Origin of the sequence: Variovorax soli, assembly GCF_031454625.1 — a bacterium.
GTDB classification, from domain to species: domain Bacteria; phylum Pseudomonadota; class Gammaproteobacteria; order Burkholderiales; family Burkholderiaceae_C; genus Variovorax; species Variovorax soli_A.
The window spans coordinates 1-84,127 of the sequence record NZ_JAVDRF010000018.1 but is presented as its reverse complement, the minus strand read 5'-3'; the positions used below and the strand labels follow the sequence as shown (position 1 = coordinate 84,127).

General features: G+C 67.6%; 75 protein-coding genes, 2 tRNA genes, 1 pseudogene and 1 riboswitch. Of the genes and pseudogenes, 37 read left to right on the top strand and 41 right to left on the bottom strand.

Going from position 1 to position 84,127, the window contains the following annotated elements; genetic code table 11:
- The first annotated feature begins 413 nt into the window (after positions 1-413).
- Positions 414-2,312 carry an ATP-binding cassette domain-containing protein gene (locus tag J2739_RS26835; RefSeq protein WP_309907417.1) on the top strand — a complete coding sequence of 633 codons (1,899 nt, stop codon included), beginning with the start codon at positions 414-416 and terminating at the stop codon, positions 2,310-2,312.
- A gap of 77 nt (positions 2,313-2,389) precedes the next feature.
- Positions 2,390-4,144 (top strand): phospholipase D family protein, encoded by a 1,755-nt coding sequence (locus J2739_RS26830; protein WP_309907415.1) that lies wholly within the window; start codon positions 2,390-2,392, stop codon positions 4,142-4,144.
- A gap of 9 nt (positions 4,145-4,153) precedes the next feature.
- On the opposite strand, the gene J2739_RS26825 is transcribed toward J2739_RS26830, so the two are convergent.
- On the bottom strand, positions 4,154-5,581 hold the full coding sequence (locus tag J2739_RS26825; RefSeq protein ID WP_309907414.1) for an aminotransferase-like domain-containing protein: 1,428 nt from the start codon (positions 5,579-5,581) through the stop codon (positions 4,154-4,156).
- A 103-nt stretch (positions 5,582-5,684) separates the two neighbouring features.
- Between J2739_RS26825 and J2739_RS26820 the strand changes: the two genes are divergently transcribed.
- The 7 genes from J2739_RS26820 to J2739_RS26790 all read left to right on the top strand — a co-directional run bounded on the left by J2739_RS26820 (position 5,685) and on the right by J2739_RS26790 (position 11,781).
- Positions 5,685-6,284, top strand: coding sequence for a LysE family translocator (locus J2739_RS26820; protein WP_309907412.1), 600 nt, complete (start codon positions 5,685-5,687; stop codon positions 6,282-6,284).
- The gene (locus tag J2739_RS26815; protein WP_309907410.1) at positions 6,281-7,222 is read left to right on the top strand and encodes a DMT family transporter; all 942 of its coding nucleotides are present in this window, start codon (positions 6,281-6,283) and stop codon (positions 7,220-7,222) included. Before J2739_RS26820 ends, J2739_RS26815 begins: the two co-directional genes overlap by 4 nt.
- Positions 7,219-8,433, top strand: a complete 1,215-nt coding sequence (locus tag J2739_RS26810) for an aminotransferase-like domain-containing protein (protein WP_309907408.1) — start codon at positions 7,219-7,221, stop codon at positions 8,431-8,433. Before J2739_RS26815 ends, J2739_RS26810 begins: the two co-directional genes overlap by 4 nt.
- Before the next feature lie 36 nt (positions 8,434-8,469).
- Positions 8,470-9,111, top strand: a complete 642-nt coding sequence (locus J2739_RS26805; protein WP_309907405.1) for a glutathione S-transferase family protein — start codon at positions 8,470-8,472, stop codon at positions 9,109-9,111.
- A gap of 5 nt (positions 9,112-9,116) precedes the next feature.
- Complete coding sequence (locus J2739_RS26800) at positions 9,117-10,028, top strand: PhzF family phenazine biosynthesis protein (protein ID WP_309907403.1); 912 nt, start codon at positions 9,117-9,119, stop codon at positions 10,026-10,028.
- Between the two features lie 6 nt (positions 10,029-10,034).
- Entirely contained in the window at positions 10,035-10,721 is a 687-nt protein-coding gene (locus tag J2739_RS26795) for a VOC family protein (protein ID WP_309907402.1), read from the top strand.
- 82 nt (positions 10,722-10,803) lie between these two features.
- On the top strand, positions 10,804-11,781 hold the full coding sequence (locus J2739_RS26790; RefSeq protein WP_309907400.1) for a threonine dehydratase: 978 nt from the start codon (positions 10,804-10,806) through the stop codon (positions 11,779-11,781).
- Positions 11,782-11,811: 30 nt separating this feature from the next.
- On the opposite strand, the gene J2739_RS26785 is transcribed toward J2739_RS26790, so the two are convergent.
- The 3 genes from J2739_RS26785 to J2739_RS26775 all read right to left on the bottom strand — a co-directional run bounded on the left by J2739_RS26785 (position 11,812) and on the right by J2739_RS26775 (position 17,759).
- Positions 11,812-12,867: a JmjC domain-containing protein gene (locus tag J2739_RS26785; RefSeq protein WP_309907398.1), complete on the bottom strand. Its 1,056-nt coding sequence runs from the start codon at positions 12,865-12,867 to the stop codon at positions 11,812-11,814.
- 225 nt (positions 12,868-13,092) lie between these two features.
- Positions 13,093-13,737, bottom strand: a complete 645-nt coding sequence (locus tag J2739_RS26780) for a dioxygenase family protein (protein WP_405053967.1) — start codon at positions 13,735-13,737, stop codon at positions 13,093-13,095.
- 59 nt (positions 13,738-13,796) lie between these two features.
- Positions 13,797-17,759, bottom strand: a complete 3,963-nt coding sequence (locus J2739_RS26775) for an autotransporter outer membrane beta-barrel domain-containing protein (RefSeq protein ID WP_309907396.1) — start codon at positions 17,757-17,759, stop codon at positions 13,797-13,799.
- Positions 17,760-17,981: 222 nt separating this feature from the next.
- Between J2739_RS26775 and J2739_RS26770 the strand changes: the two genes are divergently transcribed.
- The gene (locus J2739_RS26770) at positions 17,982-18,656 is read left to right on the top strand and encodes a histidine phosphatase family protein (RefSeq protein WP_309907394.1); all 675 of its coding nucleotides are present in this window, start codon (positions 17,982-17,984) and stop codon (positions 18,654-18,656) included.
- Here the strand turns inward: J2739_RS26770 and cutA are convergent.
- The 3 genes from cutA to J2739_RS26755 are packed head-to-tail and all read right to left on the bottom strand — an operon-like array spanning position 18,647 to position 19,597.
- Positions 18,647-18,979, bottom strand: a complete 333-nt coding sequence (gene cutA / locus J2739_RS26765; protein WP_309907392.1) for a divalent-cation tolerance protein CutA — start codon at positions 18,977-18,979, stop codon at positions 18,647-18,649. The genes J2739_RS26770 and cutA overlap by 10 nt on opposite strands.
- A gap of 17 nt (positions 18,980-18,996) precedes the next feature.
- Positions 18,997-19,329, bottom strand: coding sequence for a hypothetical protein (locus tag J2739_RS26760; RefSeq protein WP_309907391.1), 333 nt, complete (start codon positions 19,327-19,329; stop codon positions 18,997-18,999).
- 22 nt (positions 19,330-19,351) lie between these two features.
- Entirely contained in the window at positions 19,352-19,597 is a 246-nt protein-coding gene (locus J2739_RS26755; RefSeq protein WP_309907389.1) for a GlsB/YeaQ/YmgE family stress response membrane protein, read from the bottom strand.
- 122 nt (positions 19,598-19,719) lie between these two features.
- On the opposite strand from J2739_RS26755, the gene J2739_RS26750 reads away from it, so the two are divergent.
- Positions 19,720-20,355 carry a YbhB/YbcL family Raf kinase inhibitor-like protein gene (locus J2739_RS26750; protein ID WP_309907387.1) on the top strand — a complete coding sequence of 212 codons (636 nt, stop codon included), beginning with the start codon at positions 19,720-19,722 and terminating at the stop codon, positions 20,353-20,355.
- Between the two features lie 6 nt (positions 20,356-20,361).
- Here the strand turns inward: J2739_RS26750 and J2739_RS26745 are convergent, their stop codons facing one another.
- Together J2739_RS26745 and J2739_RS26740 are read right to left on the bottom strand one after the other, a co-directional pair.
- Entirely contained in the window at positions 20,362-21,180 is an 819-nt protein-coding gene (locus tag J2739_RS26745) for a creatininase family protein (RefSeq protein WP_309907385.1), read from the bottom strand.
- A gap of 115 nt (positions 21,181-21,295) precedes the next feature.
- A complete protein-coding gene (locus J2739_RS26740; RefSeq protein ID WP_309907383.1) occupies positions 21,296-22,645 on the bottom strand; it encodes a PQQ-dependent sugar dehydrogenase in 1,350 nt (449 codons plus the stop codon).
- Positions 22,646-22,785: 140 nt separating this feature from the next.
- Between J2739_RS26740 and J2739_RS26735 the strand changes: the two genes are divergently transcribed.
- The 5 genes from J2739_RS26735 (at position 22,786) to priA (ending at position 30,152) form a co-directional block, all read left to right on the top strand.
- Positions 22,786-23,529 (top strand): alanyl-tRNA editing protein, encoded by a 744-nt coding sequence (locus J2739_RS26735; RefSeq protein WP_309907381.1) that lies wholly within the window; start codon positions 22,786-22,788, stop codon positions 23,527-23,529.
- A 44-nt stretch (positions 23,530-23,573) separates the two neighbouring features.
- A complete protein-coding gene (locus J2739_RS26730) occupies positions 23,574-25,757 on the top strand; it encodes a protein-disulfide reductase DsbD family protein (RefSeq protein WP_309907379.1) in 2,184 nt (727 codons plus the stop codon).
- 93 nt (positions 25,758-25,850) lie between these two features.
- A complete protein-coding gene (locus tag J2739_RS26725) occupies positions 25,851-26,543 on the top strand; it encodes a redoxin domain-containing protein (protein ID WP_309907377.1) in 693 nt (230 codons plus the stop codon).
- A 40-nt stretch (positions 26,544-26,583) separates the two neighbouring features.
- The gene (gene hemE / locus J2739_RS26720; RefSeq protein ID WP_309907375.1) at positions 26,584-27,690 is read left to right on the top strand and encodes a uroporphyrinogen decarboxylase; all 1,107 of its coding nucleotides are present in this window, start codon (positions 26,584-26,586) and stop codon (positions 27,688-27,690) included.
- Between the two features lie 368 nt (positions 27,691-28,058).
- On the top strand, positions 28,059-30,152 hold the full coding sequence (gene priA / locus J2739_RS26715; RefSeq protein ID WP_309907373.1) for a replication restart helicase PriA: 2,094 nt from the start codon (positions 28,059-28,061) through the stop codon (positions 30,150-30,152).
- A 45-nt stretch (positions 30,153-30,197) separates the two neighbouring features.
- Here priA and J2739_RS26710 read toward each other — a convergent pair whose 3' ends face one another.
- A complete protein-coding gene (locus tag J2739_RS26710; RefSeq protein WP_309907371.1) occupies positions 30,198-30,404 on the bottom strand; it encodes a hypothetical protein in 207 nt (68 codons plus the stop codon).
- Positions 30,405-30,579: 175 nt separating this feature from the next.
- Here J2739_RS26710 and J2739_RS26705 point away from each other — a divergent pair, with 175 nt between their 5' ends.
- The 4 genes from J2739_RS26705 (at position 30,580) to J2739_RS26690 (ending at position 35,089) form a co-directional block, all read left to right on the top strand.
- Positions 30,580-31,233: a hypothetical protein gene (locus J2739_RS26705; RefSeq protein WP_309907369.1), complete on the top strand. Its 654-nt coding sequence runs from the start codon at positions 30,580-30,582 to the stop codon at positions 31,231-31,233.
- Between the two features lie 171 nt (positions 31,234-31,404).
- Complete coding sequence (locus J2739_RS26700) at positions 31,405-33,507, top strand: ATP-dependent helicase (protein WP_309907367.1); 2,103 nt, start codon at positions 31,405-31,407, stop codon at positions 33,505-33,507.
- Entirely contained in the window at positions 33,504-33,932 is a 429-nt protein-coding gene (locus tag J2739_RS26695) for a hypothetical protein (RefSeq protein WP_309907365.1), read from the top strand. The genes J2739_RS26700 and J2739_RS26695 overlap by 4 nt, the downstream gene beginning before the upstream one ends.
- Positions 33,929-35,089: a phospholipase A gene (locus J2739_RS26690; RefSeq protein WP_309907363.1), complete on the top strand. Its 1,161-nt coding sequence runs from the start codon at positions 33,929-33,931 to the stop codon at positions 35,087-35,089. Before J2739_RS26695 ends, J2739_RS26690 begins: the two co-directional genes overlap by 4 nt.
- 63 nt (positions 35,090-35,152) lie before the next feature.
- Here the strand turns inward: J2739_RS26690 and J2739_RS26685 are convergent, their stop codons facing one another.
- From J2739_RS26685 to crcB, 6 genes are all read right to left on the bottom strand, one after another.
- Complete coding sequence (locus tag J2739_RS26685) at positions 35,153-36,043, bottom strand: ABC transporter permease (protein WP_309907361.1); 891 nt, start codon at positions 36,041-36,043, stop codon at positions 35,153-35,155.
- On the bottom strand, positions 36,040-36,981 hold the full coding sequence (locus J2739_RS26680; protein ID WP_309907359.1) for an ABC transporter permease: 942 nt from the start codon (positions 36,979-36,981) through the stop codon (positions 36,040-36,042). The genes J2739_RS26685 and J2739_RS26680 overlap by 4 nt, the downstream gene beginning before the upstream one ends.
- Before the next feature lie 9 nt (positions 36,982-36,990).
- Positions 36,991-38,091 carry an ABC transporter ATP-binding protein gene (locus J2739_RS26675; protein ID WP_309907357.1) on the bottom strand — a complete coding sequence of 367 codons (1,101 nt, stop codon included), beginning with the start codon at positions 38,089-38,091 and terminating at the stop codon, positions 36,991-36,993.
- A gap of 9 nt (positions 38,092-38,100) precedes the next feature.
- Positions 38,101-39,231: a polyamine ABC transporter substrate-binding protein gene (locus J2739_RS26670; RefSeq protein WP_309907356.1), complete on the bottom strand. Its 1,131-nt coding sequence runs from the start codon at positions 39,229-39,231 to the stop codon at positions 38,101-38,103.
- Positions 39,232-39,376: 145 nt separating this feature from the next.
- Positions 39,377-39,700: a DUF190 domain-containing protein gene (locus tag J2739_RS26665; RefSeq protein ID WP_309907354.1), complete on the bottom strand. Its 324-nt coding sequence runs from the start codon at positions 39,698-39,700 to the stop codon at positions 39,377-39,379.
- Positions 39,701-39,802: 102 nt separating this feature from the next.
- Entirely contained in the window at positions 39,803-40,195 is a 393-nt protein-coding gene (gene crcB / locus J2739_RS26660; protein ID WP_309907352.1) for a fluoride efflux transporter CrcB, read from the bottom strand.
- Between the two features lie 88 nt (positions 40,196-40,283).
- Positions 40,284-40,346, bottom strand: a riboswitch (Fluoride riboswitch).
- Between the two features lie 161 nt (positions 40,347-40,507).
- Here crcB and J2739_RS26655 point away from each other — a divergent pair.
- From J2739_RS26655 to J2739_RS26645, 3 genes are all read left to right on the top strand, one after another.
- Positions 40,508-41,509 (top strand): esterase/lipase family protein, encoded by a 1,002-nt coding sequence (locus tag J2739_RS26655; protein ID WP_309907350.1) that lies wholly within the window; start codon positions 40,508-40,510, stop codon positions 41,507-41,509.
- Between the two features lie 43 nt (positions 41,510-41,552).
- Entirely contained in the window at positions 41,553-42,050 is a 498-nt protein-coding gene (locus J2739_RS26650) for a flavodoxin family protein (protein WP_309907348.1), read from the top strand.
- Positions 42,051-42,126: 76 nt separating this feature from the next.
- Positions 42,127-42,303: a hypothetical protein gene (locus J2739_RS26645; RefSeq protein WP_309907346.1), complete on the top strand. Its 177-nt coding sequence runs from the start codon at positions 42,127-42,129 to the stop codon at positions 42,301-42,303.
- A 3-nt stretch (positions 42,304-42,306) separates the two neighbouring features.
- On the opposite strand, the gene J2739_RS26640 is transcribed toward J2739_RS26645, so the two are convergent.
- The 6 genes from J2739_RS26640 to J2739_RS26615 form a co-directional block, all read right to left on the bottom strand.
- A complete protein-coding gene (locus J2739_RS26640) occupies positions 42,307-42,747 on the bottom strand; it encodes a putative quinol monooxygenase (protein ID WP_309907344.1) in 441 nt (146 codons plus the stop codon).
- A 10-nt stretch (positions 42,748-42,757) separates the two neighbouring features.
- Positions 42,758-43,573 carry an SDR family NAD(P)-dependent oxidoreductase gene (locus J2739_RS26635; protein WP_309907342.1) on the bottom strand — a complete coding sequence of 272 codons (816 nt, stop codon included), beginning with the start codon at positions 43,571-43,573 and terminating at the stop codon, positions 42,758-42,760.
- Positions 43,574-43,634: 61 nt separating this feature from the next.
- On the bottom strand, positions 43,635-44,453 hold the full coding sequence (locus J2739_RS26630) for an enoyl-CoA hydratase/isomerase family protein (RefSeq protein WP_309907340.1): 819 nt from the start codon (positions 44,451-44,453) through the stop codon (positions 43,635-43,637).
- A gap of 21 nt (positions 44,454-44,474) precedes the next feature.
- Entirely contained in the window at positions 44,475-45,629 is a 1,155-nt protein-coding gene (locus J2739_RS26625) for a thiolase family protein (RefSeq protein WP_309907338.1), read from the bottom strand.
- A complete protein-coding gene (locus J2739_RS26620; RefSeq protein WP_309907336.1) occupies positions 45,626-46,054 on the bottom strand; it encodes a Zn-ribbon domain-containing OB-fold protein in 429 nt (142 codons plus the stop codon). Before J2739_RS26620 ends, J2739_RS26625 begins: the two co-directional genes overlap by 4 nt.
- Before the next feature lie 50 nt (positions 46,055-46,104).
- Positions 46,105-47,088 (bottom strand): Bug family tripartite tricarboxylate transporter substrate binding protein, encoded by a 984-nt coding sequence (locus J2739_RS26615; protein ID WP_309907334.1) that lies wholly within the window; start codon positions 47,086-47,088, stop codon positions 46,105-46,107.
- Positions 47,089-47,282: 194 nt separating this feature from the next.
- Between J2739_RS26615 and J2739_RS26610 the strand changes: the two genes are divergently transcribed.
- From J2739_RS26610 to J2739_RS26585, 6 genes are read left to right on the top strand one after another with little or no spacing between them, the layout of a single operon-like run.
- Positions 47,283-48,140, top strand: a complete 858-nt coding sequence (locus J2739_RS26610) for an IclR family transcriptional regulator (RefSeq protein WP_309907331.1) — start codon at positions 47,283-47,285, stop codon at positions 48,138-48,140.
- Positions 48,141-48,173: 33 nt separating this feature from the next.
- Positions 48,174-49,319 carry an acyl-CoA dehydrogenase family protein gene (locus J2739_RS26605; protein ID WP_309907329.1) on the top strand — a complete coding sequence of 382 codons (1,146 nt, stop codon included), beginning with the start codon at positions 48,174-48,176 and terminating at the stop codon, positions 49,317-49,319.
- Between the two features lie 21 nt (positions 49,320-49,340).
- Positions 49,341-51,467 carry an acetate--CoA ligase family protein gene (locus tag J2739_RS26600; protein ID WP_309907328.1) on the top strand — a complete coding sequence of 709 codons (2,127 nt, stop codon included), beginning with the start codon at positions 49,341-49,343 and terminating at the stop codon, positions 51,465-51,467.
- Complete coding sequence (locus J2739_RS26595) at positions 51,464-52,570, top strand: CaiB/BaiF CoA transferase family protein (RefSeq protein ID WP_309907326.1); 1,107 nt, start codon at positions 51,464-51,466, stop codon at positions 52,568-52,570. The genes J2739_RS26600 and J2739_RS26595 overlap by 4 nt, the downstream gene beginning before the upstream one ends.
- Positions 52,567-53,571 (top strand): NAD(P)H-dependent flavin oxidoreductase, encoded by a 1,005-nt coding sequence (locus tag J2739_RS26590; protein WP_309907324.1) that lies wholly within the window; start codon positions 52,567-52,569, stop codon positions 53,569-53,571. The genes J2739_RS26595 and J2739_RS26590 overlap by 4 nt, the downstream gene beginning before the upstream one ends.
- The gene (locus tag J2739_RS26585; RefSeq protein WP_309907322.1) at positions 53,568-54,518 is read left to right on the top strand and encodes an NAD(P)H-dependent flavin oxidoreductase; all 951 of its coding nucleotides are present in this window, start codon (positions 53,568-53,570) and stop codon (positions 54,516-54,518) included. Before J2739_RS26590 ends, J2739_RS26585 begins: the two co-directional genes overlap by 4 nt.
- 9 nt (positions 54,519-54,527) lie before the next feature.
- On the opposite strand, the gene J2739_RS26580 is transcribed toward J2739_RS26585, so the two are convergent.
- Positions 54,528-55,553 (bottom strand): LacI family DNA-binding transcriptional regulator, encoded by a 1,026-nt coding sequence (locus tag J2739_RS26580; RefSeq protein WP_309907320.1) that lies wholly within the window; start codon positions 55,551-55,553, stop codon positions 54,528-54,530.
- Between the two features lie 132 nt (positions 55,554-55,685).
- On the opposite strand from J2739_RS26580, the gene J2739_RS26575 reads away from it, so the two are divergent.
- The 7 genes from J2739_RS26575 to J2739_RS26545 all read left to right on the top strand — a co-directional run bounded on the left by J2739_RS26575 (position 55,686) and on the right by J2739_RS26545 (position 61,360).
- A complete protein-coding gene (locus tag J2739_RS26575; RefSeq protein ID WP_309907318.1) occupies positions 55,686-56,543 on the top strand; it encodes an SDR family NAD(P)-dependent oxidoreductase in 858 nt (285 codons plus the stop codon).
- An 8-nt stretch (positions 56,544-56,551) separates the two neighbouring features.
- Positions 56,552-57,544: a Bug family tripartite tricarboxylate transporter substrate binding protein gene (locus tag J2739_RS26570; protein ID WP_309907316.1), complete on the top strand. Its 993-nt coding sequence runs from the start codon at positions 56,552-56,554 to the stop codon at positions 57,542-57,544.
- A gap of 6 nt (positions 57,545-57,550) precedes the next feature.
- Positions 57,551-58,045, top strand: coding sequence for a carboxymuconolactone decarboxylase family protein (locus tag J2739_RS26565; protein ID WP_309907314.1), 495 nt, complete (start codon positions 57,551-57,553; stop codon positions 58,043-58,045).
- Positions 58,046-58,140: 95 nt separating this feature from the next.
- Entirely contained in the window at positions 58,141-59,115 is a 975-nt protein-coding gene (locus tag J2739_RS26560; protein ID WP_309907312.1) for a Bug family tripartite tricarboxylate transporter substrate binding protein, read from the top strand.
- Positions 59,112-60,062 (top strand): SDR family NAD(P)-dependent oxidoreductase, encoded by a 951-nt coding sequence (locus J2739_RS26555; RefSeq protein WP_309907310.1) that lies wholly within the window; start codon positions 59,112-59,114, stop codon positions 60,060-60,062. The genes J2739_RS26560 and J2739_RS26555 overlap by 4 nt, the downstream gene beginning before the upstream one ends.
- Entirely contained in the window at positions 60,063-60,572 is a 510-nt protein-coding gene (locus J2739_RS26550; protein WP_309907309.1) for a nuclear transport factor 2 family protein, read from the top strand.
- Positions 60,569-61,360, top strand: coding sequence for an SDR family NAD(P)-dependent oxidoreductase (locus J2739_RS26545; protein WP_309907307.1), 792 nt, complete (start codon positions 60,569-60,571; stop codon positions 61,358-61,360). Before J2739_RS26550 ends, J2739_RS26545 begins: the two co-directional genes overlap by 4 nt.
- A 16-nt stretch (positions 61,361-61,376) precedes the next feature.
- On the opposite strand, the gene J2739_RS26540 is transcribed toward J2739_RS26545, so the two are convergent.
- Positions 61,377-62,684, bottom strand: a complete 1,308-nt coding sequence (locus J2739_RS26540) for a hypothetical protein (RefSeq protein ID WP_309907305.1) — start codon at positions 62,682-62,684, stop codon at positions 61,377-61,379.
- Positions 62,685-62,783: 99 nt separating this feature from the next.
- Positions 62,784-64,757 carry a LamG-like jellyroll fold domain-containing protein gene (locus J2739_RS26535; RefSeq protein WP_309907303.1) on the bottom strand — a complete coding sequence of 658 codons (1,974 nt, stop codon included), beginning with the start codon at positions 64,755-64,757 and terminating at the stop codon, positions 62,784-62,786.
- A 591-nt stretch (positions 64,758-65,348) separates the two neighbouring features.
- On the opposite strand from J2739_RS26535, the pseudogene J2739_RS27955 reads away from it, so the two are divergent.
- A pseudogene (locus J2739_RS27955) lies at positions 65,349-65,502 on the top strand (IS21 family transposase); the annotation flags it as partial.
- A gap of 160 nt (positions 65,503-65,662) precedes the next feature.
- On the opposite strand, the gene J2739_RS26530 reads toward J2739_RS27955, so the two are convergent.
- From J2739_RS26530 to J2739_RS26455, 16 genes are all read right to left on the bottom strand, one after another.
- Positions 65,663-65,738, bottom strand: a tRNA-Phe gene (locus J2739_RS26530).
- Positions 65,739-65,817: 79 nt separating this feature from the next.
- Positions 65,818-66,516 (bottom strand): response regulator, encoded by a 699-nt coding sequence (locus tag J2739_RS26525; protein WP_309907301.1) that lies wholly within the window; start codon positions 66,514-66,516, stop codon positions 65,818-65,820.
- A 69-nt stretch (positions 66,517-66,585) separates the two neighbouring features.
- Entirely contained in the window at positions 66,586-68,913 is a 2,328-nt protein-coding gene (locus J2739_RS26520) for a sensor histidine kinase (RefSeq protein ID WP_309907299.1), read from the bottom strand.
- Positions 68,910-69,512, bottom strand: coding sequence for a DUF4390 domain-containing protein (locus J2739_RS26515; protein WP_309907297.1), 603 nt, complete (start codon positions 69,510-69,512; stop codon positions 68,910-68,912). The genes J2739_RS26520 and J2739_RS26515 overlap by 4 nt, the downstream gene beginning before the upstream one ends.
- A gap of 10 nt (positions 69,513-69,522) precedes the next feature.
- Complete coding sequence (rsmB, locus tag J2739_RS26510; RefSeq protein ID WP_309907419.1) at positions 69,523-70,905, bottom strand: 16S rRNA (cytosine(967)-C(5))-methyltransferase RsmB; 1,383 nt, start codon at positions 70,903-70,905, stop codon at positions 69,523-69,525.
- Between the two features lie 17 nt (positions 70,906-70,922).
- Positions 70,923-71,516 (bottom strand): LemA family protein, encoded by a 594-nt coding sequence (locus tag J2739_RS26505; protein ID WP_309907295.1) that lies wholly within the window; start codon positions 71,514-71,516, stop codon positions 70,923-70,925.
- An 86-nt stretch (positions 71,517-71,602) separates the two neighbouring features.
- Positions 71,603-75,841, bottom strand: a complete 4,239-nt coding sequence (rpoC, locus tag J2739_RS26500; RefSeq protein ID WP_309907294.1) for a DNA-directed RNA polymerase subunit beta' — start codon at positions 75,839-75,841, stop codon at positions 71,603-71,605.
- Between the two features lie 76 nt (positions 75,842-75,917).
- Positions 75,918-80,042 (bottom strand): DNA-directed RNA polymerase subunit beta, encoded by a 4,125-nt coding sequence (rpoB, locus tag J2739_RS26495; protein ID WP_309907292.1) that lies wholly within the window; start codon positions 80,040-80,042, stop codon positions 75,918-75,920.
- 263 nt (positions 80,043-80,305) lie between these two features.
- Complete coding sequence (gene rplL, locus J2739_RS26490) at positions 80,306-80,680, bottom strand: 50S ribosomal protein L7/L12 (RefSeq protein WP_309907290.1); 375 nt, start codon at positions 80,678-80,680, stop codon at positions 80,306-80,308.
- 58 nt (positions 80,681-80,738) lie between these two features.
- Positions 80,739-81,275, bottom strand: coding sequence for a 50S ribosomal protein L10 (gene rplJ, locus J2739_RS26485; RefSeq protein ID WP_309907288.1), 537 nt, complete (start codon positions 81,273-81,275; stop codon positions 80,739-80,741).
- A 291-nt stretch (positions 81,276-81,566) separates the two neighbouring features.
- Positions 81,567-82,268 carry a 50S ribosomal protein L1 gene (rplA, locus tag J2739_RS26480; protein WP_309907286.1) on the bottom strand — a complete coding sequence of 234 codons (702 nt, stop codon included), beginning with the start codon at positions 82,266-82,268 and terminating at the stop codon, positions 81,567-81,569.
- Positions 82,269-82,700 carry a 50S ribosomal protein L11 gene (gene rplK / locus J2739_RS26475; RefSeq protein ID WP_028252759.1) on the bottom strand — a complete coding sequence of 144 codons (432 nt, stop codon included), beginning with the start codon at positions 82,698-82,700 and terminating at the stop codon, positions 82,269-82,271.
- Positions 82,701-82,815: 115 nt separating this feature from the next.
- The gene (gene nusG, locus J2739_RS26470) at positions 82,816-83,412 is read right to left on the bottom strand and encodes a transcription termination/antitermination protein NusG (protein WP_309907285.1); all 597 of its coding nucleotides are present in this window, start codon (positions 83,410-83,412) and stop codon (positions 82,816-82,818) included.
- Entirely contained in the window at positions 83,412-83,795 is a 384-nt protein-coding gene (gene secE, locus J2739_RS26465; RefSeq protein ID WP_309907282.1) for a preprotein translocase subunit SecE, read from the bottom strand. Before secE ends, nusG begins: the two co-directional genes overlap by 1 nt.
- 143 nt (positions 83,796-83,938) lie before the next feature.
- Positions 83,939-84,014: transfer RNA gene (locus tag J2739_RS26460), tRNA-Trp, on the bottom strand.
- A 12-nt stretch (positions 84,015-84,026) separates the two neighbouring features.
- Positions 84,027-84,127, bottom strand: a 101-nt coding sequence (locus J2739_RS26455) for an EF-Tu C-terminal domain-related protein (protein WP_473774986.1), incomplete at its 5' end; no start/stop codon positions are given.

Here is an 84,127-nt window from a genome sequence, read left to right as displayed (position 1 = left end):
TTATTACACGGTTTTTTAAGAACCAACAAACTTTTTTGAAGTTTTTTAGAGCCCCGCCAACCACCCGATCAGCCACCAACTCACCCAAACCCCTCTCCCCACCCAGACACCCAGAACAACCACCGAAACCCCTCAGAGCCTCAGCAATCAACCGTCTTAAGCGGAGCCCTCGATTATGACACGGTTTTCAGTCGACTGTCACTTCTCAAGGCTGCCTTTTTCGATTCTCTCTGCGCTTCATTGAAGGTCAAAGAGCAGATCGCGTCCAGCAGAGCCCACGAGTATATGCCAAGTTTTCCGCCGCGCCCCACGGCGCCGTGGCTCCGGGTGGACGCTGGCCCCTAAGTCCTGCAGCCTGACCGGCAGCCCATACATCAAGCGGCTCGGCGAGCCAATCCGATAATCCGGGCCACATGGCACTCATCACACTACTCGACGCACAGCTAGCGTTCGGACACGTCCCGCTGCTCGATCATGCCGACTTCTCGCTCCTCGAATCGGAGCGCATCGGGCTGATCGGCCGAAATGGTGCAGGCAAGTCGACCCTTTTGAAGATCCTGGGGGGACTGGAGAAGCCGGACGACGGCACGCTGCAAGCCCAACAGGCCTTACGGGTCGCGTACGTAGCCCAGGATCCGCAATTGGCCATGGATTCCGACGTATTCACAGCCGCTAGCGCCGGGCTGTCCAATGCCATCGCGCTTCGCGAGCAATATCTCTCCGGCGACTCGGGCCTGGACTTCGACGCGCTGCAATCGCAGATCGAAGCCGTCGACGCCTGGAACTGGGAGCAGCGCGTCGAAGAGACCCTGCACCGCCTGCATCTCGATGGCAGCGCACGCGTGGGCACCCTCTCGGGCGGCACCCGCAAGCGTGTGGCCCTCGCGCAGGCGCTCGTAGCCGCGCCTGACGTGCTTCTGCTGGATGAGCCAACCAACCACCTCGACCTGGACTCGATCGAATGGCTCGAGCAACTGCTGATCGATTTCAAGGGCAGCGTCGTCACCATCACCCATGACCGCAGTTTCCTGAACCGCGTGGCAACCCGCATCGTGGAGCTCGATCGCGGCAAGCTCAACTCCTACCCAGGCAACTTCGAGCGCTATCTGGCGCAAAAGGAAGAGCAGCTCGCCCAGGAAGCTATCGTCAATGCAAAGGCTGACAAGCTGCTCGCCCAGGAGGAAGTGTGGATCCGCAAGGGTGTAGAGGCCCGCCGCACCCGCAGTCAGAGCCGCATCAACCGTCTCGAGGCGCTGCGCGCCCGGCGCACCGCCCGGCGCGAGACCCTCGGCAGCGTCAACATGGACGTGGCTTCGGGCCAGTCGAGCGGGAAGATCGTCGCGGAACTCACCGGCGCGACCAAGGCTTTCGGCGCCAAGACCGTGGTCCGAAACTTCAGCGGCACGATCCTGCGCGGCGACAAGGTCGGCCTGCTGGGACCGAACGGCGCCGGCAAGACCACGCTGCTGAAGCTCATCCTGGGCGAGCTCGAGCCCGACGCCGGCAAGATCCGCCGCGGCACCAATCTGCAGGTCGCGTATTTCGACCAGATGCGCGATGCGCTGCAGCTCGACGCCACGCTGGAGGACTTCATCAGTCCCGGCAGCGAATGGATCGAGATCGGCAACCAGCGCAAGCACGTCAAGAGCTATCTCGCAGACTTCCTCTTCTCGCCGGCGCGCGCGCAGTCGCCGGTGCGCTCGCTAAGCGGCGGCGAGCGCAACCGCCTGCTGCTCGCACGCCTCTTCGCACGCCCGGCCAACGTGCTGGTGCTCGACGAGCCGACGAACGACCTCGACATCGACACGCTCGAGCTGCTCGAGGACCTGCTGCAGAACTACGACGGTACGGTGTTCCTGGTGAGCCACGATCGGACCTTCCTCGACAACGTGGTGACGAGCATCATCGCCTTCGAGGGCGATGGCCTCTGGCGGGAATACGAAGGCAGCGTGGAAGATTGGATGATCCAGTCCAAACGCTCGCGCGAGATCGCCGCTCAAAGTACCCCGGCGTCGCCAGCGCCTCCATCCGTGGTGGCGTCTCCTGCGCCGGCAGCGGCCCCGCGCCCCGGAATGCGCCGAAAGCTCGGCTACAAGGAGCAGCGCGAGTTCGAGACCCTTCCCGCACGAATTGCCGAGCTCGAAGAAGAGCAGAAGCGCATCACCGAATTGCTGGAGCTCGACGGCGGTGCCATCTACGCAAGTGAGCCCTCGCGCGCCGCCGAGCTCGCGCAACGCCACGCGCACATCGACGAAGAACTGCTGGCGGCGATGGAGCGTTGGGAAGAACTCGACTCGGCACGCCAGGGATAGACGACAGCGCCTTCGTCCGACGCGCGGCAGGCCGAGGCTGCGATATATAGAAGCCCATCCAGGCTTCGATCGGGCACATGTTTTCATCCAAGACCATCCACCGCTCCGTCACGGCATGGCGACGCTGCGGCGTGGCCGTGTGCTCAGCCTTCCTTTTTCTCTCGGCCTGCGCCGAGCTTCCGCAGAACGTCCAGAGACCGGTGTCCACCGCGCTCGCTGCCCCGGCCGGCACGTCGCTGGCCGCCTTGGTGCAGGAGCGCCGTCAGGCCGCCTCCGCGCGCAACGAGTCCGGCTTCATGCTGCTCGGCGGGCCGCCGGCCGCTTACGGCAGCCGCCTCGCGCTGGCTGAAGGTGCGCAGAAGACGCTCGATCTGCAGTACTACGCGATCCATGCGGATGCCAGCACCGCGCGCCTGCTCGCCGCAGTGCGCGATGCGGCGCGTCGTGGGGTCCGCGTGCGCATTCTGCTGGACGACTTCCACAGCACGGGTCGCAACGCGCAGGTGATGCGCCTGGCTTTCGAGCCGAACATCGAGATGCGAATGTTCAATCCGGTGCCCGGCTCGCGCCGTTCGAGCGTGACGCGGATGTTCAACGCCATCGAGGATGCCTCGCGCATCCAGCAGCGCATGCACAACAAGCTCTTCATCGCCGACAACGTGCTTGGCGTGACGGGCGGACGCAACCTGGGCGATGCCTATTTCGGCAATGCCGATTCGGGCAACTTCGTCGACATGGACGTGCTGGCGGCGGGCCCGATCGTGCAGGACCTGTCGCGCAGCTTCGATGCCTACTGGAACAACGAACGCGCCTATCCCGTTCAGTCGCTGGTGACGCGCAAGGAACTCGACGCGCTGCGCGATGAGGCGGGTAGCGAGCGCGAGAAGGAAGCGAACGCCGGCGCGCCCCGGCCGCCCGACGGCGAGCCACGGCCGCGCAACGCCGACCCGACGCCCAAGCAACAGAATCGCGCCTGGGACGAGAAACCGATGGACTTGCGCACAGCCAGCTTCGTCTGGGCGCCCGCCGCGGTGCTGGTCGACAAACCGGCCAAGATCCCGGCGGACGCACCGCGCGGCGTCGCTGACGGCGCCAAGGCGCCTGGCCTTGTGGTGAGGCAACAGGGCCAGCGCCGGACAGCGGCTGCACCCACAGGCTCGTTGGATGGCGCGGCCAATGCTGCCGCGAATGGCGACACGGTGGTCGAGGGACTTCTGCAATTGATTGGCCAAGCCCGGCAGGAGCTCCTGATCATCTCGCCCTACTTCGTGCCGGGTCCGGACATGAAGCAGGCCTTCGCCTCGGCGCTCGCGCGCGGTGTGAAGATCCGCGTGCTCACCAATTCGCTCGCTTCCAACGACGCGCCCGTTGCCCATGTCGGCTACGCGCGGCATCGCAAGGAACTGCTGGAGATGGGCATCGGCTTGTACGAGCTGCGCAGCGAACAGGCGGGGCTGGGCAGCGCCTTCGGCTCCGAAGGCAGCGGCAGCGCACCGGGCGAATCGCGTTCGATGCTGCATTCCAAGGTGCTCGTGATGGATGGACGGCTGCTTGTGGTCGGATCGATGAACCTCGATCTGCGCTCGCAACTTCAGAACACCGAGATCGCGCTGCTGATACGCAGCGATGAGCTCAGCCGCGCCGCCGCCAGCCAGATCGAGACCGCGATGAACAAGGCTTCGTGGCACGTCGAGCAGAGCGGCGACAGCCTCGTATGGCGCGCACCGCAGAACAGCGGCCTCGAGGACAGCACGACCGATCCGGACGCGAGCCCCGGCCTGCGCCTGCTCCTCCGGCTGTTCGGTCCGTTCGCGCCCGACAGGTTGCTCTGACGCGCGTCCTCAGAGCTGTGCCCTGACGCGCGCGAACACCTTCCAGAATGTGGCGTCCTGCGCGGTCGCGAAGTTGATGCGCATCAGGGTGCTGGGCGGCCGCCGCGCATGGAACAGTGAACCGGGCGCGAGCAGGTAGCCCTCGTCGAGCATGCGCTGGGTCAGCGCATCGGTATCGACGCCGGTGTCGACCCAGCCGAACAGCCCGGCAGGCTCGGATGCCAGCGTACAGCCGGCCGCCAGTGCCAGCTTCACCGTGCGCCCGCGCGCGCCTTCCAGACGCAGGCGCACGCGCTCGGCATGGCGCCGCAGTTGCCCCTGGTCGATGCACCAGGCGAGCGCCCGCTCGAAGAGCGAAGGCGTGGTGAGCGTGGCCAGCAGCTTGGTTTCGAGCATCCGACCGACGAGCTCCGGCGAGGCCGCCAGGAAGCCGATGCGCCAGTTGGGCGCGAGGATCTTCGCGAAGCCGCTCACGTAGACGGTCCGCTGCAGCCCGTCCAGCGCGCAAAGGCGGGTGGCATGCTCCGGCGCCAGGTGGCTGTAGGTGTCGTCCTCGACGATGTGGAAGCCATGCTGATTGGCCAGCTGCAGCACGCGGTGTGCGCTGCCCGGCGTCAGGCTGTAACCGGTCGGGTTGTGCAGCACGCTCACGCTCACGAAGAGCTTCGGCTTGTGGCCGTCGCCGGCATTGCAGTAGCGCTCCATCACCTCGAGGTCGGGCCCGTCGGCCTTGCGAGGCACCGGAAGGATGCGCATACCCAGCGCCTCGAGGCGCGCGAACTCCAGCGCCCAGCCCGGCTCCTCGACCATCACCGGATCGCCGGGTCTCAGCAGCGTGCGGCTGACGATGTCGAGCGCGTGCGTGGCGCCGACCGTGGTCACGATCTGCTCCGGGCCCGCCGGCACGTTGATGCTGGCAAGCTTGGTCGCGAGGCTGCGTCGCAGGCCGCCATCGCCCGCCGGCTCGCCGTACTGCAGCGAGGCGTCCTGCAGCGCCCGGGTGCTGGTCATGCGCCGTACCGCTGCGGCAGTGAAGGGCGACTCCAGCCACTCCGAGGGAAACACGCCCATGCCCGGCTGCGGCTTGTCGCTCGGCCGGTGGAACATGCCGCGGATCAGCGTGCTCGCGTCCGCGGGTACAGGCTGCGCCACAGGCGGCTCGGCCAGCGGCTTCAAGGTCGACGGGGCCGGCCCCGCACGGGCCGCGATCACGTCACGCACGAAAAACCCGCGCTGGCGGCGAGCCTCGACCAATCCCTGCGCCAGCAGCTGGTCGTAGGCTGCAACAACCGTGTGCGGGCTCACGCCCTGCTGCCGCGCGCACTCGCGCACCGAGGGCAGCCGCGCGCCGGGTGCCAGAAGCCGCGTGCGGATGCGCTCGGCAAAGCGGCCGGCCAACTGCTCGGTCAGCGATTGGGTGGAGGTTCGTGTCAGCATGCGCGGGCGTGCTCTGTGTCGACGATCGGGCCGATACAGGCTCGGCTCATGTTCGGCCATCTGTATCGGTACTGTAATGGTCACCAGTTTAGAGTGTGTCTCCATGACCTGGCAAGAATTCACCGCGCTGCTGGCGCTGGCCACGGCGATGAGCTTCTCGCCTGGGCCCAACACCACGCTGTCGACCGCACTCGCGGCCAACGGGGGCCTGCCGCGTGCGATGCGGTTCATCGTCGCCGTCCCGGTCGGCTGGACTCTGCTGCTCGCCCTGTGCGCCGGCGGCATCGGTGCACTGGTGGTCGCGGCCCCGTCGCTGCGCTGGGTCATTCAGACGCTGGGCGTCGCCTACCTGCTCTGGCTCGCCTGGAAGCTCAGCGGCAGCGGCACGATCGGCCCGGCCGACGGCAAGCCGCTGCAGGTCGGCTTTCGCCAGGGCGTCATGCTGCAATTCGTCAACATCAAGGCCTGGCTGCTGGCGCTTACGCTGGTGGCGAACTGGATCGCGGGCCAGCCCGACGCACTGCGGCGCTTCGCCATCGTGGCGCCGGTGATGCTGCTCTACGCCTTCACCAGCAACTTCGTCTACGCGCTGACGGGCTCGCTGCTGCGCAACTGGCTGGTGCACGGGCAACGCCTGCTCTGGTTCAATCGCGCCATGGCCGGCGTACTGGTGCTCACTGCGTGCTGGATGGCCCGCGTATGAAGGTCAAGGACGAAACCCTCGGCATGTGGCTGGGCGTGCTCGGCGTGGCCTTCTTCGCCGTCACGCTGCCGATGACGCGCCTGGCCACCGGCACCCAGGAGGCGCCGCAGCTCTCGCCCTGGTTCCTGACCTTGGGCCGCGCGGCACTGGCGGGCCTGCTGTCGGTGCTGTTCCTGCTCGCGACGCGCTCGCCGCTGCCGCGCCGCCACGAGTGGAAGCCGCTCGGCATCGCCATGCTGGGCAACGCGATCGGCTTTCCCCTGCTGCTGGCCTACGCCTTGCGCACCGTGAGCGCGAGTCACGCGGCGGTGGTCACCGCCTTGCTGCCGCTGGTGACCGCGGCCTGCGCGGCCTGGGTGCTGCACCAGCGCGCACGACTCGGCTTCTGGCTGTGCGCCATGGCGGGCAGCGCGCTGGTGGTGGTGTTCTCGGTGCTGCGTGCCGGCGAGCAGCAGTTCGGCTTCGCCTGGGGCGATCTGCTGCTCGTGGGCGCCGTGTTCGCCGCCTCGCTGGGCTACATCTACGGCGCGCAGGTCACGCCGGCGCTCGGCGCCGAACGCGTGATCTGCTGGGTCTGCGCAATGGCGCTGCCGGTCACGCTGCCTGGCGCGCTGTGGCTGTGGCCGCAGCAGCCGATCGCGACCTCGTCATGGCTGGGCTTCGTCTACGTCGGCATCTTCTCGATGTGGGTGGGCTTCTTCGCCTGGTACCGTGGCCTCGCCATGGGCGGAGCGCTGCGCGTGAGCCAGGCCCAGTTGCTGCAGCCCTTCCTCTCGATCCTCGCTGCCGTGCCGCTGCTCGGCGAGCCGCTCGACCTCGTCACGCTCGGCTTTGCGGCGGCGGTGGTGGCCACCGTCGTCGCTGGCAAGAAACTTTCGCAGGCGCGGCCTGCCACCCTGTCCACACAACGAAACGTCCATCCAAAGGAAAGCACATGAACTGGAAACTCGCCGCCCGCGCCGAAAAGATGAATCCTTCGGTGATCCGCGAAATCCTCAAGGTCACCGAGCGGCCCGGCATCATCAGCCTGGCGGGCGGCCTGCCCTCGCCCAAGACCTTCCCGATCAGCGCCTTCGCCGAAGCCTGCGCCGAGGTGCTGCACAAGGACGGCCAGGCCGCGCTGCAGTACGCGGCCAGCGAGGGCTATGGCCCGTTGCGCGAAGCGGTCGCGGCCATGCTGCCCTGGCCGGTCGATCCGGCGCAGGTGCTCATCACCACCGGCTCGCAGCAGGGCCTGGACCTGATCGCCAAGGTGCTGCTCGACCCCGCCAGCCGCGTGCTGGTGGAGACGCCCACCTACCTGGGCGCGTTGCAGGCCTTTTCGCCGATGGAGCCCGAGGCCGTGAGCGTCGCCAGCGACGACGAAGGCGTCCTGGTCGACGACCTGAAGGCCAAGGCGAAAGACGCGCGCTTCGTCTACCTCCTGCCCAATTTCCAGAACCCCACCGGCCGGACGATGACCGAGTCGCGCCGCGCCGCGGTCTCCGCCGCCACGGCGGAAGCCGGCCTGCCGATCGTCGAGGACAACCCCTACGGCGACCTGTGGTTCGACGAGGCGCCGCCACTGCCGCTGACCGCCCGCAACCCCGATGGCTGCATCTATCTCGGCTCCTTCTCGAAGGTGCTGGCGCCGGGACTCCGGCTTGGCTTCCTGGTGGCGCCCAAGGGCATCTTCCCCAAGCTGCTGCAGGCCAAGCAGGCGGCCGACCTGCACAGCCCCAGCTTCAACCAGCGGATGGTGTCCGAGGTCATGAAGGAAGGCTTCCTCGGCCGCCATGTGCCGACCATCCGCGCCCTTTACAAGCGCCAGCGCGATGCGATGCTGGCCGCGCTCGAGCGCGAGATGCAGGGCCTGGGCGTGAGCTTCAACAAGCCGGCCGGGGGCATGTTCCTGTGGCTGCGCCTCCCCGAGGGCCTGGACGCTGTGGCGTTGCTGCCCGAAGCGGTGGAGCGCGGCGTCGCCTTCGTGCCGGGCACGCCCTTCTACGCCGGCGCCGGCGATCCGCGTACGCTGCGCCTGTCCTTCGTGACCGCCAGCGCCGAAGAGATCGGTACCGCGATCGCCGCCTTGGCCGACGCGGTGCGCGAGCAGCTCGCGCACAGGGCCGCGGCCGAGGTCCAGCGCCAGCTGGCGGCCAGCGCTGCGTAGCACCATTCGAAGCAGGTCTTCCAAGGGGTTCTGAACATGCTCAACATCTGGGGGCGCATCAGCTCCATCAACGTTCGCAAGGTGGTGTGGTGCGCGCAGGAACTGGGCCTCGACTTCCAGCGCACCGAAGCCGGCGGCAGGTTCGGCATCGTGCAGACGCCGGAATACCTCGCGCTCAATCCGAATGCGCTGGTGCCCGCCATCGACGACGGCGAGGGCGAAGGCCGCGTCACGCTCTGGGAATCGAACGTGATCGTGCGCTACCTCTGCGCCAAGCACGCACCGGGCACGCTCTACCCCGAGCCGCTGCCCGCGCGTTTCGATGCCGAGCGCTGGATGGACTGGCAGCAGACCACGCTCAACCCGGTCAGCGCCGGCGCCTTCAAGCAATGGATCCGCACCCCTGCCGACCAGCGCGATCCGGCCGTGATCGCGCGCTCGGTGCGCGCCACCGAGCCGCTGTTCGCCCTGCTCGATGCGCACCTCGCCACTCGCCCCTTCATGCTCGGCGAGCACTTCACGATGGCGGACATCCCGGTCGGCTGCGAAGCGCATCGCTGGTTCGGCCTGCCGCAGACCGAATACACGCGGCCCAGCTGGCCGCACGTCGAACGCTGGTTCGCCGACCTGCGCAGCCGGACCGGCGCGCGCGGCGTGCTCGACCTCGCCCTGGAATGAACGCCATGAAAATCCGCCCTTTCAAGCAAGTCGATGTCTTCACGGCGAAGCCTTACGCCGGCAATCCGCTCGCGGTGGTGCTCGACGGCGCCGGCCTCGACGATGCGCAGATGCAGGACTTCGCCAAGTGGACCAACCTCTCGGAAACCACCTTCCTGCTGCCGCCTTCCGACCCCTCGGCCGACTACCGCGTGCGCATCTTCACGCCCGGCGGCGAGCTGCCCTTCGCCGGCCATCCGACGCTGGGCAGTTGCCACGCCTGGCTGGAGGCCGGCGGCCGGCCGAAGGCCAGCGGGCGCATCGTGCAGCAATGCGCCCAGGGCCTGGTGCCGATCCGGACCGAGGGCGAGCGCCTGGTCTTCGCGGCGCCGCCTTCCCGGCGCAGCGCGCCCAGTCCCTCGTTGCTGGCCAAGGTGGCCGGCGCGCTCGGCCTGCGGGCACAGCAGATCGTGGCGGCGCAACTGCTCGACAACGGCCCCGTGTGGCTGGGCCTGCTGCTCGCCGATTCCGATACCGTGCTCGCGCTCAAGCCCGACCACCGGCTGCTCAAGGAACTCGGCCAGAAGGTGGGCGTGGCCGGCATGCCCGCGGCCGACGAGGCACCCGTCACTCCGCTGATCTCGCGCTCCAACCGCGAGGCGCGCGCCTTCGCGCGCGCGGATGCAGACGACGTCGCCCTCGAGGTGCGCGCCTTCGCCGCACCGGTCGGCATCGAGGAAGACCCGGTGACGGGCAGCTTCAACGCCAGCCTCGCGCAATGGCTCATCGCCGAAGGCCACCTCCCCGAGCGCTACCTCGCGGCACAGGGCCAGTGCCTGGGGCGTGCAGGCCGCGTCCACGTCACGCGCGATGCCGAGGGCCAGGTCTGGGTCGGCGGCGATTCGGTCACCTGCATCGACGGCAAGCTCACGCTCTAGGCGGCCATGCCCGCGCGCATCGACCACCTGGTGATCGCCGCCCGCGCCCTGGACGAAGGCGTGGCCTGGTGCGAGGCCACCTTCGGCGTCATGCCCGGGCCCGGCGGCGTGCACCCGCTGATGGGCACGCACAACCGGCTGCTGAAGATCGCGACGGCGGACTTCCCGCGCGCCTACCTCGAGATCATCGCGATCGACCCCGGGCAGAAGCCGGCGCGGCGCCCCGCCTTCCACCGCTGGTTCGACCTGGACGATGCCGGGCTCCAGGCCACACTGGAGCGCCGAGGACCGCAGCTGATCCATTTCGTGGCCGAGGTGCCCGACGCCACCGCCGCCGTCCAGGCGCTGGCGCGCCAGCGCATCGACCGTGGCCGCCTGCTCGAGGCTTCGCGCGACAGCCCGGCCGGGCGCCTGGACTGGCGCATCACGGTACGCGACGACGGGCAGCGGCTCTTCTACGGCGCGCTGCCCACGCTGATCGCATGGGGTGGTAGGCATCCCATCGACAGCATGGCCGACTCGGGCGTCCGGCTGCGCTCGCTGGCGCTGTCGCATCCGCGCGCCGACGACCTGACCAAGGCGATGCACGCCATCGGCCTCGCCGGCCTTCCCGTGAGCGCAGGCCCGCCTCACCTGCGCGCGGTGTTCGACTCGCCGCGCGGCACCGTCACGCTCGATTCCAAGGGGACCTGATGAACCTGCCGCTCCATCATCTCGCCGCATTCGCCTTGTTCGCGACCGGCTTGCGCATCGCTGTGCCGGAGCATCGCTGATCATGCGCTTCACGACGGAGGAGATCGAGGCCGCGCGCCGCACCGTCTACGCGGCGATGCCGCCCACGCCGCAGTACGCCTGGCCGCTGCTGGCGCAGCGCCTGGGCTGCACGGTGTGGACCAAGCACGAGAACCACACGCCCGCTGGCGCCTTCAAGCTGCGCGGCGGGCTCACCTACTTCGAAACGCTGGCGCGCGAGCAGCCCGCCGCGCGCCACGTGATCAGCGCCACGCGGGGCAACCATGGCCAGTCGGTCGGCTTCGCGGCGCGGCGCCACGGGCTGGACGCGACCATCGTGGTGCCGCATGGCAACTCGGTCGAGAAGAACGCTGCGATGCGGGCGCTGGGCGTCACGCTGGTCGAGCACGGCGACGAGTTCCAGGCCGCTAGCGAGCACGCGGTGCAGTTGGCCGAGGCCCGGGGCCTGCATCGCGTGCCCTCCTTCCATCGCGAACTGGTCCGCGGCGTGACTACCGCCTACGTGGAGTTCTTCGAGGCACTGGCCGCGGCGCCAGGCGGGCCGCCGCAGGTGCTGTTCGTGCCGATCGGGTTGGGCTCGGGCCTGGCGGCCGCGGCTGCGGCGCGCGCGCACTGCGGTGTATCGACGCGGCTGGTCGGCGTGGTGTCGGCCCATGCCACGGCCTATCTCGATTCCTTCCGGGCGGGCCGCCCGCTCGAATCGCCGGTCAGCACGCGGCTGGCCGACGGCATGGCCTGCCGCACGCCGGTGCCCGAGGCGCTGGAGATCCTGCGGCGCGAGGCCGACGATGTGGTGGCCGTGAACGACGAGGAAGTGGGCGAAGCGATGCGTGTGCTCTTCACCGACACCCACAACGCGGCCGAGGGGGCCGGCGCCGCGGCACTGGCGGCGCTGATGCAGCAGCGCGCGCGCTGGGCAGGCAAGTCGGTTGGCGTTGCGCTGACGGGCGGGAACGTCGATGCTGCCGTGTTCGCGCAAGTGCTGGCTCAAGCAGCCTGAGGGCCTACGCGGCCTGCGGGCGGCCAGGCGTCAGAAGGAGCCCGGCGGCGCTTTCACCGCGCGCTTGATGCGGCGCAACGGAGCGATGGCCCGCGAAAGCGACGAACGGGCCATGCCGACCATGCCGCCGACCGGTGCCTTGAAAGCATCCACGGTGGGCGATTTGCCGGGGAACGCGGGTGACATCCCTGCTTTCCGCAGGAGCCTGTTGAACTGGTGAACACGCGCCGTCTTTCGCGTGGTCGAGGTGTAGAAGGTCACGCCGATCGAGATGGAGAGCCCATCCCCGGGCTGCGTCCAGCTGCGGTCGGAACTCGTCATGTGCGGCGACGTGCTCGGGAAATAGATGGCATCGCCGGGCTGGGTCTCGAACTGGTGGCTGCGCGCCCGGAACTCTTCCTTGAAGCGCACCTTTCTGAGCGAATGGCTGACGATGAAATCTTCCACGGCATCGGCCGACACCACGTCCCTGTCCGTGTGCTCCCAGACGTTCATCGTCTTGCGACCGTGCAACTGGAGCCAGAAATTGTTCTCGCGATCGATGTGGAACGGGGTCACCGAGGGTGGCGCCGAGATGAAGGCGAAGCCGTTGACATTGAAGATGCCGGGCTGCTCGCGCTCGACATAGGGCCGCATCGTGTCGATCACGTTGGCGAGCAACTTCGCGTAGCGGGGAATGACTTCGACGTTGTAGAGAGCCACCCACGAACCCGGCTCCTCGATGCGCTGGAACACCTCGTCGATGCCGCGGCCGTCGGGATGCCGGCTGTCGTGCGCGAAGCTGGAAGCGTGCGAGATCCCTGGCCTGACGAACCGGCATTGGCCGAAGGGCACGAGTTCCTTGGCCAGCTGCGCGAGTTCAGCCACCTGGAAAAGCGGGTGTTCGTGGAAGTTGTGGTGCAGGGCGGTAACCTTGTGCGTGGAAAAGGTCGCGGGATCATCCGCCCACACACGATAGACCTGGTCTTGCGCTCCGGCCGCGTTGTCGCGCTTGTCGGAGCGCGCAGAGTGCCACGCGTCGTCACCGTCGCTGACGCGCTCAGCAGCCATCGGAGCGCTGAGCACCCGGGTCGTGAACCTGTCCATGAAAGCTCCTACCTCGCGCGGCCCCTTGCCGAATGACCTGACGCGTGTTGTTGTGAAAGCCAAAGTGCAATAAATAGTATTACCTGTCTATTGGTATTTCGATAGACAAGAAGTCGTATGCCGGACGCAGAGCGACGGCCCAGCACTGGCGACGGGTTGCTGGCGTCAGCAGCGACGTCAGCCTTGGCGTCCGGCCGTGCCCGGATGGCCCCGGCGACGCGGCGCTCAGGCGGCGATGACGATCGGAAATCGCGCCTGGAAGCCGTCGGTGCCTTGCTCGAAGGGCACCGTCACGGCAGCGCGTGCCGGCTCGGGCAGGTTGCGCCACAGGAAGTCGCGCGCATTGCCTGGATCGCCAGCGACGTAGAGCTGCGTGGTCAGCAGCTCGCGCGGCCCCAGCTTCACTTTCACATGGATATGGGCGGTGCGCCCGCTGTAGGGCACGGGCCGGATGGTTCGGAATCGGTAGCGGCCCTGCTCGTCGACCGCCACGCGGCCGAAGCCCTGGAAGGCGGCGTCGGCACGATCGCCGTCGCCGGGGTGGTGGTAGTGGCCACCCTGGTCGCACTGCCAGATCTCGACCTGGGCACCACGGATCGGGCGCCCGTCGAGGTCGGTCACGCTGCCTTCGACCCAGGCCGGCTGGCCGCTTCGATAGCTCAGCGCGCCATTGCGCAGCAGGTCGTTGTCGGTGTCGGCGGGCAGCCTGACGGGATAGAAGGGTCCCTCGGTCTGCGCCGGTGTGGCGATGCGCGCGGGCTGTGGCTGCGCGCGGGCGCCGAGCCAGAGCACCGGCACGGCAACGAACGCGGCGGCGACGGCGCGCCGGGGGAGACGACCGGGTGAGCGGGACGCGAACGGCGCAGCCATGGCCGATGGGAGCCGGCGGGCCGGGCCGAGTTCCGCTCTTGTGCCGCGATCTTTTTTCGTTACCAGCGCACGCGCACGCCCACCGCCCCCTGGACCGAGGACTTCACGCGCGTGTCGCCGCCGGTGCTGAAGAGCTTGCCGAGCTCGCCGTAGACGCTCACCGTCCTGCTCAGCGCCAACGTCGCGCCTGCCGCGAGTTCCACGGAGGTGTAGCCGCTCGAGCTCGCAATGGGCGTAGAGAAGCCACCGTTGATGAAGCGCGCCGTGTCGCCGGCGTCGTTGGCACGGATGACGCCGACGCGGCCGTAAGGCTGCAGGCGCCCTGCGGCGGTCGCGAAGTCGCCCTTCACGCGCACGCCCAGGCCGGCGATCCAGCCACTGGCGTCGTCCTGCTGGACCAGCGCGCCGGGGATCCGCAAGTCGTCGAGCCTCGCCCGGCGGTAGCTGAGGTGCGCCTGCGGCTCGAAGGTCCAGTTGCCGCCGAGCGCGAAGGCCTGGCCGACCTCGACCGCAGCCGTGATGCTGTTCCCCTTGCCGGACGCGGCGAACCCGCCGAGCGGACGGATCGTGTAGCGCTGAGAGCCGTACTGCAGCACGGTATCGACGTAGAAGCCGGTGGCGTTGGCGTAGGTTGCGTAGGCACCGAGATACCGCGCGCGCAAGTCCGTACTGCCCACGGCGCGATACAGACCGCTGGCGAAGCCGCTCAAGTCCGCGTTGCCATCGAGGGTGCCGACGTAAATCCCCGCGCGCCAATCGCCCAACGGCGAAACGTACAGATCGGTTCCTGCCTGGACGCCGGCGACATGGCCCTGCGTCGAAGGATTGACCACCCCAGACTGGCGGATGTCCAGGTCGCTGTAGATGGCGCGCGCCCAGGCGCGGCGCTCGGTCGACAGCGCGCCGGCCACCGGCGTCAGGGCGGCCATCGCGCCGCCGCTCGCGTCGTCGTCGCCCATGCGGGTGTGCATGCTGCCGACCATCGCCATGTCGGCGCCGCGCATTTGCGACGGCAGGGCGGACAGCATCGAGGCCTCGGCGCGGTAGGCCGTCACCGGCACGGGTGCCGACGCCGGCGCGGGCGCGGGCGCGGGCGGTGCAGGTGGCGCCGGTGGCGCGGGCGGTGCCGGGGGCGCAGGCGGTGCCGGAGGCGCTGGCGGGGCAGGAGGTGCCGGCGGCGCGGGAGGCGGGGGCGGGGGTGGGGGTGGCGGCGGAATCACGTCCGATCGCAGGTACCAGTTCTCCCCCGTGCCGGTCGCATCGGCGGCATACAGCCGGTACTCGAAGGCGCCGGCATCCACATGACCCGCGCCGCCGAGCGCGAAGGCGCTCTTGGTGGTCTGCGCGGTGGTGGTGGCGCCGTTGAGCGCCGTAATCACCTCGATGCCATTGCCCAAGGTCTGGCCGCCGAGGCCTCCGAGGTTGGTGATCTGCAGGCTGGTGCTGCCGCTGGCGACGGCGGTGGGGCCGTCGAACACCAGGCGGTCGGAAGGCCCGCTGACGCCGAGCACCGTGCCCAGGCGCAGCGTGCCGTTGTTGCCGACGTAGGGGCCGTTGATGGTGAGCGTGGTGCCTGCTGTGGTGCCGGCCAGGGAGACGGTGCCGCTGTTGCTGAGCGAAGCCATGCTCTGGCTGAAGCCCGCCAGGTCGAGGGTCGCGCCCGCCGCCACGCTGTGTGCGGAGGCGGCGCTCAGGGTGTTGGCGGCGCCTGCCTGGAGGGTGCCGCTGGCCACGTTGGTGCTGCCCGTGTAGGTGTTGGCGCCCGACAGCGTCAGCGTGCCGGCACCGGCCTTGACCAGCGAGCCCGGGTTCACGGGCGCGACCACGCCGTCCGAGATGACGCCGCTGAACGTGCCCGCGCCGACCGTGAGGACCGAGCCGTTCAGGCCCACGGTGCCATTGCCGTTCAGTTGGCCGACGGTTTGAACCGCGTTGACGAACTCCAGGCCCGAGACAGGCGACGGTACGTTGGCGCCGGTCGAGTTGATCGTCAAGTTCGCCGTCGGGGCGAAGTGGCCACTGCCCTGAGCGACCACCGCGCCGCCGGCATTGACCACCAGATCCCCGGGGACGGTGCCCGTGGCGGTCAGTGCCAGCTGGGCATTGCCCCGAACGGTGGTCGTGCCGGCGTAGTTGTTCGGCGTCGTGAAATTGAACCCGCCCCATGGCGCCGTGGCATCCAGCGTGAGCCCGTGGGCGCCGCCGATCCCGGCATCGAAGTTCACGATGCCTGCGGTGCTGGTCTGAGTCAGCGTGGCATCGGCCGCCAGGGTGACCGGGCCGGCCAGGCCGAGGGTTCCGCTGGTCGCAAGGTTGGCATTGCCTCCGAGCACGATCGCGTTGCCCAGCGTCAGCGGGCTGCTCGTGATGAAGGTGCCGCCGTTGAGCGTGATCGGACCCGAACCGAGCACCGTGGCGCTGTTGATGCTCAGGCCGCCCGCGTTCAGGATGGTGCCGCCGCTGTAGTTGTTGGCACCGGTGACGGTGGTGGTGCCGTTGCCGGCCTGCGTCAGCGTTCCGGTGCCGGTGATCGGATTGGCCAGGGTGTAATTGTCCGAGCGGTTGACGATCAGCGACGCGTTGTTCGTGATGGCGCCCAGCACGCTGCCGCTGGCCGTGCCGTTGCCCAGCTGCAGGGCACCGCCGCTGATGGTGGTGCCGCCGGTGTAGGTGTTGTCGCCGGTGAGGGTCAGGGTGCCGGCGCCGACCTTGACCACCGCGCCGTTGCCGGCGCCCAGCAGCGGGTTGATGTAGATGCCGCCCTGGCTGTCGAAGAGCCCCGGGCCGGTGCTCGCGATCACGCCGCTGATGGTGTCGTTCAGGCCCCGCGCCCCGATCTCCAGCGTAGCGTCGCCGAGCACGACATTGCCCGAGCCTGACAGGGAGCCCACCCTGGCCGGCGTGCCCACCGCCATGCCGTTGATATAGACCTGGGCCGTCAGGCCGGTGTTGTTGTTGAGGACGGTGGCGCCGCTGAGGTCCGTCGTGTTCGAGAGCTGGACGACGCCACCGTTGTTGTGAATGGTCGCGCTGCCGCCGCTGCTGGTCTCCTGGAAGATCACGCGCCCGCCGTTGTTGTTCAGCGTGGCTTGCTGGGCGTTGGCGCCGCCGCCGCCGAAGAGGACATAAGAGCCCTCCCCGTTGGTGTTGATCGTCGCCGTGCCGCCCTGCGCGCCGCCCTGGAACTGGACGCCGCTGTTGCTGCCGTTGACGTTGGTGTTGGCCAACACCGAGATGCTCAGGTTGCCGGCGCTCGCCGCCGCGTCCTGGAAACGCACTTCGGCGTTCTCGAGCAGGGTGATCGGGCCGGTGCCGAAGGAGCCGGTCGTGTGCGTCCAGACGTTCAGGCGCCCGCTCGTTCCGTTGCCCTGCAGCACCGTGCCGCCCGTGTAGGTGTTGCCGGCGTTGTCGAGGGTCAGGCGCCGCGTCTCGTCGCCCAGCGTGTTGGTGCCGGTGTTGCGCAGCGTGAGCAAGCCGCTGCCGGTGATCTGGCCAGTCAGCGTGTTGCCGCTGGTGCCGGCCACATCGATGGTGCCGCCGCCTGCGCCGAGCGAGATGGCGCGGCCGCTCGCGAAGTTGCCGGCGCCCAGCCGCAGCGTGCCGCCGCCGAAGACGATGCCGCCGCCCGTGCCCAGGTTCGAATCCGAGCTCACCTGCAGCGCGCCCGCGTTGATCGTTGTTGTGCCCAGGTAGGTGTTGGTAGCGCCCAGGACGATGATGCCGGCCCCGGTCTTGATGATGCCGTTGGTCCCGCTGATGGCGCCGCTCTGCGTCGCCGTGCCGCTCCCGAGGCTGTTGAGCGTCGCGGTCGATGGCGTGGTGTCGATGGTGCCCGACCGGTTGTCGCCGTCGTTGTAGTCGATCGTCTGTGCGATGCCCGAAGGCGCCAGCACGCTCAGGCCGGCCGCCACCAGCACGGCGCCAAGTCCGCTGGACCGCTTGCCGCGCGCGGCGGTGATTTCCGACACCGCAACCCAGGCGCCGAGCGCGTGGTTCCAGACGCTCCTGTAAGTCTTGTTCATGTGCTGTGAGTCCCTCTCCGGTGGATGAAGCAGCATTGCGGCGCAAAAAGGCGTGGCCGGCAACGTCAACGAAAGTTTGCATTCTTACACAATGAACACTTTATGATTCATCCACTTACAGAATACGTTGCTTCTTGGACGCCTGTGCCCCTCGCGATGCCCTCCAGCAACAGGTCACGACCGTGACCGCAACGCGTGATCTGCCCCGGCAGAATTCCGCGTATGGGAACCCTCTACCTCGTGCGCCATGGCCAGGCCAGCTTCGGCGCGGACGACTACGACCAGCTCAGCGAACTGGGCCGCCGGCAGGCGCGGCGGCTGGGCGAGTACTGGCGCGAGCGCGGGATGCAGTTCGACGCGGTGATCACCGGCACGTTGAAGCGCCACCGCCAGACCTGGGAGGGGATTGCCGAGGGCCTCGGCCTGGTGCGCGAAGATGTGCTGCCCTGGCCCGGGCTGAACGAGTACGACGCGGATGCCGTCATCGCCGCCATCCACCCCGAAAAGCTGAAGAAGCCGGACTCGCCGGAGATGTACCGCCACCACTTCCGGCTGCTGCGCGATGGCCTGGGCGCCTGGATGCAGGGCCGCACCGCCCCCGCGGGCATGCCGAGCTACGTCGACTTCCTGGCCGGCGTGACCACGGCGCTCGACCATGTGCGCGGCAAACACCATGGCGCCCGCGTGCTGGTGGTTTCCAGCGGCGGGCCGATCAGCACCGCGGTCGGCCATGTGCTGGGCACCCGCCCCGAGACCACCGTCGAGCTCAATCTGCGGATCCGCAACACGGCCGTCACCGAGTTCGCCTTCACGCCCAAGCGACACATGCTGGTGACCTACAACACGCTGCCGCACCTCGATGGTCCGGCCTACGAGGACTGGGTGACCTACGCCTGATCGGCGCCGGTGCTGCCACTCGCGAGCCAGCGCAGGTAGTCCAGCGAGCCGCCCGCGACCGGCACCTGCAGGATCTCCGGCGTCTCATAGCTGTGGCGCTCGCGGATGAAGGCCTCCAGCGTCGTATAGCGCGAGGACAGCGTCTTGATGAGCAGCAGCCATTCGGGCTCGCGGTGGAGCGTGTCCTCCCAGATGTAGAAGCTGCGCACGCGCTCGACCTGCACGCAGGCTGCGAGCCGGGCTTCGACGATCGCGGCGGCCAGCGCCTCGGCCTCGTCCTCGGTACTGGCGGTGGTCATGACGATGCAGGCGGGGCTGTCCATGGGATTTCCGGGAATATTCAGGCTTGCCAGACGCCGTAGCCCGCTTCTCGCAGTGCGATGCCGAGCTCGACTTCCATCTCGCGCGCCGCCTCGTAAGGCATGGGGTTGTAGACGGCGTACAGCGCGGGCAGCAGCCTCAGGCCGTAGTCACGCACGAAGACGTTGGCCTGGATGCCGGCCTTGTGCTTGTCGAAGCGTACGTCGGGATCCAGCCCCGTCATGCCCACATAGACGAAAGGCTGGCCAAGGCAGTAGTCGGGATTGGCGCGCCGGAATCGGCCGATGTTCCAGACCCGATCGTCGAGCTCGACGACATAGACGTGGTGGTGCGCCTTCGATCGACGGCCCATTGCCGCCTCGCTTCCTGTTCTTCTACTTGCGCCTGAGCAGTCCCCAGACGAAGAGCAGCACGATCGCGCCCACCACCGAGGCGATGAAGCCAGCGCCTTCCCCTGCGTGGTACCAGCCCATGGCCTGGCCGACATAGGTCGCGATCAGCGAGCCGGCGATGCCGATCAGGGTGGTCACGATGAACCCGGCCGAATCGTCGCCCGGTTTGATGGCGCGCGCCACGAGGCCCGCGACGAAGCCGATCAGAATGGTCCAGACGATGCTCATACGCTTCCTTGTGTGGGAGAAGGCCCAGCAGTCCGCGCGGCGGAGCCCGATTCATGATAGCGGAGCCCGCCCCGCTCTCGTGTCCTACACACTGCCTGCGAGGCCCGCGCTATACCCCCCGCATGCTCGAGAAGCTCCCCGATGCGATCGGCCTGGCGCTGCACGGCGTGCGGGCCGGCCTCGAAGAAATCGCCTTCAACACCCTGGGCCTGCGCCAGGGCATGGCCTCGATCAAGCTGGGAAGCCTGGCCTTCGCCGACCATGGTCCATTGCCGCCGCGCTACACGGCCGACGGCGAGGGCCTGTCGCCGCCGCTGCAATGGACCGGGGTGCCGGCCGGCGCCGCATCGCTGGTGCTGGTGGTGGAGGATGCCGATTCGCCCACGCCACATCCGTTGGTCCATGGCATCGCCGTCGACCTGCCTGCGGAGGACGGCAGCCTGCCCGAAGGCGCCTTTCCGAGCGCCGACAACGCCGGCAACGGCTTGCATGCCGGGCGCAACTCGGTTCTTCTCGCCGCCTGGCTGCCGCCCGATCCGCCGCCCGGACACGGCGTGCACCGCTATGCCTTTCAGCTTTTTGCCCTGGAGAGCGCGCCCGCCTTCTCGGCCACGCCCGGCCGGGAGGAGGTGATGGAGCAACTGCGCGCCCACGCCATCGCCAGCGGCCTGCTGATCGGCACCTGCGAGCGGCCCGATGGCACGATCAAGATCAAGGAAACCGCGCCCGGCGGCAGCGGTCCGGCGATCGCCGGTTGAAGCGGTTCAGGGCAACGGGCCGCTATGCACGGAGGACAGCGGCAGGCGCGACACCTCGGCCAGCAGCAGGGCGAGCTGGCGCGCCGCGGCTTCGACCACGGCCCCCCCCTTGTCCGCGCTGGCCGCGGCGGCATTGCCGGCCGCTCCCTCAGGGTTGTAATCCTCCATGGCCCAACCGAGCCGGGCGCTCTTGCCGTTGCCGAGCAGCGGGTAGTCGGCCGCTCGCTGGCGTGAGCTCGAGCCGAAATCGCGCGCGGCCTGCATGTCGACCTGCGCCGGCGCGAGCGCCAGCATCATCGAGGTCTCGATTTCACCTGCATGCACGCCGAAGCGATGCTCCTCCGCGCTGAACTGCGCGCCGGCCTCGCCCAAAGGCAGATTGAACCAGCTGACGCTGTAGACGATGAGCCCGTGCGCCGCACGCAGTTCGCGCGCCGCGATCTCCATCGCGCCGGTGTGCCCGCCATGCGCATTGAAGAGCACCAGCTTTCGCACGCCCGCGCGCGCGACGCCGGCGCCGATCTCGCGCCAGAGGCGGATGAGGGTCTCGGCCGACAAGGTCAGCGTGCCCGGAAAGCTCGCATGCTCGGGGCTCAGCCCGATCGCCTGGCTGGGCAGGAAGAGCACGGGCAGCTCGGCGGGCAGCAGCGGCAGGGCGGCCGCGACGATGCCATCGACCAGTGTCGAGTCCACCCCTAGCGGCAAGTGCGGGCCGTGTTGCTCGGTCGCTCCCAGGGGAAGGACCGCGACGGTCGCAGCCGGATCGAGCGCGGCGAAGTCGCGTGTCGTGAGTCGGGACCAGAAGCGGCTGCGGGGGACGGTCATGGGGGGATCTTAGTGGCGGTCATGTCCAGGGACGCCGGAAGGGATCGGCTGGGTCCGAAGTCGCGCGGCGAGGCGGCAGCCTGGTTCCATCAGCACCAGGAGCCTCTGAGGGCAGCTACTGGCTGGTGCGCGCCACGCGCCAGACCGCGTTGCCCACATCATCGGCCACCAGCAGCGCGCCGCTCTTGTCCAGCGCAACCCCCACCGGGCGGCCCCGCGCCTTCTCGTCCGCGCTCAGGAAGCCGGTCAGGAAATCCACCGGCGGCCCGCTCGGACGGCCGCCGGTGAAGGGCACGAACACCACCTTGTAGCCCGAGAGCGGCCTGCGGTTCCACGAGCCGTGCTCGCCGATGAACGCGCCGCTGGCGAATTCAGGCGGCATGCCCCTCGGGTGCGAGAAGACAAGCCCCAGCGCCGCGACGTGCGAGCCGAGTGCGTAATCGGGCATCACCGCCTTGGCCACCATGTCCGGGCGCGGGGGTGAGACGCGCGCGTCCACGTGCGCGCCGTAATAGCTCCAGGGCCATCCGTAGAAGGCGCCCTCCTTCACGGCGCTCAGGTAGTCCGGCACCAGGTCGCTGCCGATCTCGTCGCGCTCGTTGACGACGACCCAGAGGGCCTGGGTCTCGGGCTCCCAGTCCAGGGCGGTGGGATTGCGCAGCCCGCTGGCGAACAGCCGCTTGGCGCCGCTCTTGAGGTCGACCTCCCAGATCGCGGCGCGGCCCTCCTCGGCCGCCAGGCCGTTCTCGCCGACGTTGCTGTTGGAGCCCACGGTCACATAGAGCTTGCTGCCATCGCGGTTGGCGATCAGGTTCTTGGTCCAGTGATGGTTGATGCCCGCGGGCAGATCGGTCACCTTCGTCGGCGTTGCGGCGATCGTCGTCTCGCCCTCGACGTAGGGCACCTTGACCAGTGCGTCGGCATTGGCGATGTAGAGCTCGTGGCCCACCAGCGCGACGCCGAAGGGCGAGCGAAGGTTCTGCATGAAGACTTGCCGCGTTTCGGCCGTGCCGTCGCCGTTGGCATCGCGCAGCAGAATGATGCGGTCGGGGCTGGGCACCCCTGCACCGGCGCGCTTCTGGACCATGCCCATGACACGCGACTTGATCCATGCAATCGGCCCACTGCCGCCGTCCGTCACTCCCTCGGGCTTGGGCGGCCTGTTGCTCTCGACCGCCAGCACGTCGCCGTTGGGCAGTGTGTAGACCGAGCGCGGATGGTCCAGGCCGCGTGCCAGCGCTGTCACGACGAATCCCTTGGGCGCTGTCGGACCGGCCATGTCGCCCCAGCCGACCGGCGGGGCGATGTGGACCGTCGGCATCAGTGTCTTGTGGGGCGCCGGCAGTTGCGGAGTGGGGCCGATGCCGGCTTCGGGCGGCAGCTTGGCGGTCTCGCCGCATCCCGCCAACAACAGGGCCGCCGCCAGCGCAGCGGCCGCTGCAGAAAAGTGGCTGGATCGCTTCATGGCCATGGTTCCTTCACACGCAGCCGCCAAACCCGCGGCGCTGCCACGAATGATCCCGCTCGCGCAATCCCCGGCTGTCGGCTGTAGGCGCTTTCGGGCGTGGGCGCGCCGCGCCGCGGCGCCGCCGCTAACATCGGGCAATGACCGACGACCTGTTCCGATCCGACGCCTATCTGCGCGCCTGCGAGGCCCGCGTGCTGCGCGTCGACGAGGCCGGCGTCGTGCTCGACCGCACCGTGTTCTATCCGTTGGGCGGCGGGCAGGCCGGCGATAGCGGCGAGCTGGTGCTGCCCGACGGGCGCTCGCTGGCCATCGCCGACACCCGCAAGGCCAAGGATGCCGAGGGCCGGCCGACGACCGAGATCGTCCATGTGCCGGCGCCAGACCAGGCCGAGTTGCTGGTGGCCCTGAAGGCCGGCGACCCGGTGACGGCCCGCATCGACTGGGACCGCCGCCACAGGCTGATGCGCTTCCACACCGCGACGCACCTGCTGTGCCACCTGGTCCCGCAGCCGGTCGACGGCTGCTCGATCACGCCCGACTACGCACGCCTGGATTTCCATATGACCGAGCCGCTGGACAAGGAGGCGCTCAACGCGGGCCTGGCGCGGTTGGTGGCGGCCAGCCATCCGCTGGCCGTCGGCGCCATCACCGACGAGGAGCTCGACGCCAATCCCGCGCTGGTCAAGAGCATGAGCGTGCAGCCGCCGCGCGGCACCGGCACGGTGCGCACGATCAGGATCGGCGAGCCGGAAGCGATCGACTTCCAGCCCTGCGGCGGGACCCACGTGGCGAACACCCGCGAGATCGGCGGGGTCATCGTGACCAAGATCGAGAAGAAGAGCGCCATGACCCGCAGGGTGGTGCTGGGGTGGGCGGCCTGAGCGGCCCGGAACTTCGCCCCGCACACACGCTCCGACTGACCGGCATGGCTTTCTCCTCCCTCCTCCGCGGCGCTGCCCTTCTAGCTGCCACCCTCGCTGCCAGCCTGCCGGCAGCAGCCCAGCTGGCATCCCGCATCGGGCCTGTCGTCACCACCCCGCATGTGCGCGCGGAGCTCATCGCGGATGCGCCGCAGGGCGTCTCCGCCGGCGCGCCGGTGTGGGTCGGGCTGCAGATCACGCACCAGCCGGAGTGGCACACCTACTGGAAGAATGCCGGCGATTCCGGCCTCCCGACCGAACTTGCCTGGTCGCTGCCGGCCGGCGTGTCGGCCGGTGACATCGCCTGGCCGGTGCCGAAGAAGATCCCGGTCGGCACGCTGGCCAACTACGGGTACGAGGGCACCGTGCTGCTGCCGGTGCCGCTCACGGTGGCGCCCGGCTTCAAGCCGCCGGCAGGGCTCACCGGCGCCGAGGCGCTGGACATCAAGCTGAAAGCCTCCTGGCTGGTCTGCCGCAAGGAATGCATCCCCGAAGACGGGGAGTTCCTGATCAAACTGCCGGTCCAGGGCTCGACTGCGCTGCACCGGGATGCGTTCGACGCGGCGCTGGCCGCCCAGCCCCAAGCCCTGCCCAAGCCCGGATCGATCACGATCGACGGCCAGAAACTTCAGGTCCGGCTCGACGGCCTGCCGGCCAGCGCGCGCGGCAAGACGCTGGACTTCTTCCCGGAGATCGGCGAGGTGATCCACACCGCGGCCGTTCTCGGCAAGGACTGGACGCAGGCCTGGGATGGCGACACGTGGACAGCCAGCGTGCCGCTGGCCGAGCAGCGCAGCGCCAGCCCCGCCGCGATGCCGGTGGTGGTCGCGCTGCCCGAGGCCGACCGGAAAGCGGGCCAGCCGGTGGCCTGGCGCGTCGAAGCGCCGGTCAGCGGCAACTGGCCGGCCGTGGCCGCGCGCGCCGAAGTCTCGCCCGCGCTGCGCGCCGCGCTAGAGGCCAATACCGCGCCCCCGCCGCCGCAGCCTGCCGGCAACTTGCTCGTCGCGCTGCTGGGAGCCCTGCTCGGCGGGCTGCTGCTCAACCTCATGCCCTGCGTGTTCCCCGTGCTCGCGATCAAGGTGCTGGGCTTCACCCGGCGCGCCGACGACCACGCCGGCCACCGCATGGCCGCGGTGGCCTACACGGGCGGGGTGGTGCTGTCCTTCCTGGCGCTGGGGGCAACGATGCTGGCCCTGCGCGCGGCGGGCGCGGAGCTGGGCTGGGGCTTCCAGCTGCAGTCGCCCGCGGTGGTGGCGGTGCTGGCCGGCCTCTTCACCGTGATCGGCCTCAACCTGGCCGGCCTGTTCGAGTTCGGCGTGCTCGCGCCCTCCTCGGTGTGCAGCGCCCAGGCCCGGCACCCGAGGGCCAACGACTTCCTGTCCGGCGTGCTGGCGGTGGTGATCGCCTCGCCCTGCACGGCACCTTTCATGGGCGCCTCGATGGGCTTCACGATCGGACTGCCGGCCGCGCAGGCCCTGCTGATCTTCGCGGCGCTCGGCGTCGGGCTGGCTCTGCCCTACCTGGCTGCCGGCTTCGTCCCGGGCGTGGCGCGCCTGCTGCCACGCCCCGGCCCATGGATGAACATCCTGCGCCGGCTCCTGGCCTTCCCGATCTTCGCCACAGTGGCCTGGCTGGTCTGGGTGCTGGGCCAGCAGAGCGGCATCGACGGTGCCGGCGCGCTGTTGGGGCTGCTGGTGTGCCTGGCGGCGATCGTCTGGGCCTTCACCCTGCGCGGCCGCACCCGCATCGTGCTGGCGAGCCTGCTGATCGTGGTCACGGCGCTGCTGGCCGGTGCGATCGGCGGCAACGTGGTCCGCAGCGCCCCGCCTGCCGTGGCCGCCTCGGCGGGCGAGCGCTGGCAGGCCTGGTCGCCAGCGCGCGTGAGCGAGCTCGCGGCGGAGGGGCGGCCGGTGTTCGTCGATTTCACGGCCGCCTGGTGCGTCACTTGCCAGTACAACAAGCGCAGCACGCTGGCGGACGCCGTCCTGCTGGCCGAGTTCGACGCGAAGAAGGTGGCCATGCTGCGCGCCGACTGGACCCGCCGCGACCCCGAGATCACCGCCGCCCTGACCGCGCTGGGCCGCAGCGGCGTGCCCGCCTATGTGCTGATGGCGCCGGGCCGCACGCCGGTGGTATTGACCGAGATCCTGAGCAAGCAAGAAGTCCGCGACGCGCTGGCCAGGCTTTGACCCTGGCCCTCTACGGGTTGTCACAAGCAGGTGAGAAAAGCGTTCTAAGCTCTGGCGGGTGTTGATTTTTTGCAAGTGGAGTTCAAGCTGACCATGCCCTCATCGTCAACCGCAGACTCGCGTTCCTACCGTGCCGCGCGCAATGCGCGCGCTGCCCTGAGCCGAGCCTCCCGCCGCGCCGTGATGGCGGCCGCCGTGGCCCTCGGCGCCACCTTCCTGATGGGCACTCATGCCGTCGCCGCGCCGGCCGTCGGCCAGATGGCGCCCGATTTCGTCGCCGTCGACACCGCCGGCAAGCAGCATCGGCTGTCCGACTTCGCCGGCAAGTTCGTGGTGCTCGAATGGACCAACCCCGGCTGCCCGTTCGTGCGCAAGCATTACGGCAGCGGCAACATGCCCGCGACCCAGAAGGCCGCGACCGAGAAGGGCGTGGTCTGGCTGTCCGTCAATTCGACCGAGCGCGCCTCCGGCGACTACCTGAAACCGGCTGCCCTCGACGCCTGGATGAAGGAACATTCGGCCGCCCCCACCGCGGTGTTGATGGACGAGGACGGCGTCATCGGCCGCGCCTACGCCGCGCGCACCACGCCACACCTCTACATCATCGATCCCAAGGGCGTGCTGGTGTATGCCGGCGGCATCGACAGCATCGCCTCGTCCCAGGTCGAGGATATCCAGGGCGCCACCAATTACGTGAACCAGGCGCTCGGCGAGGCCTTCGGCGGACAGCCGGTCAGTGCGGCGAGCACGCGTCCCTACGGCTGCTCGATCAAGTACAAGGCCTGAATTCACGGTCCGCGGCGAAGGCCCCTGCGACAATCGCGGGATGCCTTTCGCCCCCCTGAAGAACGACACTTTCCTTCGCGCCTGCTGGCGCCAGGCCACCGACTACACGCCCGTATGGCTGATGCGCCAGGCCGGGCGCTACCTGCCGGAGTACGTGGCGACGCGTGCGAGGGCCGGCAGCTTCATGGGGTTGGCAACCAACGTGGACTTCGCCACCGAGGTCACGCTGCAGCCGCTGGCGCGCTACCCGCTCGACGCGGCGATCCTGTTTTCCGACATCCTGACGGTGCCCGACGCGATGGGGCTGGGCCTGTCCTTCGAAGCCGGCGAAGGCCCGCGTTTCGCCCGGCCGATGCGCGACGAGGCCGCCATCGGCGCCCTCGAGGTGCCGGACATGGAGAAGCTGCGCTATGTGTTCGACGCCGTCGCCTCGATCCGCCGCGCCCTCGACGGCCGCGTGCCGCTGATCGGCTTTTCCGGCAGCCCCTGGACGCTGGCCTGCTACATGGTCGAGGGCGCCGGCTCGAGCGACTACCGGCTGGTCAAGAGCCTGCTCTACAGCCGCCCCGACCTCATGCACCGCCTGCTCGCGGTGAACGCCGATGCGGTGGCCGCCTACCTCAACGCGCAGATCGACGCCGGCGCCCAGGCCGTGATGATCTTCGACAGCTGGGGCGGCGTGCTGGCTGACGGCATGTTCCAGGATTTCAGCCTGGCCTACACCCACCGCGTGCTGTCGCAGCTCCAGCGCCAGGGCGCGGACGGGCAGCCCGTGCCACGCATCGTCTTCACCAAAGGCGGTGGGCTCTGGCTGGAAGACATGCGCGGGCTCGGTTGCGAGGTGCTGGGCCTGGACTGGACCATCAACCTGGGTCGCGCCCGCGCACTGGTCGGCGAAGGCAACGGCGGCAAGGCGTTGCAGGGCAACATCGACCCCAACGTGCTGTTCGCTGCGCCGGAGCGGATCGAAGCGGAAGTCGCGAAGGTGCTGCAGGCCTTCGGCCGGCCGCACACCGACCCTTCGACGACCGGACCCACCCATGTCTTCAACCTGGGCCATGGAATCAGCCAGTTCACCCCGCCCGACCACGTCGCTGCCCTGGTGGCTGCGGTGCACGCGCAGTCCCGCGCCCTGCGCGGCCGTTGAGGCCGTTATGGCTTGTAAGCACCTCAGGCCGCGGTTCTCGGGTTTGTCAAGCCCGAAAATGGTGAGGACGGACTGACTTATGCACAAAACACGTCATGCGGGATGCAAAACCATCTGAAGCCTTGCCAGCGCTGCTCCTAAAGCGATAGCGCCGCTAAGTCGTTGATTCATATGGATTTTGAACTTTGCTTTTTTTGCGGGCATTCCAGCGGGAGCCTTGATTTTCAAGGGCTGGCAGCGCGTCGAGCCCCGATATCAACAAAGTTATCCACAGCAACACTGGATGTCTTTCAAAGCGCTGACAAATCAATGACTTAGATTGCTTTGCTACAAGTTCCTTTAACCACCGATCCGAACGGAAGCGCGTCTTGAATTGGCGTCTGGAGATCGCCGTTCAGACTCCGGCGCATAGCGCATTGGGGGATGTACTGAGCTACACCCACCCTTCGCCTGTCGCGCCGGGCGCACTGGTGCGAGTGCCGCTGGGGCGGCGCGAGGTGCTCGGGGTGGTTTGGTCAGCGCAACCCGCCGGGGCGGACGACGGTGCGGCGGCATTGGAACTCAAGCCCGTCGGCGCGGTGCTGGACGCGCTGCCGCCCCTTGGCGCGGCGTGGCGCGACCTGGTGGCCTTTGCCGCCCGCTACTACCAGCGCTCGCTGGGGGAGATTGCGCTCGCCGCCTTGCCGCCTCAGCTACGCGATCTGAGCGCGGTGCAGCTCGCCCGGCGACTCAAGCGGCAGGCGGCGCCCGCCGCTGCAGCGGCATCTGCCTGCGTCCCGGCGCTGACGCCCGAGCAGGCGCAGGCGCTGGCGCGCTACGAGACCGAAAGCGGCCCCTTTCTGCTCTTCGGCAGCACCGGCAGCGGCAAGACCGAGGTCTACCTCCAGGCCGTCGCGGCGCTGCTCGAGCGCGAGCCGCAGGCCCAGGCCCTGGTGATGGTCCCCGAGATCAACCTCACCCCGCAGCTGGAGGCGCGCTTCAAGGACCGCTTCGGCAGCGGCGCCGTGGTCTCGCTGCACAGCGGCATGACGAACCCCCAGCGCCTGGCCAGCTGGCTGGCCGCGCATGGCGCAACCGCGCGCATCGTGCTCGGCACCCGGATGGCGGTGTTCGCCTCGATGCCGGCGCTCAAGTTGATCGTGGTCGACGAGGAGCACGATCCCAGCTACAAGCAGCAGGAAGGCGCGCGCTACTCCGCGCGCGACCTGGCGGTCTGGCGCGGCCGGCGGGAGGGCGCGAAGGTGATGCTCGGGTCGGCCACGCCTTCATTGGAGAGCTGGCACCAGAGCCGGCCCGCGCAAGGCGAGGATGGCGGAGGCCGCTACGCGCGCCTGGCGATGCCCTCGCGCATCGGCACCGCGGCGCTGCCGATGGTGCGGCTGGTCGACATGGGGCTGCAGCCCCCGCGCACCGTGCTTTCGGCGGCGCTGCTGGACGCCATCGGCCAGCGGGTGGCACGCGGCGAACAGAGCATGGTGTTCCTCAACCGGCGCGGCTACGCGCCGGTGCTGGCCTGCGGCGACTGCGACTGGAAGAGCGAATGCCCGCACTGCAGCGCCTTCCGCGTGTTCCACAAGATCGACCGGACGCTGCGCTGCCACCACTGCGGCTTCACCGAGCGCGTGCCGCGCGCCTGCCCGGCCTGCGGCAACCCCGACATCGCGCCGGTGGGCCGCGGCACGGAGCGGCTCGAAGAACATCTCGGCGAGCTGTTCGCCGGCGTCCGCCGGCCCGACGGCAGCCCGGTGCGTATCGCCCGGATCGACGCCGACAGCACGCGCCGGCAGGGCGCGCTCGAGTCTCAGCTCGCTGCGGTGCATGCCGGCGAGATCGACGTGCTGGTCGGCACGCAGATGATCGCCAAGGGCCACGACTTCCGGCGCATCACGCTGGTGGCAGCGGCCAACCCCGACGCGGCCCTCTTCTCCAGCGACTTCCGCGCGCCCGAGCGCCTGTTCGGCCTGCTCATGCAGTCGGCCGGGCGCGCTGGCCGGGACGCGGCCTACCTGTCAGCCCAGGGCGCGACCGCCGAAATGTGGGTCCAGACCCATCACCCGCGTCACCCCCTCTTCGCTGCGCTGCGCCGCCACGACTACCCCGCGTTCGCCCAGCGCGAGCTGCAAGAGCGAGCGGCGGCCGGGATGCCGCCTTTCGCCTTTCAGGCCTTGCTGCGCGCCGACGCTCGCACGCAAGAGGCGGCGCAGGCCTTCCTCAATGCCGCCAGCGCGGCGGCCGAGGGGCTGGAGGGCGCGCAGCACGTGACCCGCTATTCCGCCGTGCCGCATGCGATCCAGCGCGTGGCCAATGTGGAACGGGCGCAGTTGCTGGTCGAGAGCGCCTCGCGCCGCGCACTCCAGCGCCTGCTGGCGGCCTGGCAGCCGCTGCTGCACGGGCTGCGCAAAGCGCCTGAAGGCAAGGGCGTGATCCGCTGGCTGGTCGATGTCGATCCTCAAAGCATTTAGCAGGCCCCCGACATCGCGCACTCGCGCCACGCGAAGGGCGAGGCTTCAATGCAGGCCGATCGGCTGCTTGCCCATCTCGATGTACTGCAAAGCCGTGCGGCGCCTGCGGTGATGGCTGCGCCAGACGAACAACACAAAACTGGCCGCACCGGTCGCGAGGGCCGTGCCGGCGCTCAGGTCACCCGCGTGCCACAGCCAAGCTACGGTGGCGAGGCACGCCACCCACAGCATCCAGCGCATCCAAGTCGTCATGGCGGTTTCCCCCGGTTTTGACGCCACTTTAGCAGGGCATTTGAATACAGAAGAATTCATCGAAAGGAATAGTTAGCACTATCGGCCAATAGTCCCAGGGGGTCTGTAGGCAATATTCTGAAACATGGGTTGACACGGCTGGAAACCGGTGTCGAAGTCCTCTCACCGGCCCTGCGTGGCCGAAACGGAAGGTCCGGGTGTGAAAAGCTGGTCGAGGGTCCTCTGGGGTGTGGCTTTGGCGGGCGTTGCCTGGAGCGCGCAGTCGGCCGAGATCGAGCTGGAGGGCAACCGCCTGCTGGTCACTGGCATGCTCGACGGCAGCGCCGTCCAGCGTTTCACCGAGGAGCTCGGCAGCGGCAAGGTGCGCACCGTGGTGTTCGAGAACTCCCTCAGCGGCACGGCCGAGGCGGCCGGCGAATACGCCCGCGCGATTCGCGCCAGTGGCGTCAACACGGAGATGAAGGGCCAGTGCCATTCGGCATGCGCCTATGCCTTCCTCGCCGGCAAGGAGCACCGCTTCGGGCGCGGATTCCACGTCAATGCCCTGCTCATCCCGGTGGCTGCGCGGCCCCGCCCTGAGGAACTCGCCAGCCGCTGGCTCGGCGAGGAAGCGCAGAAGACACTGGCCGAATTCGCCGCGGCACCGGCCGACGCGGAGGCCGCGGGCGGGCCCAGGGAGCGCTGGCAGCCCGGTCACGTGCTCTTCACCTCCACCCTACACTTTTCGGCCGCGTCTACAACAGCTTCTATTGCGACGGCACGCAGGGGCACGACACGTCACGCTGCGAGCTGCTGCCGGATGCCGACCCGTACAAGCTCGGCGTGCTGACACCCTGAACCGGCCCCTGCCGCCAGGGCAGCCAGACCCAGGCGCCGGCGAGACGAGGCCGGGTGCGCAGGCCGTCGTCACCGTCGCACATCACGACACAGCTCTCACACAGCCTTGCATCGGGTAGCCCCCGTATCATTGCCCGCTTTGCGCTTCCCCTCCCTCCCCTTCATGTCCTCCGGTCTCAACCTCGCGCAGCAAGATGCGGTCAACTACCTTCACGGCCCCTGCCTGGTGCTTGCCGGCGCGGGCTCAGGCAAGACCCGCGTCATCACGCACAAGATTGCGCGGCTGATCCAGACCGGGATGGCGCCCCAGCGCATCGCGGCCATCACCTTTACCAACAAGGCGGCGGCCGAAATGCGCGAGCGGGCCAAGGGCCTCATCGGGCGCGATGCGAACAAGGTGGTGGTCTGCACCTTCCATGCGCTTGGCGTGCGCATGATGCGCGAGGACGGCGGCGTGCTGGGCCTGAAGCCAGCCTTCAGCATCCTGGACAGCGACGACGTCACCAAGATCCTCAAGGACGCCGGCGGCACCACCGACGCAGCGACCGCGCGCATCTGGCAGTGGACCATCAGCAAGTGGAAGAACATGGGCCTCAACGCCGCGCAGGCCGAGGCCCAGGCTGCGGACGACAACGAACGCATCACCGCGCGCATCATGGCGCGCTACGAGGAGCGCCTGGTCGCCTACCAGAGCGTGGATTTCGACGACCTGATCGGCATGCCGCTCAAGCTGCTGCAGCAGCACGACGAGGTGCGCGCCAAGTGGCAGGCCGCGCTGGGCCATGTGCTGGTCGACGAGTACCAGGACACCAACGCGACCCAGTACGAGGTGCTGAAGGCGCTGGTCGGTCAGCGCGGCCGCTTCACCGCGGTCGGCGACGACGACCAGTCGATCTATGGCTGGCGCGGCGCCACGCTCGACAACCTGCGCAAGCTGCCAGTGGATTTCCCGACGCTGAAGGTCATCAAGCTGGAGCAGAACTACCGCAGCACCAGTGCCATCCTGCGCGCCGCCAACAACGTCATCGGGCCGAACCCCAAGCTGTTTCCCAAGACCCTGTTCAGCGAGCTCGGCGAGGGCGAGCCGGTGCGCGTGGTCGACGCCGACACCGAGGCGCACGAGGCGGAGCGTGCGGTGGCGCGCATCCAGAGCCTGCGCGGCGGCGACGCCACCGTGCAGGGCCAGCAGTTCAAGGAGTTCCGCGACTTCGCGATCCTCTACCGCGCCAACCACCAGGCGCGCGTGTTCGAACAGGCCCTGCGCCGCGCGCAGATCCCCTACAAGGTCTCGGGCGGCCAAAGCTTCTTCGACCGGGCCGAGATCAAGGACCTGTGCGGCTGGTTCCGCCTGTGGGTCAACAACGACGACGATCCCGCCTTCCTGCGCGCCGTGACCACCCCCAAGCGCGGCATCGGCCACACCACGCTGGCCAGCCTCGGCACTTTCGCGAGCCAATACAAGCTGAGCCTGTTCGAGGCGTTGTTCTCGCCCTCGTTGCACAGCGTCATGGCCAAGCGGGGAATGGAAGGGCTGCACGAGTTCGGCCGCTACATCAACGACCTCGAATACCGCGCGCGCCGCACCATGGGCGCCGAGGATGCACGCGCCTTCCTGGCCGACTGGCTCAAGGAGATCGAGTACGAGAAGCACCTCTACGACGGTGAGGACAGCGAGCAGGCCGCTGCCAGCCGCTGGACCAACGTCCTCGAGTTCTGCGACTGGATGGCGCAGCGCTGCGGAGGACAGATCGCGGATGCCTCCGGTGCCACCACGCTCGAGAACGAGCGCAAGAGCCTGCTCGAGGTGGCGCAGACCATCTCGCTCCTGTCGACCATCAGCGAGCGCGAGAAGGACCAGAACGTCGTCACGCTCTCCACGCTGCATGCGTCCAAGGGGCTGGAGTGGCCGCACGTGATGCTGATCGGGGTGAACGAAGGGCTGCTGCCCTTCAAGCTCGAGGACGACGGCGGCCGGCAGCAGAAGGTCAGTGACGACACCCTGCAGCGCCTGCAGGAGGAGCGCCGACTGATGTACGTGGGCATCACCCGCGCGCAGCGCAGCCTGGCCGTCAGCTGGACCAAGCGCCGCAAGCAGGGCCGCGAGATGGTGCCGGCGCAGCCCAGCCGCTTCATCGCCGAAATGGCCCTCGACAAGAAGACCATCAAGGAAGATCCACGCGAGAAGCTCAAGGCCCTGCGCGCCGAGTTCGCGCGCAAGGCCCAGGACAACGCGGCAGCGGCGGCGGCTGCAGCAGCCGGTTCATGAAACGACGGCTGCTGCTGGCGCTGTGCCTGGCCGCGGGCGGCGCGTTGGCCGAGCCGGCCTGCCCCGCAAGCGGCCGCGAGCTGCCGGTGGGCGCGCTCTATGGCCAGTGGGAAGCCCGCATCGAAGGCGAAGCCGGCATCGCGCGCGTGCGGCTGGCAAAGCATCCCGAGTACGAAGGAGTGCGCGGCACCATCACGCGCGAATCCGGCGGCGGGCCGCCTTCAGTGGCGCAGCTCGCGGGCGACATCGACGACGAGGGCCTGCTCAACATCGACGAGTCGTTGGACGGCCGCGCCATCAGCGGCAACTGGCTGGGTGAACTGCAGCCCGGCTCCTGCGGCAAGGCATTCAAGGGAGCGTGGCGCAACGCGTCCGACGACAGCACGCATCCTTTCGTGCTGAACAAGATTGGCAGTTGGCAATGAAGAACCTACACATCACCCCCATCGCGGCGCTCCTGGCCGGCCTCGGCATGGGATTCGCGCACGGACAGCCTTCGCAGAACCCGCCGAGCCCCTTGGCCGATGCGCAGCTGACCTGGCAGCAGTGCCAACGCCTCGCGAACGACAAGGAGGCACGCCTGGCCTGCTTCGACCGCTGGGCCCAGCAGCAGACGCTGCCGGTGGCCGAGGTGCCGTCGGCGCCGCCGGTGCTCGCGAGCACGCAGCCGCCGGCGCCGGTGGACGCCGCCGTGCCCGCCACGCGCGTGGTCTCGGTCGCGACGCAGGAGGGTTGCCGCGATGGCCAGTACTCCGCGCTCTCGCGCTTCTGGGAGCTCGAGAACGGCACCGACTGCGGCACCTTCAGTTTCCGCGGCTATCGCCCGCTCAATGTGTCCTTCTCGGCCGCGAACCGGAAGCCCGGTACCCCGACCTCGCCCTCCGCCGACCACACCGGCACCTTCATCCCTTACCAATCCAACGAAATGCGCATCGGCCTGTCGGTGCGCACCAAGCTTGCGCAGGGCATGCTCACGCAGGACGACCCGATCAAGAAAGACTCGCTGTGGTTCGGCTACAGCCAGCTGTCGACCTGGCAGCTCTTCAACGGCTCCATCTCGCGGCCCTTCCGCAGCACCGACCACGAGCCCGAGCTGATGTACCTCTACCCCACGGATTATCGGCTGCCGGGCGGCTGGCGCTGGCGCTATGCGGGCGTCGGGCTGGTCCATCAGTCCAATGGCCAGAGCCTGCCCTATTCGCGCAGCTGGAACCGGCTCTACCTGATGGGCGGCGTGGAACTGGACGACCGCTTCACGATCACCGGGCGCATCTGGAAACGCGTGCACGAAAGCGCGGCGGACGACGACAACCCCGACATCTCGAACTTCATCGGCCGCGCCGAGATCACGGGCCGCTGGAACGTCGACAACGGGAACACGCTGGCCATGACATTGCGCAACAACCTGCGCGAGAGCGGCCGCGGATCGATCCGGCTCGAGTGGCTCAAGCCCATCGGCGACTCGAACCGGAGCAACCTGCGCTTCCACACGCAGCTGTTCTACGGCTACGGCGACACCCTGGTCGACTACAACCGCAAGCGCGCGGTGCTCAGCATCGGGCTGAGCCTGGTCGACTTCTGAAGCGATTTCGGCCGCGACGGTGCAGATCCATGGCCGCCGATTGCGCTGGAGAGCGCGTGGGCACTATGTCGCGTCAGTCGATGACGGTGCGCTCGGCTCGATGTCACGCACCGCGTCGTTCCCGCTCGCCGCCTGCTGCTCCTTGTAGAGCCGGCGCTCCCGCGCCGCGATCATGTAGCTTGAAAGCACGACGAACACCGCGACCCCGGCAATGACGATGGCGGCCAATGCGTTGACGGTGGGGTCCAGGCCGCGGCGCGCACGCGAGAAGATGACGAGCGGCAGCGTCGTCGAGCCCGGGCCCGAAAGAAAGGCGGACATCACCACGTCGTCCAGCGAGAGCGTGAAGGTCAGCAGCCAGGCCGCCACCAGCGACTGTGCGATCAGCGGCAACGTGACGAGAAAGAACACCTGCAAGGGCCGGGCGCCCAAGTCTTGCGCAGCTTCCTCGTATTGGGGGTTGAGGTCACGCAAGCGCGCGCCGATCACCACGGTCGCATAGGCGATGCCCACCAGCAGGTGACCGAGCCAGATCGTCACGGCGCCGCGTTCCGGGAACCCGAACAGGCGCTGGGCCGAAACCAGCATCAGCAACAGCGAGAGGCCGACGATCACCTCCGGCATCACCAGCGGAGCACTGACCATGCCGGAGAACAGCGTGCGCCCCTTGAACCACGGCAGGCGCTCCAGCGAGAGCGCCGCCAAGGTGCCGAGGATGATGGCGCCCGTCGCGGTGGCTGCCGCAATCTTCAGAGAAAGAAAAAGAGCCTCGCGGATGGCCACGTCGCCCATGAGCCTGCGATACCAGCGCAGACTGAAGCCCGTCCAGACGTTCGGCACGAGCGAGTCGGTGAAGCTGAAGACAACCAGCGCGACGATCGGCAGGTAGAGGAAGGCAAAGCCCAGGAGCAGCCAGGTGCGGCTGGTCCAGCGTCCGGCGCGAGTGGTCATCATGAGCGCGCCGCTTTCGCCTGGCTGTTGTTGAAGATCGCCAGCGGCACGATGATGAGCAGCACCATCACCACTGCAATGCTCGAAGCCATCGGCCAGTCATTGTTGGAGAAGAATTCGTCCCAGAGCACGCGGCCGATCATCAGAGTCTCCGGGCCGCCCAGCAGTTCCGGAATCACGTATTCACCCACGCAAGGGATGAAGACCAGCATGGCGCCGGCGACGATGGCGCTCCTGGACAGCGGCACCGTGATGCGCCAGAAGGCCTGCCAGGGCGTCGCCCCGAGATCTTGTGCGGCCTCGAGCAGCCGCAGGTCCAGCTTGGAGAGCGTGCCGTAGAGCGGCAGGACCATGAACGGGAGGTAGGTGTAGACCATGCCGAGCACGAGCGAAAAGGGGCTGTACAAGAACTGCCCCGGCGCCGAAATCAGGCCCAGCGGCAGGAGCAGCTGTTCCGCGTGCACGTGCGCCAGGAAGCGCCCGACCCAGCCGGTCTCGGCATCCAGCAGGCCCTTCCAGGCATAGACGCGCAACAGAAAGCTCGTCCAGAACGGCAGCATCACCCCCATGAGCAGCAGCGGCTGCAGGGCGGCCGGCGCCCGCGCCATGAAATAGGCGAAGGGGTACCCGATGACCAGGCAGATCAGCGTCGTGACCCCTGCATACAGCAGCGAGTGACCGTAGGTCGAACCGTAGATCTCGTCCTGAAAGATCGTTGCGTAGCTCAACAGGTCGAGCTTCATGACCAGCGCCTGGTCCGCATACGCGAAGAGGTCGCTGATCCTCGCGCCGTCCATCTGCGCAAAGCTGATGCGCACGACGATGAGAAAGGGCAACAGGAAGAAGACCAGCAGCCAGAGGTAAGGCGCGCCGATCACGAGCGTGCGTCCCTTCACGAGCCGATGCAGGCGCCGGCTGCCGTCCCCGGTGAAGGAGGCCATGTTCACCCCTTATTGCGTCAGCACGACCTGCGAGGTCGGCAGCCAGTGAGCCCAGACCCGATCGCCTTGCGAGGGAGCGCCTTCGCGTTGCCGGGTCTCGTTCTCGACGTTCACCTTGAGCCGGGCGCCACTGGGCAACTCGAGGTGATAGAGGGTGTAGTCGCCGAAGTAGGACTGCGCCTTGACGACCCCTTGCACCTGGTTGTGCTCGCCTTCGGGCTTGTCGGTGCGCAACCGGATTTTTTCGGGGCGCACGGCAACGGTGACAGACCGCCCCTGATAACCGGTCAGGCCGTGGCGAACGCGGTGTACCACGTCGATGCATCGAATCTCGATGTGCTCCGCGTCCTCCATCACGACAGTTCCTTCCATGAGGTTGACGTTGCCGATGAAGTCGGCGACGAAGCGCGTCGTCGGCGTCTCGTAGATGTCGGCCGGACTGCCTACCTGGAGGAATCGGCCTTCGCTCATCACCGCCATGCGCGACGCCATGGTCATGGCTTCTTCCTGGTCGTGGGTGACCATCATGCAGGTCACGCCGACCTGGTGGACGATGTTGACGAGCTCGATCTGCGTGGCCTCGCGCAGCTTCTTGTCGAGAGCCGCAAGCGGCTCGTCGAGCAGCAGAAGCTGTGGACGCTTGGCAAGGCTGCGAGCGAGCGCGACGCGCTGCTGCTGGCCGCCGGAGAGCTGATGCGGCTTGCGTTTGGCGAACTGGCCCAGTTGAACCAGGCGCAGCATCTCTTCCACGCGCGACGCAAGCTCGGCCCTCGGCAGCTTGTCGCGGCGCAGGCCGAAGGCGATGTTGTCCCAGACCGTCAGATGGGGAAAGAGCGCGTACGACTGGAACATCATGTTGACCGGCCGCTCGTAGGGCGGCAGTCCCGCGAGGTCGATGCCATCGAGCACGATGCGCCCGGACGACGGCGCCTCAAAGCCAGCGACCATTCGCAACAGCGTGCTCTTGCCGCAGCCCGAGGAGCCCAGCAGCGCAAAGATCTCGCCGCGCGCGACGTTCAAGCTGACCTGATCGACCGCACGCGCGTCTCCGAAGTTCTTCGTGACGGACTCGATCCTCAGGAAAGCGCCGTCTTCCTTCGACGTATCCATAGGGCCTTGTCAGCGCTTGGCCTTGAAGTTGGTGAATGTGCGGGTGATCAGTTTCAGTGTTGCCTGGTCAGGTGTGTCCGGAGGGATCATGCTGGCCAGCGCCTCGGCATCGGGGAACACGGCCTTGTCCTTGGCCAGCGCCGGGTTGACGAACTTCATCGCGGCCTTGTTGGGGTTGGCGTAGAACACCTTGTTCGTCAGCGAGGCGTGAACCTCGGGCCGCAGGATGTAGTTGATCCACTTGTAGGCGTTCTCCGTGTGCCTGGCGTCCTTGGGAATGGCCATCGTGTCGAAGAACAACAACCCGCCGGTCTTGGGCAGCAGCACCTGGAGGTTCTGTGGATTCCTCGCCTTGGCGGACTTGTCCTTGGCGATCATGATGTCGCCGGACCATCCGATCACGGCGCACAGCTGCCCCTTGGCCATCTGGTCGATGTAGTCGGAGCCCGAGCCGGAAAAACGGGTCACATAAGGCCGAACGGCCTTGAGCATCTCGCCTGCGGCCTGGTAGTCCTGCGCATTCTTGCTGCGCGGATCCTTGCCGATGTACTTGAGCGCGATCGGCAAGATCTCGGAGGCGGTGTCCAGGAACGATACGCCGCAGCTCTTCAGCTTGGACATGTATTCCGGCTTGAAGACGAGGTCCCAGGCGTTCTCGGGCAAGGGAGCGTTGCCGAGGACCTTCTTGACCTTGTCCGCGTTGATGCCCACCGTCGTATAACCCCAGAGCCAGTCGACCAGGTAGTCGTTGCCGGGATCCATCTTGGCCAGCTGGGCCTGGATGGCCGGATCGAGATTGGCGAGATTGGGGATCTTCGACTTGTCGAGCTTCTGGAGCAGGCCGCCCTGGATCTGCATCTTGGCGAAATGGGAGCCGGGCACGACGATGTCGTAGCCGGACATGCCGGCGACCAGCTTGGCATGCAAGGCCTCGTTGCTGTCGAAGAGGTCATATCTGACTTTGATTCCGGTTTCCTTTTCGAAATTCGGAATCGTGTCTTCCGCGATGTAGTCGCCCCAGTTGTAGATGTTGAGGACCTTCTCTTCCTCATCGGCATGCACGGCGAGGATCGAAAGCGCAGCGGCCGCAGCGACCCATGTGCGCAGAATCAACGTGGATCGAGGTCGCACAGATTTCATGGAGCACCTCCGGAACCAGGTTTGGCGATGACGCGCTTTGTGGACCCAGCGCGAGGGCTTGGACGAAAAGATCGGAGATCGGCGTGCCGTCGCAGGCGAGAAGCACACGGCTCGCCGTGGCATCTTCCATGTCGACCTTGGACCGTCACGGCTCGCCTCCTACGATGCCCATCTCCAGCGGCACCTTGATGTAGAACAGCTGGAGCTTCTCGCCGGCCAGGTGCGCAAGAAAGCTCTGCGCCTCCTGTTCGCTCAGCGCGAAGCCGACCTCCACCGACAGGTCGCCCGCCAGTTCGAAGAAGTGCTCTTCGTGCAATCTGCCGTGGCGGCCGAAGCCCGCGATGGCGCGAAAGGCCGAGCCGCCATGGAGGCCTACTTTCTTGGCCTCTTCGAGCAGCCATTCGTAGGCAAGGATGCCGTGATGGCGGCGGCCCTCCTGGACATAGAACTTGAGGTAAATGCCTTGCATGGGGCCTCCTTCGGTGCGGATACGCTGTTCAATCGGGCCGGTCGCCGGAGACGACGCGGCGCAGGCGCCGGGGGCACGCGGTATGTCCCATGGCCGTTCCCACTACCCCGCCTTCACGAAGAGCGCATTGGCAGCCATGATGCCGACACCGGTAAGGATCAGCGAACCCGCGAGGTGCACGCTCGCCGCGCCCAGCGCCCACCAGTGCTCGTGCCGGCCGATCAAGGTCACGACCTCGACCGAGAAAGTGGAGAAGGTCGTGAGCCCGCCCATGAACCCGGTGATGACCAGAAGCCGCCACTCGGGCGCCAGGCCGCTGTTGTGGGTGAAGAAGGCGCTGGCCACGCCGACCAGCAGACCACCGAGCAGATTGGCAGCGACGGTTCCCAGAGGAATCGTCGGGAAGACCGGATTGAGCCAGCCACCCAGCCACCATCGCAGCAAGGCACCGCACCCTGCACCACCGAAGACCGCGAATACCGAAAAACCGCTCATGTCGCTCCTTATTTTTGAACCAACCGGAACGAGCGGCAAGGCAAGAGGCAGCGCTTTGGGCGCGCCGCATGCCTACCGTCCCATCCGGACTCTGGTAGGCATCATCAGCCCCGGCGGGGCGGTCTGGGAGGATGCCATCTCCACCGTAAATTCAGTATATCGACCGGGCCCTGGACCGGCAACGTGGCGACTCGGCGGGTGCCGCGCCAGCAGTCCCATCCGCTCGAAGCGCGGAAGCGCTGCATTGCCGCGAGCCTTGCCAGTCCCACCTTTCGCCGGCATCATCGCCGCCGCAGAGGAAGGAGACCGCTCATGAAAACGTGGATTCGCCATGCCGCCGCCCTTGCAATGCTTGTCGCCGCTGTCGCCACGCAGGCGGCAGGCACCGTGGGCAACACGCTGCCGCCGGGCTTTCCCTCGATCGAGGACACCTCGCTCGCCAAGCCGCTCATCGGCTTCGGTGCCGCCGGCGCCGTGGCCCGAACGCCGGTCATCCTCATCCACGGCAACAACGACACGCCCTTCCCCACCGCCTGCAACCCCTACGGGCGCATCCAAGCACTGGCGCAGTTCCTGTCGGACAACGGCTATTCCCCGAGCGAGCTCTGGGGTGTGGGCTACCAGGGCGACCAGTGCGACCTCGCTTCCGACCAGACGCGCCGCTCGAGCATCGCCCACACCAACGCGGCCAACGTGCCGGACCTGCGCCGCTTCGTGCACGCGGTCATGGCCTTCACGGGCGCTCGGCGCGTGGACATCGTCGCCCACAGCCTGGGCGTGACGCTGGCGCGCGAATGGATGCGGCAGGACGAGGCGCAGCACCTGGTGCGCCGACTCGTGGCCATCGACGGCCCCAACCACGGCATCATCAATTGCTCGCCCGACCCGGCCAACTACTTCCAGGCGCCGGCGGCGGGAGGCTTTACGCCCTCCAGCGAGGTGTGCCAGGAGCTGGGCTCGCCCGACACGCCCTTCCTGCGCCTGCTCAACGGCCGCAGCGGCGGCCGCGAGAACGACGGGCCCACGCGCGTGCTGGTCATCCGCAATGGCGACGCCAGCTTCGTCTACTTTCCGGTTCAGGATGGCGTGATTGCGCCGGTCCCCGCCATCGATTCCTTCGGCAAGCCCAACGATTTCTCCAAGAGCGCCAGCTTGCGCGGGGCGCGCGAGATCGTGTTCACGGGGCAAGGTGCCTACGACCCGATCCTGCGCACCGGCCACCTCGGCATCCTGAATTCCCCGCAGACCTGGCAGGCCACGCTCGACTTCCTCACCGGGCCGCCGAGGGACGAGGCCAAGGACGAGGACAACTGAATCCACGACCCCGCGCCTGGGTGGTGCCGCTATGCTGGGCGGCATGAATCCCAAGACGCTGCTCGTGGTCTATCACACCATGACCGGCGGCACCGCGCAGATGGCGCAGGCCGCGGCCGAGGGCGCACGCACTGAAGCCGGCGTGCAGGTGCGCCTGTTGCGCGCCCCGGAGGCGCAGCCCGAAGACGTACTGGCTGCAGACGGCTACCTGTTCGCCACGCCCGAGAACCTCGCCGCGATGGCCGGGCTGATGAAGGACTTCTTCGACCGCTGCTACTACGCCGCGCTCGACCGCGTGAACGGCCGGCCCTACGCCACGCTGATCTGCGCGGGCAGCGACGGCCAGAATGCCGCAAGGCAGATCGAGCGCATCGCTACCGGCTGGCGCCTGAACGCCATCGCGCCCGCATTGATCGTCTGCACCCATGCGCAGACGCCCGAGGCGATCGCGCGGCCCAAGCAGATCGGCGCGGAGGAACTCGCGCAATGCCGCGAGCTCGGGGCCGCGCTCGCGACGGGGCTGGCGATGGGCGTGTTCTAGCCAGACCCGCGGTAGGACCAACGCAGCGCATCCTGACCGGCGGCCGAGCCATCCATTCCGAAAGCTCCCATAGACAATGACTTCGACTGCCGCGCATGCGCATGCGCGAGCTCGAGCGCCGCCTAGACCGCGCCGAAGGCACGGCAAGCACTACCAGGTGGTCGGGCGCTCCGACGACGAGTACGGGCGCATCGCCGGCGAGTGGATGTTCACCCGCGTGGTGCTGACGGTCGACTACATGAGCGCGCGCTGAGGGTCACCTGCCCGCGGGCAGCGCCGACGCATCGAAGATTTCGATGGAGGGCGGCGCGACGGCGAGCCGGCCGATCTCGCGCGCGAACGCGCGGGACTCGGGCACCGCGAAGTGCGCCTGCAGCGCTTGCGCGCTCTCCCAGCGTTCGACGAACACCAGGCGGTCGGGCCGCTCGGCATCGATGCTGACGTTGTGCTCGATGCAGCCGGGTTCGGTGCGCGAGCGGCGCACGTGTTGCTGGCTCAAGGCCAGGGCCTGGTCCATGCTGCCACCTTGCACCACGAAGCTTCCGAGGACGATGATCATCGCGTCTTCACCTTTGAGTTTGAGTTCGCTGCGAATCGCGCGAGCGGAATCCCGGCGAGTAGTTTGCCCTTGAACTTTTGCGCCGCGAATGACTTCGGTCATCTCCGTGGCGACGACGCCAAAAGCCACGCTGTTCACTCGCACGCCTTCAGATCATGGCGAATCCGCCCGATGCCCCGATCGTCTGGCCGGTGATGAACAACGCGCGTTCGGAAGCGAGGAATGCCACCAGTCCGGAAACATCGTCCGGCCTGGACAGCCGCCCCACGCCCTTCGAGATCGGATAGAGGTTCACCATCTTTGCGAGGAGTTCGTTGTTCTGGATCGTCGCATCCGGATGCAGCGGCCCATCCTTGATGCCTTCGTGCGAGACCGCCCCGAGCGCAATCGAATTGACGGTGATCGCATGTCGGCCATGCTCCCGCGCCAGCGCCTTGGCAAAGCCCGCGATGGCTGCCTTCGCGCCGGAATAGACGGCCATGTTCGCCTCGCCGATCCGGCCGGCCTCCGAGATGATGTTCACGATCCGTCCACGCTTGGCCGTCACCATGCCGGGCAGAACGGCGTGGCAGCAGTGAAAGGTGCCATAGACGTTGAGATTGACGATCTTCGCCCAATCGGCCACCGGCATGTCGACGAAGGCCGGGGTGCGCCCGCCCTTCTCGCGCCGCTCGGGAATGATGCCGGCGTTGTTCACCAGGATTTGGACTGGCGCGTCAAAGTGCCGCATGGCGGCATCGACCAGGCCCTGCACCTGGTCGGCCTGCGTGATGTCGGCGGGCGCGGCCAGCGCCTGGCCTCCCTGGGCCTCGATCTCGCGCGCCACGGCCTGCGCCCTTTCGGGGAACAGGTCGTTGACCACGACACGCGCGCCTTCGCGGGCGAGTTCGATGCAGATCTGCCGACCCACGCCCTGGCCGCCGCCGGTCACCAGGGCGACCTGTGAGTCCAAACCGAGTTTCATGTATGTACTTCCTTGCTTGCTGTTGGATGAATGCAGAAATGAGGATGCGGGCGGCTGGCTGTCAGCGCCCCTGGAACACGGGCTTGCGCTTCTCGACGAAGGCCCGCATGCCTTCCTTGCGGTCCTCGCTGTCCACCAGGAGGGCCGCGGCATAGCGCTCGTACTCGAGGCCGCTGTCCAGGTCCGTCTGCATGCCGCGGTTGACGGCCCGCTTGACGAAACGCACGGCCAGCGGCGGCATCTCCGCGATCTGCTGCGCGAGCGCGATGGCCGCCGGCATCAGCTCGGCGCCCGGCAGCACCTGCGTAACCAGGCCGTAGTCCAGGGCCTTGGAAGCCTCGATCTGGGCTGCCGTCAGCATCAGCGCCTTGGCGCGCGCTTCACCGATCAGGCGCGGCAGCCGCTGCGTGCCGCCGGCAGCGGGGATCACGCCCAGCCGCACCTCCGGAAGGCCCAGGCGGGCATGGTCGGCCGCCAGCCGCAGGTCGCAGCACAGGGCCAGTTCCAGGCCGCCGCCGAGCGCGATGCCGTTGATCGCCGCAATGGTGGGTTTCTCGAATTCCTCGATGCCGCGGAACAGGTCGTGCGTCGACTTCTGCGCGACGAAGAAGTCGGTGGCGCAGATCTGGTGGTCGGCCCGTTCCTTGATGTCGGCGCCGGCGCAGAAGGCACGCTCACCAGCTCCCGTGAGCACCACCGCGCGCACCCGCTGGTCGGTGCGGGCCAGCTCGAAGAACGCGCGGGCCAGGTCCGGCTTCATCGTGCCGCCCAGCGTGTTCATGCGGTCCGGCCGGTTGAGCGTCACGACGGCCACGTGGCCCTCGACACGGTAGGTGAGCGTCGGCAGGTCGACGTGGTCAGGCCAGGTGTTTTCAGACATGGTGTCTCCTTCTTTTCTCTTTCAGGCCGTGGCGCGAGAGAGGACGTGCGCGATGGCCACCGACCCGAGCCCGATCATGTGTGCCATGCCCCAGCTGGCACCTTCGTGCTGCCGGTCGCCGGCCTCGCCACGAAGCTGCCGCGTGATTTCCGCGATCTGGCCGATGCCGGTGGGCCCGAGCGGATGCCCCATGCCGATCAGCCCGCCGGATGCGTTGATCGCGCAGCGGCCGCCGATCTGCGAGTCGCCCCGCAGCAGGAATGCGGCACCCTCTCCCGGCTCGCACACGCCCACGGCTTCGCTGTAGAGCAGTTCCTCCACCGAGAAGGCGTCATGCAGTTCCAGCAGGTCCAGCCGCTGTGCCGGGATCCCCGCCTGCGCCAGCGCCGCACGGGCGCTGGCGCGCACCAGGTCGACGGCCGCGGCGCCGTAGGAGGCTTCCGGTGTTTCGCTGCACGCGGCCGACGCGCGCACGCGCACGCAGCGAGCGGCATCCAGGCCGAGCCGGCGCAGCGCGCGGCCCGACACGACGATGGCGGCCGCTGCGCCCTCGCCTCGCGGGCAGCATTGCTGCACGGTCAGATCGCCCGCCACGAGCGGAGACGCGAGCACCTGTTCCAGGGTGCGCGGCTTGCGGAACTGCGCAAACGGGTTGCGCGCGGCATTGCCATGGTTCTTCACTGCCACCTGCGCCATGGATGCCGCGTCCGCGCCGCGTTCGCGCAGGTAGGTGCGAGCCATCATGGCGAACTTCACGGCCGGAACGTTGGCCGTCTCGCTGAGACGGGCCAGGCCCTCCTTGTCGGCCGCGCGCCGGGCGTCTCCGTGCTTGTCCACGCCCACCGCCAGCACCACATCGCTGACGCCGCGCGCCACCTCCATGCACGCCTGCCGGAATGCGAAAGACCCCGATGCCGAGGCGTTCTCGACCTGGGTGACGGCGAGCCCGGTCGAGCCGAGGTGCCGGAGCATGACGCGCCCGGCCGCCATGCCGATGGAGGTCGTGCCCACGTAGGCACTGTCGACCTGCGGCCACGCCAGGCCCGCATCCGCCAGCGCGGCGCGCACCGCGGTCAGGCCCAGATGCGTGTAGGGCGTCTCGCTCGGGAACTGGTACGCATGCATCCCGATGCCGGCGACGTACACGCCTTCGATGTCGTCGATCCAGTTGCTCATTCGGCCGCTCCCGCAGCCGGAACGAAGCGGCAGGTGAAGGTCTCGCCGCCGGGCAGCGCCACAGCGACGGCGCGCAGCGTCATGCCGACCCGCAGGGCCGACTCGTCGGATCCCGCGATGACGCCCTCCTCGATGAGACCGTCCTCGATGAGGATGTCGGCGGCGATGCGCGGCACCTCCATGCCGGGAAGCAGCGGCACGTGCAGGGTGACGTACTCCAGCAGCCTGCCCCCGCCGGGGCGTGCCACCTTGTCGGCGCCGTGCAGCGGATCGCCGCAGTGGCTGCAGCCGGGCACGTCGGCAGGAAAGACGAGCTTCTGGCACGCCGGGCACTGCGCGAAGAGAAACTCCAGCGACTCGCCGTCGGGCGCAAGCTGGTAGAGCGTCGGATGCTGTGGCCGAAAGCCACGCAGGTCAGTGGTCATGGAACTGATTTCCTGTTCTCGAAAAAAAGAGTGGGGGGCGCGGCGCAGGCCTACTCCAGCCTGGCGCCGGAGTTCTGCACCACTTCGCGCCAGCGCGTCATCTCCGACTTGACGAAAGCGTCCAGCCTCTCGCCGCGCATGCCGCGCATCGGCACGCTGCCGAACTTCTCGGTGGCGGCCAGGACCTCGGGATTCACGATGACTTCCGCCATGGCGTCGGCTAGACGCTTGACGATGGGGGCCGGCGTCTTGGACGAGACGAACATGGCGCCCCATGCGCTGGACTCGGCGCCGGGGTAGCCCAGCTCGCCGACGGTCGGCAGCTCGGGCGCGCTGCTCAGGCGTGACTTGCCGGTGACGGCCAGTGCCTTGAGCTTGCCCGACTGCACGAAGGGCAGCACCACGGCCGCGTAGTCGAAGGCCAGATCGAGATTCCCGGCGATCAGGTCGGTCAATGCCGGACTGCTGCCCTTGTAGGGCACGTGCGTCATCTTGACGCCCGCGGTCGACTGGAAGAGTTCTGCCGTCAAGTGCGTGGCCGTGCCCGCGCCGGCGGAGCCGAAGTTCAGCTTCCCGGGGTTCTGCCTGGCGTACGCCACCAGCTCGGGCACCGTCTTGAACGGCTTGTTCGGGTTGATGACCAGGATCAGCGGCGACTCCGCCAGGCCGTGCACGGCCGTGAAGTCCTTGACCGGGTCGTAGCGCACGTTCTTGTAGAGCGCGAGGTTGGCGGCGTGCGTTCCCTGGGTGCCGTAGATCAGCGTGTACCCGTCCGCCGGCTGGCGCACCGCGTATTCCACCCCGATGGAGCCGCCGGCGCCCGGGCGGTTGTCGACGACCACCTGCTGCCCGAGCTTGTCGCCCAGTTTCTGCGCGAGCAGGCGGGAGGTGTTGTCCGTGATGCCGCCGGGCGGAAATGGCACGACGAAGGTCAGCGGCCGGGATGGCCAGCCCTCGGCGTCGCCGGCGGCGTGGACGGCGGTGATGAAGAGCGCGCCGCTGCACACGGCGAGGGCTTTGAGGAAGGTGTTCAAGGGGTCGTCTCCTGGTTGCGCAATGCGATTCGATTGCATTTTTTCTACGAACGGACGTAGACTACTTCAACCCATCGTTGTTTGACAACTGTATTTCTTGCCTTTTTCTCAGCCTTTTCTCCACTGCAAATCTTTAGCAAGTGCATGACTCCCGTCGCTATGATCGATAACTTCTACGACCTATCGGAGGATTCATGCCCACCATCGTTCCTGCTGCCGCCCGCACGATGACCCTGCTCGAAGTCTTTGCGCGCGAAAAGCGCGAGCTGTCCAACTCGGACCTGGCCCGCCTCATGGACCTGCCCGAGAGCAGCTGCTCCGACCTGCTGCACACGCTGCACGAACTGGGCTACCTGCTGCGTACCGCGCGCAGCCGGCGCTTCTATCCAACGGCGCGCCTGTTGACGGTGGCCCAGGAAATCTCCGCGAGCGACCCGCTGTATGCCGTGGGTGCCGAGGCATGCGAACTGTTGCGCGACCGCACCGGCGAGACTGGCCTGTGCGGCAGGCTGGAGAACGGCGTCGTGAAGGTCATCGCGCTGAGTGAGGGCCGGCACGCGCTGCGCTACATGCAGCACGTGGGCGACAAACTGGCGCTGCACGTCTCCGCCCTGGGCAAGGCGATCCTCGCGATCGGCACCCCGGAAGAAGCGGCGCGGCAGTTGCGCCTGAAGCCGCTGCGCGTGCTGGCCTCCGGCACGCTCACCGACCTGGCCGCCCTGGAAGCACAGGTGGAACGTGCACGCGAACAGGGCTGGATCTGGGTCGAGAACGAAGGCAGCGAAGGACTGGCCGCCCTCGCCGTCGCCGGCCAGATCGGCGGCGAGACGCTGGCCCTGTCGGTGGCCGGGCTGACCGACCGCATGCGCGATCAGCGCGAGCGCTGCCTCGAGGCTCTGCAGGAGGTCAAGGCCATCGTCTTTCGCAAGCAGGCCCCCGCCGAGGCCCCGACGTGCGAGCAGCAGCCGCCGCCACCGCCCTCTTCTTCTCCTTCTTTTTCTTCTTCCTCTTCCCGCCGCGGCAGCAAGGCCCCGCCTCGCGCCGAGCCTTGAGCGCTGCTCATCTTCACTTTCAAAGGAGACAACGTGTACACCCAGACTGCAGAACAAGTCATCCTGCGCGACAGCATCCGCCGCTTCATGAAAAGCGAAGTGGCGCCCATCGTCGCGCGCCACGACCAGGAGCGGACCTTTCCCTTCGATCTGCTCAAACCCCTGTCCGAGTTCGGCTACCTGGGCGGGCGGCTTCCCGAGGAAGAAGGCGGGATGGGCCTGGACCAGATCACCTGGGCCATGCTGATGGAGGAAGCGGGCTACGCCTGGCTGTCCCTGCGCACGATGCTCAACATCACCAACGCGGCGATCAACAAGCTCGCGGCCGAGGCCACGCCCGCGCAGAAGGAGCGCTTCCTCAAGCCACTGCTGGCCAACGAGCGCCGCTGCTTCAGCGCCATCAGCGAGCCGGGCACGGGCTCCAACATCGCGCAGGTGCAGACCCGCGCCGACCTGCAGGGCAACCACTACGTGCTCAACGGCCGCAAGCTGTGGATCACGAACGGCGCCTTCGGCGATTTCGGCATCGTCGTGGCGCGCACGTTCAGCCCCGACTGCCAGGGCCAGCTTTCCACTTTCCTGGTCGAGCGGGATGTTTCCCCGTACGAGATGCGCCGCGTGGACACGATGGTGCTGCGCAGCACCGGCACGGCCGAGCTGGGCTTCGACAACATCAAGGTGCCGCGCGAGAACCTGCTGGGCGAGGAAGGCGGCGCGCTCAAGAAGATGCTGATCGGCCTGGACAGCGCGCGCGTGAACATCGCCATGGGGGCCGTGGGTGCCGCGCAATCGGCGCTGGACCTTTCGATCGACTACGCGCGCACGCGCACGCAGTTCGGCAAGCCCATCGGCAGCTTCCAGCTGGTGCAGAAGCTGATCGTCGACATGACGATCCGCGTGGAGGCCGCGCGCGCATTGGGACTGCGTGCCGCCGCCGCGCTGGATTCGGGCCACGAAGCGCGCACGGCCGCGTCCATTGCCAAGCTCTATGCCACCGAAGCCGCCCACGAGGTGGCCAGCATGGCCCTGCAGGTGCATGGCGGCCTGGGCTACGCCACCGACTATCCGATCGAGCGGATCTTCCGCGACACCCGCGGCGGGACCATTCCGGAAGGCACGACCGAAGTACAGACGCTGATCGTCGGGCGCGAGATCCTCGGCATCTCCGCCATCGCCTGAAAGTCACGGGAGTTGCACAGCATGACCCATCCGGCCTTCAGCACCGACCTGTCACGCCTCATCCGTCCGCGCTCCATCGCCCTAATCGGCGCGTCCGAGCGGCCGCAGAGCATCGGCGGGCGCACCCTGAGCAACCTGCTCGACCACTCGCAGATCGACGGCGAGCTCTACCTGGTCAATCCCACCCGCACCGAACTGCGCGGCCAGCGCTGCTGGCCCAGCATCGCCTCGCTGCCGCAGACCCCTGACGTCGCCGTCATCGCAGTGCCAGCATCGGGCGTCATCGCCGTGATGGAGGAATGCGCGGCCAGGCGCGTGCCCTTCGCCATCATTCTCACCTCCGGCTTCGGCGAGGCCGGCGCCGAGGGCGAGCGGGCACAGGCCCGGCTCAAGGAGATTGCCGAGCAGGCCGGCATGCGCATCTACGGCCCGAACTGCCCCGGCCTGACCAACGTCAACCAGCGCCTGGGCATGACCTTCTCGCCATCGTTTCCGCACGACCTGGTCAAGGGCCCGATCGGCCTGGCCACGCAAGGCGGCGGATTGGGTCGCAACGTGATGCAGGCCATGGAGCGCGGGATCGGCATCGGCCTGTGGGCCTCCACCGGCAACGAGGTGGACCTGCAGGTGGCGGACTTCATCCACTACATGGCGACCGCACCGGACATCAAGGTGATCGTGACCCTGCTGGAGGGCATCAAGGACGGCCCGCGCTTCCTGGCGGCGTTGCAATGTGCCGCGGACAACGGCAAGCCGGTGATCGCGCTGAAGGTCGGCAAATCCGAGTACGGCCAGCGCGCCGCGCAGTCGCACACCGCATCGCTGACGGGCTCGGCCGAAGTCAACAGCGCGGTGTTCCGCCAGTACGGGGTGATCGAGGTCGACGACATCGACGAGCTGGTGGACACGGCCTGGCTCTTCGCGCGCGCCATGCCTGGCGAGCGCGAAGCGATCGGCGTCTACTGCTCGTCGGGTGGCACCACGGCCCTGACTGCCGACGCGGTAGGAACCGCCGGGCTCACGCTGGCCGAATTCGCCCCCGAGACCACCGCGCTGCTTCGCAGCAAGCTGCCCGACTACGCGGCGGTCAACAACCCGGTCGACACGACGGCCGCCGTCCTCAGCGACGCCGATCTCATCGAAAGCACGCTGGGCGCAGTCGCCGCAGACCCGAACCTGGGCTGCGTGATCGCGCCGATCGCGCTGGACTACGGCGAGACCACCATCCGCATGGCGCAAACCATCATCGCCGCGCAAAAGCGCGTGCAAAGTCCCATCGTCCCGATCTGGATGAGCGACCGGCTGGGCGAGGGATACCGCATGCTGGTGGCGGCAGGATTCGCCCCGCCACGCTCGATCGGCAAGGCGATCGCCGCGATCAGGCGCTGGACCGAATGGGGCCGACAGCACCGCGGCGCGGCGGGCCGCCCGATCCGCCGCCTGCCGGTTGCCGCGCCCTCGGCACCGGCCGGTGCCGTTCGCAGCCTGTCGGAACTGCAGGCGAAGGCCCTGCTGGCACAGGCCGGCATCCCGCTGCTGCCCGTGGCCGTGGCACGCACCCGGGACGAAGCGCGCCAGCTTGCCGACGGCATGGGCTACCCGGTGGTCGCAAAAATCGCGAGCCCCGACATCCTGCACAAGTCGGACATCGGCGGCGTCCGGGTCGGCATCTCGGACGGCGCGCAGGTGGAGCTGGCGTGGGACGACATCATGGCGTCGGCCAGGCAGCACAAGCCCGGCGCCGCCATCGACGGACTGCTGATCGAGAAGATGGCGCCTGGCGGCGGCGTCGAGCTGATGGCCGGCGTCACGCGAGACCCGGTGTTCGGACATGTGATGACCTTCGGCCTGGGCGGGGTCTATGTGGAGATCCTGCGGGACGTCACGCGCCGCCTGCTGCCGCTGAGCCCGGCTGATGCCGCGTCCATGGTGCGCGAGATCCGCTGCTTCCCCGTGCTCGCCGGCGCGCGCGGCCGGCCGGTGGCCGACGTGCCCGCGCTGGAACGCTTGCTGCTGGGCGTGTCCGAGTTCGTGATGGCGAACGCGGCGCGCATCGAAGAGATGGATCTCAACCCGATCTGGGTCGGCGCCGAGGGCGAAGGCGCCCTGCCGCTGGATGCGGTGGTCGTCGAGCGAAGCGCAGCATGAGCGCCTCCGGCCCGCTTGCGGGCATCACCGTCCTCGACTTCAGCGAGTTGCTGCCCGGACCGTTCTTCACGCAGAACCTGGCGGAGATGGGCGCGCGCGTCATCAAGATCGAGCGCCCGCCCGGCGGGGACAACGCGCGGCGCATGGGGCCGGGCGGCTTCGAAGCGGTCAACCGAGGCAAGCTCAGCCTTCTGGTGGACCTGAAGGACGAGGCACAGCGCGCCCGTGTGCGCGAACTGGTGGCGCAAGCCGACGTCCTGGTGGAGTCCTACCGCCCCGGCGTGATGACGCGCCTCGGCCTGGACTACGCCAGCTTGCGGGAAGGCTTCCCGCGCCTCGTGTACGTCTCGCTCAGCGGCTACGGGCAGGAGGGCCCCTGGGCCCATCTGCCCGGACACGACATCAACTACCTCGCCGCTGCGGGGGCGCTGGCGGTTTCCGGCGAGCCGAGCGGGCCTCCCACGCAGAACTTCGGCCTGCCGGTCGCGGACCTGTGCGGGTCGATGTACGCGCTGTCGTCCACGCTGGCGGCGCTGCTGCAGCGCGACCGCACGGGCCGGGGCCAGCACCTGGACGTGGCGCTGGCCGACTGCGTGCTGCATTGGATGAATCCGCGCCTGGGTGCCTACCGCGCCGATGGCGCGAGCAGCCTCGAGCGCCAGCGCGCAGCCACGCAGGTGAAGCCCGCGTATGGCAGCTTCCGCTGCCGCGACGCGCAGTACCTGAGCATCGCGGCGCTGGAAGACCATTTCTGGGCGCGCCTTTGCAAGGTGCTCGACATGGGCGACTTCGCGGGCGAGGCCTACCGGACGCTGGGCGCGCGCAAGAAGCAGGCCCAGGCCATCAACGACCGCATCGCGCGGCAGCTCGCCGAGCGTGATTCGACGGAGGCCTTCGAGACGCTCGCGCGCAACGATCTGCCCGTCGCGCCCGTGGTGGCGCCCGCCGAGCTGGCAGCCCTGCCGCAGTTCGCACGGCGCGGCCTTATCAACGGCACGGACCTGCTGTCGCTGGTGCGCTTCCCGGTGCCGCTCGCGGGCGTCGATCCCGCGGCGCTGGGCGATGCGCCCGGCCTGGACAACGTGCGGCAGCAGCAGCTGTGAGCCAGCCGCCGCTGTCCACCCGCTTGACGCGGCTCTTCGGCCTCGCCTACCCCATCCTCGGCGGCGGGTTGATGTGGCTCTCGGATGCCCGCTACGTGGGCGCGCTGACCAATGCGAGGTGCATGGGCTTCATCACCCCGCGCTCCTTCGACGGCGAGGCTGCGCTGCGCGAGCAGCTGCAGCGCTGCAGCGACATCACCGAGGGCCGCCCCTTCGGCGTCAACCTCACGCTGTCGGCGCGCCCGCAGGCGAACGCCGGGGTCCAAGCCTCGCTGGAGACCGCGCTGGCCCATGGCGTGCGCCACTTCGAGACTGCGGGCTACGCGCCGGATGCACTGATCCAGGCCATCCACGCGTGCGGCGGCATCGTGATCCACAAGGCATCGAGCGTGCGGCATGCCCTCGCTGCCCAGGCTGCCGGCGCCGACGCGGTCGCGCTGGTCGGCATGGAGGAAGGCGGGCACCCCGGCGCCAACGAGCTGCCCACCATGCTGATGGGCGCGCTGGCCGCGGCGCGCGGGCAGTTCCACGTTCCCTTGGTCCTGGGTGGAGGCATCGGCCATGGCAGCCAGCTGGCCGCTGCATTCGCGCTCGGCGCCGATGGCGTTCTGATGGGAAGCCGCTTCCTCGTGAGCGAGGAGGTCTCCGCCCATGCGGCCTACAAGAAACACCTGCTGGGCTGCGACGAGCACAGCACCGTGCGCCTGCTGCACACGCTGGGCAACACCTGGCGCGTGCTGCGCAACGACACAGCCGCGGAGGTCGACACCATCGAGCGCGCCGGCGCGGCCGACCATGCCGCATTCGGCAGCCTGCTCGACAGCCGCGTGGCGCGCGACCGCTGCTACGGCGGCGGCGACTGGCGCGGCGGCATGCTTTCCCTGGGGCCGGCCATCGGCTTTGCCACGCGCACGGAACCCCTCGCCGCGATCGTCGAAGAGCTCATCCGGCAAACACGCGCCGCCCTGGCGCACCTGAACACATCGACCGCGCAGCCATGACCCATGCACTCCCCTTCCTGAACCGCCTCGCTCTGCCCCTCATCGCCGCGCCCATGCTGCGGGTCTCGGGCATCGACTGGGTGTCCGCCGTTTGCGCGGCGGGCGTGATCGGCGCCTTTCCGACGGCCAACTGCCAGACGCTCGAGGAATTCGATGCCTGGCTCGCCCGGCTGGACGAGGAAGCCGCCGCCGCGCCCGAACGCACGGCGCCGTATTGCCCCAACCTCATCATGCGGCGCGACCCCGCCAGGGTGATGGCCGAGGTCGAGCTGATCGCCCGCCACCGCGCGCAGCTGGTGATCACCAGCGTCGGATCGCCCGCCGCGGTGGTGCCGCGCCTGCACGACTGCGGCTGCCGCGTGTTCGCCGACGTGGCCTCGCTGCACCATGCCGTGCGCGCCATCGAGTCGGGCGTGGATGGCCTCGTGCTGCTCACCGCGGGTGCGGGCGGCCATACCGGCTGGGCGAACCCCTTCGCCTTCGTGCGCGCGGTGCGCCACATGTTCGACGGGCCCATCGCGCTGGCCGGCGGCCTGACGGACGGCGTGGCCCTGCGTGCCGCACGAGCCCTCGGCTGCGACCTCGGCATCATGGGCACCCGCTTCATCGCCACGCAGGAGAGCCTCGCGAGCGACGAATACCGGCGGATGCTGGTCGACAGCTCGATGGACGACGTGCTGCTCACGCGCGGCTTCACCGGCTTGCCGGCCAGCTTTCTCGCGCCTTCGGCGCGCAGGCTGGGCATCGACATCGCGCGCCTCGACGAGAGTATTTCGGTGGAGGAAGCGAGAAGACGCTACGGCGGCGGAGCCAATGCGGCGCCCAGCCAGCGTTGGACCGACATCTGGAGCGCTGGCCATTCGGTGTCCGGCGTTCGCGCCGTGCCGACGGTCGCCGAACTGGTGGATGTGCTCGGCCGGGAATACCGCGGCGATGCGGCGGTCTGACAGCCAGGTTCAACACGAGGCTGGCGCAGGCGGGGCCACCGAGTCGCGCTCTACATACCGCAGCCCGATGCGGGCCTTTCGTCGAGGCAGCCCGTTCTCGGCGATCCGGGTGAGCAGCAGGTCGACCAGCCAGCGCGCAGTTTCGGCCTGGTCGATGTCGAGCACGCTCACTGCAGGGTCGTGCTCGGCAGCAAAGGGCGTGTCGCCGATGGCGACCACCGAGATGTCGCGCGGCACCTGAAGCCCTCGGGCAGAGATCGCGCGCAGCGCGCTGTTGAGCATGTGGGTGCCCTGCACGATGAGCGCACTCGGCCGATTCGGTCGGCCGAGCAACTCGGTGACCTCTGCGTTGACCGAGGCCGTGACGCTGCGCGCCTGCACCAGCAGGTCGGGCACGGGCAGGCCCGCGGCCTGGTACGCCGTGCGAAAGCCCTGCACGCGGCGGCGCACCGGCCGTGTGTCGCCCTGCCAGAGAACGAGGGCGATGTTGCGGTGCCCCAGGCCGAGCAGGCGCTCGACCATGCTGCGCACGCCGCCCGCGTGGTCGATGAGCACGGCATCGTGGCCACCGCTGACTTCGCGGTCGAACACGACGGCCGGCATGGGCAGCAGCCGCAGCGCCTCCACCAGCGCCGGGTTGCGCTCGTTGCCGGGCGCAAGGATCACGCCGTCCATGCCCCGCTGCGTGAACGTTTCCAGCGCCTTCGTTTCACGGTCGACGTCATTGGCCCCGTTGGCCAGGAGCAGGAGATAGTCGTGCCGAAGGAACTCGTCCTCCAGGGCGCGGAACACCTGGGCATACAACGGGTTCGAGATGTCGGGCAGCAGGCACCCGACTGTGCGGCTGAGCCGCGAACGCAGCACCCGTGCCGCGTGGTTGGGGCGGTAACCCAGCGCCGCTGCCGCCTGATTGACCTTTTCCTGCGTGGCCGCCGAAGCACCGGCGCCGTTCATCGCCCGGGACGCGCTGCCCAGCGAGACGCCCGCCAACCGCGCCACGTCACGCAGATCGATCTTCTGTTTTCCTGCATTCATTCGGACGGACATTCCCTTTCGGGCAAGAGGATGAGGTGCATCTTAGGTGACAGCAAGTGAGGGTTTTCACCATTTCGGAAACGTTTCCAAAATCGAACCATGGCCACACCAGACGCCCAAGAAGGAACATGCATGTCCTCGTCAGCCATCCAGCCCGGGCTTCAGCTCTTCGCTGAAGCACTCGGCGACCTCCGACCCTCAGCGGGACGCCTCGAGGAACGGCGGATTCTGGTGGTCGGCGCGGGTCAACGCGACATCGACGACCCCGCTCCCCCCGTCGGAAACGGACGGGCGATCTCCTTGCTGTTCGCCCACGAGGGAGCGATGCTGACCTGCGTGGACATCAATCCCGCCTCGCTGCAGCAGACCTGCGACCTGGTGCGCGCATCGGGAGCGACGGCCCATGCCGAGGTGGCCGATGTCGCGCAGCCGGATGCGGCCGCTTCGACGGTGGAGCGCGCGGTGCGCAACATGGGCGGACTGGACGGCCTGGTGATGGTGGTGGGCGTGGCCAGCGGGCTGTCGCTGGACAACCAAACCGCCGAAGCCTGGGACCGGGAGCACGCCACCAACGTGCGCTCGTGCATGCTGTTCGGGCAGCAGGCATTGCGGCACATGGCGCCCGGAGGCTCCATCGTGCTGCTTTCCTCGATCGCCGCGCTGCGCAACTCCAGCTTCAATCCGGCCTACGAAACGACCAAGGCCGCCCAGGTGTCGCTGGCGCGCTCGATGGCGATGGCGGGGCAGTCCAAGGGCGTGCGCTGCAACAGCATCCTGCCCGGCCTGATGGACACGCCCATCGGCCGCGCAGCGACACGCCGCAGGTCCGACCGCCTCGCGATGCCGCTGCCTTTCGGCCGCCAGGGCACGGGCTGGGAAGTGGCCTACGCGGCCCTGTTCCTGATGTCGCACGAGGCCTCCTACGTGAACGGCCATGCGCTGGTCGTCGACGGCGGCCTGACCGGCGGCATCGCCGCGCCCAGCGCCTGAAAGCGGCCATGCAGACGCTGCAACGACGCCGATTCCTCCAGGCAGCCGCCTGCGCCGTCGCGGCGCCGCACCTGGGCGCTGCCACCGCCGCCCCCGACGATGCCTATCCCAGCCGCCCCTTGCGCCTGGTCGTAGGCTTTCCGGCAGGAGGATCGGCCGACCAGTCCTCGCGCCGCCTGGCCGACCAGCTGGCACGGCAGCTGGCCCAGCCGGTGATCGTCGACAACAGGCCGGGTGCCTCCGGAAATATCGCGGCCGCGGTCGCGGCGCGCAGCGCGCCCGACGGCTACACGCTCTTCTACGGCAGCAACGCGACCCACGCGATGAACGTCAGCCTCTATCCGAAGCTGGACTACGACCCGGTGAAGGATTTCGCGCCCATCGCGCTCGAAGGCAAGGTCTACAACGTGCTCTGCGTCAACCCGGCCTTCGAAGCGCGCGACTTGAACACCTTCCTCGCCATGGCCCGGTCAGCCCCCGGGCGGATCGCCGTGGCCACGCCCGGCAACGCCACCAGCGGTCACCTCTCTCTGATGCTGCTCCATCGGGCGGCCAGGGTGCAGCTCGCGCACATTCCGTACAAGGGCAGCGCTCCGGCGCTCACCGATGTGCTCGGCGGGCAGGTGCCGGCGATCTTCGACAACGTGGCGGGCGACCTCGCGTACATCCGGAGCGAGAAGATCCGCCCGCTGGCCGTCACATCGCGCAACCGGCTGCCGCTCCTCGCGCAGGTGCCGACCTTCGAGGAACTGGGCCTGCCGGACTGCGAGATCGCGGCCTGGGGCGGCCTGTGGGCACCGAGTGCTACGCCGCCGCCGATCATCGAAAGGCTCAACCAGGAAGTGAATCGGGCGCTGCAGACCGCGGCGGTGGCCGATCGCATGCGCGAACTGACGATCGAGCCCCAGGGCGGCACGCCCCAGGCGCTGGCCGACTTCGCACGCAGTGAAACCATCAGGTGGCGCGACGTGATTCGCGCCGCTGGCATCCGACTCGATTGAAATCTCATGGCTCGCATTCCCTACTTCGACATGGCCGAGGCACCCGCGGAACTTCACGCGTTGCTGGAAGGGCGCCCTCCGCTCAACATCTACCGCATGGTCGCTCACGGCGGTGCCACCGCGCAGGGCTTCCTGGCCCTCGGCTCCAGCATCCTGCGGCGCGCCTCGCTGCCCGTGAGGCTGCGCGAGCTGGTGATCCTGCGGGTCGGCGCGCTGTGCGGCTCCACCTACGAGGTGACCCAGCATCGGCGCGTGGCTGCACAGGCGGGCGTGCCATCCGTCCAGGTCGAAGCGGTGCTCGACCACCCGCAAGGCAGCGTCGCCAGGCACCCGTTCGACAGCCTCGAATGCCGTGCGCTCGACTTCACGGATGCGGTGGTGCGCCAGGTCAAGGCGCCGCCCGGAATGTTCGATGCGCTGTCCGCGCAACTGCCGCCGCAGCAGCTGATGGAGATCGTGATCACGATCGGCTACTACATGCTGGTATGCCGCGTGCTGTAGAACTTCGAGGTCGATCTGGAAGGCAGCGATGTGTTGGCAGGCCACGGCCAGTGGTCCGAAATACTCAGCAAGAACTGATCCCCGGAGACACACAGATGAGCCTCAACCGCCGGAAATTCTCCGTCGCTACTGGCCTGCTTTCGCTGGCTCCGGTGTTGCGCGCCCAGGAACCCTACCCCGCCAGGCCCATCACCCTCGTGGTTCCCTTCTCGGCCGGCAGCGTCGTCGACCAGCAGGCCCGGGTGATCGCGCGCGTGCTCGGCGCCCGCCTGGGCCAGCCCTTCGTGATCGACAACAAGGTCGGCGTCAGCGGATCGATCGGGGCCGAGTTCGTTTCGCGCGCACCGCCCGACGGCTACACGCTGCTTCTGGGCACGCAAGGCACCCAGGGCACCAACAGCGCGCTGTACAAGACGATCCGCTACGACCCCGTGAAAGACTTCGTGGCCGTCCATGGCCTGTCGGGCAACGCGAACGTCCTGGTGGTCAACCCGAGACTCGGCATCGGCTCGGTGGCCGAACTGGTCGAGCTCGCCAGGAAGAATCCGGGCAAGCTCAACTTCGGGTCGGGCGGCAACGGCACGTCGGGACACCTGTGCCTGGAGCTGCTGCAGACACGCACCGGCACGCGCTTCACCCACGTTCCGTACAAGGCCAGCTCGGCCGCATTGATCGATCTCGTCTCGGGCAACGTCGATGCGATGTTCGACTTCGTCCAGACCTCGGCGCCGCACATCCGCAACGGAAAGCTGCGCGCCCTGGCGGTCACGCGCGGCCAGCGCATGCCGATGCTGCCGGAGGTTCCGACCATGGCCGAAGCCGGCTTTGCTGGCGTCGAATCGCTGAGCTGGGGCGGGCTCTTCGCGCCTGCGAAGACGCCGGATCACATCGTGAAGCGGTTGTCCGCGGAGGCCTCGGAAACCTTGCGCACACAAGAGGTCAGGAGCTCCCTCGACTCGGTGGGAAGCTTCATCATCGACATGCCGCATGCCGAGTTCCAGAACTACGTGGGCCGCGAGGCCGTCAAGTGGACGGAAGTCTTGCGTGCGGGCGGGGTGACGCTGGAATGACCGGGCCGTTCACACCGGCCACGCCCGCCACAGCCGCGGTGACCGGCGCGGGCAGCGGCGTCGGCCGCGCGCTGGCCCTTGACTGCGCGGGCGAGGGCATGGCCGTGGCGCTCGCCGACGTCGAGGTGCAGGCGCTGGCGGCCACCGAGGCGCTGGTTCGGTCGATGGGCGTGCCGACGCTTGCGCAAAGATGCGACGTGAGTCGCGCCGGCGATGTCGAGGCCTTCGCCCAGGCCTGCGAGGACCGTTTCGGGGGCATCGACTGGCTGTTCAACAACGCGGGCGTCGCCATGCTCGGACCGGCCTGGACCGCCACCGAGGCAGACTGGCAATGGGTGCTGGGCGTCAACGTTCTGGGCGTCGCCAACGGGGTGCGCAGCTTCGTTCCGCGCATGCGCGCGCGCGGCCAGCCCGCCCATGTGATCAATACGGCGTCCGCCGCCGGGCTCGCCACGCTGGCAGGCTCCGCCGTGTACAGCGCCAGCAAGCATGCGGTGGTGGCCTTCTCGGAATGCCTCGCGCGCGACCTGGAGCTGGCCGGCGCGCCGATCGGCGTGACCGTTGTCTGCCCTTCGCTGCTGCCCACCGGCATTCATGAGTCGCATCGCAATCGGCCGAGCGCCCTTGCCGACACCGTCGCACCCGCAGCGGCCTATGACGAACGGGTCCGCCAGGGCATGGCGGCATCTCCGATCGATGCGACGGACGTCGCCGCAGCGACGCTGGCAGCCATCCGCGCGGGCCACTTCTACGTGATTCCGCACGCCCATACAGGCGGCTCGGTCGAAAGGCGCATGAATGCGATCCTCGACGACTCCGGCAAGCAGCATGCGCAGATGGAATCAAGCTGCCGCGTTGCCGCACCTGCGGGTGCCGAACATTTTTCTTTCACTGCCACACCGGACCGGGGGCCCCAGGGGCATCGGCCGATCTTCAGGAGACTTTGAATGAACACAGAACCCAACGACACGCTTACGCAGATCGCGCAGCGCTTGCAGGCCTTGCAGCACCGTGTCGACGAACTCGAAAGCGTGGAAGCGATCCGCGCCCTGCGCGGGCGCTATCACATGCTTGTCAACGAGGATCAGGGCCCGCGCCTGCATGAACTGTTCGCGCAGGACGCCAGCATCATCTACAACGGACGCCCCGAGGTGTTCGGGCGCGAAGCCATCCGCACGTTCTTCGAGAACTTTCCCGTGCAGTACGCACGGCAGTTCATCCATCAGCACGAGGTGAGCGTCGACGGCGACACGGGAACCGGCCACTCCTACCTGGACGGCCGCCCCGTGCACGGCGGAAAGAGCTTCTACGTGGTGGGCCGGTTCGACGACACCTACGTGCGAGTCGACGGCCAATGGCTTTTCAAGAAGGTCGTGCTGACGGTCCACTACATGATCGAGGCGGCCGAGCACTGGGAGACCTTGCTCCCGGCGAAGAAGAGCGCGGAGGCATCATGAGCCTGGCTTCCCTCTTCGACCTCACGGGGCGCAGCGTCCTGGTCACGGGTGCCGCCAGCGGCCTCGGCCTGGCATTCGCCGAGACGATGCTGGAAGCCGGCGCGCGCACGCTCATGACGGACATGGATGCGCAGGCGCTGGACACTCAGGTGCGAAACCTGAAGTCACGCTACCCGCTGGTGGAAGGTGCGACGCTGGACGTCGCCGACGCCGTGGCCGTGGATACGCTGGTGGACGACATGGCCTCGCGCCATGGCGCCATCGACTGCGTGTTCGCGAATGCGGGCATCAGCGCCGGACGCGGCTTCGTCGTGGAGGCGGGCCAGCTGGAGAACATCGACCTCGCAGCCTGGGACAAGGTCTTGCGCATCAACCTCGACGGCGTCCTGCACACCGTGCGCGCGGCGGCGCGGCACATGAAGCCTCGCCGGGAGGGGCGCATCGTCGTGACCACGTCGATCGCTGGCCTGCGCTCGGAATCGCTGTCCGGGTACGCCTACGTCACCTCCAAGGCGGCGGCGAACAACCTGGTCAGGCAGGCTGCCATCGAGCTGGCGCCGCACAACGTGCTGGTGAATGCCATTGCACCCGGCCCCTTCGCCACGAACATCAACGGCGGGCGCCTGCGTCTTCCCGAGTCGGCCGAGCGGATGCGGACCTACATTCCTCTCGGCCGGGTCGCCCAGATCGAGGAGATCAAGGGACTGGCCTTGCTGCTGGCCTCGCCCGCTTCCAGCTACATGACCGGTGCGATCATCCCTGTCGATGGCGGTGCCACCGCGCGGTAGCGGAGACAGGAAGCCGCTACTTCAACGCAGCGCCGCCTCGCGCGAGGTACTGCGCTGAAAGGCGCGCGAACTGGCCGCCATCCGTGCTGATCGAGGTCTGGCTGCCCGCACCCGCGCTGAAGACGATCCCGAAGGTGTGCATGTCGCCGTACTCCTGGGTGTTGGTCAGCATGTAGTCGACGTGGTTGTCGCGGTAGTGCTGGTTGGTGCCGCCGGGCGTGTCGGAAGGCACGCCCATCGGCGTCTGCCACCACAGGATCGGCAGGCCGTTGCCCAGGGCCGTGCGGTAGTCCGAATACTGTTTCTGGGAATCGTGGAAGTTCGGGCTGGTCTTGTTGCTTGCGTCCCAATAGAACGGAGCGCTTCCGTTCTGACATTCCGGCGGCGGCGATGCAGCCTCCCGGCAGCCCGCGTCGCGGTCGCTGGTCTGGGCGACGATGAAGTCTGCCTGGTTCGCACCGGCGGCCCGCATCATCGCAGCGACCTCCAGGGGCGTGCCGTTCCAGAAGGCTGGCGGGAACCCGATCAGCGCCTTCGGCGCGACCTTCCGCCCCATCTGCACGAAGCATTGGCCGAGGCCTGCGACGGTGTCGGGCAGCGTGCTGCATTCCGCCTGGCCGCTCACGGCGGCGGCCATCTTCGTCAGATCGCGACCGGGCGCCTGCGACGCGGCGAAGCCCCAGAAGTCCGGCTCCACATTGACCAGAGCGGGCTTGCCCAGCTCCGCGATGCGCTGGTACATCAGCCGGACCTGTCCCCAGTACTTGACCATGAAAGTCTCATCGCTGATGCCGCTCAGATTGCCCTCGCCGTTCGCCGTCATCTGGTAGAGCGTGAACATGGGAACCGCATCGTAGGCCTGGGCGGCCTGCGCGGTGAAGGTGACGTAGGCCCCATCGGGACTGTTCCACGTGGGCCAGGATCCCGGGCCGACACCTACCAGATAGCGCTCGACGATGTCGGCGTGGATGTCCTGGCCCTTCATGTCGTCGATGGAAGTAGCGCCCAGGCCGACCAGCACCCGGGAGGGCTTGCCGAGCTTCGCGACCAGGGCGGCCGACGCTGGGACGGGTGCAGCGCCGCCGTTCGGATTGCCCGCGGTGCCGTCACTGGTCGGTGTACCACCTCCGGTGGCGCTGTCACTGCCGCCTTGGCCGCCACTGCGCTGGTCGGCATTGGATTGGCCGCCGCTGCCCGCCTGGCCCATCGGATTGCCGACCGCCGCAAGGCCGGCCCCGCTGCCGCCTCCACCTCCACCGCCACAGCCGAAAAGCAGCAGCGAAGTCATCAGTGCGCAAGTGCATCGTCGAGAAAGAATGTTCATGAGAGAAGTCTGGTCAGTCGAAGGAAGCACCGGCGCGCCCGACGAGGCGCACGCCGGCATTGGTTCGGGGTCGAAGGCAGCGCAGCTGCCCGATGGCGGTCAGCGAGCGAGGTCCGCGATGAAGGCCGCGTCCTGCGCACCGCTGTAGATGCGGAAGTCCTGCATGCGGCCCTTGAAAAACGGATCGCCGCCGTACTGGGAGCGGCCCAGCCAGGTCTGCGTGGTGCGGCCCAGCTGGAAGGGCGTGATCCAGATGCCGTTCTCGGCGGCGACCGGCGAGCCGTCCACGTAGAGAGTGCCCTGGGTGCCCGAGAGCGTGACCGCTACATGCACCCAGCGTCGTGTGGGCAGCACGCTGGCGGACACGGACTCTTCGCTCCAGAACTGATTGCGCGAGACCATGAAGCGCAATTGGTCTTTGCCATCGCGCGGGACGAGCCCCATGTAAGCCACGTCGTTGGAGCCGAAATCGAAGATGCGCACGTTGACCGCCGAGACATCCCAGTAGATCCACACCGCAACCGTGAAATCGCCCAGGGCCGAGACGGCCCCATCCGGCAGCGTGACGTGACCGCTGCGGCCGTCGAGCTGCACGGCGCTGCCGCCGGCGCGTCCTTCGCCCCAGCTCGTGCCGCCTCTCAGCTGGGCATGCAGGCCATGGCCGCTGGCATCGTTGGCGTCACCGTTGAGCGGCAGGTGCAGCCACAGCTCGCCGGGGACGGCCACGCGCAGGATGTCCGCGCCGGCGAGTTCGCCCGCATCGATCACAGCGTCGATCCGGTAGTACCAGGTGCCCTGGCCCGGATCGTCGGTGAAGGTACGCGGGTCGGCGACTGGCGAGAGGGTCGTGAACGGGCCGTCAGGCGACGCCGCCCGCTGCACGAGGTAGTGAGAAGCGCGGGCGCTGCCCCACCACGACAGCTGCACCTTCCCATTGTTAAGGAATGCGCTCAGCCCGCTGGGTTTCGCGGCAGGGACCGGATCGCGCGCATAGAGCAGCGTGCCCAGCCCTGGCTGGTCGCCGCCGTCGGCGCGTTCCGGCCGCACCTTGTCGACGACCGCCTTGGTCCACGGTGCCGAGAGGCCCTTGCGGTTCACGTAGTGGTTGTAGACGAGTTCCCAGCAAGGCCGCAGGCTGCCCGTGCCCGCCGCCTCGGTGGCAGATCCGAAGACGCCTGTGTAAGGGGCAAACGGCATCGTGAACAAGGCGTTGCCGTTGGCGTCCGCCAGGTTCGTCTTGGCGACGTACTCCGCTCCGGCCAGCAGCCGGTTGTTCCAGTACCCGTAGAGGTCTTCGCCCTGGTTCCAAGCCATCTCGCACAACGCGCCCGCCAGGGAGATGCCCAGGGTCGAGTGCCCCTGGTCGCGATGGCTTTCCTGCCATTGCCCCAAATAGCCGGGATGCACGTAGTAGACGTTGCTGGCGCTCGCGCCGTTGCCGCGGCCGGTCTTGTAGTAGTTGATCGCTTCTGCTGTCAGATCGGACCGGTCGCAGAACACGCCGATCGCATAGACGGAGCAGATGTTGCACAGGTCCCAGTTGGCCCAGTAGTGGGTGACCTTTCTTGCCTCCGTGCCGTTGTGATCGAGCAGGAAGTCGTGGCACAACGGGTAGAACACCTTCAGCAGCATCGCCTGGAAGCGGGCGACGTCCTCCTTCGCCCAGCCGGTATAGGTCCGCATCAGTTCCGCGGCGTTGGCCCACTGGAAGCCGTAGAGGCCTGAGGCGAGAAAGACGTTCGAATTGCCGCCCAATGCGGTCAAGGTCGAAGACCATGCGTTGAGAAACTCCACCGACTTTCTGGCGTAGTCGTCGTCGTTCGTGATCTTCCAGCGCAGTGCGAGGTGAAGAGCGCGCTGCATGTCGACGATCATCTGGCCGAAGTTCTGGCCATCGACGCCGCGTATCACGGTCGCCAGAGGGCGCGGGGTCGCGTTGAGCTGGGAGCGGCCACTGTTGAGCAGCATGCCCCAGCCGTCAACCCAGAGCTGCTCGTTGGCGGCAAGCTTGTCCCGGATGCGCTTCAGGTCGGTCTCCGTGACCAGTAGCCCAGGGTGCGTGATTTTGCGCACTTCCGCAGCAGGGGTCGACGGCTCGGGCGCGGCGGTGTCAGGGCTATCGACCGCGCCGACGGTACCGGAGGCAGCACCCGATGTCCGCGGTTGCGGCGGCGGCTGCTGGCCGATGGCGCCGCCCGTTGGCGAAAAACCTCCGCCTTCTCCACCGCAAGCCGTCGTGCCCAGAACCAGGGCGCTTGCGGTGCCGATAAAGAAAGTGCGGCGATCCAGCAGGGAGGCGTTCTTCTCGCCGTTCGGGAGATGTGTCACTTGTTTGCGAGTACGTAAAGGAACTATTCCGCAAAGTCCGTGCCGTTCGCTTCGACCGCTTCATGCATCGAAATCCGTAAAACCGATGGATGCATTGCACGGATTTGCAAGGGACACACACCGGCAAGAAGTGACATTCGTTGTCACATGAGATGGCCAGCAAGGCCATCGAGCGTCAGGGGCCATGGCCCTGCCCGTGCTCGAAAAGAACTACGGGGGTGTTGGCGCCGACCGGAAACTGAGCCAGTTTTGTAGGTAGTGCCGAAGCAAAAATGAGCCAGGTGTTCAACCTACCCGGCTGTTTATTTAAGCAGTGGGGTTCGAGGAGTGATCACCATGGACATGATTAGCAGGATCCGACGGCTGCACGTGAGGGACAAGCTGTCGGAGCGCGAGAGCGCGCATGACGGGGCTGTCGCGCAACACGGTCTCCAAGTGGCTGCGCGCACCGATAAACGAGACACCGAAGTACCGGCGTGAGTCGACGCCCACACCAGATCGTTCGCGGCGCTGGGCGGCGTGGCGCGCTCCAGCATGGACTTCGGAATCCCTGCAAGCTTGGATCGGAAATCCGGCGGGCTACAGCGTTCCGCGTCCACCGTCAGCGAAGGACGGCGTGTAGCCTGAGAGGGAAATTAGTATAAAAGTAGTGGTGGCCTGGGGCGGAATCGAACCACCGACACGCGGATTTTCAATCCGCTGCTCTACCAACTGAGCTACCGGGCCTTGTACGCCAAGACCGCAGATGAAGCAGTTGGTGTCATTCGACTCAACTGCGCTACCGGGCCTCGTGTGCAGCCTGCGATTATACAGTGCCGCGGCGCCCCCTCGACAGATCAACGCCGAGTTGCTTCAACTTGCGATAGAGATGGGTGCGCTCGAGGCCGGTTTTCTCGGCCACGCGGGTCATCGATCCATTCTCCATCGCGAGATGGAATTCGAAGTAAGCCTTCTCGAAGCCATCACGTGCATCGCGCAGGGGCCGGTCGAGATCGAAGCTCTGCATGGCCTGCGGGCCGGTCTCGATCGCGGGGCCTTGCGGCGCCGCAGGAACCAGCGCGTTTTCCCCCATCGTGGTGACCACGGTGGCGAGATTGTTTGCGGTGGTGGGCACCACGCTGGCCGCGGCGCGGCGCGCGTTCTCGCGCGCCAATCCCTGCTCGACCGCCTTCAGCAGCTTCTGCAGGGTGATGGGCTTCTCGAGAAAGGCAAAGGCGCCGATGCGGGTGGCATCGACCGCGGTGTCGATGGTCGCGTGGCCGCTCATCATGATGACGGGCATGCTCAAAAGGCCTGCGGTGGACCATTCCTTGAGCAGCGTGACGCCGTCGGTGTCCGGCATCCAGATGTCGAGCAGAACGAGATCGGGACGCGCGCGCTGCCGGGCGGCCCGGGCCTCGGCCGCGTTTTCCGCGAGCTCGACGTTGTGGCCTTCGTCGTTCAGAATTTCGAAGAGCAGGTCCCGAATGCCCAGCTCGTCGTCGACCACGAGGATGTTTGCCATGAATGCTTGTGTTATTCGCCGCTACGGGTTGGTTTCGCTTGCAGACCACGCTGCCGCAGATGCAAACGCTCAGGCGACGTGCGAAGTCGAGTCTTTGGCGTGAGCAAGCGCTCCCTGCGCCTCGCCAGCCAACGCGAATGATAGCGAGACTTGTGCGCCTGCCACAGCCCCGTCCACGACGCGGTTGGAAAGTTCGATGCGGGCGCCGTGCTCGTCGGCAATCTTCTTGACGACCGCGAGGCCAAGGCCGGTGCCTTTGGTCTTGGTCGTGACGTAGGGCTCGAAGGCGCGCTTCAGGATGTTCTCGGCGAAGCCGGGGCCGCTGTCCTGCACCGTGAGCCGCACACGCTGGCCCGAGTCGGCAAGGCGCGTCCGGATGACGACTTCTCCAGGGCGGCCGCTCCCGTGGGCCGCTGCCTCGGCCGCGTCCTGGGCGTTCTGCAACAGGTTGTGAATCACCTGGCGGATCTGCTGCGCATCGCCGCGTATCGGCGGGCAGCGCTCATCGAGTTCGCAGCGCAGGGCGATCGGCGCGTTTTCACCGGCGTAGAGCTGGAGCACATCGGCGACCAGCGCATTGAGATCGACCGCCTTGAGGTCTGCGGCCGGTAGCCGCGCATAGTCGCGGAACTCGTTGACCAGCCGCTTCATCGCGTCGACCTGGTCGACGATGGTCCGGACCGACTTGGTCAGCACCGCCTCCTCGGCGGGCGCGACCTTGCCGCTGAGCTTCATCTCGAGGCGCTCGGCCGAGAGCTGGATCGGCGTCAGCGGGTTCTTGATCTCGTGCGCCAGGCGCCGCGCCACTTCGCCCCAGGCTTGGGCGCGCTGGGCGGAGACGATCTCGGAGATGTCGTCGAAGACCAGAAGCCGCGCCTCGCCCGGCAGCTGGGCGCCGCGCGCGACGATGTTGACAGCGTCCTGCGACAGCCCTTCGCCGCTGGTGTGCAGCTCGAAGGCATGCTGCCAATGATCGAGACCATGCTGCAGGCGCTCGACCTCGAATTCGTCGAACTGCTGCTGCACCGCCTGGCCGAACTCGGCCAGCCCCGGCACATCGACCAGCCGCTGACCTTCGTAGGCCGCGAGCGGCGCGCGCAGCACGCGCGTGGCGCCGGGATTGGTGGACAGCACGACGCCACGCGGGTCCAGCACCATCACGCCCGAGGTCAGGTTGTCGAGGATGGTCTGCAGGTTGGCGCGTGCCGCATCGAGCTCGCCCAGCGTCTTCTCGACCGCGGCACGCGCCTCGGCCAGCTGCTGCGTCATGACGGCGAAAGATCGGGTGAGGCCGCCGAGCTCGTCCCTGCCCTGCACCACCGCAGTGGGCCGCAGGTCGCCGCCGGCGACCTGGCGCACGCCGTCGGCCAGCACGAGCAGCGGCCGCGCCAGCTGGGTACCGAACAGCACCGCGAGCAGCACCGCACCGAACACGGCGAGAAACAGTGTGAGCGTCAGCGTGCCGATGTACATGCGGCGCAGGCCTTCGCGCGCCAGTGCCCGCTCCTGGTACTCGCGATTCGCCTCCTGCACCGCAAGCGCGTTGGCCACCACCGCGGGCGGCAGAGGCTGAGTGACCTGGAGGAAGCGCGGCTCGGCGCCGAAGTCGAAGCCCGGCCTCTGCACCAGCGCGAGGGCCCGCACGGTGGCCGGCGGCGGCACCGTGGTGCCCGGCGCGGGGCTCTCGTCCAGTCCCTCGATGTGCGCGATGGCGCGGTCGGCCCGCACCTGCCGCAGTTGCTGCGGCGTGGGCCGCTCGGGATTGAGCTGAAAGCGCGACGCGCCTGCCCCGGCGACCAGCTGTCCGGTGCTGGTCCAGAGCACGACGTCGGTAGCGCCCAGCTGGTCGCGGATGCGTTCGAGCACCAGCCCCGCGCTGGTGTCGGGCACGTTGGCGAGCTGGTTGCTGGCGCTCCGCACCTTGCTCACCAGGTCGTCCGACAGCGAGTCCAGGGTGGCGCGTCCCAGGTTCAGGCCGGCGTCCAGCGCGCCCTCGACCTTGACGTCGAACCAGCTCTCGATCGAGCGCGCCACGAACTGGTAGGAGACGACGTACACCAGCGCACCGGGAACCACACCCACGAGCGCGAAGATGGCGGCCAGCTTGATCAGAAGGCGGCTCCCGAACTTGCCCTGGCGCAGCCGCCGCAGCAGGCGGAAGGCGACCCAGGCGAGCACGAGCGACAGTGCCACCGCCACCACCACGTTGATGCCGAACAGGCGCGCGTAGTTGCGCTCGTAGAGCTCCCGGTTGTTGGTGGACTGTGCGAGCAGGAACATCAGCACCAGTCCGATGGCCGTGACCAGGAAGGCGCCGACGCCGATGGCCCAGCGCTTGGCGCGGGTGCGGCTTGCCGCCGACGATCCGCCGACGCCAGGCTGAGTGTCCTTGCTCACTTCATCTTCTCCAGCGACAAGCGCGCGCTGCGCTCGACGGAGATGTTCCAGTCGGCCTGGCCGACCACGCCGATCTGAAAGGGCCGCGGCAGTTGCGAGGTGTCGAGGCGGAAGCGGAAGGTCACCAGATGGGGGCCGTCGTCGCCGATCTCGGAGATGTCGCCGAGCCGCAGCCGGGCCACGCGCCGCACGCCGTCGAGCGCTTCCGAGAGCGTATCGAAATTCTGGTTCAGCGACACGCCGAAGCCCGAATTGGTGATCGGCACCGGAGAGACATTGAGCCGCCAGCGCCGGGTGAGCGGCTGGTAAGCGAGCCGCATGTGGCGCGTGGCCTGGGCGATCTTCTGGTCGGTCCAGTACCAGCGCTCGCGGGAGAGCTCGGCTTCGGCGACGAAATAGATGGCGATGCCCTTGTCGAGCACCTCCTCGACCAGGCTCGGCAGCTCGAACTGCACCTGGGCATTGAGGTAGACGCCATCGTCCGCCTGTTCGAGCTTCAGCTGGCTGACCGATGCCCCCTTGCCGGACTGGGCCGGCGCCGCAGCCGGCCAGCAGGCCAGAAAACAGGCCAGCACCAGCAGGGCGGCCAGCCATCCCATCCCCTTGCTTTCAGCAGGGTGCTTGTTTTTCGAGCAAGGCGTAGAAAAAACCGTCGTGGTCACCCAAGGCATTGTCCGGGACGCCACGGGCAATCCCCCCGCTTTGCGGCAGCAAATGCCCCGGCGAGGGCAGCAAACGGGCGTCGGTGTTGTGCGCAAGGAACGCATCGATCTGGTGCGCACCCTCCTCCCTGAAGACCGAACAGGTGCAATAAAGTAGCCGCCCGCCCGGACGTACCAGGGGCCAGAGCGCCGCCAGCAGCATGGCCTGCAGCAGCGCCAGCTGTTCGGTGTCGCTCTCGCGCCGCAGCCAGCGCACGTCGGGGTGCCGGCGCACGATGCCCGACGCGGTGCAGGGCGCGTCGAGCAGGATGGCATCGAAGGCCTGGCCGTCCCACCACTCCTTCGGCCGACCGGCATCGGCCACGACGACCTTGGCGCGCAGGCCGAGCCGGGCCAGGGTGTCGTCGATGCGGCGGCTGCGCGCGGCATCGACTTCGAGCGCGGTGAGCTCGATGGCGGGCCCGGCCAGTTCGAGCAGATGGGCGGTCTTGCCTCCCGGCGCCGCGCAGGCATCGAGCACCCGCAAAGGGCCGGCACCCTGAGCGCCACCCAGCAGGCCCTCGAGCAGCAGCGGCGCGGCGAGCTGGGCCGCGGCGTCCTGCACCGAGCAATGCCCCTCGGCGAAGCCCGGCAGCGCCTGCACCGGCCGGGCGCGCAGCAGCTGCAATCCGGCGGCGCCTACCGGAACTGCCTGCAAGCCTGCGGCGGCCAGCGCCGCCTGGTAGGAAGGCCGGTCGCCGTGCCGGGTGTTCACCCGCAGGGTCATCGGCGCTTGCGTGTTGTCGGCCTCCAGCACGCGTTGCCACTCGCGCGGATGGTCGCGCCGCAGGCGCTCGATCCACCAGCGGGGGTGGTTCCATTGCGCGACCGGCTCGCGGTCGGTGGCGGCCACCAGCTCCTCCCGTTCCCGCAGGAAACGGCGGAGACAGGCGTTCACGAAGCTGGCCTGCGCGCGCGTGCCGGGATTGCGCTTGGCCGCCTCGACCGTCTGATCGACCAGCGTGAAGGGCTCGTAGGGCGCCTGGGTGACGTCCCACGCCAGCGCGAGCGCGGTGCAGAGCAAGGCATCGGCCGCCGGCGGCGGCGTGCGCTTGGCGAGCTGCCGGCGCAGGGCCTCGGCGCGCCCGAGCCAGCGCAGCACCTGGAAGCCCAGCGCCTGCACCCCAGGCCGCAGCTCCGGCGGCACGGCGTCGAAGGCCACGGTGCCGGAGACGCCGCCGCGGATGGCGGCCAGCGCGACGGCGGTGAGCTGCAGCTGGCGCCAGAGCGGCGGCGCGAGGGGCTGCGAGGCATCGAGAGAGTCTGAAGAGTCGGTCAACTTGGAATCGATGATGGTCAAGGGCGATGTCAGAGCAAGGGCGCTGCCGGTCGCAACTGCATGATCCAGGCCACCAGCAGCGCCGGGAACTGGGCGATGGCCGCGTTGTAGTGCGCCACCGCCTGGTTGAACTGGTTGCGCGCGATCTCGGCGGCGGCCGAGGGCTCGGGCCAGGCCATCGGCGCTGCGGGGCTGTCGTCCCGGCCGTTGAGCGGGGCGGGTCTCGACAGGGTGCCGTCGGCTTCGAAGCTGACCACCGCATCGGGGTGCAGCCGCTGCCAGGCAGCGAGCATCACGTGCAGCGCCGTCGCCAGCGCCGCGATGCCGGCAGGGTCGAGCGGCTTCAGGCGCGTGGCCGCCAGCAGCGTGACCAACTGGGCGGCCGACGCCTGCAGCGAGGCATCTTCCCGGGCGGCGCCGTGCGCAAGCTGTTCCACCGGCGCATCCTCGGCCAGGCGCGCCTGGACGAAATCGAGCTGCCGCACCAAGGCCGCATCGAGCGCCGCATAGGCCTGCAGCGCCCCCGAGCGCAGTCGCACGATGCGGTTGTAAGCGCCGACAAACCAGAACAGCGCCACGGCGCCGAGGATCCACCACGCAAGCGAATCGGGCACGCCGCTCATGAGATCCGACGCCCCCAGAAAAAAGCCCCCGATCCGCAGGCGGAGAGGGGGCGTTCGAGACCGGTCATGCCGGCGATGCTAACCAGTTATTCGGTCGCAGCGCCTTCGCTGGCATCGGCCGTGCTCGCGTCCTCGGCCGAGGCGGAGGTGCTGCCCGAGAGTTCGGCGGCTTCCGCTTCGGCGATCGCGCGGCGCTCGGCCTCGTCCATCGCGTCCTTGACCTTGCGTGCCTGGTGATAGGCCATGCCGGTGCCTGCGGGGATCAGGCGGCCGACGATGACGTTCTCCTTCAAGCCGCGCAGTTCGTCGCGCTTGCCCATGATCGCAGCCTCGGTCAGCACGCGCGTCGTTTCCTGGAACGAGGCGGCACTGATGAAGCTGTCGGTCGAGAGCGAAGCCTTCGTGATACCGAGCAGCAGGTTGGAGTAGGTCGCGGGCAGCTTGCCCTCGGCGCGCAGGGCGTCGTTGGTGTTGAGGATCTCGCTGCGCTCCACCTGCTCGCCGGCGATGTAGTTGGTGTCGCCGGGGTTCTCGACCACGACACGGCGCAGCATCTGGCGAACGATCACCTCGATGTGCTTGTCGTTGATCTTCACACCCTGCAGGCGGTACACGTCCTGCACCTCGTCCACGATGTAGCGCGCCAGTTCCTCGGAGCCCAGCAGGCGCAGGATGTCCTGCGGATCGGCCGGGCCGTCGACGATCGACTCGCCCTTGTTCACCACCTGGCCTTCGTGCACCAGGATGTTCTTCTCCTTGGGCACCAGCTCTTCCCAGACCTTGCCGTCCGGGTCGGTGATCTGCAGCCGCACCTTGCCCTTCGTTTCCTTGCCGAAGGACACCGTGCCGGTCATCTCGGCCAGCATGCCCTTGTCCTTGGGCGAACGGGCTTCGAAGAGCTCGGCCACCCGCGGCAGACCGCCGGTGATGTCGCGGGTCTTCTGGCCTTCGACCGGAATGCGCGCCAGCACTTCGCCGGGGCCCACGTCCTGGCCGTCTCGCACCTGCACCAGCGCTCCGACGGGGAAGCCGATGGTCACCGAGTGGTCGGTGCCCGGGATCTTCACCTCGTTGCCGGCGACGTCGATCAGCTTCACCTGGGGACGCACGACCTTGGCCGCGCCGCGGCGCTTCGGATCGATGACCACCAGGGTGGACAGGCCCGTGACCTCATCGACCTGCTTCGCGACCGTGAGGCCTTCCTCGACGTTCTCGAACTTGGTCTTGCCGGCGAACTCCGTGATGATCGGGCGCGTCAGCGGGTCCCAGTTGGCCAGCACGTGGCCGGCCTTGACCTGCTGGTCGGCCTTGACCGCCAGCGTGGCACCGTAGGGCACCTTGTGGCGCTCGCGCTCGCGACCGTGCTCGTCATGGATGACGATCTCACCCGAGCGCGCAATCACCACCAGCTCGTTCTTGCTGTTGGTCACGTAGCGCATCGTGGCGTTGAAGCCGATCACGCCATTGGACTTGGCCTCCACGCTCGAAGCCACCGCCGCACGCGAAGCCGCGCCGCCGATGTGGAAGGTCCGCATCGTCAGCTGCGTGCCGGGCTCGCCGATCGACTGCGCCGCGATCACGCCGACGGCTTCGCCGTTGTTGACCAGGCCGCCGCGGCCGAGGTCGCGGCCGTAGCACTTGGCGCACAGGCCGAAGCGGGTCGCGCAGGTGAGTGCGGTGCGCACCTTGACCTCGTCCACGCCTTCGTTTTCCAGCGCCTCGATCACGTCTTCGTCCAGCATGTCGCCGGCCTTGGCCAGCACCGCGCGCGTCTCGGGATGCAGCACGTCTTCGGCCGCGGTGCGGCCGAGGATTCGCTCGCGCAGCGACTCGATCACCTCGCCGCCTTCGACGATGGCGCGCATCACGGTGCCGTCCAGCGTGCCGCAATCCTGCTCGATGACGACCAGGTCCTGCGTCACGTCCACCAGGCGGCGCGTGAGGTAGCCGGAGTTCGCGGTCTTCAGCGCGGTGTCGGCCAGGCCCTTTCGCGCGCCGTGGGTGGAGATGAAGTACTCCAGCACGTTCAGGCCTTCGCGGAAGTTCGCGGTGATCGGCGTCTCGATGATCGAGCCGTCCGGCTTGGCCATCAGGCCCCGCATGCCCGCCACCTGGCGGATCTGCGCGGCGGAGCCGCGCGCACCCGAGTCAGCCATCATGTAGATGGAGTTGAACGACTCCTGCTCCACTTCCTTGCCGTTGCGGTCGGTGACCTTCTCCTTCGAGAGCTTGGACATCATGACCTTCGACACCTCGTCGCCGGCCTTGCCCCAGATGTCCACCACCTTGTTGTAGCGCTCGCCGGCAGTGACCAGGCCCGAGACGTACTGCTGCTCGATTTCCTTCACTTCCTTGGCGGAGCGCTCAATGATGCCGTGCTTCTCGGAAGGCACCAGCATGTCGTCGATGGCAATGGAGATGCCGGCCTTGGTCGCCAGCCTGAAGCCGTTCTGCAGCAGCTTGTCGGCGAAGACCACGGTCTCCTTCAGACCGCACTTGCGGAAGGAGGCGTTGATGAGCTTGGAGATCTCCTTCTTCTTCAGCGCCTTGTTGATGTTCGAGAACGGCAGCCCCTTGGGCAGGATCTCGGACAGCAGGGCGCGGCCGACGGTGGTTTCGACAAGCTCGGTCTTGGGCACGAATTCGCCCGAATCCTTGTCCTTCGTGTACTCGGTGATGCGCACGCTGACCTTGGCGGTGAGCTCCACCACGTCGGCGTCGAGCGCACGCTGGACTTCGCCGATGTCGGAGAAGACCAGGCCTTCGCCCTTGCCGTTGATGCGCTCGCGCGTCGTGTAGTAGAGGCCCAGCACCACGTCCTGCGAGGGCACGATGGAGGGCTCGCCGCTCGCCGGGAACAGCACGTTGTTGGAGGCCAGCATCAGCGTGCGGGCTTCCATCTGCGCTTCCACCGACAGCGGCACGTGCACGGCCATCTGGTCGCCGTCGAAGTCGGCGTTGAAGGCCGCGCAAACGAGCGGGTGCAGCTGGATCGCCTTGCCTTCGATCAAGATCGGCTCGAAAGCCTGGATGCCGAGGCGGTGCAGCGTCGGTGCGCGGTTCAGCATCACCGGGTGCTCCTTGATCACCTCTTCGAGGATGTCCCAAACCACGGGCGTGCCGGATTCGACTTCCTTCTTCGCGGCCTTGATGGTGGTCGCGATGCCCATCGCTTCGAGCCGGGAGAAGATGAAGGGCTTGAACAGCTCCAGCGCCATCAGCTTCGGCAGGCCGCACTGATGCAGCTTGAGCGTCGGGCCCACCACGATGACCGAACGGCCCGAGTAGTCGACGCGCTTGCCCAGCAGGTTCTGGCGGAAGCGGCCGCTCTTGCCCTTGATCATGTCGGCCAGCGACTTGAGCGCGCGCTTGTTGGCACCCGTCATGGCCTTGCCGCGGCGGCCGTTGTCCAGCAGCGAATCGACGGCCTCCTGCAGCATCCGCTTCTCGTTGCGCGCGATGATTTCCGGCGCCTTCAGCTCGAGCAGGCGACGCAGGCGCGAATTGCGGTTGATGACGCGGCGGTAGAGGTCGTTCAGGTCGGAAGTCGCGAAGCGGCCGCCATCCAGCGGCACCAGCGGACGCAGGTCCGGCGGCAGCACGGGCAGCACGTCCAGCACCATCCACTCGGGCTTGATGCCCGACTTGCGGAAAGCTTCCAGCACCTTGAGGCGCTTGGAGTTCTTCTTGACCTTGACTTCGGAGCCCGTCAGGTCGCCGCGCAGCTTCTCGATCTCGCTGTCGAGCTCGATGCCCATCAGCAGGTCCTTGATGCCTTCGGCGCCCATCTTGGCGATGAACTCGTCGCCGTATTCCTTGCGCTTCGCGTCGTAGTCGTCCTCGGACATGATGCCGAACTTCTTCAGCGGGGTCATGCCGGGATCGGTGATCACGTAGGCTTCGAAGTACAGCACGCGCTCGATGTCGCGCAGCGTCATGTCGAGCACGAGGCCCAGGCGCGACGGCAGCGACTTCAGGAACCAGATGTGGGCGCAGGGCGCAGCCAGGTCGATGTGACCCATGCGCTCGCGGCGCACCTTGGTCTGCGTGACTTCGACGCCGCACTTCTCGCAGATCACGCCGCGATGCTTGAGGCGCTTGTACTTGCCGCACAGGCACTCGTAGTCCTTGATCGGGCCGAAGATCTTCGCGCAGAAGAGACCGTCGCGCTCGGGCTTGAAGGTCCGGTAGTTGATGGTCTCGGGCTTCTTCACCTCGCCGAAGGACCACGAACGGATCTTCTCGGGCGAAGCCATGCCGATGCGAATGGCATCGAAATGCTCGTCCGGCGTGAATTGCTTGAACAGGTCGAGTAGCGATTTCATGTGACTCTTTCCTTTTTAATCAGTTGGGGACAGAGCAAGAATTGCTGCGCAATTTCTTGGTCTGTCCCGCAAGGCCTCAGGACCGTTCCAGCTCAATGTCGAGGCCCAAGGAACGGATTTCCTTGACCAGTACATTGAACGATTCCGGCATGCCGGCTTCGATCGAGTGCTCGCCCTTGACGATGCTCTCGTAGACCTTGGTGCGGCCCTGCACGTCGTCGGACTTCACCGTCAGCATTTCCTGCAGGACATAGGAAGCGCCGTAGGCTTCGAGTGCCCACACTTCCATTTCCCCGAAACGCTGGCCGCCGAATTGCGCCTTGCCGCCCAGAGGCTGCTGCGTGACCAGGCTGTACGGGCCGGTCGAGCGGGCGTGCATCTTGTCGTCCACCAGGTGGTGCAGCTTGAGCACGTGCATGTAGCCGACCGTCACCGGACGCTCGAACTGGTCGCCGGTGCGGCCGTCGTACAGGTACGCCTGGGTGCGCGTCGCGGTCAGGCCCTTGGCCTTGGCGATCTCGTCCGGATAGGCGAGCTGCAACATGCCGCGGATTTCTTCCTCCGAGGCGCCGTCGAACACGGGCGTCGCGAAAGGCACGCCCGTCGACAGGTTCCCGGCCATCTCGAGCACGTCCGCATCGCTGAGCTTGGAGAGGTCTTCCTTGCGGCCCGAGCCGTTGTAGAGCTTGTCCATGAACTGGCGCAGCTCGGCCACCTTGGCCTCGGCCTGCAGCAGGTCGCCGATGCGCTGGCCCACACCCTTGCCGGCCCAGCCCAGATGCACCTCGAGCACCTGCCCGACGTTCATCCGCGAGGGCACGCCGAGCGGGTTCAGGCAGATGTCGCACGGCGTGCCGTCGGCCATGTGCGGCATGTCCTCGACCGGAACGATCTTCGACACCACGCCCTTGTTGCCGTGGCGGCCGGCCATCTTGTCGCCGGGCTGCAGGCGGCGCTTGACGGCCAGGTAGACCTTGACCATCTTCAGCACGCCCGCGGGCAGCTCGTCGCCCTGCGTGAGCTTCTTGCGCTTTTCCTCGAACGCGAGGTCGAAGCTGTGGCGCGTCTGCTCCAGGGAGTTCTTGATCGACTCGAGCTGCGAGGCCACCTCGTCTTCCGCCGGGCGGATGTCGAACCAGTGGAACTTCTCGATCGACGAGAGGTACGCCTTGTCGAGCTTGCTGCCCTTGGCCAGCTTGTTCGGGCCGCCGTTGGCTGCCTTGCCGATCAGGAGCTTCTCGATCCGGTCGAAGGCGTCAGCCTCGACGATGCGCAGCTGGTCATTGAGGTCGAGGCGGAAGCGCTTGAGCTCGTCGTCGATGATCTGCTGGGCACGCTTGTCGCGCTGGATGCCCTCGCGGGTGAACACCTGCACGTCGATCACGGTGCCTTGCGAGCCCTGGTCCACGCGCAGCGAGGTGTCCTTCACGTCGGAAGCCTTCTCGCCGAAGATCGCGCGCAGGAGCTTCTCTTCAGGCGTCAGCGTGGTCTCGCCCTTGGGCGTGACCTTGCCGACCAGCGTGTCGCCGGGCTGCACTTCGGCGCCGACGTAGATGATCCCGGATTCGTCCAGCCGGTTGAGCTGCTGCTCCGCCAGGTTCGGGATGTCGCGGGTGATTTCTTCCGCGCCCAGCTTGGTGTCGCGCGCCATCACCACCAGTTCCTCGATGTGGATCGAGGTGTAGCGGTCTTCGGCGACCACGCGTTCGCTGATCAGGATCGAGTCCTCGAAGTTGTAGCCGTTCCAGGGCATGAACGCGACCAGCATGTTCTGGCCCAGCGCCAGCTCGCCCAGGTCGGTCGAGGCGCCGTCGGCGATGACATCGCCCTTGGCAATGTTGTCGCCGCGCTTGACGATCGGACGCTGATGGATGTTCGTGTTCTGGTTCGAACGCTGGTACTTGATCAGGTTGTAGATGTCCACGCCGACTTCGCCCGCTGCCGCTTCGGCGTCGTTCACGCGCACCACGATGCGGGTGGCGTCGACATAGTCGACCACGCCGCCGCGTGTGGCCGTGACGACGGTGCCGGAGTCGACCGCGGAGACGCGCTCGATGCCGGTGCCGACGAAGGCCTTCTCGGGACGCAGCACCGGCACGGCCTGGCGCTGCATGTTGGCGCCCATCAGTGCGCGGTTCGCGTCGTCGTGCTCCAGGAAGGGCACCAGCGAGGCGGCCACCGACACGATCTGCGCCGGCGACACGTCCATGTACTGCACCCGCTCCGCGGAGACCAGGATCGATTCGCCGGTCTCGCGCGCCGACACCAGGTCCCCCGTGAGGCGGCCGTCCTTGTCGAGCGCAGCGTTGGCCTGCGCGATCACGTACTTGCCTTCCTCGATGGCCGACAGGTAGTCGATGTCCATCGTGACCTTGCTGTCGACCACGCGACGGTACGGCGTCTCGATGAAGCCGTATTCGTTGAGGCGGGCGTACAGCGCCAGCGAGTTGATGAGGCCGATGTTCGGGCCTTCAGGCGTTTCGATCGGGCACACGCGGCCGTAGTGCGTGACGTGCACGTCGCGCACTTCGAAGCCGGCGCGTTCGCGCGTCAGACCGCCCGGGCCGAGGGCCGAGACGCGACGCTTGTGCGTGATCTCGGACAGCGGGTTGGTCTGGTCCATGAACTGCGACAGCTGCGAAGCGCCGAAGAACTCCTTCAGCGCGGCCGAGATCGGCTTGCTGTTGATGAGGTCGTGCGGCATCAGCGGCTCTTGCTCGGCCTGGCCCAGGCGCTCCTTGACGGCCTTCTCGATGCGGGCGAGGCCGGTGCGGTACTGGTTCTCCGCCAGTTCGCCGACGCAGCGCACGCGGCGGTTGCCGAGGTGGTCGATGTCGTCCACTTCGCCGCGGCCGTTGCGCAGGTCCACCAGGATCTTGACGACGGCGAGGATGTCCTCGTTGGTCAGCACCATCGGACCGGTCGACTCGTCGCGGCCGACCTTGGCGTTGAACTTCATGCGGCCGACGCGCGACAGATCGTAGGTGTCGGGGTTGTAGAACAGGCGCTGGAACAGGGCCTGCACCGCGTCTTCCGTCGGCGGCTCGCCGGGCCGCATCATGCGGTAGATGGCCACGCGGGCGGCGAACTCGTCCACCGTCTCGTCGATGCGCAGGGTCTGCGAGATGTAAGCGCCCTGGTCGAGCTCGTTGGTGTAGATGGCCTGCAGCTCCTGCACGCCGGCGGCGCGCAGCTTCTTCAGCAGCGCCTCGGTGAGCTCGTCGTTGGCCTTGGCCAGGATCTCGCCGGAATCGGGATCGACGATGTTGCGTGCCAGCACGCGGCCCACCAGGAAATCTTCCGGCACGCTGATGTGCGTGGTGCCGGTCTGCTCGAGCTCGCGCGTGTGGCGCGCGGTCACGCGCTTGTCCTTGGCGACCACGACCTTGCCGGACTTGTCGGTGATGTCGAAGCGCGCGACCTCGCCACGCAGGCGCTCGGAGACGAACTCCATCTGCGCGCCGCTGTCCATCAGGCGGAAGTTGTCGTTGACGAAGAAGTTCGCGAGGATCGATTCCGGGTTCAGGCCGATCGCCTTCAGCAGGATCGTCACCGGCATCTTGCGGCGGCGGTCGACACGGAAGTACAGCATGTCCTTCGGGTCGAATTCGAAGTCCAGCCAGGAGCCGCGGTAGGGGATCACGCGGGCCGAGAACAGCAGCTTGCCCGAGCTGTGCGTCTTGCCCTTGTCATGTTCGAAAAACACGCCCGGCGACCGGTGCAGCTGCGAGACGATCACGCGCTCGGTGCCGTTGATGATGAAGGAGCCCTTTTCGGTCATGAGCGGCACTTCGCCCATGTAGACCTCCTGCTCCTTCACTTCCTTGACCACCTTCGACTGCGAGGTCGAGGATTCGCGGTCATAGATGATCAGTTGCACCTTGGCGCGCACGGCCGAGGCGAAGGTCAACCCGCGGGTCTGGCACTCGCGCACGTCGAAAGCCGGCTTCGCGAGGTTGTACTCGAGAAACTTCATCTCCACGAAACCGTTGTGCGAGACGATGGGGAAAGCGGCGTCGAAAGCAGCCTGAAGGCCTTCCACCGTGCGTTTCTGGGGCGGGATACCTGCTTGCAGGAACGCGGTGTAGGCGTCCTTCTGCATCTGCAGCAGGTAGGGAATTTCGACGACGCTGTCGCGATTTCCGAAGTTCTTTCGGATGCGCTTGCGTTCGGTGTAACTGTACGTGGACGTTTGGGCCATGAGAGCTCCGGAGCTTGAGATCTTCAGCGACTTGTCAGCAGCGCTTTCGCGCCACTGCTTGGCGGCTGGCCACTACCAGCCGTTGGCGGACAGTGATGCGTTGCACATCACCCGAACCAAGGGGTCTTCTGCAGTCGGGGTCAGAAGACACTCAAAAACCGACTTGTGCTTGGTTCGGCACCAAGCCGGCTTTTGGGTGCGCTCTGAAAGCGGCAAAGGCTGGAGGGCCTTTCGGCGCACTCCAGCCCTGCGGGAGAACCGAATTACTTCAATTCCGCCTTGGCGCCGGCGTCGACCAGCTTCTTCAGCATGGCTTCGGCGTCGGCCTTGGCCACGCCTTCCTTCACGGCCTTGGGAGCGGCTTCCACCAGGTCCTTGGCTTCCTTCAGGCCCAGGCCGGTGATTTCGCGCACGGCCTTGATCGCGGCAACCTTGTTCGCGCCGGCGTCCGTCAGGACGACGTTGAACTCGGTCTTTTCCTCGACGACAGCAGCAGCGGCGCCGCCACCGGCGGCCGGGGCGGCCATGGCTGCGGCGCTCACGCCGAACTTCTCTTCGATGGCTTTCACCAGGTCGTTGAGCTCCAGGACCGTCATGCTGTCCAGCGCGGTCAGAAATGCGTCTTTATCGAATGCCATTTGGGTTTCCTAACAATTGGGTTGAAATTTTCAAAAGCAAGCTCAGGCGGCCGGGGCTTCAGGCGGCCGGGGCTTCGGCTTCGGCCGCAGCCTCGGCAGGGGCTTCGCCGCCACCACGCTTCTCGGCGAGCGCGGCCAGGACACGGGCCGTGCGCGAGATCGGGGACTGCATCAAGCCCAGCAGTTGCGCCAGCAGAACTTCCTTGGAAGGGATGCTGGCCAGTTGCTTCACGCCGTCGACGTCCAGGGCCTTGCCACCGAAGGCGCCGCCGCGAATGACCAGCTTGTCGTTGGTCTTCGCGAAATCGGCCACCACCTTCGCGGCGGCCACGGCATCCTCGGAGAAGCCATAGATCAGCGGACCGGTCATCTGGTCACCGACGACTTCGAATGCGCTACCAGCGACAGCACGGCGTGCCAGGGTGTTCTTGAGAACACTCAGGGTCACGCCCTTGCTGCGCGCATCAGTGCGCAGACGGGTCATGTCGGCGACCGTGATGCCACGGTACTCCGCCATCACGAGCGTTTGAGCTTTTGCGGCGAGGCTGGTCACATCACTGATGACCGCTTCTTTCTCACTGCGATTCAGACTCAAGGTCTACTCCTTTTCAATGCATCCTTCGGCTGGAGGCCTCGGGATGCGCTTCATGCAGCGACCAACTGTTTCGGAAACGGATTCCTTGCAGCGGGATCGCCATCTGCGCTGGTTGCCTCGCGAAGGTCGAGGCGATTAAGTGCAGGCCCTCCTGCACGCCAGCGGTCTTGGATGGCCCGGAACAGCGCTTGAGCGCCGTCCCGACCCACCACATCGCCCCGCCGCCCTTTGACAGGCGACGGGGCCGATCTCATCGGGGCCCTGCCGAGGCAAGGCCCGCATTCATGCGCCTCAGCCCTGCGCCGAAATGGTCTGCGTGTCCACGCGGACACCCACACCCATCGTCGAGGACACAGCCACCTTGCGCAGATAGATGCCCTTGCTCGAAGCCGGCTTGGCCTTGACCAGAGCCTCGATCAGCGCGGCCAGGTTGCCCTGCAGCTTCTCGGTGTCGAACGAACGGCGGCCGATCGTGCCGTGGATGATCCCGGCCTTGTCGACGCGGAACTGCACCTGGCCGGCCTTGGCGTTCCTGACGGCGGTGGCGACGTCGGGCGTCACGGTGCCGACCTTGGGGTTCGGCATCAGGCCGCGCGGGCCCAGGATCTGGCCCAGCGCACCGACCACGCGCATCGCGTCCGGCGCGGCGATCACCACGTCGAAGGGCATGTCGCCGGCCTTCACCTGGGCGGCCAGATCGTCCATGCCGACGATGTCGGCGCCGGCGGCCTTGGCTTCTTCGGCCTTGGCGCCTTGGGCGAACACGGCGACGCGCTTGGTCTTGCCGGTGCCGTTGGGCATCACGACGGCGCCGCGCACCACCTGGTCGGACTTCTTGGCGTCGATGCCGAGCTGCACCGCGACGTCGATCGACTCATCGAACTTCGCGGTGGCGGCATCCTTCACGATGCCGATCGCGTCGACGAGCGGGTACAGCTTGTTGCTGTCGACCTTGCCTGCCAACGCCTTCTGCTTCTTGGTGATCTTGGCCATTTACACGCCCTCCACATTCACGCCCATCGAACGGGCGGAGCCGGCGATGGTGCGAACCGCGGCGTCCAGGTCGGCGGCGGTCAGGTCTTTCATCTTGGTCTTGGCGATCTCTTCGAGCTGCGCGCGCGTGATCTTGCCCACCTTGTCGGTGTGCGGACGTGCGGAGCCCTTCTCGAGCTTGATGGCCTTCTTGATCAAGGTGATCGCCGGCGGCGTCTTGATGATGAAGGTGAAGCTCTTGTCGGCGAACGCGGTGATGACCACCGGCAGCGGCAGACCCGGCTCGACGCCCTGAGTCTGCGCGTTGAACGCCTTGCAGAATTCCATGATGTTCAAACCGCGCTGGCCCAGGGCGGGGCCGATGGGCGGCGACGGATTGGCTTTACCAGCTGGCACTTGCAGCTTGATGAAGCCGACGATTTTCTTCGCCATGCTTTACTCCTTGCGGGTCATAGCGCCTTGGCCTGCTCGGCCGCAGCTCCCCGGGGTTGACGACTCTTCGAACGAAGCCCAGCGCCGAGTCGGGAAGCGCCGGACCGAAACTGCCTCAGGTCTTCTCGACCTGACTGAACTCGAGCTCGACGGGCGTCGCACGGCCGAAGATCATGACCGACACGCGCACCTTGTTCTTCTCGTAATTGACTTCCTCGACCGTGCCGTTGAAGTCGGTGAATGGGCCTTCCTTGACGCGCACGAATTCACCCACGATGAACTCGACCTTGTGGCGCGGCTTTTCGGTGCCCTGCTGCATCTGGGAGACGATGTCCTCGACTTCCTTCTGCGAGATCGGGGCCGGTCGATTCTTCGCGCCGCCGACAAAACCCGTCACCTTGTTGGTGTGCTTCACCAGGTGCCAGCTCTCGTCGTCCATGATCATCTCGACCAGCACATAGCCCGGAAAGAAGCGGCGCTCGGTGGTGCGCTTCTGGCCGTTCTTGACCTCGACCACTTCCTCGGTCGGCACCAGGATGCGGCCGAACTTGTCCTGCATCCCGGCTCGATTGATGCGCTCGATGATGTTGCGCTCCACGGCCTTCTCCATGCCCGAGTAAGCGTGCACCACGTACCAGCGCAGGTCGGGATTGGCCGGCGGCGCCAGCAGGGGCGTCTGTTCCGGCGTCGTGTCGACAGCGTCGTCAGTCATCATTTTCTCCAGCCCAGAATGAGGTCGAAAAACACCCATTCGAGCGTTTTGTCCGTGAGCCAGAGGAAGACGGACATGACCGCGACGAACGCGAACACATAGGCAGTCATCTGGATGGCTTCCTTGCGGGTCGGCCACACGACCTTTTTGACCTCGCGCCACGAATCGCGGCCGAAGGCCAACAGCTGTCGACCGTTCTCGGAGCTCGCGAACGCGGCCACAGCGGCAGCCAGCCCTACCAGCAAGACAGCCCACTGCACGATCGCGCCCTGGCGCGAGAGCAGGTAAAACGCCGCGATGGCGCCCACCGCCACCACGACAGCCACGGCCAGCTTGGCCTTGTCTGCGCCGGTGCTCACGGTTTCGATTTGAGAAGTAGCCATCCTGGGCTTTGTTCCTGTGGCCTTGCGGCCTCTTCAATTCGGAGCGTCTTTCCAGACGCCGAAGCCCGTCAGGTCATGACGGGCTCTTTGGTATTCCTCAGCCCGCCGGTTTCGCGACGGGATTTCTCAGCGCCACCTTCGAGTGGCAGGGGCAGTAGGAATCGAACCTACAACCTTCGGTTTTGGAGACCGACGCTCTGCCAATTGAGCTATACCCCTTCGCGAAATCAGTTAGACGTCGAGGATCTTCGCCACCACGCCCGAGCCCACGGTGCGGCCGCCCTCGCGGATGGCGAAGCGCAGGCCTTCTTCCATGGCGATGGGGTTGATCA

Coding starts and splice junctions, on each gene's coding strand:
- J2739_RS26785 (WP_309907398.1), bottom strand. CDS start 12,867: ATGGACAGGTTCACGACCCGGGTGCTCAGCGCTCCGATGGCTGCTGAG.
- J2739_RS26675 (WP_309907357.1), bottom strand. CDS start 38,091: ATGGATACGTCGAAGGAAGACGGCGCTTTCCTGAGGATCGAGTCCGTC.
- J2739_RS26800 (WP_309907403.1), top strand. CDS start 9,117: ATGAAAATCCGCCCTTTCAAGCAAGTCGATGTCTTCACGGCGAAGCCT.
- J2739_RS26625 (WP_309907338.1), bottom strand. CDS start 45,629: ATGAGCAACTGGATCGACGACATCGAAGGCGTGTACGTCGCCGGCATC.
- J2739_RS26730 (WP_309907379.1), top strand. CDS start 23,574: ATGGCTTTCTCCTCCCTCCTCCGCGGCGCTGCCCTTCTAGCTGCCACC.
- hemE (WP_309907375.1), top strand. CDS start 26,584: ATGCCTTTCGCCCCCCTGAAGAACGACACTTTCCTTCGCGCCTGCTGG.
- J2739_RS26600 (WP_309907328.1), top strand. CDS start 49,341: ATGACCCATCCGGCCTTCAGCACCGACCTGTCACGCCTCATCCGTCCG.
- J2739_RS26550 (WP_309907309.1), top strand. CDS start 60,063: ATGAACACAGAACCCAACGACACGCTTACGCAGATCGCGCAGCGCTTG.
- J2739_RS26825 (WP_309907414.1), bottom strand. CDS start 5,581: ATGCTGACACGAACCTCCACCCAATCGCTGACCGAGCAGTTGGCCGGC.
- J2739_RS26780 (WP_405053967.1), bottom strand. CDS start 13,737: ATGGCTGCGCCGTTCGCGTCCCGCTCACCCGGTCGTCTCCCCCGGCGC.
- J2739_RS26690 (WP_309907363.1), top strand. CDS start 33,929: ATGAAGAACCTACACATCACCCCCATCGCGGCGCTCCTGGCCGGCCTC.
- J2739_RS26770 (WP_309907394.1), top strand. CDS start 17,982: ATGGGAACCCTCTACCTCGTGCGCCATGGCCAGGCCAGCTTCGGCGCG.
- J2739_RS26505 (WP_309907295.1), bottom strand. CDS start 71,516: ATGAGCGGCGTGCCCGATTCGCTTGCGTGGTGGATCCTCGGCGCCGTG.
- J2739_RS26635 (WP_309907342.1), bottom strand. CDS start 43,573: ATGAAACTCGGTTTGGACTCACAGGTCGCCCTGGTGACCGGCGGCGGC.
- J2739_RS26645 (WP_309907346.1), top strand. CDS start 42,127: ATGACTTCGACTGCCGCGCATGCGCATGCGCGAGCTCGAGCGCCGCCT.
- J2739_RS26755 (WP_309907389.1), bottom strand. CDS start 19,597: ATGAGCATCGTCTGGACCATTCTGATCGGCTTCGTCGCGGGCCTCGTG.
- J2739_RS26760 (WP_309907391.1), bottom strand. CDS start 19,329: ATGGGCCGTCGATCGAAGGCGCACCACCACGTCTATGTCGTCGAGCTC.
- J2739_RS26560 (WP_309907312.1), top strand. CDS start 58,141: ATGAGCCTCAACCGCCGGAAATTCTCCGTCGCTACTGGCCTGCTTTCG.
- J2739_RS26810 (WP_309907408.1), top strand. CDS start 7,219: ATGAACTGGAAACTCGCCGCCCGCGCCGAAAAGATGAATCCTTCGGTG.
- J2739_RS26830 (WP_309907415.1), top strand. CDS start 2,390: ATGTTTTCATCCAAGACCATCCACCGCTCCGTCACGGCATGGCGACGC.
- J2739_RS26555 (WP_309907310.1), top strand. CDS start 59,112: ATGACCGGGCCGTTCACACCGGCCACGCCCGCCACAGCCGCGGTGACC.
- J2739_RS26740 (WP_309907383.1), bottom strand. CDS start 22,645: ATGAAGCGATCCAGCCACTTTTCTGCAGCGGCCGCTGCGCTGGCGGCG.
- J2739_RS26815 (WP_309907410.1), top strand. CDS start 6,281: ATGAAGGTCAAGGACGAAACCCTCGGCATGTGGCTGGGCGTGCTCGGC.
- J2739_RS26525 (WP_309907301.1), bottom strand. CDS start 66,516: ATGGCAAACATCCTCGTGGTCGACGACGAGCTGGGCATTCGGGACCTG.
- J2739_RS26735 (WP_309907381.1), top strand. CDS start 22,786: ATGACCGACGACCTGTTCCGATCCGACGCCTATCTGCGCGCCTGCGAG.
- rplK (WP_028252759.1), bottom strand. CDS start 82,700: ATGGCGAAGAAAATCGTCGGCTTCATCAAGCTGCAAGTGCCAGCTGGT.
- J2739_RS26650 (WP_309907348.1), top strand. CDS start 41,553: ATGAATCCCAAGACGCTGCTCGTGGTCTATCACACCATGACCGGCGGC.
- J2739_RS26795 (WP_309907402.1), top strand. CDS start 10,035: ATGCCCGCGCGCATCGACCACCTGGTGATCGCCGCCCGCGCCCTGGAC.
- nusG (WP_309907285.1), bottom strand. CDS start 83,412: ATGACTGACGACGCTGTCGACACGACGCCGGAACAGACGCCCCTGCTG.
- J2739_RS26515 (WP_309907297.1), bottom strand. CDS start 69,512: ATGGGATGGCTGGCCGCCCTGCTGGTGCTGGCCTGTTTTCTGGCCTGC.
- J2739_RS26655 (WP_309907350.1), top strand. CDS start 40,508: ATGAAAACGTGGATTCGCCATGCCGCCGCCCTTGCAATGCTTGTCGCC.
- J2739_RS26745 (WP_309907385.1), bottom strand. CDS start 21,180: ATGACCGTCCCCCGCAGCCGCTTCTGGTCCCGACTCACGACACGCGAC.
- J2739_RS26680 (WP_309907359.1), bottom strand. CDS start 36,981: ATGGCCTCCTTCACCGGGGACGGCAGCCGGCGCCTGCATCGGCTCGTG.
- J2739_RS26665 (WP_309907354.1), bottom strand. CDS start 39,700: ATGCAAGGCATTTACCTCAAGTTCTATGTCCAGGAGGGCCGCCGCCAT.
- J2739_RS26710 (WP_309907371.1), bottom strand. CDS start 30,404: ATGACGACTTGGATGCGCTGGATGCTGTGGGTGGCGTGCCTCGCCACC.
- crcB (WP_309907352.1), bottom strand. CDS start 40,195: ATGAGCGGTTTTTCGGTATTCGCGGTCTTCGGTGGTGCAGGGTGCGGT.
- J2739_RS26670 (WP_309907356.1), bottom strand. CDS start 39,231: ATGAAATCTGTGCGACCTCGATCCACGTTGATTCTGCGCACATGGGTC.
- rpoB (WP_309907292.1), bottom strand. CDS start 80,042: ATGGCCCAAACGTCCACGTACAGTTACACCGAACGCAAGCGCATCCGA.
- J2739_RS26610 (WP_309907331.1), top strand. CDS start 47,283: ATGCCCACCATCGTTCCTGCTGCCGCCCGCACGATGACCCTGCTCGAA.
- J2739_RS26725 (WP_309907377.1), top strand. CDS start 25,851: ATGCCCTCATCGTCAACCGCAGACTCGCGTTCCTACCGTGCCGCGCGC.
- J2739_RS26595 (WP_309907326.1), top strand. CDS start 51,464: ATGAGCGCCTCCGGCCCGCTTGCGGGCATCACCGTCCTCGACTTCAGC.
- J2739_RS26565 (WP_309907314.1), top strand. CDS start 57,551: ATGGCTCGCATTCCCTACTTCGACATGGCCGAGGCACCCGCGGAACTT.
- J2739_RS26835 (WP_309907417.1), top strand. CDS start 414: ATGGCACTCATCACACTACTCGACGCACAGCTAGCGTTCGGACACGTC.
- J2739_RS26775 (WP_309907396.1), bottom strand. CDS start 17,759: ATGAACAAGACTTACAGGAGCGTCTGGAACCACGCGCTCGGCGCCTGG.
- rplL (WP_309907290.1), bottom strand. CDS start 80,680: ATGGCATTCGATAAAGACGCATTTCTGACCGCGCTGGACAGCATGACG.
- J2739_RS26620 (WP_309907336.1), bottom strand. CDS start 46,054: ATGACCACTGACCTGCGTGGCTTTCGGCCACAGCATCCGACGCTCTAC.
- J2739_RS26545 (WP_309907307.1), top strand. CDS start 60,569: ATGAGCCTGGCTTCCCTCTTCGACCTCACGGGGCGCAGCGTCCTGGTC.
- J2739_RS26750 (WP_309907387.1), top strand. CDS start 19,720: ATGCTCGAGAAGCTCCCCGATGCGATCGGCCTGGCGCTGCACGGCGTG.
- J2739_RS26695 (WP_309907365.1), top strand. CDS start 33,504: ATGAAACGACGGCTGCTGCTGGCGCTGTGCCTGGCCGCGGGCGGCGCG.
- rplA (WP_309907286.1), bottom strand. CDS start 82,268: ATGGCCAAGATCACCAAGAAGCAGAAGGCGTTGGCAGGCAAGGTCGAC.
- J2739_RS26685 (WP_309907361.1), bottom strand. CDS start 36,043: ATGATGACCACTCGCGCCGGACGCTGGACCAGCCGCACCTGGCTGCTC.
- J2739_RS26540 (WP_309907305.1), bottom strand. CDS start 62,684: ATGAACATTCTTTCTCGACGATGCACTTGCGCACTGATGACTTCGCTG.
- secE (WP_309907282.1), bottom strand. CDS start 83,795: ATGGCTACTTCTCAAATCGAAACCGTGAGCACCGGCGCAGACAAGGCC.
- J2739_RS26570 (WP_309907316.1), top strand. CDS start 56,552: ATGCAGACGCTGCAACGACGCCGATTCCTCCAGGCAGCCGCCTGCGCC.
- J2739_RS26630 (WP_309907340.1), bottom strand. CDS start 44,453: ATGTCTGAAAACACCTGGCCTGACCACGTCGACCTGCCGACGCTCACC.
- J2739_RS26585 (WP_309907322.1), top strand. CDS start 53,568: ATGACCCATGCACTCCCCTTCCTGAACCGCCTCGCTCTGCCCCTCATC.
- J2739_RS26805 (WP_309907405.1), top strand. CDS start 8,470: ATGCTCAACATCTGGGGGCGCATCAGCTCCATCAACGTTCGCAAGGTG.
- J2739_RS26580 (WP_309907320.1), bottom strand. CDS start 55,553: ATGAATGCAGGAAAACAGAAGATCGATCTGCGTGACGTGGCGCGGTTG.
- cutA (WP_309907392.1), bottom strand. CDS start 18,979: ATGGACAGCCCCGCCTGCATCGTCATGACCACCGCCAGTACCGAGGAC.
- J2739_RS26820 (WP_309907412.1), top strand. CDS start 5,685: ATGACCTGGCAAGAATTCACCGCGCTGCTGGCGCTGGCCACGGCGATG.
- J2739_RS26700 (WP_309907367.1), top strand. CDS start 31,405: ATGTCCTCCGGTCTCAACCTCGCGCAGCAAGATGCGGTCAACTACCTT.
- J2739_RS26575 (WP_309907318.1), top strand. CDS start 55,686: ATGTCCTCGTCAGCCATCCAGCCCGGGCTTCAGCTCTTCGCTGAAGCA.
- J2739_RS26790 (WP_309907400.1), top strand. CDS start 10,804: ATGCGCTTCACGACGGAGGAGATCGAGGCCGCGCGCCGCACCGTCTAC.
- rpoC (WP_309907294.1), bottom strand. CDS start 75,841: ATGAAATCGCTACTCGACCTGTTCAAGCAATTCACGCCGGACGAGCAT.